114 protein-coding genes and 1 pseudogene (1 of these 115 running past the window's edge) are annotated in these 112,961 nt (G+C 62.3%); 53 read left to right on the forward strand and 62 right to left on the reverse strand.

Annotated features, from left to right (window positions below; genetic code table 11):
* Nucleotides 1-128: 128 nt before the first annotated feature.
* A complete protein-coding gene (cycA, locus tag BUA26_RS01685) occupies nt 129-1,508 on the reverse strand; it encodes a D-serine/D-alanine/glycine transporter (protein WP_072757328.1) in 1,380 nt (459 codons plus the stop codon).
* Here cycA and BUA26_RS01690 point away from each other — a divergent pair.
* Nucleotides 1,452-3,176, forward strand: a complete 1,725-nt coding sequence (locus BUA26_RS01690) for an FUSC family protein (RefSeq protein WP_255368228.1) — start codon at nt 1,452-1,454, stop codon at nt 3,174-3,176. The two genes, cycA and BUA26_RS01690, sit on opposite strands and share 57 nt — an antisense overlap.
* A 129-nt stretch (nt 3,177-3,305) precedes the next feature.
* Here BUA26_RS01690 and BUA26_RS01695 read toward each other — a convergent pair whose 3' ends face one another.
* Entirely contained in the window at nt 3,306-4,406 is a 1,101-nt protein-coding gene (locus BUA26_RS01695; protein WP_072757333.1) for a transporter family protein, read from the reverse strand.
* 489 nt (nt 4,407-4,895) lie between these two features.
* Between BUA26_RS01695 and BUA26_RS01700 the strand changes: the two genes are divergently transcribed.
* Nucleotides 4,896-6,008 (forward strand): MocR-like pyridoxine biosynthesis transcription factor PdxR, encoded by a 1,113-nt coding sequence (locus BUA26_RS01700; RefSeq protein WP_255368229.1) that lies wholly within the window; start codon nt 4,896-4,898, stop codon nt 6,006-6,008.
* A gap of 53 nt (nt 6,009-6,061) precedes the next feature.
* Here BUA26_RS01700 and BUA26_RS01705 read toward each other — a convergent pair whose 3' ends face one another.
* Both BUA26_RS01705 and BUA26_RS01710 read right to left on the reverse strand, forming a co-directional pair.
* The gene (locus BUA26_RS01705; protein WP_072757337.1) at nt 6,062-6,781 is read right to left on the reverse strand and encodes a glutathione S-transferase family protein; all 720 of its coding nucleotides are present in this window, start codon (nt 6,779-6,781) and stop codon (nt 6,062-6,064) included.
* A gap of 120 nt (nt 6,782-6,901) precedes the next feature.
* A complete protein-coding gene (locus BUA26_RS01710; protein WP_072757339.1) occupies nt 6,902-7,381 on the reverse strand; it encodes an Lrp/AsnC family transcriptional regulator in 480 nt (159 codons plus the stop codon).
* A gap of 136 nt (nt 7,382-7,517) precedes the next feature.
* Here BUA26_RS01710 and BUA26_RS01715 point away from each other — a divergent pair, with 136 nt between their 5' ends.
* The 4 genes from BUA26_RS01715 (at nt 7,518) to BUA26_RS01730 (ending at nt 11,001) form a co-directional block, all read left to right on the forward strand.
* Entirely contained in the window at nt 7,518-8,465 is a 948-nt protein-coding gene (locus BUA26_RS01715) for a threonine ammonia-lyase (RefSeq protein ID WP_072757341.1), read from the forward strand.
* A 58-nt stretch (nt 8,466-8,523) separates the two neighbouring features.
* The gene (locus BUA26_RS01720; RefSeq protein ID WP_072757343.1) at nt 8,524-9,141 is read left to right on the forward strand and encodes a glutathione S-transferase family protein; all 618 of its coding nucleotides are present in this window, start codon (nt 8,524-8,526) and stop codon (nt 9,139-9,141) included.
* A gap of 358 nt (nt 9,142-9,499) precedes the next feature.
* Nucleotides 9,500-10,222 (forward strand): glutathione S-transferase family protein, encoded by a 723-nt coding sequence (locus tag BUA26_RS01725; RefSeq protein ID WP_083572839.1) that lies wholly within the window; start codon nt 9,500-9,502, stop codon nt 10,220-10,222.
* 68 nt (nt 10,223-10,290) lie between these two features.
* Nucleotides 10,291-11,001, forward strand: a complete 711-nt coding sequence (locus BUA26_RS01730; protein WP_072757345.1) for a DUF899 family protein — start codon at nt 10,291-10,293, stop codon at nt 10,999-11,001.
* An 80-nt stretch (nt 11,002-11,081) separates the two neighbouring features.
* Here the strand turns inward: BUA26_RS01730 and BUA26_RS01735 are convergent, their stop codons facing one another.
* Nucleotides 11,082-11,465 carry an ArsR/SmtB family transcription factor gene (locus tag BUA26_RS01735; protein WP_072759933.1) on the reverse strand — a complete coding sequence of 128 codons (384 nt, stop codon included), beginning with the start codon at nt 11,463-11,465 and terminating at the stop codon, nt 11,082-11,084.
* A gap of 99 nt (nt 11,466-11,564) precedes the next feature.
* Here BUA26_RS01735 and BUA26_RS01740 point away from each other — a divergent pair, with 99 nt between their 5' ends.
* Nucleotides 11,565-12,311: a glucose 1-dehydrogenase gene (locus BUA26_RS01740; protein WP_072757347.1), complete on the forward strand. Its 747-nt coding sequence runs from the start codon at nt 11,565-11,567 to the stop codon at nt 12,309-12,311.
* Nucleotides 12,312-12,382: 71 nt separating this feature from the next.
* Here the strand turns inward: BUA26_RS01740 and BUA26_RS01745 are convergent, their stop codons facing one another.
* The 4 genes from BUA26_RS01745 to msrB form a co-directional block, all read right to left on the reverse strand.
* Nucleotides 12,383-12,733: a YciI family protein gene (locus BUA26_RS01745; RefSeq protein WP_072757349.1), complete on the reverse strand. Its 351-nt coding sequence runs from the start codon at nt 12,731-12,733 to the stop codon at nt 12,383-12,385.
* 192 nt (nt 12,734-12,925) lie between these two features.
* On the reverse strand, nt 12,926-14,407 hold the full coding sequence (locus BUA26_RS01750; protein ID WP_083572840.1) for a DHA2 family efflux MFS transporter permease subunit: 1,482 nt from the start codon (nt 14,405-14,407) through the stop codon (nt 12,926-12,928).
* 166 nt (nt 14,408-14,573) lie between these two features.
* Nucleotides 14,574-15,083 carry a peptide-methionine (S)-S-oxide reductase MsrA gene (msrA, locus tag BUA26_RS01755; RefSeq protein WP_072757351.1) on the reverse strand — a complete coding sequence of 170 codons (510 nt, stop codon included), beginning with the start codon at nt 15,081-15,083 and terminating at the stop codon, nt 14,574-14,576.
* Complete coding sequence (msrB, locus tag BUA26_RS01760; RefSeq protein WP_072757353.1) at nt 15,080-15,529, reverse strand: peptide-methionine (R)-S-oxide reductase MsrB; 450 nt, start codon at nt 15,527-15,529, stop codon at nt 15,080-15,082. The genes msrA and msrB overlap by 4 nt, the downstream gene beginning before the upstream one ends.
* A gap of 501 nt (nt 15,530-16,030) precedes the next feature.
* On the opposite strand from msrB, the gene BUA26_RS01765 reads away from it, so the two are divergent.
* The gene (locus BUA26_RS01765; protein WP_072757354.1) at nt 16,031-16,873 is read left to right on the forward strand and encodes a class I SAM-dependent methyltransferase; all 843 of its coding nucleotides are present in this window, start codon (nt 16,031-16,033) and stop codon (nt 16,871-16,873) included.
* A 13-nt stretch (nt 16,874-16,886) separates the two neighbouring features.
* Here the strand turns inward: BUA26_RS01765 and BUA26_RS01770 are convergent, their stop codons facing one another.
* On the reverse strand, nt 16,887-17,315 hold the full coding sequence (locus tag BUA26_RS01770; RefSeq protein WP_255368127.1) for a DNA methylase: 429 nt from the start codon (nt 17,313-17,315) through the stop codon (nt 16,887-16,889).
* Between the two features lie 242 nt (nt 17,316-17,557).
* Here BUA26_RS01770 and BUA26_RS01775 point away from each other — a divergent pair, with 242 nt between their 5' ends.
* The 3 genes from BUA26_RS01775 (at nt 17,558) to BUA26_RS01785 (ending at nt 20,555) form a co-directional block, all read left to right on the forward strand.
* Complete coding sequence (locus BUA26_RS01775) at nt 17,558-18,385, forward strand: SAM-dependent methyltransferase (RefSeq protein WP_072759937.1); 828 nt, start codon at nt 17,558-17,560, stop codon at nt 18,383-18,385.
* A 68-nt stretch (nt 18,386-18,453) separates the two neighbouring features.
* Nucleotides 18,454-18,762, forward strand: coding sequence for a hypothetical protein (locus BUA26_RS01780; protein WP_072757358.1), 309 nt, complete (start codon nt 18,454-18,456; stop codon nt 18,760-18,762).
* 11 nt (nt 18,763-18,773) lie between these two features.
* Entirely contained in the window at nt 18,774-20,555 is a 1,782-nt protein-coding gene (locus tag BUA26_RS01785) for a sensor domain-containing diguanylate cyclase (RefSeq protein WP_072757361.1), read from the forward strand.
* Nucleotides 20,556-20,598: 43 nt separating this feature from the next.
* Here the strand turns inward: BUA26_RS01785 and BUA26_RS01790 are convergent, their stop codons facing one another.
* The 3 genes from BUA26_RS01790 to BUA26_RS01800 form a co-directional block, all read right to left on the reverse strand.
* Complete coding sequence (locus tag BUA26_RS01790) at nt 20,599-21,027, reverse strand: DUF3995 domain-containing protein (RefSeq protein WP_072757364.1); 429 nt, start codon at nt 21,025-21,027, stop codon at nt 20,599-20,601.
* Between the two features lie 70 nt (nt 21,028-21,097).
* Complete coding sequence (locus BUA26_RS01795) at nt 21,098-21,964, reverse strand: bifunctional helix-turn-helix transcriptional regulator/GNAT family N-acetyltransferase (RefSeq protein WP_218587766.1); 867 nt, start codon at nt 21,962-21,964, stop codon at nt 21,098-21,100.
* Nucleotides 21,965-22,239: 275 nt separating this feature from the next.
* On the reverse strand, nt 22,240-22,626 hold the full coding sequence (locus BUA26_RS01800; protein WP_072757368.1) for a hypothetical protein: 387 nt from the start codon (nt 22,624-22,626) through the stop codon (nt 22,240-22,242).
* Nucleotides 22,627-22,855: 229 nt separating this feature from the next.
* Here BUA26_RS01800 and BUA26_RS01805 point away from each other — a divergent pair, with 229 nt between their 5' ends.
* Complete coding sequence (locus BUA26_RS01805; protein ID WP_072757370.1) at nt 22,856-23,401, forward strand: peroxiredoxin; 546 nt, start codon at nt 22,856-22,858, stop codon at nt 23,399-23,401.
* Nucleotides 23,402-23,482: 81 nt separating this feature from the next.
* Here BUA26_RS01805 and bla read toward each other — a convergent pair whose 3' ends face one another.
* Nucleotides 23,483-24,391 carry a subclass B3 metallo-beta-lactamase gene (gene bla / locus BUA26_RS01810; protein ID WP_255368128.1) on the reverse strand — a complete coding sequence of 303 codons (909 nt, stop codon included), beginning with the start codon at nt 24,389-24,391 and terminating at the stop codon, nt 23,483-23,485.
* Between the two features lie 207 nt (nt 24,392-24,598).
* On the opposite strand from bla, the gene BUA26_RS01815 reads away from it, so the two are divergent.
* Nucleotides 24,599-24,838 (forward strand): hypothetical protein, encoded by a 240-nt coding sequence (locus BUA26_RS01815; protein WP_072757374.1) that lies wholly within the window; start codon nt 24,599-24,601, stop codon nt 24,836-24,838.
* 43 nt (nt 24,839-24,881) lie between these two features.
* Here BUA26_RS01815 and BUA26_RS01820 read toward each other — a convergent pair whose 3' ends face one another.
* Entirely contained in the window at nt 24,882-25,400 is a 519-nt protein-coding gene (locus BUA26_RS01820) for a lipocalin-like domain-containing protein (RefSeq protein ID WP_072757376.1), read from the reverse strand.
* 133 nt (nt 25,401-25,533) lie between these two features.
* On the opposite strand from BUA26_RS01820, the gene BUA26_RS01825 reads away from it, so the two are divergent.
* Both BUA26_RS01825 and BUA26_RS01830 read left to right on the forward strand, forming a co-directional pair.
* Entirely contained in the window at nt 25,534-26,409 is an 876-nt protein-coding gene (locus BUA26_RS01825) for a LysR substrate-binding domain-containing protein (protein ID WP_072757378.1), read from the forward strand.
* Between the two features lie 136 nt (nt 26,410-26,545).
* The gene (locus tag BUA26_RS01830) at nt 26,546-27,322 is read left to right on the forward strand and encodes a hypothetical protein (RefSeq protein ID WP_178368516.1); all 777 of its coding nucleotides are present in this window, start codon (nt 26,546-26,548) and stop codon (nt 27,320-27,322) included.
* A gap of 63 nt (nt 27,323-27,385) precedes the next feature.
* Here the strand turns inward: BUA26_RS01830 and BUA26_RS01835 are convergent, their stop codons facing one another.
* Nucleotides 27,386-28,186: an AraC family transcriptional regulator gene (locus tag BUA26_RS01835; protein WP_083572841.1), complete on the reverse strand. Its 801-nt coding sequence runs from the start codon at nt 28,184-28,186 to the stop codon at nt 27,386-27,388.
* Between the two features lie 150 nt (nt 28,187-28,336).
* Between BUA26_RS01835 and BUA26_RS01840 the strand changes: the two genes are divergently transcribed.
* Nucleotides 28,337-29,392: a hypothetical protein gene (locus BUA26_RS01840; protein ID WP_072757383.1), complete on the forward strand. Its 1,056-nt coding sequence runs from the start codon at nt 28,337-28,339 to the stop codon at nt 29,390-29,392.
* Between the two features lie 51 nt (nt 29,393-29,443).
* Here the strand turns inward: BUA26_RS01840 and BUA26_RS01845 are convergent, their stop codons facing one another.
* Nucleotides 29,444-30,250 (reverse strand): SGNH/GDSL hydrolase family protein, encoded by an 807-nt coding sequence (locus BUA26_RS01845; protein WP_072757385.1) that lies wholly within the window; start codon nt 30,248-30,250, stop codon nt 29,444-29,446.
* 281 nt (nt 30,251-30,531) lie between these two features.
* Here BUA26_RS01845 and BUA26_RS20805 point away from each other — a divergent pair, with 281 nt between their 5' ends.
* Nucleotides 30,532-30,984, forward strand: coding sequence for a glycine zipper 2TM domain-containing protein (locus tag BUA26_RS20805; protein ID WP_072757387.1), 453 nt, complete (start codon nt 30,532-30,534; stop codon nt 30,982-30,984).
* 152 nt (nt 30,985-31,136) lie between these two features.
* Here the strand turns inward: BUA26_RS20805 and BUA26_RS01855 are convergent, their stop codons facing one another.
* The 3 genes from BUA26_RS01855 to BUA26_RS01865 form a co-directional block, all read right to left on the reverse strand.
* Complete coding sequence (locus BUA26_RS01855; protein ID WP_218587767.1) at nt 31,137-33,965, reverse strand: TIM-barrel domain-containing protein; 2,829 nt, start codon at nt 33,963-33,965, stop codon at nt 31,137-31,139.
* Between the two features lie 295 nt (nt 33,966-34,260).
* Nucleotides 34,261-35,049 (reverse strand): LytR/AlgR family response regulator transcription factor, encoded by a 789-nt coding sequence (locus tag BUA26_RS01860; RefSeq protein ID WP_072757389.1) that lies wholly within the window; start codon nt 35,047-35,049, stop codon nt 34,261-34,263.
* A complete protein-coding gene (locus BUA26_RS01865; RefSeq protein ID WP_072757390.1) occupies nt 35,046-36,152 on the reverse strand; it encodes a sensor histidine kinase in 1,107 nt (368 codons plus the stop codon). The genes BUA26_RS01860 and BUA26_RS01865 overlap by 4 nt, the downstream gene beginning before the upstream one ends.
* A gap of 221 nt (nt 36,153-36,373) precedes the next feature.
* Here BUA26_RS01865 and BUA26_RS01870 point away from each other — a divergent pair, with 221 nt between their 5' ends.
* Nucleotides 36,374-36,766: a hypothetical protein gene (locus BUA26_RS01870; protein WP_072757391.1), complete on the forward strand. Its 393-nt coding sequence runs from the start codon at nt 36,374-36,376 to the stop codon at nt 36,764-36,766.
* Nucleotides 36,767-36,828: 62 nt separating this feature from the next.
* Here the strand turns inward: BUA26_RS01870 and BUA26_RS01875 are convergent, their stop codons facing one another.
* A complete protein-coding gene (locus BUA26_RS01875) occupies nt 36,829-37,944 on the reverse strand; it encodes a twin-arginine translocation signal domain-containing protein (RefSeq protein WP_072757392.1) in 1,116 nt (371 codons plus the stop codon).
* Between the two features lie 102 nt (nt 37,945-38,046).
* On the opposite strand from BUA26_RS01875, the gene BUA26_RS01880 reads away from it, so the two are divergent.
* On the forward strand, nt 38,047-38,985 hold the full coding sequence (locus BUA26_RS01880; protein WP_072757393.1) for a LysR substrate-binding domain-containing protein: 939 nt from the start codon (nt 38,047-38,049) through the stop codon (nt 38,983-38,985).
* Nucleotides 38,986-39,413: 428 nt separating this feature from the next.
* On the forward strand, nt 39,414-40,616 hold the full coding sequence (locus tag BUA26_RS01890; protein WP_255368129.1) for a hypothetical protein: 1,203 nt from the start codon (nt 39,414-39,416) through the stop codon (nt 40,614-40,616).
* Nucleotides 40,617-40,785: 169 nt separating this feature from the next.
* On the opposite strand, the gene BUA26_RS01895 is transcribed toward BUA26_RS01890, so the two are convergent.
* Both BUA26_RS01895 and BUA26_RS01900 read right to left on the reverse strand, forming a co-directional pair.
* The gene (locus BUA26_RS01895; protein ID WP_255368130.1) at nt 40,786-42,051 is read right to left on the reverse strand and encodes an RNA polymerase sigma factor; all 1,266 of its coding nucleotides are present in this window, start codon (nt 42,049-42,051) and stop codon (nt 40,786-40,788) included.
* Nucleotides 42,048-42,395, reverse strand: a complete 348-nt coding sequence (locus BUA26_RS01900; protein WP_072757397.1) for a YciI family protein — start codon at nt 42,393-42,395, stop codon at nt 42,048-42,050. Before BUA26_RS01900 ends, BUA26_RS01895 begins: the two co-directional genes overlap by 4 nt.
* A 247-nt stretch (nt 42,396-42,642) precedes the next feature.
* On the opposite strand from BUA26_RS01900, the gene BUA26_RS01905 reads away from it, so the two are divergent.
* Complete coding sequence (locus tag BUA26_RS01905; RefSeq protein WP_072759940.1) at nt 42,643-43,110, forward strand: FixH family protein; 468 nt, start codon at nt 42,643-42,645, stop codon at nt 43,108-43,110.
* 73 nt (nt 43,111-43,183) lie between these two features.
* Complete coding sequence (locus tag BUA26_RS01910; protein ID WP_072757399.1) at nt 43,184-44,497, forward strand: MFS transporter; 1,314 nt, start codon at nt 43,184-43,186, stop codon at nt 44,495-44,497.
* 38 nt (nt 44,498-44,535) lie between these two features.
* On the opposite strand, the gene BUA26_RS01915 is transcribed toward BUA26_RS01910, so the two are convergent.
* From BUA26_RS01915 to BUA26_RS01925, 3 genes are all read right to left on the reverse strand, one after another.
* Nucleotides 44,536-44,955 carry a DUF1801 domain-containing protein gene (locus BUA26_RS01915; RefSeq protein WP_072759941.1) on the reverse strand — a complete coding sequence of 140 codons (420 nt, stop codon included), beginning with the start codon at nt 44,953-44,955 and terminating at the stop codon, nt 44,536-44,538.
* A 215-nt stretch (nt 44,956-45,170) separates the two neighbouring features.
* Entirely contained in the window at nt 45,171-45,581 is a 411-nt protein-coding gene (locus BUA26_RS01920) for a VOC family protein (protein WP_072757402.1), read from the reverse strand.
* Nucleotides 45,582-45,610: 29 nt separating this feature from the next.
* Nucleotides 45,611-46,060: a helix-turn-helix transcriptional regulator gene (locus BUA26_RS01925; protein ID WP_072757404.1), complete on the reverse strand. Its 450-nt coding sequence runs from the start codon at nt 46,058-46,060 to the stop codon at nt 45,611-45,613.
* Nucleotides 46,061-46,263: 203 nt separating this feature from the next.
* Here BUA26_RS01925 and BUA26_RS01930 point away from each other — a divergent pair, with 203 nt between their 5' ends.
* Nucleotides 46,264-47,283: an alpha/beta hydrolase family protein gene (locus tag BUA26_RS01930; RefSeq protein WP_178368519.1), complete on the forward strand. Its 1,020-nt coding sequence runs from the start codon at nt 46,264-46,266 to the stop codon at nt 47,281-47,283.
* A 265-nt stretch (nt 47,284-47,548) separates the two neighbouring features.
* The gene (locus BUA26_RS01935) at nt 47,549-50,194 is read left to right on the forward strand and encodes an alpha-L-rhamnosidase (protein WP_072757408.1); all 2,646 of its coding nucleotides are present in this window, start codon (nt 47,549-47,551) and stop codon (nt 50,192-50,194) included.
* An 82-nt stretch (nt 50,195-50,276) separates the two neighbouring features.
* Here BUA26_RS01935 and BUA26_RS01940 read toward each other — a convergent pair whose 3' ends face one another.
* Nucleotides 50,277-50,675: a GFA family protein gene (locus BUA26_RS01940; protein WP_072759942.1), complete on the reverse strand. Its 399-nt coding sequence runs from the start codon at nt 50,673-50,675 to the stop codon at nt 50,277-50,279.
* A gap of 338 nt (nt 50,676-51,013) precedes the next feature.
* Between BUA26_RS01940 and BUA26_RS01945 the strand changes: the two genes are divergently transcribed.
* Entirely contained in the window at nt 51,014-51,808 is a 795-nt protein-coding gene (locus tag BUA26_RS01945; protein WP_072757410.1) for a DUF899 domain-containing protein, read from the forward strand.
* 154 nt (nt 51,809-51,962) lie between these two features.
* Here the strand turns inward: BUA26_RS01945 and BUA26_RS01950 are convergent, their stop codons facing one another.
* Nucleotides 51,963-52,760: an alpha/beta fold hydrolase gene (locus BUA26_RS01950; protein WP_072757412.1), complete on the reverse strand. Its 798-nt coding sequence runs from the start codon at nt 52,758-52,760 to the stop codon at nt 51,963-51,965.
* Nucleotides 52,761-52,865: 105 nt separating this feature from the next.
* Here BUA26_RS01950 and BUA26_RS01955 point away from each other — a divergent pair, with 105 nt between their 5' ends.
* Entirely contained in the window at nt 52,866-53,807 is a 942-nt protein-coding gene (locus tag BUA26_RS01955) for a LysR family transcriptional regulator (RefSeq protein WP_072757414.1), read from the forward strand.
* Nucleotides 53,808-54,110: 303 nt separating this feature from the next.
* Here the strand turns inward: BUA26_RS01955 and BUA26_RS01965 are convergent, their stop codons facing one another.
* The 4 genes from BUA26_RS01965 to BUA26_RS01980 form a co-directional block, all read right to left on the reverse strand.
* Complete coding sequence (locus BUA26_RS01965) at nt 54,111-55,019, reverse strand: DUF5996 family protein (RefSeq protein WP_178368520.1); 909 nt, start codon at nt 55,017-55,019, stop codon at nt 54,111-54,113.
* A 172-nt stretch (nt 55,020-55,191) separates the two neighbouring features.
* Nucleotides 55,192-56,040, reverse strand: coding sequence for a helix-turn-helix domain-containing protein (locus BUA26_RS01970; RefSeq protein WP_255368131.1), 849 nt, complete (start codon nt 56,038-56,040; stop codon nt 55,192-55,194).
* A 24-nt stretch (nt 56,041-56,064) separates the two neighbouring features.
* Entirely contained in the window at nt 56,065-57,051 is a 987-nt protein-coding gene (locus BUA26_RS01975) for a VOC family protein (RefSeq protein WP_072757418.1), read from the reverse strand.
* Nucleotides 57,052-57,244: 193 nt separating this feature from the next.
* Entirely contained in the window at nt 57,245-57,706 is a 462-nt protein-coding gene (locus BUA26_RS01980; protein WP_178368521.1) for a nuclear transport factor 2 family protein, read from the reverse strand.
* Nucleotides 57,707-58,061: 355 nt separating this feature from the next.
* Here BUA26_RS01980 and BUA26_RS01985 point away from each other — a divergent pair.
* Together BUA26_RS01985 and BUA26_RS01990 are read left to right on the forward strand one after the other, a co-directional pair.
* Nucleotides 58,062-58,496 (forward strand): annotated as a pseudogene (locus tag BUA26_RS01985) (polymer-forming cytoskeletal protein); the annotation flags it as partial.
* Nucleotides 58,493-58,855 carry a hypothetical protein gene (locus tag BUA26_RS01990; RefSeq protein WP_072757424.1) on the forward strand — a complete coding sequence of 121 codons (363 nt, stop codon included), beginning with the start codon at nt 58,493-58,495 and terminating at the stop codon, nt 58,853-58,855. The pseudogene BUA26_RS01985 and the gene BUA26_RS01990, both read left to right, overlap by 4 nt.
* A gap of 186 nt (nt 58,856-59,041) precedes the next feature.
* Here BUA26_RS01990 and BUA26_RS01995 read toward each other — a convergent pair whose 3' ends face one another.
* Complete coding sequence (locus tag BUA26_RS01995; RefSeq protein WP_072757426.1) at nt 59,042-59,881, reverse strand: universal stress protein; 840 nt, start codon at nt 59,879-59,881, stop codon at nt 59,042-59,044.
* 29 nt (nt 59,882-59,910) lie between these two features.
* A complete protein-coding gene (locus tag BUA26_RS02000) occupies nt 59,911-60,642 on the reverse strand; it encodes an exopolysaccharide biosynthesis protein (protein ID WP_083572845.1) in 732 nt (243 codons plus the stop codon).
* 368 nt (nt 60,643-61,010) lie between these two features.
* On the opposite strand from BUA26_RS02000, the gene BUA26_RS02005 reads away from it, so the two are divergent.
* From BUA26_RS02005 to BUA26_RS20815, 4 genes are all read left to right on the forward strand, one after another.
* Entirely contained in the window at nt 61,011-61,811 is an 801-nt protein-coding gene (locus BUA26_RS02005; RefSeq protein WP_072757430.1) for a universal stress protein, read from the forward strand.
* 36 nt (nt 61,812-61,847) lie between these two features.
* On the forward strand, nt 61,848-64,367 hold the full coding sequence (locus tag BUA26_RS02010; protein WP_072757432.1) for a cation-translocating P-type ATPase: 2,520 nt from the start codon (nt 61,848-61,850) through the stop codon (nt 64,365-64,367).
* A 125-nt stretch (nt 64,368-64,492) separates the two neighbouring features.
* Nucleotides 64,493-64,906: a universal stress protein gene (locus BUA26_RS02015; protein ID WP_072757434.1), complete on the forward strand. Its 414-nt coding sequence runs from the start codon at nt 64,493-64,495 to the stop codon at nt 64,904-64,906.
* 160 nt (nt 64,907-65,066) lie between these two features.
* Complete coding sequence (locus BUA26_RS20815) at nt 65,067-65,366, forward strand: hypothetical protein (protein ID WP_178368523.1); 300 nt, start codon at nt 65,067-65,069, stop codon at nt 65,364-65,366.
* Between the two features lie 206 nt (nt 65,367-65,572).
* Here the strand turns inward: BUA26_RS20815 and BUA26_RS02025 are convergent, their stop codons facing one another.
* The 4 genes from BUA26_RS02025 to BUA26_RS02040 form a co-directional block, all read right to left on the reverse strand.
* A complete protein-coding gene (locus BUA26_RS02025) occupies nt 65,573-66,337 on the reverse strand; it encodes a hypothetical protein (protein WP_072757436.1) in 765 nt (254 codons plus the stop codon).
* Between the two features lie 246 nt (nt 66,338-66,583).
* A complete protein-coding gene (locus BUA26_RS02030; RefSeq protein WP_072757438.1) occupies nt 66,584-67,279 on the reverse strand; it encodes an aspartate/glutamate racemase family protein in 696 nt (231 codons plus the stop codon).
* 222 nt (nt 67,280-67,501) lie between these two features.
* A complete protein-coding gene (locus BUA26_RS19980; RefSeq protein WP_072757440.1) occupies nt 67,502-68,143 on the reverse strand; it encodes a hypothetical protein in 642 nt (213 codons plus the stop codon).
* 295 nt (nt 68,144-68,438) lie between these two features.
* On the reverse strand, nt 68,439-69,107 hold the full coding sequence (locus BUA26_RS02040; RefSeq protein WP_072757442.1) for a Rossmann-fold NAD(P)-binding domain-containing protein: 669 nt from the start codon (nt 69,105-69,107) through the stop codon (nt 68,439-68,441).
* Nucleotides 69,108-69,482: 375 nt separating this feature from the next.
* Between BUA26_RS02040 and BUA26_RS02045 the strand changes: the two genes are divergently transcribed.
* The 5 genes from BUA26_RS02045 to BUA26_RS02070 all read left to right on the forward strand — a co-directional run bounded on the left by BUA26_RS02045 (nt 69,483) and on the right by BUA26_RS02070 (nt 75,780).
* Nucleotides 69,483-69,995, forward strand: coding sequence for a hypothetical protein (locus tag BUA26_RS02045; protein WP_143154143.1), 513 nt, complete (start codon nt 69,483-69,485; stop codon nt 69,993-69,995).
* A gap of 98 nt (nt 69,996-70,093) precedes the next feature.
* Complete coding sequence (locus BUA26_RS02050; protein ID WP_143154144.1) at nt 70,094-70,993, forward strand: DUF898 domain-containing protein; 900 nt, start codon at nt 70,094-70,096, stop codon at nt 70,991-70,993.
* A 544-nt stretch (nt 70,994-71,537) separates the two neighbouring features.
* Nucleotides 71,538-73,937 carry a beta-galactosidase GalA gene (gene galA, locus BUA26_RS02060; RefSeq protein ID WP_218587768.1) on the forward strand — a complete coding sequence of 800 codons (2,400 nt, stop codon included), beginning with the start codon at nt 71,538-71,540 and terminating at the stop codon, nt 73,935-73,937.
* A 318-nt stretch (nt 73,938-74,255) separates the two neighbouring features.
* Nucleotides 74,256-74,804 (forward strand): hypothetical protein, encoded by a 549-nt coding sequence (locus BUA26_RS02065; RefSeq protein WP_143154145.1) that lies wholly within the window; start codon nt 74,256-74,258, stop codon nt 74,802-74,804.
* A gap of 220 nt (nt 74,805-75,024) precedes the next feature.
* A complete protein-coding gene (locus BUA26_RS02070; protein WP_072757452.1) occupies nt 75,025-75,780 on the forward strand; it encodes a M90 family metallopeptidase in 756 nt (251 codons plus the stop codon).
* A gap of 72 nt (nt 75,781-75,852) precedes the next feature.
* Here BUA26_RS02070 and BUA26_RS02075 read toward each other — a convergent pair whose 3' ends face one another.
* Nucleotides 75,853-77,259 (reverse strand): aminotransferase-like domain-containing protein, encoded by a 1,407-nt coding sequence (locus BUA26_RS02075; protein ID WP_072759944.1) that lies wholly within the window; start codon nt 77,257-77,259, stop codon nt 75,853-75,855.
* Between the two features lie 101 nt (nt 77,260-77,360).
* On the opposite strand from BUA26_RS02075, the gene BUA26_RS02080 reads away from it, so the two are divergent.
* Nucleotides 77,361-78,278, forward strand: coding sequence for a DMT family transporter (locus BUA26_RS02080; RefSeq protein ID WP_072757454.1), 918 nt, complete (start codon nt 77,361-77,363; stop codon nt 78,276-78,278).
* 209 nt (nt 78,279-78,487) lie between these two features.
* Here the strand turns inward: BUA26_RS02080 and BUA26_RS02085 are convergent, their stop codons facing one another.
* The gene (locus BUA26_RS02085; RefSeq protein ID WP_072757456.1) at nt 78,488-78,994 is read right to left on the reverse strand and encodes a hypothetical protein; all 507 of its coding nucleotides are present in this window, start codon (nt 78,992-78,994) and stop codon (nt 78,488-78,490) included.
* 506 nt (nt 78,995-79,500) lie between these two features.
* On the opposite strand from BUA26_RS02085, the gene BUA26_RS02090 reads away from it, so the two are divergent.
* The gene (locus BUA26_RS02090; protein WP_072757458.1) at nt 79,501-79,941 is read left to right on the forward strand and encodes a winged helix-turn-helix domain-containing protein; all 441 of its coding nucleotides are present in this window, start codon (nt 79,501-79,503) and stop codon (nt 79,939-79,941) included.
* A gap of 218 nt (nt 79,942-80,159) precedes the next feature.
* Here the strand turns inward: BUA26_RS02090 and BUA26_RS02095 are convergent, their stop codons facing one another.
* The 11 genes from BUA26_RS02095 to BUA26_RS02150 form a co-directional block, all read right to left on the reverse strand.
* Complete coding sequence (locus BUA26_RS02095) at nt 80,160-80,777, reverse strand: LysE family translocator (protein ID WP_072757460.1); 618 nt, start codon at nt 80,775-80,777, stop codon at nt 80,160-80,162.
* Nucleotides 80,778-80,900: 123 nt separating this feature from the next.
* A complete protein-coding gene (locus BUA26_RS02100; protein WP_143154146.1) occupies nt 80,901-81,701 on the reverse strand; it encodes an AraC family transcriptional regulator in 801 nt (266 codons plus the stop codon).
* 71 nt (nt 81,702-81,772) lie between these two features.
* Nucleotides 81,773-82,018, reverse strand: a complete 246-nt coding sequence (locus BUA26_RS02105) for a hypothetical protein (RefSeq protein WP_072757464.1) — start codon at nt 82,016-82,018, stop codon at nt 81,773-81,775.
* A 274-nt stretch (nt 82,019-82,292) separates the two neighbouring features.
* Entirely contained in the window at nt 82,293-82,757 is a 465-nt protein-coding gene (locus BUA26_RS02110) for a YybH family protein (RefSeq protein ID WP_072757465.1), read from the reverse strand.
* A gap of 497 nt (nt 82,758-83,254) precedes the next feature.
* Entirely contained in the window at nt 83,255-84,415 is a 1,161-nt protein-coding gene (locus BUA26_RS02115; protein ID WP_072757467.1) for a GGDEF domain-containing protein, read from the reverse strand.
* Nucleotides 84,416-84,620: 205 nt separating this feature from the next.
* A complete protein-coding gene (locus BUA26_RS02120; protein WP_072757469.1) occupies nt 84,621-85,103 on the reverse strand; it encodes a hypothetical protein in 483 nt (160 codons plus the stop codon).
* A 434-nt stretch (nt 85,104-85,537) separates the two neighbouring features.
* A complete protein-coding gene (locus BUA26_RS02125; protein ID WP_072757471.1) occupies nt 85,538-86,296 on the reverse strand; it encodes a 3-keto-disaccharide hydrolase in 759 nt (252 codons plus the stop codon).
* Between the two features lie 524 nt (nt 86,297-86,820).
* Nucleotides 86,821-87,207: a hypothetical protein gene (locus BUA26_RS02135; RefSeq protein WP_072757475.1), complete on the reverse strand. Its 387-nt coding sequence runs from the start codon at nt 87,205-87,207 to the stop codon at nt 86,821-86,823.
* Between the two features lie 71 nt (nt 87,208-87,278).
* Nucleotides 87,279-87,521 (reverse strand): hypothetical protein, encoded by a 243-nt coding sequence (locus BUA26_RS02140; RefSeq protein ID WP_143154147.1) that lies wholly within the window; start codon nt 87,519-87,521, stop codon nt 87,279-87,281.
* Nucleotides 87,522-87,589: 68 nt separating this feature from the next.
* A complete protein-coding gene (locus tag BUA26_RS02145) occupies nt 87,590-88,012 on the reverse strand; it encodes a hypothetical protein (protein WP_072757479.1) in 423 nt (140 codons plus the stop codon).
* Nucleotides 88,013-88,094: 82 nt separating this feature from the next.
* On the reverse strand, nt 88,095-88,451 hold the full coding sequence (locus BUA26_RS02150) for a hypothetical protein (protein WP_072757481.1): 357 nt from the start codon (nt 88,449-88,451) through the stop codon (nt 88,095-88,097).
* 665 nt (nt 88,452-89,116) lie between these two features.
* Here BUA26_RS02150 and BUA26_RS02155 point away from each other — a divergent pair.
* The 6 genes from BUA26_RS02155 (at nt 89,117) to BUA26_RS02175 (ending at nt 94,933) form a co-directional block, all read left to right on the forward strand.
* Nucleotides 89,117-90,925 (forward strand): amidase, encoded by a 1,809-nt coding sequence (locus BUA26_RS02155; protein ID WP_072757482.1) that lies wholly within the window; start codon nt 89,117-89,119, stop codon nt 90,923-90,925.
* Nucleotides 90,926-91,244: 319 nt separating this feature from the next.
* A complete protein-coding gene (locus tag BUA26_RS02160) occupies nt 91,245-91,520 on the forward strand; it encodes a cupin domain-containing protein (protein WP_072757484.1) in 276 nt (91 codons plus the stop codon).
* Nucleotides 91,517-92,389: a CPBP family intramembrane glutamic endopeptidase gene (locus BUA26_RS02165; protein ID WP_143154148.1), complete on the forward strand. Its 873-nt coding sequence runs from the start codon at nt 91,517-91,519 to the stop codon at nt 92,387-92,389. The genes BUA26_RS02160 and BUA26_RS02165 overlap by 4 nt, the downstream gene beginning before the upstream one ends.
* A 43-nt stretch (nt 92,390-92,432) precedes the next feature.
* Nucleotides 92,433-92,558, forward strand: coding sequence for a DUF3806 domain-containing protein (locus BUA26_RS20820; RefSeq protein WP_143154149.1), 126 nt, complete (start codon nt 92,433-92,435; stop codon nt 92,556-92,558).
* Nucleotides 92,559-92,910: 352 nt separating this feature from the next.
* Nucleotides 92,911-93,588: a DUF2239 family protein gene (locus BUA26_RS02170; RefSeq protein ID WP_072757488.1), complete on the forward strand. Its 678-nt coding sequence runs from the start codon at nt 92,911-92,913 to the stop codon at nt 93,586-93,588.
* Nucleotides 93,589-93,601: 13 nt separating this feature from the next.
* Nucleotides 93,602-94,933: a carotenoid oxygenase family protein gene (locus BUA26_RS02175; protein ID WP_072757491.1), complete on the forward strand. Its 1,332-nt coding sequence runs from the start codon at nt 93,602-93,604 to the stop codon at nt 94,931-94,933.
* Nucleotides 94,934-95,302: 369 nt separating this feature from the next.
* Here the strand turns inward: BUA26_RS02175 and BUA26_RS02180 are convergent, their stop codons facing one another.
* Nucleotides 95,303-95,539, reverse strand: coding sequence for a hypothetical protein (locus BUA26_RS02180; protein ID WP_072757493.1), 237 nt, complete (start codon nt 95,537-95,539; stop codon nt 95,303-95,305).
* A gap of 115 nt (nt 95,540-95,654) precedes the next feature.
* Between BUA26_RS02180 and BUA26_RS02185 the strand changes: the two genes are divergently transcribed.
* Nucleotides 95,655-95,942: a helix-turn-helix domain-containing protein gene (locus tag BUA26_RS02185; RefSeq protein WP_072757495.1), complete on the forward strand. Its 288-nt coding sequence runs from the start codon at nt 95,655-95,657 to the stop codon at nt 95,940-95,942.
* Nucleotides 95,943-96,416: 474 nt separating this feature from the next.
* Here BUA26_RS02185 and BUA26_RS02190 read toward each other — a convergent pair whose 3' ends face one another.
* Nucleotides 96,417-96,884, reverse strand: coding sequence for a hypothetical protein (locus BUA26_RS02190; protein WP_072757497.1), 468 nt, complete (start codon nt 96,882-96,884; stop codon nt 96,417-96,419).
* A gap of 380 nt (nt 96,885-97,264) precedes the next feature.
* Between BUA26_RS02190 and BUA26_RS19995 the strand changes: the two genes are divergently transcribed.
* The 4 genes from BUA26_RS19995 to BUA26_RS02210 all read left to right on the forward strand — a co-directional run bounded on the left by BUA26_RS19995 (nt 97,265) and on the right by BUA26_RS02210 (nt 100,182).
* On the forward strand, nt 97,265-98,059 hold the full coding sequence (locus tag BUA26_RS19995; RefSeq protein WP_143154150.1) for a hypothetical protein: 795 nt from the start codon (nt 97,265-97,267) through the stop codon (nt 98,057-98,059).
* A 179-nt stretch (nt 98,060-98,238) separates the two neighbouring features.
* Entirely contained in the window at nt 98,239-98,934 is a 696-nt protein-coding gene (locus tag BUA26_RS02200; protein ID WP_083572846.1) for a hypothetical protein, read from the forward strand.
* 94 nt (nt 98,935-99,028) lie between these two features.
* Nucleotides 99,029-99,592, forward strand: coding sequence for a YfbU family protein (locus BUA26_RS02205; protein ID WP_072757501.1), 564 nt, complete (start codon nt 99,029-99,031; stop codon nt 99,590-99,592).
* Nucleotides 99,593-99,819: 227 nt separating this feature from the next.
* Complete coding sequence (locus BUA26_RS02210) at nt 99,820-100,182, forward strand: DUF6232 family protein (protein WP_072757504.1); 363 nt, start codon at nt 99,820-99,822, stop codon at nt 100,180-100,182.
* Nucleotides 100,183-100,321: 139 nt separating this feature from the next.
* Here the strand turns inward: BUA26_RS02210 and BUA26_RS02215 are convergent, their stop codons facing one another.
* The 3 genes from BUA26_RS02215 to BUA26_RS02225 all read right to left on the reverse strand — a co-directional run bounded on the left by BUA26_RS02215 (nt 100,322) and on the right by BUA26_RS02225 (nt 104,542).
* Entirely contained in the window at nt 100,322-101,296 is a 975-nt protein-coding gene (locus BUA26_RS02215; RefSeq protein ID WP_072757506.1) for a hypothetical protein, read from the reverse strand.
* Between the two features lie 119 nt (nt 101,297-101,415).
* Nucleotides 101,416-103,425 carry an ATP-dependent nuclease gene (locus tag BUA26_RS02220; protein ID WP_072757508.1) on the reverse strand — a complete coding sequence of 670 codons (2,010 nt, stop codon included), beginning with the start codon at nt 103,423-103,425 and terminating at the stop codon, nt 101,416-101,418.
* A 172-nt stretch (nt 103,426-103,597) separates the two neighbouring features.
* The gene (locus BUA26_RS02225) at nt 103,598-104,542 is read right to left on the reverse strand and encodes an RDD family protein (RefSeq protein WP_072757510.1); all 945 of its coding nucleotides are present in this window, start codon (nt 104,540-104,542) and stop codon (nt 103,598-103,600) included.
* A 492-nt stretch (nt 104,543-105,034) separates the two neighbouring features.
* Here BUA26_RS02225 and BUA26_RS02230 point away from each other — a divergent pair, with 492 nt between their 5' ends.
* Nucleotides 105,035-107,365 carry an isoamylase gene (locus BUA26_RS02230; RefSeq protein WP_072757513.1) on the forward strand — a complete coding sequence of 777 codons (2,331 nt, stop codon included), beginning with the start codon at nt 105,035-105,037 and terminating at the stop codon, nt 107,363-107,365.
* A gap of 193 nt (nt 107,366-107,558) precedes the next feature.
* On the opposite strand, the gene BUA26_RS02235 is transcribed toward BUA26_RS02230, so the two are convergent.
* From BUA26_RS02235 to BUA26_RS02245, 3 genes are all read right to left on the reverse strand, one after another.
* Complete coding sequence (locus tag BUA26_RS02235; RefSeq protein ID WP_072757515.1) at nt 107,559-107,762, reverse strand: hypothetical protein; 204 nt, start codon at nt 107,760-107,762, stop codon at nt 107,559-107,561.
* Nucleotides 107,763-107,849: 87 nt separating this feature from the next.
* The gene (locus BUA26_RS02240) at nt 107,850-108,440 is read right to left on the reverse strand and encodes a hypothetical protein (protein ID WP_072757518.1); all 591 of its coding nucleotides are present in this window, start codon (nt 108,438-108,440) and stop codon (nt 107,850-107,852) included.
* 153 nt (nt 108,441-108,593) lie between these two features.
* Entirely contained in the window at nt 108,594-108,866 is a 273-nt protein-coding gene (locus tag BUA26_RS02245) for a hypothetical protein (RefSeq protein ID WP_143154151.1), read from the reverse strand.
* A 191-nt stretch (nt 108,867-109,057) separates the two neighbouring features.
* Between BUA26_RS02245 and BUA26_RS02250 the strand changes: the two genes are divergently transcribed.
* Nucleotides 109,058-109,501, forward strand: a complete 444-nt coding sequence (locus tag BUA26_RS02250; protein WP_072757522.1) for a lysozyme inhibitor LprI family protein — start codon at nt 109,058-109,060, stop codon at nt 109,499-109,501.
* Nucleotides 109,502-109,527: 26 nt separating this feature from the next.
* Nucleotides 109,528-111,078 (forward strand): XVIPCD domain-containing protein, encoded by a 1,551-nt coding sequence (locus BUA26_RS02255; RefSeq protein WP_083572847.1) that lies wholly within the window; start codon nt 109,528-109,530, stop codon nt 111,076-111,078.
* 201 nt (nt 111,079-111,279) lie between these two features.
* Here BUA26_RS02255 and BUA26_RS02260 read toward each other — a convergent pair whose 3' ends face one another.
* From BUA26_RS02260 to BUA26_RS02270, 3 genes are all read right to left on the reverse strand, one after another.
* Nucleotides 111,280-111,576, reverse strand: coding sequence for a HigA family addiction module antitoxin (locus tag BUA26_RS02260; protein ID WP_072757525.1), 297 nt, complete (start codon nt 111,574-111,576; stop codon nt 111,280-111,282).
* Nucleotides 111,577-111,589: 13 nt separating this feature from the next.
* Nucleotides 111,590-111,859, reverse strand: a complete 270-nt coding sequence (locus tag BUA26_RS02265) for a DUF2442 domain-containing protein (RefSeq protein WP_072757526.1) — start codon at nt 111,857-111,859, stop codon at nt 111,590-111,592.
* A gap of 115 nt (nt 111,860-111,974) precedes the next feature.
* Nucleotides 111,975-112,961, reverse strand: partial view of a methylmalonyl-CoA mutase family protein gene (locus tag BUA26_RS02270; protein WP_072757527.1) — the 3' end only. 2,583 nt of this gene lie beyond the right edge of the window; the window shows 987 of its 3,570 coding nt (coding positions 2,584-3,570); the start codon falls outside the window, past its right edge; the stop codon is at nt 111,975-111,977.

Consider the following 112,961-nt stretch of genomic DNA (forward strand, 5'->3'; position numbering starts at 1 on the left):
GCGCGCCCACCCGCTAGCCTGATCGACCGCCCGGGACGGACTCGACGCGTGGCTCGCCGGAGCGGTCGCCTTGCCCACCTGTCGTCAACAGCCGGATCACCAAACGCCACGGCACCCGCCGCATCGAGTCACGACCGCTGCAGCCGACGTCCCTTCCATGCATAGCTCACGGCCAGCAGCACGAACCAGGCCGGGCTGGCCAGCAGCGCCTGGCGAGTGTCCGGCTGCAGGCTGAGCAAGACCAGCACGAAGACGAAGAACGCCAGGCAGACCCAGCACATGAATACGCCGCCAGGCATCTTGTAGTCCGACGCTTCGTGCAGATGCGGACGCTTGCGGCGATAGGCGATATAGGCGGACAGGATCAGCGACCAGACGAACATGAAAAGCACCGCTGCCAGCGTCGTGACCAGAGTGAATACTTTGACCAGGTCCGGGATCACATAGACCAGCGTGGCGCCGAGCAACAGGCAGAAACAGGAGAACAGCAGGCCGCGCGACGGCACCGCCGCGCGCGACAGCTGGGCGAACGCCTTGGGCGCATGATTCTCTTCGGCCAGGCCGAAGAGCATGCGGCTGGTGGAGAAGATGCCACTGTTCGCCGACGAGGTGGCCGAGGTCAGCACCACGAAGTTGATCAGGCTGGCGGCGGCCGGAATGCCGGCCAGCACGAACAATTCCACGAACGGGCTCTTGCCGGGTTCGACCATGCGCCACGGCGTCACCACCATGATCGCGAGCAGGGCCAGCACGTAGAAGATGATGATGCGCACAGGGATCGAGTTGATCGCCTTGGGCAGGTTGCGCTTCGGATCGGCCGTCTCGGCGGCGGTAGTGCCCACCAGCTCGATGCCGACGAAGGCGAATACCGCAATCTGAAAGCCCGCGAAGAAGCCACCCAGTCCTTTTGGAAACACTCCGCCGTCGTTCCACAGATTGGCCAGCGAGGCCTGATGCCCCGAAGGCGAACGAAAACCCCAGGCGACCAGCGCAAAGCCGGTCGCGATCAGCGCGCAGATCGCGATGATCTTGATCAGCGCGAACCAGAATTCCATCTCGCCGAACAGCCTCACCGTCGCCAGATTCAGGCTCAGAAGCAGCAGCACGCACAGCACTGCCGGGATCCACGGCGCGAGTCCGGGGAACCAGTACTGAGCATAGGACGCGATCGCGATCACGTCGGCGATCGCGGTGATGATCCAGCAGAACCAGTACGTCCAGCCGCAGAAAAAGCCGGCCCAGGGTCCGAGCAGATCGGTGGAGAAGTCGATGAACGACTTGTATTGCAGATTCGACAGCAGCAACTCGCCCATCGCCCGCATCACGAAGAACAGCATCACGCCGATGATCAGATAAACCAGCACGATCGACGGTCCCGCCAGACTGATCGTCTTGCCCGAGCCCATGAACAGGCCCGTGCCGATGGCACCGCCGATGGCGATCAGTTGCAGGTGCCGGTTCGACAGGCTGCGCCTGAGGTGATCGGGGTGCTCCAGCGATGTGGTCATAGGGCGGGTCTTTGGCGTGTGGGATGCGCCAACATAGAAGAAACCAGGGCGCGCCGCCAATGGCATATTGGCCAGCCCGTGACGAACGACAGCCGAAAGCGGGACCGCGAACATCCACAACCGGCTTTTCGCGTCGTCTTTGTCGCAAGCACTTTCCGGTCTTTCCGGAAAACAGGTCAGCGTGAGAACATCGCACTCCATTCCATCAACGATGGCCTTGTCGCACGAATGATGTCTGCAGCCAGGGCAAGGCAGTCGCACGCGGCAACCCGTATTGCCGTTCTCTTGCGCGCGCTGCGGGAAGCCAGCGTGACCATGCTGGCCGCGCTCGCCACTCTTCTGTGCGCACTGGCCATCGCTCCCGGACCGGGTTCGGCGGTGTTGGCCGTGGTGCTATGCCTCTCGCTCTCGCGCAGCCAGCTCGACCGCGACCTGCGCGGCCGCATCGAGGCGGCTATCGCATTGCCGATCGTCGGTCTGGTCGCAGTAGGCGTCGGCATCCTGCTGCATCGTGCGCCGTGGCTCGGTGCACTGATCTTCGTCGGTTGCATGTTCGTGTCGATCTGGCTGCGCCGCTTCGGCCCGATGGCGCAACGGCTCGGTTCGCTGATCGCGCTGCCGCTCGTCGTGCTGCTCACCACGCCGCATGTCCAGCCGGCGTCGGCCAGCGCCATTCCGGCGCCGCTGGTGCCGATAGTCATTGCGCTGCTGGCCTTGCTATGGGTCGGCGCGCTGCATGCGCTGGCTCGTCACCTGCGTTTCCTGCCACCGATGCGCACGCCAGAACGCCCGGCGCCAAAGCCAACACGCGAAAATTCGCTGCGCCCGATGGCAAGCACCCGGATGGCCGTCCAGATGGCGGTCGCTCTCAGCGCCTCCTTCGTCCTCGGCTACCTCTTCTTCGCCGAACGCTGGGCGTGGATCGTGCTCACCGCCTTCATCGTCATCAGCAGCAACCGCGGCCGGCTGGATGTCGCGTACAAGAGCGTGCTGCGCGTGCTGGGAGCGGCAGCCGGCACCCTTCTAGCTGTGACGCTCACGCTCCATATCGGATCGCACGACATGACGACAGTTGTGCTGATCCTCGCCGCGATCTTTCTCGGCGTGTGGCTGCGCCCGTTGGGGTATGCGTGGTGGGCGCTGTTCGTCACCCTCGCACTGGCCTTGCTGCAAGGTTTTGCGGGCGCATCGACGACGCGCATGCTGTGGCCGCGGCTGGAGGAAATCGTGATTGGAGCGATCATCGGTGTCGCCTCCGCCTGGCTCGTACTGCCCGTGCACTCGACACCCGTGTTGCGGCGACGGATCGCCGACGCCCTGGCCATCCTCGCCGATGCACTGGATCCGGCGACGCCAGCACGCCGATCCGATGACTTCGTTGCCGCCATTTCGTCAGTGGAACAGCTCGCGCCGGCATTCCGGGCGAGCCGTCCGTTCATGCGGCACTTCAGTGCCATCCAGCCGGTGGATTGGATCGATGCACTGGTGGCGTGCCGCACACCGGCGGCCGCGCTGATCGACATGGGCGAAACGCCGGTCACCGTGCGCAAAGCGATCGGGGCCGCACGCAAATCACTGCGTGAGCCCGTGGAACTCCAGCAGGCATTGCGGGAATTGTGCCGTTCGCTGCAGAGCCATCCCGCGGGCATGGATAAGGCTACCGACTGAAAGCTGTTCCTCGATTTCATCGTACGGGCGACGCAACCGATGCCGCGTCGGCGGACGGTGCGAATTGGTCCTTCGATGTGAACCATGCCATCGGTCAAATCGGCACCGGCCGCAGCTTCATCGCCGATTTCAGAAAACCCAGTTGACTGCTATTGCCGGCGTGACCGTGGCCACCGTGCTGCGGTTGCCCAGAATGACGCGGGTGCCGAACAACACGCCCAGATTGGGAGTCCAGCTGTATTCGACGGCCGGCGCGAGGCCGAACGCTTCGCTGGAACCGGAGTCCAGTTGGATATCGGGCAAAGGCAGCGCACCAACCTGATACATCACGTCTTGTCCATCGACGTGTGTGTTGCTGTTGTGGGTGTACGTGGCATCGAGCGCCAGCACCCAGCGACGCGTCAGACTGTATTCCCACGAGGCGTCGACGAAGAGCGAGTTGCCGGGCCTGACATGGCCACGGAAACCTTCTCCCGTGCCGTAGACACTGACTCCTTGCACGCTCGCACTGCCGGGAAACGTCTTCGACACGTTGAAGCGCATACGCAGAATGCGACCGTTCGCCAACCAGAAATAGGTTTGCGAGTTGACCGCCAGCGTCGTGGCGTAGACGCCGCTGCCGAAGCCATCACCGGGGCGGTCGCCCAGCCGGTCGTACCGTCCGTTCGGCAAGGCCTCCTGCAACTGGATGGCGATCGTGGGAAACCAGCTGCCTTCATGGAATTCCGTGAGCCGGTACTGCGCCTGCAACTCAATATCGCCCCATCCGATACGGGAACTGCTGCGGCCGTCGTCCGCCTTGTTGTAGCCCACGATCGGAATCAGGCCGACCGTCAAGTTTTCCACGAGCCCATAAAGCACGTAGGCACGTGACCCGAAACCATCCGTGTGAGTGGAGTGCACGTCGTAAAGATACGGCTCGATCAGGAAGTGCCCGGGCGGCAATGTCTCGGCCGAGTTGGCCAGCATGGGGCCAGTCCACCATGCGTCGTCCCGGCTTTGCCGGTTCGGCGATGGCCGAAGGGCAACGTCCGCGGCATCGGTGGCGGCAACGATTTCATCGGCTTCGCCGGCAATCCGTGCTGAGCCATCGGTTCCCATCACTTTCGGGACGCCGGGATCGGTCCATGAAGCGTAGGCGTCCCATGCATGGCCTGAAACAGGCAGCAACACGCTGACCAGGCTGCACAGCAGCAGGCGGCAGATTCGGTGTGGATCGAGTGCTTTCATTTGTCCTTTTCATGCCAGGTGATGTCGGTCTAAAACTAAGCCACCTAGTGGCTCACAAGAATAGCCACTTTGCTAGGATTCGACCTGACCACTCAAGATTCCAGAAAATGAAGCGACTCAATGAAGCGACTCACCGCCAGCTACCTGCCGCCGATTACGCTTGCACCCAGAAGCGGCATACCGATGCACCAGCAACTGTCCGAATGGTTCCGGCAGGCAATCGTCGACGGTCAGCTACGACCCGGCCAGCGTGTGCCATCAAGCAGAAGTCTGGCCGGCGAACTGAAGGTTTCCCGCGCACCGGTCATCAGCGCTTACGAGCAGCTATATGCCGAAGGCTATCTCGAAACCTTTGTGGGCGCGGGTACTTGTGTTGCCAAATCGATACCGGGCGGCGCACTCCATCAGCCACGCACAGGCCTTCGCAAGGCACCGCAACCCGCTTCTGAAAGCAGTACGCCGCGCCGGATCTCCCGACGCGTGGAACTGATGCGGGCTCCGCCACAGACATGGGCGAACAACCTGGGTGCCTTCCGCATCGGCATGCCGGCACTGGACCGGTTTCCGAGCGGCGTCTGGTCGAAGCTGGTCAACCGGCATTCGCGCAAACCGTCCCTGGAACTGATGGCCTACGGCGATCCGATGGGACACCTGCCATTTCGCGAAGCCATCGCGGAATATCTGAACACCGTCCGCGCGGTTCGATGTGATGCATCGCAGATCCTGGTGACGACCGGATCGCAGCAGGCCTTGCAGATGTGCGCGCACGTCCTGCTGGACGCCAACGAGCGCGTGTGGATGGAGGAGCCGGGTTATCCGGGTGCGCGCCAGGCATTCATGGGCGCCGGCGCCCGGCTCGTTCCGGTGCCGGTCGATCAGGAGGGCGTGGATGTGGCCGAAGGCATCCGCCGGGGACGCGGTGCCCGCGTCGTCTACATCACACCCTCGCACCAGTTCCCGCTTGGCGTGACGATGAGCGCCGCGCGGCGCATGCAATTGCTGAACTGGGCGACGCGCAACGGCGCGTGGATCGTCGAGGACGACTACGACAGCGAATACCGCTCGGGAGGCCGCCCGATCGCTTCGCTGCAAGGCCTGGACACGGACGAGCGGGTCATCTACGCGGGAACCTTCAGCAAGGTGATCTTCCCTGCTCTTCGCCTGGGCTACGTCGTCGTACCGAAGGATCTGGTGCCTGCGTTCTTTCACGCCCGCGACGCCGCCGACACTTTTTCTTCCACGCTCTACCAGATGGTCATGACCGATTTCATCCGCGAGGGGCACTTCGCGCGACACATCAGGAAAATGCGCACGCTCTATGTGGAGCGGCGAACGGCGCTGCTGGAAGCCATCCAGCGCCATCTGCGAGACAAGCTTGAAGTCATCGGCACCGAGGCCGGCATGCATCTGGTGGCGCTGCTGCCGCCCGGCGTTGACGATGTGGCGATCTCGATCAAGGCGGCCAGGCACGGTGTGTCGGCCAGGCCGCTCTCCCCTTGCTATGCGAGCCCGCCGGCCAGAGGCGGCCTGATTCTTGGCTACGGTGGTGCGGACATACCTGAAATTCTCGAAGGCGTCCGCAAGCTCGCGCGATGCATTTGAAGATTCGAGGCGTCTGCTGGCAGGCGTAAGGTCGCCGGCGCCGATCCCGCCATTCACCACGGATGCTCCGGGTAGTAGCGCTGCATCATGCGGGCGACGTAGGCGATGAGGTTCGGATGCGCTTCCACCGCACGACGCAGCGGCGTGTCGAAGAACGGCGTGGCGACGCAGGCGAGCATGCCGAACGCGGCAGCGTCCACGCCGCTGTGCGTTTCGCCCATCAGCCAGGGCTTGTCGCCCAGCAGTTGTGCCAGCGCGTCGATGGAGCGCTCGCCCAGCACGGCGATCCGCGCCGGCGCATGCCGGCCAATCCCCTGCGCGTGCAGCTCCACCGCCTTGCGGGCCTGCATGTCCTGGCGCAGTTGCGCGCGGCCGGCTTCGGGCGCGCCATCGGCGAAATGCGCGGGGCCCTTGGCGAAGTTCTCCGGATCGATCCAGCGAAACCAGACCATCGCGAAGTAGAGATGGTCTTCGAGCAGGCGCTCGATTGCCCAGGACTGAGCCCGCTGGCATGCGTCCAGTCCCTCGTCCAGATCCACTCCGTACTTGCGCTCGATATGCGCGCGGATGAAGGTGGAGTCGCTCACCACCTCGTCGTGGTCGTTGATGAAAGGCAGCTTGCCGTTCGGCGCCTGCGGCGGAATGGCGGAGGCCCGGTCATAGACCAGGCCGGCCATCTTCAGCTGCACTTCGGTCTTGATCACGAACGGACTGGTGTCGGGCAGCCCGAAGCCTGCGCGGGTGGCATACAAGGTAAGGCTCGATGACGACATGGACATGCTCTGCGGCGGAGGATGCGCGCAGCATGGCGAAGGGCTGCTGACAGCATCGTGTCAGCAGTGGCGGCTGGGCACCTTGCCGCCATGCTTCGCGTCCCACCCGTCTTTTTTTGGCTACCCGGGCAGCGCTTCCATCGGAACAAGCTGCCCGCGCTTGAGCGTCCCCAGCGCCACGCGCGTCTGGAAGCGCCGCACGTTGGCATTCTCGGCGACCAGTTTTTTCATGAGCGCGTCGTAATCCCCGACATCGCGCGCCGTGATTATCAGGACGTAATCGCCCTCTCCCGTTACGTACCACGCCTCCTGGATGGCAGGCTCGGCAGCGATCCAGTGTTTCAGGCTCACCAGCAATTCGGGACGCTCCCGCTCCACCTCGACGTCGACGATCAGAGTCAGCGGCCGCCCCATGACTCCGGCATCGACGATGGCGACCTCGGCCGTGATCACTGCTTCCTCCCGCAGGCGTGCGATCCGTCGCTGCACTGCGGACGCCGACAGGCCGATGGCCGCGCCGATCAGTTCGGCCGAGCGGCGCGCATCGCGCTGGAGGATCGCGAGGATTCCGCGATCGAATTTGTCGAGTTCCATCGGCATCGGGCGTACGGCTCCCGCAAGTCAGGGAAAAAACCCGCCTGGACGGCGAGAGATGCGGCAACGCCGCGCGGCCGAACCTTAGCATGGGTCGTCGGTCATCCCGCCTCGCGTCCCACCCGCCTCAGGTACTGAATTCATGCTCGACCTCGCATCTATCCACGCCGCATCGCGCCACATCGATCCGGTATTTCTCGACTCTCCGATCGACATCGACGGTCAGCTCGACAGGCAACTGGGTTGCCACGTGCTGGCCAAGGTCGAACTGGACAATCCGGTGGGCTCGTTCAAGGGCCGCGGTACCGAGTTGTTCTGCGCCACCGGCCTGATGGAGGCGGAGCATCTGGCTTGTGCCTCGGCCGGCAATTTCGGGCAGGGGCTTGCGCGTGCGGCAGCAAGGCGCGGCCATCCCTGTGCGGTGTTCGCGGCGGAAAACGCCAATCGCGTCAAGGTCGACGCGATGCGCCGATTCGGTGCGGACGTCCATCTCACCGGTGTCGATTTCGATGCGGCCAAGACAGCCGCGCGCCGCCATGCCACCGCGCATGGCCTGCGTTTCGTCGAGGATGGCCTCGAACCGGCAATTGCCGAAGGGGCGGGAACCATCGCGCTGGAGTTGCTGCGCGACACCAGCTTCGACACCATCGTGCTGCCGTTGGGCAACGGCGCGCTGCTTGCCGGCATCGGCACGGTTCTGCGCGAGCTGGCACCGCATATTGAAATCATCGCGGTGGTGGCGGATAACGCGCCGGCGATGAAGCTTTCGCTGGAGACCGGCCGGGTCGTCGAAACCGATCGCGCGGAAACCATCGCCGATGGCATTGCGGTACGCGTGCCCATCGCATCCACGCTCGCCGACCTGCGCGCCTGCTGCGACGACATTGTCGGCGTGTCCGAGCAGGACATTTTCGATGCCATGCGGCTTGTCCACCGGTACCTCGGCCGCGTGACGGAGCCAGCCGGTGCGGTCGGACTCGCAGCCATCCTCGCCGACCGCCCGCGGTTCGCCGATCGGCGCGTCGCCACCCTCCTGAGCGGCGGCAACATTTCGCTGGCTCTGCGCGACCGCCTGCTGATGTCCAGGTGACATCGGCATGTCGGCCACGCCGTCGACCACGATATTTCCCCAAAGGCAAAAACCATCCATGAAACTCCTGTATCAGACGCACTCGCCCTACGCCCGCAAGGCCCTCGTCGCCGCCCACGAGCTGGGCCTCGCCGGGTCGGTGCAAGTCATCCATCACGAAACCAGTCCGACGCGTCAAAACGCCGAGGTGTTCGCGCTCAATCCACTGGGCAAGGTGCCGGTCCTGCTGTGCGACGACGGCCAGGTGTTGTTCGACTCAAGTGTGATCTGCGATTACCTGGACAGCCTGCACGGGCACCCGATGCTGATCCCGGTCGATTCGAAGCAGCGTTACCGGGCACTGCAATGGCAGGCGCTTGCGCAAGGCATGGCGGATGCCGGCATCGCCGTGCGATGGGAGGCCGAGCGGCGTCCCGAATCGCTGCGCTGGCCGACGATGCGGGATGGGCAGTTGCAGAAAGTCATCGCCGCCTGCGATTTCCTGGAGCGGGAAATCGGCACGCATGCCGCCGTCGATATCGGAACCATCGCCATCGCCACCACCTTGAGCTGGATCGAATTCCGCGGTGTCTACCCGTTCCAGACAGGACGCCCGCACCTGTCGTCCTGGTATGCGGCGTTCTGTGCGCGGCCGTCGATGCGCGCGACGACTCTCAGTGGCGACACGAACGACTGAGCAACACGACAGCGCGGGCGAAATCGCGGCACGTGCGATCTCCGATGCCATTCGGCTTCTTCCTTTCGCGACAAGGCAACCAACATGAGTTCCCTCTGGACCGACCTGCTCTTTCTACATGGCCACATCACCGACTGGCGGCTGGCGCGGCGGCTATCCCGCGCGCCGGCGCCACAGGACTCTCCGCCTGCCGCAGTCCCTGCCATCGATCCGCAGCATTCCACCGCTTCGCGCCGGGGCACGCTCATACTGCGCTTATGCCTAGGCATCGGCAGCGGCGAGTTGCACAGGCAATGACCGGCAAGCAACTACGGTAACGTGGACCCCGTCGCCGGGGTTCCAGAAAGTTTCCCGGCGTATGTCGATTTCCTTCGGTCTCGTTCGTCGTCAGGGAAAGCACCTCTTTCTCGACCAAGGCGACCCGACGTTGAAACTCTACTTTCACCCCTTTTCCTCCTACTCCCAGAAGGCGCTCATCGCGCTCTACGAGAACGGCACGCTGTTCGAACGGCGCCTGCTGTCGCACGAGGACCCCGAAGTGCTGGGGGAATTCGCGACGCTATGGCCGCTGAAGCGCTTTCCCGTACTGGTGGACGGGAGCCGCACGGTGATCGAGGCGAGCATCATCATCGAGTACCTGGATCTGTACCACCCCGGTCCGGTGCGGCTGGTTCCCGGCGAAACGAGAGACGCGCTGGAAGTGCGGACGATGGACCGCTTCTTCGACAACTACGTCTCGACGCCGCAGCAGAAAATCGTGTTCGACAGCTTGCGACCGGAAGCGGAGCGGGACGCCCGCGGCGTCGCCGACGCGCGAGCGATGCTCGACACCGCTTACAGATGGCTCGACAAGGTCATGGCCGACCGCGAATGGGCGGCCGGCGACCATTTCAGCCTCGCCGACTGTGGCGGCGCGCCGTTCCTGTTCTATGCGGACTGGACCCATCGCATCGACGCATCCTTCGCAAACGTGCTCGCCTACCGCAAACGGTTGCTCGCGCGCCCGTCGTTTGCACGTGCCGTCGACGAGGCTCGGCCGTACCGCCCGCTGTTCCCGCTGGGCGCGCCCGACAGGGATTGACGCGGCTGGATTGACGCGGCGGGATTGATGAGTAGCGACTGATTTTTGCCACCACTTGGAGATCGACCATGGCCCACGCCCCCACCCTCGTTCCGGCCGCCGAACTGGTGCAACGCAGCGACATGACTTTTCCGAACGAAAGCGCCGAGTATCGCCGCGCGCGCAATGCGTTGCTTGTCGAGGAAATCGAACTGCGCCGGCATATCGAACGCGTCGCCGAGCAGCGCCGTGCATTGCCACCCGGCGGAGAGGTCATCGGCGACTACCGCTTCGAAGGCGAACGCGGGCCGCTCGATTTCGCGGGCCTGTTCGGAGACAAGCAGACCCTGGTCGTCTACAGCTATATGTTCGGCCCTCAGCGCGAACGTCCTTGCCCGATGTGCACATCGCTGCTCGGTGCATGGGACGGCGAGGCACGCGACATCCAGCAGCGCGTTGCGCTGGCCGTGGTCGCGCGATCGCCGATCGAGCGCCTCCTCGCGTTCAAGAAGGAACGTGGCTGGCGCGACCTCAAGCTGTATTCCGATAGCAACGGCAACTACAGCCGCGACTACTACGGCATCGGCGAAGACGGCAGCGACATTCCCGCCTTCAACGTATTCACCCGCAAAAATGGAAAAATCCATCATTTCTGGAGCGGCGAGATGGGTCCCGAGAGTGCGGACCCCGGCCAGGATCCGCGCGGGGCACCCGACCTGATGCCGATCTGGACCATTCTCGATGCGACGCCCGAAGGACGCGGCACCGACTGGTACCCGAAGCTCGACTACCCCGGCTGATACAAGCCGTCTGCACGGCGCCGCTCCCGTCGTGCAGGCTTCCATCGAGCATGGATGGACACCTCAGCCAACGTCGCTACTCAGCCGCCCTGCTTCCTGGCGGTGGCCTGCTTGCGCCTGGCGGCACGGGCGCGCTCCGCCGACTGGATGCCATGGGCCTTCAGGATCGCCGAAAGCAGTCCGGGGAAGCGTTGCTCGATCTCGACGCAGCGACTGGTGTTGTGCATCTCCACGCCGTGCCGCTCGCTACGCACCAGCCCCGCTTCCCTGAGCGCGCGAAAGTGCTGTGAAAGCGTGGATTTGGGAATGCTGCGGTCGCTCATCTGCAGAAAGTTCGAACAGATATTCGTGCAATTCGAGCCGGCCAGCTCCGCGTAGATCGCCACCCGCACGGGATCGGACAGGGCATGCAGGATGCCCTCCACGGTGATGTCTTCGATCGACGGGTGAATCAGTGGCCTCATGGCGGCCATCTTAGCAGCTCTTGACATTTAGTTCTTTAGTTCATAAGTTACGAACTATTGAAGAACAAAACCTCTCTCCCCCGCACCACAGGAAATGTCATGAGCAAGCTCAACGGTAAAGTCGCCATCGTCACCGGCGCATCCAAAGGCATAGGCGCTGCCATTGCCAAGTCACTGGCCGCTGCAGGCGCTTCAGTAGTCGTCAATTACGCATCCAGCAAGACGGGCGCCGAGGCCGTCGTCGCCGATATCGGCGCGGCTGGCGGCAAGGCCGTTTCCGTTCGCGGGGACGTCTCCAAGGCGGCCGACGCACAAGCCCTCGTCGATGCGGCGATCAAGCAATTCGGACGGCTGGATATTCTCGTCAACAACTCCGGTGTCTACGGGTTCTCCCCGCTCGAGAGCATCACCGAGGAAGACTTCCACAGGCACTTCAACGTCAACGTACTCGGCCTGCTGCTGACGACCCAGGCCGCCAGCAAGCATCTGGGCGAAGGCTCCAGCATCATCAACATCGGATCCGTCGTCACCCGCATCACCCCGCCGGGCAGCGCGATCTACACCGGCACCAAGGGTGCCGTGGACGCCATCACCGGCGTGCTGTCGCGCGAACTGGGCCCGCGCAAGATCCGTGTCAACGCACTGAACCCGGGCATGATCGAAACCGAGGGCACCCATGCCGCCGGCTTCATCGGTTCGGACTTCGAGGCCGATGCCGTCTCGCGTACACCGCTGGGGCGCATTGGTCAGCCCAACGACATCGCTTCGATCGCCGTGTTCCTGGCCTCCGACGATTCCTACTGGCTCACCGGTGAACAGCTGCTCGCCGGCGGCGGCGTGCGCTGATCGGCAAACCGCGAAGGGTGCATTCCGGCATCGGAATGCACCCTTCGTGGTTACATCCGCGCGTTGCCGTATCAGGGATGTGTCTCGACCTGACGCACTTCGCAGGTGATGTCCCATTCGTCGCCATGGACCTTCAGAAAGCGCTCGGTCCAATGGATGGCCTCTTCCATCGACTTCGTCTCCATCAGCGCATAACCGCCGATCACTTCCTTGGCCTCGGTGAACGGGCCGTCGACCACGCTGATCTTTCCGTGGGAAAGCCGCAAACGAACGCCTTCCGACGTCGGCCGTAACCCCGCAGTGTCGAGCATGACCCCGGCCCGGCTCACTTCCTCAAGCAGCTTGCCCATATCGCTCATCAGCTGCTCGCTGGGCTGCAGTCCGCTGTTCTCGTTGATCCTGACCATTGAAAGGAATCGCATAGCTCCATCTCCTGTGGCTGTCTGGGCCGTACGCCGGACGATTGCGCATCCTGTAAGCACCACGGCTATCCATGCGACGAATGGAAGGCGGCTGGATCGACAGGGCTCATCGGGATCCGCAGGCCTATAAAGTCGATGCTGGCGCTGGAAAACGCATTCTGATACCGACTCAGGATGGCGCACCTGGCGAATTCAAGTCGGCGACGCAGCCTCACTGCCTTTCGCCGCGGCCAGGTTCGTACGCAGCATCGCCGCACCGAGAAGCGCCCCCAACGCGGCGAAACAGGCACCGACCAAGAAGGCCGCTTGGTAGCCACCCGCAAGCGCGGCGAGCGATGGATGACCACTCGTCAGCAAACCTTCGCTGCGCGAAGCCGCGAGGCTGGCCAGGATGGCCAGGCCCAACGCACCGCCCATCATGAAGGCCGTGTTGACCACACCTGAAGCGAGGCCGGACTCGGATGGCGACACATCGCTCATGGCGGCCAGCAGCACGGGATTGAACGCGATGCCGGCGCCAAGGCCGAGCAACAACATGCCGGGGAGGATATCCAACAGGAAATGTCCGTCGACGGGCGCGCGCGCGAACAGCAACAAACCAGCCGCGGCTAGTAGCAGTCCACATGCCAGAGGACGCCGGATGCCGAAACGCATCACCAGTTTCGCCGAGATGCCCAGCGAGAATACAGCCATGATCAGGTTCGCCGGCAGAAAGGCCAGCCCCACTTCCATCGGGTTATAGCCCAGCACCAGCTGCATATAGAGCGCGGAGAGGAAGAACCACGCAAACATCGCCGCCGCCCACAGCACGCCGACGATATTGGAAACCGCCAGATTGCGCAGTTTGAACAGCCGCAGGGGCATCAGTGGCGTGTGCACGCGCGTTTCGATCAGCAGGAACGCCACCAGCAAAGCGAAGGCAATGAGCAATTGCCCGAGCGTACGCTGCGATGTCCAGCCCAGTTCGTTGCCGTTGACGATCGCATAGACGGCAAGCATCAGCGCCGCGGTCACGGTCACGGCACCGAGCACATCCAGATGCCGCGACGTCACCCCGCTCGATACCGCCGGCAGCAAGCGCAGGGAAAGTACGACCACACCGATGCCGATCGGCAGGTTCACCAGGAACACCCAATGCCAGCTCAGGCTGCTGGTCAGCACGCCGCCCAGCATGGCACCAAGGCTGCCGCCGCCGGCGCAGACGAAACCATAGACCCCCATCGCCTTGGCGCGATCGGCCGCTTCGGTAAACAGATCCATGATCAACGACAGCGCCACCGCCGTGACCACGGCCCCGCCAAGCCCTTGCACACAGCGTGCAATGACGAGGGCGGCCTGGGTGGTGGACAGCCCGCAGCCCAACGACGCCAGCGTGAATACCACGATGCCGATCAGGAACAGGCGTCGATGTCCATACAGGTCACCGAGTCGACCGCCGAGCAGCAAAAAGCCGCCATAGGTCAGCATGTACGCATTCACCACCCAGGCCAACGACGTATCGGAGAAATTCAAATCCGTTTTGATCGATGGCAACGCGACATTCACGATCGTCGTGTCGAGCACGATCATCAAGACGCCAAGGCACAGAACCATCAAGGCCAGCCAGCGGCGGTCGTGATGCGCATGCCGGTTTGGCGGCAGCGTATGCACAGTGTCGGTCGATGCAGCGTCCATAACAAGGCTCTCGCAAGTAGTCGGGTTTGTACTGCCGAACGGGCGGTTTTCACTTATGCGACGAACGCGCATCGCCGGAATCGACATACTTCGGGTCCCGAAAGAACACTACACCACGCTCATCGCGAGAATGCCGGGCGACCCACCGTTCGGCATGGCTCTGCCGTCAGCGAGCGGCTTCGCGGTGAGGCAGTTTCCAGCCGGGCCGTACGAAGTGACAGGTGTAGCCGTTGGGATAATGCTCGAGATAATCCTGATGCTCGGGCTCGGCTTCCCAGAAGTCGCCAACAGGCGCCAGCTCTGTCACCACCTTGCCGGGCCACAGGCCGGAGGCATCCACATCGGCAATGGTGTCCTCGGCCACCCTCTTCTGCTCCGCGGACGTGTAGAAGATCGCCGAACGGTAAGAGCTGCCGCGGTCATTGCCCTGCTGGTTCGGCGTAGACGGATCATGGATCTGGAAAAAAAACTCCAACAGCGCGCGATAGCTCAGCTTCGACGGATCGAAGATGATTTCGACGCCTTCGGCGTGGCTGCCGTGATGGCGGTAAGTCGCGTTCGGCACGTCGCCGCCGGTGTAACCCACGCGGGTGGCGATCACGCCGGGATAGCGACGTAGCAGATCCTGCACGCCCCAGAAGCAGCCGCCGGCCAGCACGGCACGTTCGGTACTCATCGCACATCCTCCACCTGAGCCAGATAGTCCGCGTAACCCTCTGCCGCCATGTCGTCGCGATGAATGAACCGCAGCGAAGCCGAGTTGATGCAATAACGCAGGCCGCCACGATCTCTCGGGCCATCGGGGAATACGTGCCCCAGATGGCTGTCGCCGTGCGCCGAGCGCACTTCGGTGCGGATCATGCCATGTGTGCCGTCGCGCAATTCGTTGACGTTGGCAGGTTCGATCGGCTTGGTGAAGCTCGGCCAGCCGCATCCCGACTCGAATTTGTCGGACGAGGCAAACAACGGTTCGCCCGACACGATATCGACGTAGATGCCCGGCTGCTCGTTGTCCAGATACTCGCCCGTGCCGGGCCGCTCGGTGGCATTTTGCTGGGTGACGCGATATTGCTCGGGTGAGAGCTTCGCGATGGCATCGGGAGTCTTGCTGTACTTGCTCATGGGCCTCTCCTGCTTCGGGCCATCATCCCCGGTTTGAACCGATACTCGATCCAGGCCGGCAATATGCCCATCGATTTGAATAGTGCATAGATTGGGGCCGGTCAGGCGAACCCAACCGGCACACTGATGCATTACGTACCGGAGCGGCTCAGGGTTACATGCGAGGCGTGGCCATTTGAAGCGTCGCGATCGACGGCGCCGATTCCGGCAGCGACCTCGGATCCGGCCGCAAGGCGCCGGCGCCGATGCAATACGATTGCCCACGATTTCCACTCAAAATTAACCAGAGGAAGTGCCCGCGCCCTTCTTTTGTGGTGTCATGACGCGCTTCTCGGGAAGGCACGGGCAGAACAGGATCGACGCTGGGCCGCCCATCAATTGCAATGCCTCAACGTGCGCGGCGACACTCGCACTGAACGAACCTCCCTCTGCTCACCCCTTTCGTCGGGTCGCGGCCAACTGCCGCCGATTCGATACCGCTATTTCAGGAGATTGCCCGTCGTGTCGCATTATTCCGGTCCCTTGCTGACGCGGCCCGTCGCCGAAGCCCTGCTCACCGCACGCGATGCCGGTGCCAACGCATGGATCGGCTCGCTGGACCTGGAGCTGTCGAGCGGAAGCGCGTCGCTGGAGACGGACGACTGGCAGTGGCGAAGCCAGCGCTATCCCTATCCACCTACGCTGAAAGACCGCACCATCTATTACTGGGACGGCGACGAGTTTGCGTCGGTCTCGCGCTATTCCGGCTCGCTGATCAAGCTGGTGCCTACCGAATGGGGCGCACCCACCTTCGAGATCGATGGCATCAAGATGCTGCCGACCTCTAAGGAATCGCCGTTCGAGGATGCGCGCCGCAAGGTGGCGCTGATCGAGCCGAGCGGCAAGGTAGTGCTCGATACCTGCGGCGGCCTCGGCTACTTCGCGGCGTGCTGCCTGGAAGCAGGCGTGGCGCGCGTCCACTCGTTCGAGAAGAACGCCGATGTGCTGTGGTTGCGGACGCTCAACCCTTGGTCTCCCGACCCGGACGCGCCCGTCAGCGGCGGCCGCCTGCTACTCACCCATGCCGATGTGTCACAAGCGATCGCGCAGATTGCCAATGCCTCGGTGGACGCGCTGCTGCACGACCCGCCGCGCTTCGGCATCGCCGGCGAGCTGTACTCGCAGGTGTTCTACGACCAGCTGGCACGCGTGCTGCGCCGCGGTGGCCGCCTGTTCCACTACACCGGCAGCCCGAACAAACTCACCAGCGGCCGCGATGTTCCCCGCGAGGTCGAAAAACGGCTGCAGACGGCGGGCTTCAAGACGCAGCTCGCGCTGGACGGAGTGTTGGCGATACGGCGCTGAATCCAACCCGGGTCTAGTCGATCTTGAACAGCGCCGGACCCGCCTCGCGCATGAATATCCGCACCGTTACCGGGCCTACACCCTTGAACCCGCGCAGTCGACGCTCGAAATCCGCGCGGCTTTCGGATGCTTCGAAAATACCGAGGATCCGTCCGTGATACTGGTCGATCAGTGTCTTGCACAACAGCGCGAGACGATCGGCGGTGGACTCGTCGTAACGGGCATAGCCGCCCTCACCGAGGATCCTCACCAATTCCGCATGGCTGCAATGACACAGCTCGCGCGGCGTGTCCCGTTCGTGCGTCTCGACCAGCACATGCCAGGTGGCGGCAGCGATCTTCTGCCCGATGCGCTTGCCGAACAGGAAACTGGCGAGAAACCATTTGAACAGGCTTTGCTCATCGTTCTTCTTCACCGTGATGCCGAGATCGGCGGCAGACATGTATCGACTCATGGGAATGATCTCGATCGTGGTGCTAGAGCCCTGATATCCGATGCAAGAGACGACGATAGGACCGCTCTGCTCATAGCCGGGTGAAAACCGTATAACCGTATGAATAGCGAGGACACGGTGGAGATTGGTCGATCGACAACGCAACGTTGCGCCCGTCGGAGCCTCGGCGTGCCATGTTGCTCATCATTCTCAGCGCCCTCCCGTTCCCGAAATTGCCCTACTATCAAGCTATGGACACACCGCCTCTCCCTCCAACGAACGACGCCCCACGCGGCAGCCTGGCCTGCGTTGGCATGGGCATGACCCTGGGCTCACACCTCACTCCACTGGCACGCAGCCAGATCGAGCAGGCGGACGTGGTGTTTGCGGCACTTTCCGACAACATCGTGGAGTTGTGGCTGCAACGCATGCATCCGGATGTGCGCAGCCTCCAGCCCTATTACGCCGAGGGCAAGTCGCGGATGAAGACTTATCGGCAGTGGGTCGAGCTGATGATGACCGAGGTACGCGCCGGCAAGAATGTCTGCGGCGTCTTCTACGGGCATCCCGGTATCTTTGCCTGGTCGCCGCACAAGGCCATCGAGGTGGCCCGCGCGGAAGGCTTCAAGGCACACATGGAGCCGGGCATTTCCGCCGAAGACTGCCTCTACGCCGATCTGGGCATCGACCCGGGCCGCTTCGGGTGCCAGCACTTCGAGGCCAGCCAGCTGCTTTTCTATGAACGGCGAATCGATCCAACCGGATATCTGGTCCTGTGGCAGGTCGGACTGGTGGGCGATCTGTCGTTGAAGCGCTTTTCCACCGGGGCGGCATACCGCCAGGTGCTGGTAGACGTGCTGAGCGAGGACTATCCGCTCGACCACGAAGTGATCGTCTATCGTGGCGCCACCTTGCCGATCCAGAAGCCGCGGGTCCGCCGCATGGCGCTGCGCGACTTGCCCGGCGCCGAACTGACCGCCGAGGAGACGGTGGTGCTACCGCCCAGCGCGCCGTTGAAGCAGAATCTAGCCGTGCGTGAGCGGCTGGCCGCGCTGGACAAGGAAGCTTCCATCGCTTGACACGCTGCGGCAGTCCGTGGCGCTCACAAGAACGAACACTTGGGAACCACAGTAAACAGGGGAAAAACATGTCGGACACGATTGAACTTCTGGAAGCCATCGGCCAGAACGCCACACTGCGCCACGCATCCGCCGACCAGCTTGCGTCCATTCTCGAACAGGCGAATGCGTCCGCAGCCCTAAGGTCTGCCGTCGCTGCCGGCGACAGCTCGCTTCTGTCCGCAGAGTTCGGACACAAACCGAATAAGGCGCCGCAGATCACCAATGTGCCAGGGCATGAAGAGGACGAGTCGGACGATGACGGCGACGACAAGCCGCATCATCCATCCGAACCCGGCCACAGTCAGCCGCACAAACATACGCCGCACAAACAATAGTCTCTCGCACCGTGCCCATCGGCCGGCAGGGCAGAAGACCGGGGACCGCCTTGGCGGCCCTGGTTCTCTGCGCCCTGATGCAGGCAAGCCATGCCACCGGCACTCCCAGGATTACCGATGCAAGCGCGTTCCTCGACCAAACCGAGAGCCTGCGCATCCAGGATCACCGCCAATTCGCCGAACGGCTGGCGCAGATCCATCGCGAGTCGCCCGCGCTGACGACGGCCGAGCAGTGGCACCTGCGCTATCTCGATGCGCTTGAGTCCTCGCTGGAGGGCAATTACGCCGCGGCGGAGAAGCCGCTTCACGATGTGATCGATCATTCGGGCGATCCGACGCTTGCCGCCAAGGCTTCGGCGCTTCTCATGAACAACCTGGCGGTCAGTCGTCGCTACGAAGATGCCTTCAAGCTGGCCCAACAGCTTACGATCGACCTGCCCCGTATCCAGGACAAGGCGGTCCGTCTCCAGGTTCTCGGCTACCTGTCCCAGATGTTGAACCTGGCTGGACAGACGGATCTGGCAATCAAGTACGCTCATATGATGGAGGACTCCCTTCCTCCAGGTATGACCTCATGCAACCCGCGCTCCAAGCTGGTTGCTGCGCTCTGGAGCGCCAAGCGGCTGACCTCTTCCAGCCCGGAGCTTACGCAAGCCATCGATACCTGCGAGGCGGCTCGACAGCCCATCGTTGCGACAGCTATGCAGCTCATCCTTGGCACACTCCACCTGGAAGAACACCAGCCCGCCAAGACGTTAGCGTTGCTCGACCGGATAGCTCCTGGCATCCAGATCAACCATTACTACCCGCACACGCTATCCGCGCAGGTGCAGCGAGCTCAGGCGTATGAACAGCTAGGTAAAGACGAAGACGCCCGCAAGGCTGCGCTCGCCGCCGTGGCGATGGCCGGCCCGGACGACATCAACGACTATCTCAAGGATGCCTACGAGGTGCTCTACCGGGTCGCGAAGCGGCACGGCAGCACGGCTTCAGCGCTTGCCTACTACGAACACTATGTCGCCCAGACCAGGGGCTCGCTCGATGATGTCGCTGCACAAGCATTGGCCTATCAAACGGTCCAGCAGCAGGTCTTGACCCGCAAGCTGGAAACCGAAGAGCTCAGCAAGCAGAACAGCGTCCTCAAGTTGCAGCAAGCGTTGGATGCCAAGGCTGCGGAGACCAGCCGCCTCTACATCACACTGCTGATCATCTTGCTGGCGGCCATCGGACTCTGGCTGTTCCGCACCATGCACTCGCAGAAGCGATTCAAGCGCATGGCCACCCGCGACGGACTTACCGACATCTTCAACCACCAGCACTTCATCAGCGAGGCGGGTCGCGTCCTGCACCTGATGGAGAAGAAGCTCGGCCATGCCTGCCTGATATCGATCGACCTGGACCACTTCAAGCAGGTCAACGATACCCATGGCCATGTCATGGGCGATGCCGTGCTGAAGCATGCCGTCGCCATCTGCCAGCAACACTTGCGCCCCGCCGATTTGTTCGGCCGTCTGGGCGGCGAGGAATTCGGCATCCTGCTGCACGAGTGCTGCCGCAATCAGGGTATGGATATCGCCAATCGCATCCGGATCGCCATCGAAGCATCGCCGATGGAAAAAGACGGATGTGTCATATCGATTTCCACAAGCGTCGGCCTGGCCTCTACCGACACTTCCGGCTACGAATTATTGCGGCTTTGCACGGAAGCGGACGCAGCGCTGTATCGCGCCAAACGGGCCGGTCGCAATCGCGTCATCGCCGATACCGGGAACGATGGTCTGGTCGAAGCCTGAGGGCTCGAGTAGGTTCGGCGAGATGATCGCAGTGAAGGAAAGCTCAGCTGCCGTGGCGCAAGGCAACGAAGACCACGCCTATCGCGAGAAGAACGCAAACCGGCGAATAGACCAGCGCATCCAGCGTCGCGAATCGGCTTCCCCGGACACGTTTGAAGAATCCTACGTACTTGAACTCCCCCACCGCCCGCGCAATTAAACCGACGGCCAAAGCATACGAGAGCCCGGACAGCACAACAGGCGAAAGCCCGACCGACACCATGCCAGCCGTGGCCGCGACGAGGCCGGCAAAAAAGAACAAGGCCACGCCGACCAGGACGGTCGCCTTGCGGGATGGAACAAACAGTGGCCGGCCTTCGACGGTGGGCACCGCCGAACGTCTGCCGGACCGTGGTACGAGCGCCATGTAGAAATGCCATGCGGCAAGTGCAACAAAGGCAAAGCTGACGATTTGTGCGACGAGGAGATTCATGGTTCCGATGTTTGCGTTGAGCGGTGCCGCACACTCATAAATCCGTAAAAAACCAGAGGCTCCGGCCCCGCTATGGACGCCCGCCAATTCGCTTTGATTCAGGGCTGTTCTGCCGCTTCAATCCTCGCTTCTCGTACCAGTGATGGGCATACGGATTGGTGTTGTAGGGAGGAATCTCCGCGTAGCCGTTGCGGGCATACAGCGCACGAGCTTCGTTGAGGCTGCGGTTGGTATCCAACTGCAATACGTCCAGACCGATTTCTACGGCGTGCTTTTCAAGCGCCTCGAGCAGGCGTTGTGCGATGCCCATCCCGCGGGCGGAAGGCGCCACCCACATGCGCTTGATCTCGCCGACCCGGCGTCCGTTGACCTTGAGCGCGCCGCAGCCTACCGGCTGCCCGTCCAGCCGCGCGATGATGAACAGCCCCGCCGGCGGCACGAGCTCACCGGGATCGGCCGACGTGCTGCGCGCGGGATCGAATCCTGCCTCGAAGCGTTCCTCCAGTTCGCGAAAGTACGCCTCGATGCACCGGCGGGCGTCGACACTGCCGGGATCGACAGGTTCGATCGTTACCGAAGAGGCACGCATGAGCCGCTCCACCTCTTCCATCGCCGCGAGCAGGCGCTCGCGCTGCCGCTCGCCCAACGGAGCCAGCAACGAAACGGCGAGATCCTGCGAACGCCGATCCAACGCGTTCCACTCCTTTCGCCCTTTCGGCGTCAGCGCGACGCGCCGCACCCGGGCGTCGCCGGAAGCACGCTGCGACGTCGCCAGGCCTTGCCGCTCCAGCGAGCGCAGCAGCCGGCTGAGATAGCCCGAATCCAGCGACAGGCGTTCGCGCAAATCGCGGACATTCGCGCCATCCCTGCCGATCTCGAAAAGCAGCCGCGCCTCACCCAGCGGGCGGCCGCTGCCAAGGTAGTTGTCGCTCAGCACGCCGATCCGCCCCGTGACGACGCGGTTGAAACGGCGAACCTGCTGGAACTGTTCTGTTTCCATTACCTGACTATAGTCAGATAAATGATCATGTCAACTCCAAACCGGCTCGGGGGCCAGACTTTGAAGATCCAAGTTGCTGTTTCCCGCGCTAAGTGACCACACGGCTGTAGGAAGCCGGTTTCAAGATTCGGTTGCGCAGGACGAGCATGCCCCGATACGGCGTTGCTTGACCTGGCCTTGCCGGGAAAGCTGGGGTCGCGCTGCAGCGGACGTCAGCCGATACGCAACCTGTTCAGGAACAGGCCGTGCTCGCGATCCCCGGCGCGGTAACCCTCGCGTCCTTCGACCATCCAGGCCCATACCGTATGCGTGCCGTCGACACGCTGGCTATCCACGCGCACGTGATCTCCTTGCGGAACTGGAAACCGGGTCACCAGCACCATGGTTTGCTCATCCATCGAAATCAGCTGCGCAGGCTTGCTGATGACGGAGTTCGCCGTCCAACCGGAGCTGACATGAATCTGCACCTCCTGCAGCGGCTGGTCGCTACGGTTCTCGAGCCTCCAGCCGTCGACTTTCTGCAGCAGTGCATCCAGATTCGGATCATTCCAGTCGACCGTGCCGACCGAAACGCTTGAGCGTGACTTGTCGTGGCCCATGTGGCTGACCTCCCGCGGGATAGATGCGAATGGACATGTAAGCGCGTTCCCCGGTGCCAACATACCAGAACTTCCGCCCGGCGGCGGAGCTCGGAGAAAAGCAGCCATGTCCACTATCTGTGCGGCCGGGTCGGCGAATAATGGGCCTGAACTCGTGGGTTATTACGGCATCCACCAGGCACTTCTAGCGTATAAACCAGATGACTTGTCAGCCAGAGGAATCCCCCCAATGAACGCCTTGTTGAAATTCGCAGCCATCGCCTTAGTCGGTACCGCCACCCTCGCGTCGCCGGCGTTCGCCGCACTGAAGGAAGGCGCCCAGGCGCCCGACTTTTCCGCACCGGCCTACCTCGCCGGCCAGCCCTTCACGTTCAAGCTCGCCGATGCCTTGAAGAAGGGCCCCGTAGTGGTCTACTTCTTCCCGGCCGCACACACGTCAGGCTGCAACATCGAGGCTCACCTGTTCTCGGAGGCCCTCGACCAGTTCAAGGCGCAGCATGCCACCGTGATCGGCGTCACCGCCGGCAATATCTCGGAGCTGGCGGCTTTTTCGAAGGAAACCGAGCATTGCGGCGGCAAGTTCCCGGTCGCCGCCGATGATGGCGCGAAGATTGCCAAACAATATGACGCCTTGCTGCTCATGCGGCCCGGTTGGTCGGACCGCACCTCATATGTGATTGCCCCGTCGGGCAAGATCACGCACGTCTATTCGAGCCTGAGCCCGAAGAAGCACGTGCAGGAGACGCTGGACGCGGTGAAGGCGCTCCAGAAATAAAGCACTGGAGCCGCCGGCTGGAATCCGCCGCTTGCCTCAAGCCGGCGGGGAGGTCGTACGCACACGCGTTGGCGCGTCGAACTATTTCGTCCCCGTCCCGGCATGCTCCTGCGCCAGCCTCGCATCCAGCTTCTTCCCGGCGTTTGCAGCATAGGCACGACAGGCGCCGGCATCGATCAACGGAGCTGCGTCGGTATCCGACTTGCGTCGCGCCACCTTCTGCCAGAAGTCGCTGGCGTCGGGATGGGGGGTGAGCAGGATGTCGCAGGGCAATGCGGCCACGGTGGCGATCGCTCGATGAAAAGCCGCGACGCGGCCAGGGTCGTCGCTGAAACGGAAGCCGGACGCGCTGATCGCCGTCAAGCTGTCGGCATAGGCCATGCGCAGGCAGCGACCGTCCGCGCACGAGGTCCAGGTCCATGAGGTGCTGCCCTGCGTATGTCCCGGGGTGTAGTGCGTGGTGATCGCCACGCCGCCCAGCCGCACGACCTCGCCGTCGCGCAACACCCGCACGTGGTGCACCGGCGGATAGTCGGGCAGGTCGCCGTACTGCGGATCGTCGCGATCGGCACCACCCAGCGCCATCTCCCGCGCGCCGGCCGCACTGGCCAGCACCTGCGCGCCGCTGTCGCGCTGTAATGCGGCGATGCCGCCGGCATGATCGGAATGCGCGTGCGAGTTGAGTATCCATTTGATGTCGCGCACGCGGAACCCCAGTGCGCGGATATTCGCCTCGATCACCGGCGCCGACTCCGGCAGGTCGCCGTCGAACAGCGCCAGCCCCTGCCCCGTATCCAGCAGGATCGAGGACAGGCCGTAAGGCCCCACGTACCAGGTGTTGCCGTAGATGCGGAACGGCTTCTGCGGCGCGTTCCATTGCTGCCGATCGAAGCCGTGGGACGTATTCGCCGACGGCTGTTCCGCGTGGGCGGCAGGCAGCATCAGGCTTAGCATCAGCGTAGCGCCTGCCAGAAAGCGTAGCGACATCATGAGAGAGCTCCGTGGTCGTAAAGCGCGCAGCATCGCTTCCATACCTGACCCGCGACAGGCGAAATCCTGACGCTTTGCGGACACCGGTCGTGCAGGCTGCGTTTCCATGATCGCTCCGCACTGACCAGGGTCAAGGTAGTGGCTGGCGGGTCCGGGAGATGATGGCGCCGGCGCCGCCATGGCGTCGATGCGATCGAGAGGCCCGCGATGGAATATCACATTGACATGGCCGGCGTGGAGACGGATCTGCGCGCCATCGAGGATGTCCTGTACGACCTCGATCCGGCAGTGATCGTGGCCATGGCGCAGGACGGCAACACCTTGAGGATAGCTACCTACATCCCGATGACGGACTTGCTCGGCTTGATTCGACAGGCTGGCTGCCGGGTGGAACCGCATCAAGTGGTGGAGTTGCCATCGATCTGTTGCGGCGGTTGCGGCGGATAGGCCGCCTGGCCGCCTGAAATGGACGGCCACCTGTCCCGCAACTTCAATCGATCCGCTGCCAGACCGAGATCGGCACATCGCCGTTCGGGCGCGGCGTCACGCGGTAGCTCAGCACGTTGTCCTTGAGCTCGTAGTGCCTGCTTTGCGCCTGACCTTCCCAATTGGGAAACGAAGCGCCCTCTATGTGGAAGACCAGAGCACCATCGCCCGGCTCGATACTGAGCGTGCCGAAGTGGGTGCTCGAGCCCATGACGGCAGCCTTGTACTCGCTCTCTGTTCCCTTCGCCTTGTCGCCCGAACCGAATTTGGGTCGCTCGGATTTGAAGATCTGCAGCGAATAGTGTCCCTGCCTGTCGATCAGCAGCAGTCCCGTTGGCTTGGCGCCAAAATCTGGCGCTCGCGAACCGTCGGGATGCTGGACGTCCGCCGCCACCAAGGTCCAGCTTCCCGCCAGCGACGACACATCGGTTGGCGAGGCAGCGAAGGCACTCGACGCCCAGAGCGAGCCCGTGGCGAAAAGCATGGCAAGAACGTTGTGGGTGCGAGCTGTACGAACTTTCATGTGTCGGGCTTTCCTGTGTTGGCGAGGCAATCAGCAGTGGATAAGTGCCGGCGTGAGCATCCAGATGGTAGGCTCCTCACATACTTAAGAAAATTCGATAATTCAAAACAATATCATTAGAAAAATTGAACTAATGTCGCTACCCAATCTCGATATGGATGCCATGCGAACGCTGGTTGCGATCCTGCAACTGGGCAGCTTGGGCCGTGCCGCGGAAAAAATCGGTCGTTCCCAATCGGCCGTGAGCCAGCAAATGCGCAAGCTGGAAGGTCAATTGGGCCAGCCTTTGTTTCGCAAGCAAGGGCGCGTTGTGGTGCTGACGGAAACGGGGGAATTGGTGCACTCCTATGCACGCCGCATCCTTGACCTCAACGACGAAGCCGTCAGCGCCGCTGCTGGCACATCGGTAGAAGGCGTGGTGCGCTTCGGCTTGCCTGGCGACTTCGCCGAAACATGGCTGCCCGCCGCGCTGGGCCAATTCAGGAAAGCACACCCGGCGGTCCGGATAGATGTCGAAGTAGAACGCAACGGCGCTTTGTTGGAACGGCTGGACCGCGGCGAATTCGACCTCGTTCTGGCGATGGGCTACGGCAGCCGCCCCGATGCCAGGCGCCTGGCCACTCTGCCCATGACATGGATCGGGCCTGCGGGTTCGGATGCCGTCCTACGGCCGGACGCGCCGCTGGATCTGGCGCTCTACCATTCGCCTTGTTTCTTTCGCCGCGCAGGGATCGAGGCACTCGACAAGGCTTCCATTTCCTGGCGGCTGGCCTACACCACGGCGAGCTTGCACAGTCTTTGGGCCGGCGTAGCGGCCGGACTCGGCATTACGTTGAGAACGACGGCTGGCATACCGCCGTTTCTCATGCGACTCGACGAAAGGCATGACCTGCCACCTCTGCCTATCGTTGAACTGTGCCTTCATTCGAGACAGGGCGAGTCGTCCCCTGCGCTGAGCCAACTTGAACGCGTAGTGATCGACAATGCCATCGGCAATCTGGGGTTGTAAGAACGCACGTTCCTCACTGAGATAATCCCGACCGCCCACACCTGCGCATGCTGTGGCCAGCCATGGGCGCCGCCGATCGCCATATCCGCTACAAGGCTCTCTATATCATCGCAACACCACGCCAGGGGATTGAATCTTGAGCTTCATGCGAATTCTATGCGCCAGTGCTGCCGTCATTCTGCTGGCCTTCTTCATGCATCGCAGTCACGATCCGATGCGAACCGCATTGCCGTTCGGAACAACGGATCTTTCGTCGGTGGAATCCGCGCTACAACGCCTGAAGGCCGACGACCGCGCCCTGGTCGAGGCCTATGTCAAACGCAGCAATGGCGATGTTCTGCTGCCGTCGATGGCTGACCCCGAACAGCCGTTCACCGCGCGCACTTTTGCGCAAGCCATCGCCCTTGAAAAAGCCTGGGACATCAAGCGCGACGCGCAAGAAGCCGTGGCAGCGAAGAATGCTGCCGCGCGCGACGAAGCGATGGCGCCTCTGCGTGCATTGGTCGAAGCGGATGTCGAGCGCGCCGAGATCCTGTCGCCGCGTCAACTGATCAAGCCGCGCGAGCCGGTCGATGGCATCATATCGGCACTTCCGAGCGACAAGGCCACCGTCTTCGTCGTTACCGTGTCGCTGCACAATCTCGGCAACAAGGCGATCGTTGCGGTGACCGGCTCGCTCGAGGCCACGGACCGCGAGGCGACCCTTCCACTCGATCTTTGCTGGATCGATGTGGGGCCACAGAACAGGATCGATCCGGCCAGCCACACGGAAATCCGTTGCGCCAACCTCCACCGGCAAGCGAATGACCGACAGCGCGCCTTCATGGATTCGCCGCCTGGCCGATTCACCGTGATCTGGAAACCGAAGTCGGTGCAGTTGGAGGACGGTACACGTATCGAAAGCGGTCTTTGAACACAGTGCATGACGGAAAACCGGGCAGCTACCTGCTTCCAGATTCGCCCCCATCGACGCGTATCAACGCGACCGCGAGCGCCCGCCGCCTGGTTCCATTGCCTGCTTCATGTAGTCGGTGGGCGTGACGCCGAGCACGCGATGAAACATGCTGCTGAAGGCGCTGCAGCTCGCGTATCCAGCGTCCCGCGCAACCGTCTTGATGGAATGCCCCAGGCACATCCGGCTGAGAGCCCTGGCCAGCCGGACATGCTGACGCCAGCGCACGAACGACATCTGCAGTTCCTTCTCGAAGAGCCGTGCCAAGGTGCGGCTGCTTGCACCGGCACGCGCCGCCAACTGCTCCAGTGTCTCCACGTGAGATGTTCCGGCAAGCAAACGCCGACACACGTTCTTCAAGCGCGGATCCGCCGGCACGGGAATATGGAAGGCCGTTTCGTCCGCCGTGTGCAGCTCGTGCAACAGCAACGGGATCAGGATCGTCATGCGCTCGTGCGCCTTGTCCACATGCGCCTGCACCGCGGCCAGAACCAGCTCCCGAAGCAGCGCCGATACCGCCAATACCTTGCAATGCGGCCCGAACGATGCGCTCGTGGGACGATCGAGATACAGCATGCGCACGGAGACCTGCCCTTCCATGTGAATCTCGTGCTCCATGCCCAGCGGTATCCACAACGAACGTTGCGGCGGCACGATCCATATCCCTTCGCGCGTGGTCACGTGCATCACGCCGGACTTGGCATAGATGAGCTGCCCACGGCGATGCCGATGCTTCGCTACATGCCATCCCTGCGGGTAGTTCTTGGCGAGCGCCGTGATCGGCCATGACGGCACACGGGCGGACTGCTGTCTGAAACGCGACACAAGATGGCCACCTTTCGAAAGACGGACGTCCTAGGCTATGTCTGAACCCCTGGTGCGGGCAAGCCTGTCTTTGCAGGCGACTTCCATGAGCGGCCGCAACGCCGGGCATTGGTTTTTGTTCACAGCGTCCTGGAAAGACCGAGGCATCCGATGAACACTCCTGCGATCACACGGCGCACCTTGCTCAAGGCGGGCGCGGCCTTGGCCGGCACTCTTGCGCTGGGCGGTGTCGACCTGCTGGCGAAAACACATCGCGCCGTCGAACGGCCGACCCTGGTGGTGTTCTGGTTGAACGGAGGACCCGCCGGCTTGTTCAACAGCGCCGATGCCTTCCTCGCCAATGGCGCGTTCGGTGTGACGCAGAACAATGTCCATGCGCTGGGCAATGGGCTTTACGTGGATGCCGGTTCGCTGGGCGCCCTGCCCGACGTGGCGCTGGCGCACATGGCATCGGTGCATTTCAGGCACGGGCTCTATTCGCACAATGACGCACGGTCCGCGGTACTGCAGACCGGTTCGGGCAGCCGACTACTGCAGATGGCCGCGGCGATGCCGCACAGCGCGGTGCCCTGCGCCATCGTCAACAATCTGGGCCTGCCGGTCGGCATCTCGCCGAACCCTGCAACCGAACGCGGGATAGGCTTCGAGCACATCGTGAAACTCGACGATGCTCGCCGCACTCTTTCGGCAGCACGGCTCAATGACATCCGTGAGGCTTATGGCGTACCCGGTGGAAACGCCGCCGTCGATGGCCAACGTTCGACTTTCGCCGCTGTGGAAGCACTGGTTCACGAAGGCGCCGGCGTTGTCTTCGCACAACCGGCTTACACCGGGCGGCATGACCGGCAGTTCGATACTCATCACGACGACATCGGAAAAGTGGCGCGCGAAATCATGGCGCCGATCACGCCGTCGCTGGCGATGTTCCTCAGCCGCGTGATGACTATGCCAGGCCGCAACATCGTGACGCTGCTGACCGGCGAGTTCAGCCGCACGCTCCCGGGCGCCGACCATGCCCAGGGCGGCACCGCCACCGTCATCGGCAAATATGTCAGGACCGGCGCCATCGGACGCCAACGCCCCGATGGTTCGCCGCCCGAACACGCGCCCCCGCCCGAAGCGCTGTGGGCCTACGTCGCAGCGGCGCTTCGGCTCGGCGACGCGGCCACCTTTGGACCCAACCCGCATGCGGGTTTGCTGGTCTGAGAGCGCTCCGCTCTCGGCATCTCCGCAGCAGAGCTGCTCGAAGTCCGCGCTCTAGTGCTTCAGGGCCTCGTCGATCGCCTGGTGCGCCAGCGGCGCCATGACGGCGTAGCCCGCAGGCGTGGGGTGCACACCGTCGCTGGCCAAGCGGGAGTCCATGCCGCCCTGTGCGTTGGCGAGCGCGCTGTAGTAGTCGAGATAGATGGCGCCGCGCGAGGCTGCGTATTGCTTGAGCCAGGCGTTGAGAGTGCGCACCTTGTCGGCCGGTTGCAGGCCCCGGTGCCAGGGGTAGTCGCTCACCGGCAGCACGGAGGCGAGGATGACCCGGACCTGGTGGGCCTGGGCCAGCTCCGTCATGGAGCGGAAGTTGTCCTCGATCATCGGCAGCGTGGCGAGACCGGTGTTGCCGGCGATATCGTTGGTGCCGGCGAGAATGAGCACCGCGGCCGGGCGTAGATCGATCACGTCCTGGCGGAAGCGCAGCAGCATCTGCGCAGTGGTTTGCCCCGAGATGCCGCGATTGACGTAGGGCTTGCCAGGGAAAAAGGTGGTGCCCTTGGCGCGGCCCCAGGCATCCGTGATGGAGTCCCCGTAGAAGACGACTCGCGGCTGGCCCGACGCAGGCGGCGCCAGCTGCGCGTTGTCGGCACGGTAGCGGCCCAACTGTGGCCAGTCCGCCAACTCCTGCTGCATGGACGCGACCTGCTCTGTGGTCAGCGATGACGCCGGCACCGTGTACATGGGATTGATGGCGACCGGCGCCGATGCAGCTGATGTCGCCGCCTGTCCCGTGGCGGGCGACGAAACGGGAATACCGATGAGCAACGCAAAGGCAATACCAAGGGTCGACGGAAGCTTCATCGGCTGGGGTCTCCATGCCAGGTTCGAGGAGCTACCGAGTGTACCTGTCCGCGCAAAGGGCTCGGGTCAAGTCTGGGGTTTCCTCTTCCAACCGTTTTTTCGCCCGGTTCTCGCCTAGTATCCGCCCCGTACCGAGCCGCCTCTGGTCGTCGACTGTTCCGAGTGGTGACAGCGGCCAGCTACGATGGTCACCGAAACCCATTGGGGCCCTCGAATGTTAACGCTCGGTTGAACTATCGGGCGTATCCTCGTCCATCTTCTGAAACCTGCCGGAGCCCGCTATGAAAGCCTTGACCCTGCTCGTCGCCGCCACCCTCGCCCTGACCGGGATATCGAACGCCCGGGCACAGTCGTCCAGCGGCGTACTCATGCGCCCCGACGGCATCTACTTGCGTTGCGACCAGTGCGGCACCGTGCAGAGCATCGAACACAACGTCACCCAGGGCAGCCAGCACGGTACGGCCGGCGCGATCATCGGCGCGGTCGCCGGCGGTGTACTGGGCAACCAGGTCGGCAGGGGCAATGGCCGCAAGCTCGCCACCGTCGGCGGCGCTGTCGGCGGTGGCTTTGCCGGGCACGCGATCGGCACTCGCGGCGGCAGCGAGAGCTGGACGGTGCGCCTGAAGATGGGCAACGGTAGCTACTCCAACGTCCAGGTCCCGGACGCCAGCAGCATCCGCGAGGGCGACGTGGTGCAGGTAGGTCCCAACGGCGAGATCGTGCGCATCCGCTGACAGCCGAAAGCCAGAGCGAACGCGGATCAGGCACGCCACGCCGAGCCTGATCCGCGCGTCGGGCGTTTCCTCGCCGATCTCGCTCCCGCTCATCTGCTGGCAACTGGTCGGATGGGTCCGACCTCAGTTTCGCGCGATGGCTTGCCTGTCGATCACGGCCATGTCACGACAATCCTGTTGCGGATGCTTTGACGGGGCAGCATGACGGTTGCCGTGGTGTCCCTGCTGTTCCAGCTCCACTGGCCCGCATCTTTGCCGTTGACCGAAATCGACGGCGGCTTGTCCGTGGCATGGATGCGCAGTTCGTAGGAACGCGCCTGCACCTGGCCCTTGAACGAACCACTGGTCGGTTCGACGACGAACTGATGGGAGCCGTCGCTGCCCGTGGCATAAGTCATCGGCGTCTGCGCGTACTGGCCCTGGGCGTAGGCGAGCGATATCCCGTCATCTTCGTAGAGGTCGAAGCTGCCCTTGCCCGATCCGTAGACATTGAGGATCACGGTGTTCAGTGGCTTGGCGTCCGAATAATCGCTTACAGCCTGTTCGGGAATGATCGACCCCGCGCGAACGAACACCGGCATATCGTCCACGGCGTAGTGCGCGGTGAAGCTGGTGCCGCCTTGATAGCGCTTGCCGTTGAAGAAATCGATCCACTGGCCGGGCGGCAGATAGACGGTGCGGTTGCCGCTTTCGTCGAGCACAGGTGCCACCAGCATGTCCTTGCCGAAGAAATATTCGTGGGGATGCTGGTAGGCCTGCTCCAGGTCCGGGTACTGCAGGTACAGCGGCCGCAGGATCGGCATCGAGTCGTTGTGCGCCTGCCAGGTGTACGTATACAGATAGGGAATCAGCTGGGTGCGCAAGGTGAAATATTTCTTCATCAGCGCGATGCCCCGGCTGCCGTAGACCCAGGGCATGCGCATGTTGCCCTCGAGCGGGTTGGCGTGGGCGCTGTGCATGCGCAGGATCGGACTGAAGGTGCCGAACTCGATCCAGCGCGCATACATGGCGAAGTCGATTTTCGCACCGTGAAACCCGCCGATATCGTTGCTGATGTACGGCACCAGCACGTTGCCACCGCGCACGGTAAAAGCGACCTCGTAGGCAAGCACCGGCCACTCCGAATAAGCGTCGCCGGTGAAGAACGCCGGATAACGCTCGCTGCCCCAGTCGCCGTAGCGGCTGAGGATGAATCCGCGCTGCGCGACGCCCGGCTCATCGCCCTTGGGCAAGGTGTAGTCGTAGAAAACCTTGTTGGTCCACAGCTGCTTGTTCAGGCCCGGCATGTCGACCGCGCCGCCGCCGCCATCGACCCACCAGACGTCCACGCCTTCCTGCATCAGCGGCTTGTGCAGGTTGCGCATGAAGACATCGGCCTGCTGCTGGTTCGACAGATCGAAATAGATGCGCTCCGGTGGCTTGACGTTGCGGATCGCGACCGGCCCGGCAAGCAGGCCACCACCGGCCTCGCCCGGCTCCACGCGCAGGGCGATCACATTCGTGCGGCCCGCCTTGGCATACGGCGTGATGTCGGCATAAGTCAGCCGCTGCGGCCACTGCACCTTGCTGTGCGTCACCTCCGTGCCGTTGACGAAGATCCGGTACGTCTTGCCGACCTCGCCCAGAGTGACGTACAGCGTGTCGGGAAGTTTTGCCGGCAGTCGCACCGATGTCCGGTACCACGCGACACCCCGATAAGTCTTGAAGCCCTGGTCCTGCCAGGGCAGGCCCACGCTTATCGGCTTCCAGCGCCTGTCGTCGTGATCCGCCGCGAACCAGCGGTGGTCTAGGCCTTGATCGTTCGGGTCGGCAGAAAACTTCCACCGTCCTGAAATATCCATGTCGAACGAAGGCTTCGGGGGCAGCGGCCGGCCTAGCGCCTCGAGTGCTTCCGGCGCATGGCTGTCCTTGAACGACAAGATGCTTTCGTCGGTGTTGGCGTAGCCGGGGTGATCGTTGAGGCTGAGCTTGATGCCCTGGCTGTGCAGCCAGCGCATGAGCTGGCGGGGATGCTGTATCAGCGGGCTCCAGTCATAGCCGCCCTCCCAGCCATAGTTGTGCCAGGCGAAATCCAGCACCAGCGTGTCGAACGGAATGTGATTGTCGCGCAGCCGCGCAAGCTCCTGCTCGAGGCGCTGCTGGTCATACCGTTTGAAGGCCGGCTGCCTGGACTGCACCGAGTCCGGAAAATATTCGAAATTGAGATCGGTGATCCAGGGGCCCAGCGTGAATCGCGGAATCATCGGCACCGGCCCGCACAACTTCGCGTACTCGTCGAGCACCTTCCGGTAATCGCGGTTGTACGTGAACAGGTACCAGTCCTGGCCGTTCGGCTGCGGCCGCGGTTCAATCCACGTTTTCCGCGCGTTCCATACCGGGGTGCCGCTGTCGTCGATGAACGCATAGCCGCTGCGGCTCAAAAGCCCGGGCTTGGCCTTGGGCAACAGCACGTCAATCCCCGGGATGATGTTGTTGATCGGGCTGTCGATATCCATCCGGCCCGGCGGCAGGTTGGCCTTGCTGATGTTATCCAGGGAATACGTCAACCCGCCCAGGTTCCGCGTATCCACGTCGCCGGGGTGCCAGTCGTGCGTGCCGTCGGCGGGATCGTTCCAGGTCACCTTGAGGTTGGATGCGGCGAACGGGCCGGACTGCAGCCGGTAACGCAAGGTCATGGCGCTGGTGGTGGCGATCAGCCAGCCGTCTTTCTGCGTCGACCGGACCTGGACCACCGGCCAGTCCCTCTTCTGCACCACTGCCGTGGGCGCATCGACGAATGCGCCGGACGCGGAGTATTCCATCCGCACCAGCGACGGGGTGAGAAATTCGAAGCGGGCATCACCGACGACGATGGTGGGCCCAACCTCCGCGACGGCGACATCGGGCTTGCCCGGAGATCGGGCACAGGACACCAAGCACGCCGGAACCAGTCCGACGAGCAGCCATGTCATGACGCGGCCGAGGATGCGGTGAGAATTCATTCGGATGCCCTCGTCTGACCCATCAGGAGCGACGCATGGCTGCCGCAAAGCGCGATGTTGCGAGAAACCTGTCGCCGCTCTCGTCGCCATAACGGCGCCGGCCAAAGTTACAACAATCGTGGACCCCTCGGAAAACCCGCGATTTGGACCGTCGTCCCGGCGAAAGCCGGAATCCAGTGCCTCCGATTCATTGAAACCCGGGGGCGCTGGGTCCCAGCTTTCGCTGGGATGACGAGCAACAGCCGGTTTTTTTAGGTTTCCTCAGGGTAGTGGCGGGTCAGGTCGTACCAGCACCCTACTCCGTCCGCTCCTCGCCCCCGGTCGTGACCAACCGCAGAAACGTTTCGTGCTGGTAGCGGCTCATGCGCAGCTTCTGGCCGGTATCCATGGTGATGACGTGGTAGCCGTTGAACCATGGGTGGATGGCCTTGACGCGGCGGACGTTGATGATGGCGGAGCGGTGCACCCGCGCAAACTGCTTCGGATCGAGGCGTTCGGCCAGCGCGGTCATGGTTTCGCGCAGCTCGTGCACGCTGTCGGCCAGGTGGATCTGCACGGTGTTGCGGCTGGCCTTGATCCACACGATGTCTTGAACATCGACGAAGGTGATGTGTTCGTCGATACGCACGGGGATGCGTTCGAGGTGGTTGTCGCGCCGGCGCAGCGCGTCCAGCGCCTGCATGATCCGGGCGGAGGCCGGCCCACGCATGGCTTCGCCGGCGGCCAGCCGCGTCTTCACGCGCAGCAGCGATTCGCCGAAGCGCTCGCGACCGAAGGGCTTCACCAGATAGTCCACCGCGTTGGCCTCGAACGCCCGCACCGCGTACTGCTCGAACGCGGTGACAAACACCGTCGCCGGCATGCGTGCCGCGCCGATGGTCGCCACCACATCCATACCGTTCATCGCGGGCATCTGGATATCGAGGAACACCAGATCGGGCGACTGGCTGCGGATCGCCTTCACCGCCGACACGCCGTCGCCGCACTCGCCTAGCAACTCGATGTCCGGATCGTCGCGCAGCAGGCGCACGATCGCATGGCGCGCGATCGGCTCGTCGTCCACCACGAGGGTGGCGATGCTCACGCGATCGCGACCTCGGGCGCGTCGTCGGACTCCTCGACCTCGCGAAACGGCAAGCGGATACGGCAGACCACACCTTGCGGCCAGATCATCTCCAGCCGCACTTGCGCCGCATCACCGTAGAGCTCGCGCAGGCGCAGGCCGGTGTTCGACAGTCCTATGCCATGCCCCGATGCCGATCCGGCTTCCAGCGTGCTGTTGCGGTTGCGCACATCGACGCAGAGGCTGTCGCCCTCGCGCCGGATCTCGATCTCGATACAGTCCGCGCCGACGCGCTCGCTGATGCCATGACGGATGGCGTTTTCCACGATCGGCTGCAGGATCAGGCTCGGCACCGCGCAATCGAGCGTATCCGGCGCGACATAGATCTGCGTGGTCAGGCGATCCTTGAAGCGCATGCGCTGGATGCCGAGGTAGAGATCCAGCAGCACCAGTTCCCGCCGCAGGCTGATCTCCTGTCCATCGTAGTCCTCGAGGAACGCGCGCAGCAGTTCGCTGAGGCGCAGCAGCATGTCCTCGGCCAACGTGGTGTCCTCGTCCAGCAAGGTCGCGATCGCGTGCAGCGTGTTGAACAGGAAGTGCGGCTGCAATTGCGACTTCAGCGCCTGCAGCCGCGACTGCGCCAGTTCTGTCGCCAGCCGGCTGGCTTCCACTTCGCGGCGGGTCTTTTCGGCATGGAACTGCATGGCCTGCTGGATCGCAAACAGCGCCCAGTACGTGAGCAGCCCGGTGGCGACATGCTGGCCGAGAAACTGCCGCATCTGCTCATCGAAAGAGCTTGGCTCGAACGGCGTGGAGACGATGGCGCCGATCACCATCGCCAGCAAGGTCACACCCAGGCTCGCCGGCAGTTGCGTGCCCAGCCCGCGCAGGCGCACCGGACTCTGGATCGGATATTTCACCGCCAGCCGAAACACCAACGGCGCCAACGCGGCCCACGTATACCACTGGATCATCGACCAGCGCAGGTAGGCGAAGGGCGACCACGTATGCCCGTTGAGGGCATCGCGCATGAACCACTGCACAGCGAACACCACCACCACGGCCGTCCACAAGCCGAGATAGCGGCCCAGGCCGATGTCCGTGTTACCGAGGCGAACCTTCATCGCGGAGTGTCCAGGGGAAATCGTCGCCCCATCCTAGGCGTTGCACCCGGCGCTGCAAAGCGATTCGCACCGCCACTACGATTCGCCACCGCACCACGACGATTCGTCACGGATCGCTTTCGTGGAACGCCGCCGATCCGGTCCGATGGCGGTGCCGACGGTACGCGCGCCATGCGCTGCACGTGCCGTCGGCGCTCCCTCATCCCACCAGGACAGCCGCCATGCAAACGACCCGCGCCGCCGCTTTCACCACCATGCTCGCCGCTATGGCCTTCCTGCTCGCCGACCCTGTGCATGCCGGCGGCAATCGCCACGTCGCGCGGCATTTCAACGTGGTCAACGACACCTCGAACAGCGTGACCGCACTCGCCATCGCGCCCACCGGCAGCGAGACCTTCCACGACATCGCGCTAGGCGAACCGCTGCAGGGTGGACTGACCTCGATCACCGTCGACGTTCCCGACGGCGGATGCCTGCGCGACATACGGGTGACCTTCCGCAATGGCCGCACCTTGCTCTACCCTCGAATCGACGCTTGTCGCTACCAGGGCTTGCGCCTGATGCCGCGCGACGGTAGCTCGCAAAAAATGGAGCTGGCGTCGGGAACCCTTTGAAGGACGGAGTTCGTCCGAACGTCCCGAACTTTCCGGCCCGCTGTCCGTTCGGCTCAATGTCCTCAGGCGGTTCGGGTGAAATCGCTGACCCAGTTCAGCTCCCAGGTCGCGCCGCCGTCGGCCGAGCAGGACTGCTCCCAGCGCGCCGAGTGCGGAGTGATGCGCGACCACACCACGCGTGTCTTGATCGGACGGCCGTCCAGATGGTCGTCGCCGATGAGGGTGCTGGTGCCCTCCATGAACCGGCCGCGCACGGGTGGATCGATGACCGAAGGCGTCCTGTTGTCGATCCACCAGCTCAGCCACTCCCCAGTCGCCTGATCGAAGGCGCGCAGGCCGATGCCGCGCACCGTGCCAGAGGGCAACGCCATGACGTTGTCTCCCACGTTGCCTTTACCGCCAAGCACCGGCCAGTTGACCAGCGTGCCGTCGAAATTGTCCCAGTCGTGATTGCCGACCAGGCGATGCCGGAGGCGGCGGTGCCGTACCTTCCACGACCCGACCAGGAAATCGTAGTCGCGCGGCGCGTCCGCCAACTTGGGCAACGGCGTGGGCACGGCGGACGTGCGCGTGAAGTAGTTGCGCCAATTGACCTCCCAACTGGCGCCGTCGTCGGCGGAGAAAGCCTGCTCCCACCAGGGCCGCGAGCCGTGGATGTCGTTCCATCGGAACCGCATCGTGATCGGACGACCCTTGAAGGTGTCATGGCCGATGAACGTGCCAGCGTCAGCGTGAAAACCGCCCAGCACGGGTGGATCGATGTGTGTCGGGTCGCGCCCGTCCAGCCACCAGATCGACCACTTGCCGGTGCTTGGATCGAACGTGCGCAAAGTAAGTCCGCGGTAGGGATCGCCGGGTAGCGCAACCACGTTGTCGTCGATCGTTCCCTGGCCATCCATGACCAGCCACAACGCGCTGCGGCCCGAAAACGTCTGCCAATGCGTGTCGCCGACCAGCCGCTCCTTCAACCGGCGATGCCACACGTCCCAGTTGCCGACCAACCAGGCCCAGTCGCGCGCGTGTGCGGCAGCATCCTGGGCGACGCCACCCGCCATCTCGCGCGAAGCAGGCCGGGCCCCAATCCACTCCGGCAGGCCGAGTGCCGCGGCCCCACCGGCCATCGCCATGACCCTGAGGAACGCGCGGCGCGAAAACGGACTGGAACGATGGGGAGGCATGGGACAGATCCTTGCGAGTCCACCAGGGACGGGACCTGGATGATGGTGGATGCGCCGCGCAGTTGACCACGCGAAAGCGGGGCCTCAGCATAAGGCAGACTTATGGTCGACCAGCGCCGCTTCCCGTCCCTTTTGGCCATCCGCGCGTTCGAGACCGCGGCCCGCCTCGGCAGTTTTGCGCGAGCGGCGCAGGAGCTCGACACCACAGCGGCCTCCGTCAGCTACCACGTGCGACGCCTCGAAGAGCAGATCGGCGTAAGGCTGTTTGCGCGTTACCCGCAGCGCGTGGAACTGACCGAGCCCGGCCAGTGGGTCGCGCGCGAAGCGATCAACGCCTTCGCCGCCTTGCGCGCCAGCTTCATCAAGGCCGCCAACCTCGATGAAGCCCGACTGTCGCTGACCACGCTGCCTACTCTAGGCACCAGCTGGCTGACACCGAAGCTCGGCCGCTTCCGCACGAAGCATCCGGAGATCGCGCTCGACCTCGACCTGTCGCCGGATGCCCAGGACCTCAGCACCGGCCATTTCGACGCGGCCATCCGCAACGGCCACGGCCGCTGGCCCGGTCTGCGCACGGTCGAACTGTTTCCCAGCATCTTCATGCCACTGTGCGCACCGGCGCTGAAGAACGCTGCCGCGGGCATCGCCGACCCCCGAAGCTCGCTGGACGTCCCGCTGCTGGGCCGATCCGATTGGTGGGCACTGTGGTACCGCTCGCGGGGTTTCGACGACGTCGTGCTGCACGGCCGGTTCGGCACCCATCTGTCCGCCGAATACCTGGACATCGCCGCGGCCATCGCCGGCCACGGCATCGCGATCGGCTCGCCGATCCTGTTCCGCAACGAGATCGAGGCCGGCCGGCTGGTACCGGCGCACGACGCCGTCGCCGGCGATGGCCGCACGTTCTGGTTCACCTGCCCCGTCGCCCGGCAGCACAGCGGCAAGATCACCCGGTTTCGCGACTGGTTGTGCGACGAAGCGTCGCGCGACCGCGATGCCGCCGATCACTACATCCGCCGGGCGGTCATCGTCGAACCGTAACAACGGGTTCTATCCTGTCCGCGCGGACACTTCCAAGCAGGCTGGCTCAGGACTTTTTCGGGCCTCCTCGGCTTGAAGCGCGACGCTGTGTCACAGCGTGCTTGGGATTTTCAGATGGGATGATGAGCGCTCATCCCGCGGCAGGATGATCCAGTGGTTTTTATCGGGGTCTGAGAAGTGATTCGGTCGCGCACACATCGAAGGTTTGTCGCCTGGCTGGCTATGGCCGCCATGTGGCTCACGATCGTCGTGCCGGTGGTATCGCAGACACTGCCGTCCTTGCGGTCCACATCGGCTCCTGGCGCTTCGTGCGGTGGCCATAGTGACGACATGACGCATCCGTCATCGCCGCCACCGCACGGCCATCCGATGGAAAAGTGCGGCTACTGTGGGCTGCTCAGTCATAGTCCGACGCTGACCGGTACGGCGTGGCTGCCACATCTGCTTCCGCCTGTTGTCGCTCTCCCGCACAGCATCCCCAAAACGTTGCCGTGGACGCGGCATACCCCGCTCGCCGCCGCCCCCCGTGGTCCACCCGTTTTCGTGAGCGCCTGATTTTTCCGATTGACACGGTAAGCCGTGTCGTTCCGCGTTATCGAATTCCAAGGAAAACCATGTCCATTCTTGCTGATCGCCCGCGCCTCGAGGCGCGCTCGTTGCCACGCCCGCTGCACACCGTTCCCAGGCGCGCCGTTGCCATCACATTGATCGCCGGCGTGCTCGCACCAGGGCTGGCCAATGCCTGCTCCACCTGCGGCTGTTCGCTCAATTCGGACTGGTCGAGTCAGGGCTACGCCATCACCACCGGTCTGCATCTGAGCGTGCGCGAAGATTATTTCGACCAATCACAGCTCGTCAGCGGAACGGATACGATCAGCCGCTCTTCGATCTCATTTCCGGCCGACCAGGAGGTGCAGCAGAAAACGATCAATCGCGTAACGCTGCTGGGTGCCGACTACAATTTTTCGCGCTACTGGGGCTTGTCGGTCCAGCTGCCGTATACCGACCGCCATCACCAGACGATCGCCGCCGGCGACACCGACATCTCCACATCGAACGCCCGCGGCATCGGCGATCTGCGAGTACTGGCGCGTTATCAGGGCATCAGCGACGACGCTGGCATAGGCCTGCAATTCGGATTGAAGCTCCCCACGGGGCGTTTCACTCAGAATTTTGAATCCGGCCCGCAGGCCGGCGCACGCCTCGATCGCGGCCTGCAATTGGGCACTGGCACCACCGACGCGCTCTTGGGCGTCTACAAGTCGGGGTATCTGAGCCAGTCGATCGGCTACTTCGGACAGGCCATGGCACAGATCGCTCTGGATGCGCGTGCTCACTTCCGGCCCGGCAACTCGCTCAACGTGAACTTCGGTCTGCGCTATCTCGATGCTGGCCGTTTCGTGCCGCAGTTGCAGCTCAACCTGCATAGCGAACAGCGCGAAAGCGGCTCGCAAGCCGACCGTCCCAACAGTGGCGCAACGCTGGCTTACCTCAGCCCCGGCATCGGCATCAAGATCACGCCACGGCTCGATGCCTTTGCCTTCGTCCAGCTGCCGATTTGGCAACGCGTCAACGGCTTGCAGTTAGAACCTCGACGCCTGTGGTCGGTCGGTGCGCAGTATCGGTTCTGATGAACAGTCCGCGGCTGTTTACGGGCGGGCGGCATGCATGCCGCCCGCCTGGAAATCGGCGCTCACATCCCGCCTCATGGCGGGAGTGAGCGCACATCGCTCGTTGATGGAAGAAGACCGGCGAAGAATCGTCGCCAGAGAATCCTTACCAGGAATTGTCCCTGACACCTCATTCCCCGCAGTGCGGCAATACCGCCTGGCGTCCCTGCAGGAAGCGCCGGACGGCGGGATCGCTAGCAAGGCCGATCGCGATGTCGAAGGCATCGCGAGCCTCGGGATAGGCATGGGTTCTGGCCAGTAGTGCCGCGCGTGCCGCCCAGTAGGGTTGGTAATCGACGAGCCTGCCGTCGGCGGCAAGCGCATCCACGATCTCGAGTGCAGCGCGTGGACCTTGCAGTTCCGCGATGGCAAGCGCGCGGTTGAGGGCGACCACCGGCGAACCGGAGAGAGCGAGCAGCGCGTCGTAAATCTGCACCTCGGGGGTCCAATCGGTGCGCCCGCTGCGGCGACGCTCGACATGCGCGGACTGCAGCGCCGCTTCGAGTTGATAACGGCCGATATGGCCCAGCGCGCTCGCACGCAGCAGCAGCGTTTCGGCCTCGTCGATCATCGCCGCATCCCACAGCGCGATATCCTGCTCGGCCAACGGCACGTAGTCGCCATCCGCATTGCGGCGCGCGCGACGGCGCGCCTCCGCGTGCAGCATGCAGGCCAGCAGGCCCAGCGCTTCCGGTTCCTGCGGCAGCAGCCCGGCCACCAGGCCGGCGAGGAAAAGCGCTTCCGCGGTGAGATCGCGCCGTATCACATCGGTGCCGTCGGGATCGCTCCAGCCTTCCGCAAAAGCGGCGTAAATCGCATTCAGCACGCCGTCCAGCCGCCCGGCCAACTCATTGCATGCAGGGATGGCAAACCGGATACCGGCCTCGCGGATCTTCTGTTTCGCGCGTCCGAGGCGTTTGCCCATGGCACTCGGCGACGCGAGAAACGCCGACGCGATGGTCTTCGCATCCAGCCCGAGCACGGCTTGCAACATCAACGGTGCGCGGATGCCGGCATCGATGGCCGGATGCGCGCAGGCGAACAACAGCGCCAGGCGTCGATCCGGAATCGCCGCGTCACCCACCACTGTCGACGCTGCCTCGTCGAGCTCTGCCAGTATCTGCAACTGCGCGGCCGCAGCTTCGCCGCTGCGGCGGCGCCGAAGGCCATCGATTCCTTTACGCCGCGCCACGGTCAGCAACCAGGCTTCCGGATTCGCGGGACAACCGTTGAGCGGCCAGTCCGCCAGCGCCGTGGCAAACGCTTCCGACAACGCATCTTCGGCCGCCGCCACGTCACGCAGGGCGGCGGCCAGAAAGGCGACCAGCTTGCCGTAGCTGCGGCGCGCGACGGCGTCCGCGGTACTGCGCGCCTGCGCCGCGCTATCCAACGTCACATGTACCAGACCGGCCGCACTTCGATCGTGCCATGGCTCGCGCCGGGGCAGCGCGCGGTCCAAGCAAGTGCGGCATCCAGGTCAGGCACATCGATCAGGTAGTAGCCAGCCAACTGCTCCTTGGAATCTACATAGGGACCATCCAATACCTGCGACTTGCCGTCCGCCACATGCACGGTAGTCGCGGTCGTGCTGGGTTGCAGGCGGTTCGAGCCGACCAGTACACCCGCCGTCTTCAGCGCCTGCGTATATGCCCCGTAGGCCGCGACGCCCTGTTCCTGTTCGGCCGGCGTCATCTGCGACCAACCGTTTTCGTTCGAATACAGCATCAATAGGTATTGCATCGGGATTCTCCACAATGAGTGATCGGCGGGCAGTGTGCGCCGCCATTCCCATGACGCGCGAGGTTTGGCGATTTGGACAGGGCCGATCTTATCGTCGACCGCCCCCAAACCGACCTATCCTCCTGTTCCCTGTACGGTGTCGACGTTCTCCGCGACTTTTCGCAGCTAGACTGTTTCGACTCAAGATGAGTTTCGTCGGGTTACGGGCGGTGCGGGATTTTCCACAATCTTGCTGGGGATGGGTGTCATGGTCATGCCGTTGTCGTGGAAAATCGGGGCTGGCGTGGCGGGCTTGATCGTCGCCGTGCTGGCCTGGAATGGACTCTCCCAGTACCTCGCGGCACGCCACGCCGATGAGGTCATGCGCGATTCCGCCCGCTCCGCCGAGCTGGATGCGCAACAGGCCAAGGCTCATGCCCAGCAATCCCGGGCACAGCTGGCGGCCGACCTGAAGCAGCAACGCGAAGACTTGTCCGACACGTACCAGCAGGTGAACGAGCAGGCCCGCCAGTACCAGGCGGAGCAAGCCGTACGCCTGGAAAGGCAGCGGCAGGAAGAGCTTCGCGTGCAGGAAAGTTACCGGCTGGACCGAAACCAGCAATGCGTCGGTGGTGTCGTCATCAACCGCAACGGCACGAGCTTTACGCAGGTCTTCGGCAAGGATGGCGCGCCGATCCCGTGCAGAGGCGACCTGGCGACGGAACCACTGCGCTGATCCGGCATCGTCATCGCCTCGGCTGCGTCAGGTATTGTCCCCGACACCTCTCCGCTTCCGGCAACGCGCCTCAATGACTTCGACTGAAAAGCACAGCGCCCCCGAAGTCTCGCGTGGCTCGATGGTGGTCGCGGCGCTGTCGACGGTGGTGGAGTGGTACGACTTCACGCTCTACCTGTACTTCGCCACGGTGCTGTCGCGGGTGTTCTTCGGTGGCGGCAACAACTCGCTGCTGGCCACGCTGGCCGGGTTCGCCATTTCCTATGGCATGCGGCCGCTGGGCGCGATGGTGTTCGGGCACATCGGCGACCGCATCGGGCGGCAGCGCACGCTGGTGCTGTCGATGATGCTGATGACGCTGGCGATGCTTGCGACGGCGCTGCTGCCCGACTATGCCGCGATCGGGCCCGCGGCCGGCGCGCTGCTGCTGTTGCTGCGCTGCTTCATGGCGTTCTCGGTCGGCGGCGAATATACGGGCGTGGTCGCCTACCTGCTGGAAGGCGCGCGCGAGGACCGACGCGGTTTGATCACCTCGCTGGCATCCGCCGCCAGCGAGATCGGCGCGCTGATGGCGGTGGCGATCTCCGCACTGGTGGTCGGCGCGATGAGCACCGTCCGTCTCGACGCCTGGGGCTGGCGTATTCCGTTCTTTGTGGGCGCAGCGCTGGCCGGCTGCGTGCTGATCGCGCGCTCCACCATGGAAGAATCGCCGGATTTCCTGCGCCAGGTGAAGCAACAGACGGTGCCCGAGTCTCCCCTCCGCCACACGCTCGCCCACCATCGCCGCGCACTTCTGCGCACTTTCACCATTTCGGCGCTGGGCTCCATCACCTATTACGTCGGTATCACGTATGTACCGGCTTTCCTGAGCTCGTCGGGTGTCCTCGCCGAAGGCCGTTCGCTCTGGTTGTCGACCCTTGCCGCGGTGGCGGTCATCCTGGTCACGCCTCTGGCGGGCGCGCTCTCCGACCGGGTCGGACGCAAGCCGATGCTGATCTGGTTGGGCGTCGCCGGCATGCTGCTGCCGTTGTCGATGTTCGGCCTGATGGCGGGCGGCGGCGAGCTGCACATCGCTGTCGGCGCGATCGTGCTGGCCTGCCTCGCCGGCGGCGTCAGCGCGGTAGGCGCTCCGGCGACCGCCGAGCAGTTTCCCGGCGAAGGCCGACTCAGCGGCCTGGCGCTTGGCGTAACGGTAGCCACCGCCATCTTCGGCGGCCTGACGCCTTTCCTCGCCGAACTTTTCATCCGGCTGACCGGATGGACCGCCCTGCCCGGCGCCATGATCGCCGCCGTCGCCCTGGGCGTCATGCCCGTCTTGCTGACCATGCCGGAGACACAGCCGAGTCTGGTCAGGGCTCATGCCCGCGAGCAGGCGGCAGAGCAGTGAGAGACATATAGCCAGCAAGTAACCCGCGAGGATTTGTCTCAGACCGCTTTGCTTTCTTTGGACGTGTTCAATGCCACGGCAGCGCGAATGAGCGCCTTCAGCGCCCTCTCATCGATCTTGTCGGTCTCATGGATATCGATGGCGCGCCGGGTGTTGCCTTCGAGGCTGGAGTTGAAAAGGCCTGAAGGGTCTGCCAGCGAGGCGCCCTTGGCGAAGGTCACCTTCACGGCGTTCTTGTACGTCTCGCCGGTGCAGATCATCCCGGCGCGGTACCACACCGTAACCCCTCGCCACTTCCACTCCTCGACCACATCGGGGACGGTCTGCTTGATCAGCGCCCGAACCCGGGCGAGCGTCTCGCCCCGCCAATCGCCCAGCTCCTCGATCCTCGCATCGATCAACCGGGAAGGGGTGTTGCCTGGGCTTGCTTCTTTCGAGCCGATCTTCTCGTTCTTCATCGTGGCCTTCTCTGTCTCCATGGTTGACGTCGCTCGCCCGTCGCTTGAGCATCCCCGCGGCCGCCTCGCTGACATAAGGAGCATTGAGTAGTCGTCGCTTTTTTTGCTCGTCATTCCTGCGAAGGCAGGAATCGCTCTGGACCGTTGTAGAGCGATCCCGGCCTCCGCCGGGATGACGAGTCGCACGTCCGCTTTAAGCGCAATCGCCAAAGGGCTTAGCGCTGCTCCTGCACGCGAAGCAGATTGCCCGCGGGATCGCGGATGGCGCAGTCGCGAACCCCATACGGCTGATCCGTCGGCTCCTCGACGATCTCGGCACCGCTGGCCTGTATACGCTCGAAGGCGGCATCGAGGTCCTTGGTGGCCAGCAACATGATGGCGTAGGTGCCCTTGGCCATCATCTCGGCGATGGTGCGTTTCTCGTCATCGTTCACGCCGGGGCTGGCGGCCGGCGGATACAGGACGATGGACGTGCCCGGCTGATCGGGCGGCCCCATCGTGATCCAGCGCAGTCCGTTATATCCGACGTCCTTGCGTACCTCGAAGCCGAGGGTATCGCGGTAGAACGCCAGGGAGGCTTCCGGGTCGGTTTGCGGAAGAAAGCTGGCGTGAATGGAGATGTCCATGGCAGTCGTGCTCGGTGTGGAAGGAGCCGTCATGCTAAGTCCGGCTCGGGGGTCGTTGCTTCTCGATTCCTGACCGGTCGCGTCACCTGCCGCGCCACGCAGGACGGCATCCCCGCCGTCGCGTCCGCCGCCTCGCGCCGATAGACACTCGGCGGCACCCCAGCCAGCTCGGTGAAGCGCGTGCTGAACGTTCCCAGCGACGCGCAGCCCACCGCGAAGCAGACTTCGGTGACGCTGAGGTCGCCACGACGCAGCATCGCCATCGCGCGCTCGATGCGCCGGGTCATCAGATAGGAATAAGGCGACTCGCCGAAGGCGAGCTTGAACTGGCGACTGAGGTGTCCGGCCGACATGTGCACCCCGCTGGCGAGCGCCTCGACATTCAGCGGCTGCGCGTATTCCCGATCGATCCGGTCGCGAACGCGGCGCAGTCGTGCGAGGTCGCGCAGGTGCTGTGCTGCGGGTGGTCGGCTGTTCATCGGTGCGATCGTCCCATGTGGCATCGGAGTGCTCAAGTCCGTTGAAGTAAAGGCGACATGTTTACTTTTTCCCGCCGGACCCGGCTCGATGGACCGCATGGTCACGCACGCCATAAAGCAGAGCTAACTCATTACAATCCTGCTTCCCTCTGTGGCAGGTAGACGGTATGAATATTCGTTCACGCTGTGCCTTGGCGAGTCGCATGCTTCTTTTGCTGCTGCTCTTCGCGCCCGCCGTCGCCATCGCCCAAGCCGCGACCGGTGTGGGATTCCAGGCCGTCACGATTCGCGACCCCGTCAACGGAGGCACAACGCCCGGCTACGTGTTCTATCCGTCCGCGCAAGCCTCGAAGATCACCTGGCACGGACCTTATGAATTGCATGCCACGCCCGATGCACCGCCGATCGCCGGCGCCAAGCCGCTGGTGGTGATCTCGCACGGCCACGCTGGGTCGGACCTCGGCCATCACGATCTCGCGGTTTACCTGGCGAGCCACGGATTTATGGTGGCCACGCTGGAACACCCCAAGGACAATTTCCACGACACGAGCGGCGTCGGAACCGCCGCCGTACTGGACGGCCGGCCGATCCAGGTGAAGGCGGCCATCGACGAACTGCTGAACGATCCGCGCTGGAAGACACTGATCAATCCGAACCGGATCGGCGTCGCCGGTTTTTCCGCAGGCGGCTACGCCGCGCTGGTGGTTGCCGGTGCAGTACCGCACTTCGATCTCTTCATAGGCTATTGCAGACGACATCCCAAAGACCCGGACTGCGGGCTGCTGGAGAAGCTCGAATCCGAAGGGACCGCGACAGCGGCGCTCGCCGCACTGCAGGCAAGCGTCGACCACTGGGGCAAGCCCGCTGATCCGCGCGTGAAAGCCGCCTTCGTCATGGCGCCATTGAGCCTGGTTTTCGACAACGCCAGTCTTGCCCACGTCGATCGCCCGGTTTTTCTCTATTACGGCCAGGACGATCAGGTGCTGCTGCCGCAGGAGAACGCTCTGCACATCGCCCCTCTGATCAAGACGCTCGCCGGCACCGAGATGATTCCCAAGGCGGGGCACTACGTTTTTCTCTCGCCATGCTCGCCACGGCTCGCCAATGACGCAGCGGACATTTGCAAGGACCCGCCAGGCGTCGATCGCGTCGCGGCGCATCGGAAGATCAACGCCAACGCCCTGGCGTTCTTCCGCAAGACGCTGGGCGTCGCAACGCACTGAGCCTCTGCGGGCTTGCCGGCCGTGATCGGACCGCAAGGCAGCGCGCGGCCAAGCGGACATCGGGTAGACCGACAAATCGCTTGACGGCGAATCGCGTACCTTTGCTGCTAGCTTCAGCCACGGACCACCCGCTACTTGTCGACCCCGTGGCTAACCGAGGCATGCATCGATGACAGTGACTCTGTGGCGGCGAAGCGCATGCCTTGTCGTCTTCGCTTCAGCTTTCGGATCCACCGCGGCGGCCGATGCCGCGACGCGCCTGACCATGCCGACCGTGGAAGGGCTGACTGTGGAAGGCCAAACCCAGCCGCTGAATGTCGATGACGACGCACCTCGCTTTGGCTGGGTCGTGGCGGACGCGCCCCGGGGCGCCGTACCGCTTGCCTATCGCATCGAAGTGGCGCGCAGCGACGCGGCATTGGCGCACGACCGCCCGGACGTGTGGGACAGCGGCCGTGTGCCGTCGCCGGCGTCGTTCGGGATCGCTTACGACGGTCCGGCGCTGTCGTCGTTCACCCGTTATTTCTGGAAAGTCGTTGCCGAGACGTCCAGCGGCACCTTCAGCGCACGCTCGTGGTTCGAAAGCGGTCCCCGCCGCCCTACTGACTGGGCGGATTCGCAATGGATCGGCAAGGGCGGCCATGGCACCACCGCAGCACCGTTGCTGCGCCGTGAATTCCGCGTCGGCCGCGGACTGTCGACGGCGCGCCTGTACTTGGCCGCCGGCGGCTATGCGGATGTGTCGGTGAACGGCAGGCCGGCAGGCACCGCAGTGCTGTCGCCCGACTTCACCGACTACGACAAGCGCGTGCTGTATCAGGCTCACGACGTTACCGCCCTGCTCAAGGCGGGGACGACCAACGCGATGGGTATCGAGCTCGGGCGTGGCTTCTACGGTCTCACCAATCCCGATGTCTGGCACTGGGAGAAGGCGCCCTGGCATGGCGAGCCGCGCGTGCGTGCACTGTTGCGGCTTTGCTATGCAGACGGTCATTGCGACGAGCTCGGCAGCGGGCCCGGCTGGAGGGAGCATGATGGCCCGACCTTGCTGGACGACGTCTACGGTGGCGAGACCTACGACGCCCGTCGCGCCCAACCCGGCTTCGACACAGCCGGCTTCGACGATCGCAGCTGGCGCCCGGCTGTCGTGATGCCGGCGCCAAAAGGGCAGCTGCAGGCGCAGCGCGAGCCACCGATCCGGGTGGCGCAGACCCTGCAGGCCGACGTTATCACCGAGCCAAAGCCGGGCGTGTTCGTATTCGCTTTTCCGCGGGTGATCGCCGGCTGGGCAACCCTTGCCGCGCAAGGCCGGCCTGGCGACACGGTGGCATTGCACTACGGCGAGAAGCTGCTGCCGGACGGCACAGTGGACGATCGCGATGCGCACCACTACTTCAAGCACGGCTTCCAGACCGATCGCATGATACTGGCCGGTACCGGTCGCGAGTCCTGGCACGCCCGCTTTTCGTGGAAGGGATTCCGCTACGTGCAGGTCGACGGTTGGCCGGGGCACTTGCCGCCGGGCATCGATGCGGTGACGGCGCAACGGGTGCATACGGACGCAAAGGTGATCGGACACTTTTCCAGCAGCCAACCGCTGCTCGACTGGGTCCATGCCGCCGCCGTCGACACCTTGCTCAACAACCTCTATGGCCTGCCCACCGACACGCCGATGTACGAGAAGAACGGCTGGACCGGCGACGGCATGCTCGGCGCGGACATGATGCTGCGCAATCTCGACAGCGCCGCGTTGCTGGCGAAGTGGGTGCAGGACATCGCCGATACGCGCACGGCCGACGGCGCGCCGTTGCTGATTGCGCCCAACCCCGGCTGGGGCCTGGGGCGTGCGCCGCCGTGGCACGCAGCCTATGTGCTGGTGCCGTGGTCGCTGTACTGGCAACGCAGCGATCGCCGCGTGCTGGCTGAACACGCTGCGGGCATGGCGCGTTACGTCGACCTGGAATACGGCCGTTCGCCCGGCGGCATCGCGGACACCGAACTGGGCGACTGGGTCAGTCCCGAGACGGCCGCCGATGGCGAAAACGCGCCCGAGGACAAGCACGTGGCAGCCACCGCTTATCTCTATCGCATGGCCGACACGATGGCGCGCGTCGGCAGCACGCTGGGCGATGCTGTGCTGGCTGCACACTTCAGCTCGCTCGCGGCGACCGTGCGCGATGCGTTCAACCAACGCTTCTACGACACCCATGCCGGGGTTTACCGGGGCGACGGCGATCTAGGCGTTCGGCAGACGCACCAGTTGCTTGCCCTGGGCTTCGGACTGGCTCCGGATGCGCAGCGCACCCGTGTCGCCGATGCGCTGGTGCAGGCCGTACACGCCCACGACGACCACCTGGATACCGGCGCGCTCGGCACCAAGTTGCTGCTGCCGGTGCTCACCGCTACCGGCCATGCCGAGTTGGCGTGGCGCGTGGCCACCCAGGTCAGCTTCCCGGGCTGGGGCTTCTGGCGCGCGCACGGCGCGACGAGCCTGTGGGAGCACTGGAAACTCGCCTCGCGCTCGCGCGGCCACTATTTCCTCGGCACGATCGACGACTGGCTGTACGGCGATGTCGCCGGACTGCGTCCGCTCGCGCCGGGCTGGCAGCGGATCGGCGTCCATCCCGCACTCACGCATGGGCTCGATCACGCCGCCGCCGACACGCTCACGCCGTATGGCAAGGCGGCGGTGTCGTGGTCGCGCACGCCCGGCGAATTCCGCATCGATGTCGAGGTGCCGGTCGGTGCGGTGGCCGAGTTGCGCCTGCCGGAACCGATTTCGGCGGCATTGACCGAATCGGGGCAAGCAGCGACGAAGGCCGTAGGCGTGCACGACGTACATGCTTGCGGCGATGACACCTGCCTGGAGGTAGCGTCGGGGCGCTATCGGTTCCGCGCGCGGCTCCCATGACGGACGACGGCCAGAAGCGAGCAGTCAACGTCGGAATCCAGGGAGCGCATGGTGGTGCGCATGTCCATCCGAATGGCTAGATCTAGCGTCGATCTGCCGGGTGATTGATGCCATCGTTGGTGGGGACGTCTGGAATGTCGAATGGGTTTACACCTTCGAGACAACCTACGTTGAATCCATACTCCTCAGGGTTGGATCGACGCTGGTGATGCGTGTAGATGCCACAGATCGAGCAAAAATAGTGCTTGGCGGTGTTCGTGTTGAACTGATAGATCCTGAGGACATCGGCGCCCTTGACGACGCGAATGCCGGCCAACCGGACGGACGCAACGATGGCGCCCTTGCGTCTGCAGATTGAGCAGTCGCATCGTCGAGGGTTGACGATTCCATCGGGAAGATCGAGCACCAGCTCCACCGCGCCGCAATGACACGAGGCCTTGTGCTTGGGAAGTATTTCAACGCCGCCAACTGCCTTGATCACCTGCCGAATTCCTGCCTTGAGGTCAAACACCCTAGGGTGCTAGAGCTGTGATAGATCTGCGATAGATCTCGAATGGCGCCACGCGATCGAATGCGCGAAATGGGCCGCCACGAGACCATCGGCCGGATGGTCGACGGGTTGGCGATGCCGGTCAAGTTGTGGGGCGAGCCTGGTCGACCGTGCTGGTCATCCGCGGCATGAATCCCGCCACATTTGTCACTCCCGCCGTTCGGCGGCTGGCGGTAAAACTGTCTCATCACCCACAGCGAGCGATCGGCGGTGAACGATATCGCGTTCCGCCCGAACACACGAGAGATCGCTCTCATCCGGAGGCTGCGATGACCACGAAAAAATCACCCGAGAAAGGCCGAAAAGAAGCGCGGCGCGCCATGAGCACACCGCCGGTTGTGCTGCCGCACGAATGGGAGGCCGCGCGCGAACAGCTTCTCGTCAAGGAGAAGGCCATGACCCGCGCACGCGACGCGGTGGCCGCCGAGCGGCGGCAGATGCCGTGGGTTGCGGTGGAAAAGCCATATGTATTCGACGGCCCCGAAGGCAAGGCCAGTCTGCTCGACCTGTTCGCGGGCCGCCGTCAGCTGATCGTCTATCGCGCCTTCTTCGAGCCGGGCGTGCATGGCTGGCCGGAGCATGCGTGCATCGGCTGTTCCCTGGGAGCGGACCAGGTTTCCCACCTCGCCCACTTGAACGCGCGCGACACGACGCTCGTGTATGCCTCGCGTGCTCCGCAGGTAGACATCGCGCGCCTGAAAGAGCGGATGGGATGGGAAAGAATCCCCTGGTACACGATCACCGACAGCTTCGACGCCGACTTCGGCGTGGACGAATGGCACGGCCACAACGCATTCATCCGCGACGGCGACCGCGTGTTCCGCACCTACTTCATCAACAGCCGCGGCGACGAGGCGATGGGCACCGTCTGGAGCTACCTCGACATGACGGCGCTCGGACGCCAGGAGTCGTGGGAGGACTCGCCGGAAGGCTATCCCCAGACCCGACCGTACAAGTGGTGGAACTGGCACGAGCTTTATGTCCCCGGCGCTGCGATCGACCCGGCCTGGGACAGAGTATCGGAAGCCGGAGAAGCCACCTTCCGGGAAAAACACGACGACTGATCGGGTGAAGCACGACATCGCTCATGCGCAGGCGTGCAAATGTCTCTGCCCCCTTGTTTCCCGGATGCAAGACTGAAGCAGGTCTCGTTTTATCGATCGACAAAAAAAAGGCCGCGCGAGCGGCCCTTTTTGTTGCCGAAGCATCGACGATGCTTCAAGCAGCGAGCAGAAACTCCGATACGGCTCTCGTGAACTCGGCCGGATATTCGATATTCGACAGATGCACGGCGGGCAGAATCAGCAACTTCGCGCCCGGGATCGTGGCCGCGATCGCCTCGCCATGGCTGGCGAGCGTCACCGTGTCGTAACGGCCGGCGATAACGAGAGTCGGGCGTGGGATCAACACGATGGTGCGTCGCAAGTCCGTATCGCGAACCGCCGCATATAGCCCGGCCAAACCCTGTCGGTCGGTCGCCAGAAGCATCGAACGAAACCGACCGATGACGGGTGCGTTCGCTTCGAGCATCTTCGTGGGAAACCAGTTGCTGAGGAACATTTCGGCCGTCTCAGTCATGTCTCTGGCCCGCAGAACCGCAGCGATTCGCTCATCGAACTGGTCGGCGGGACCGAGGTAAGACGAGGTATTGGCGAGGATCAATCGGTCGATTCGCTCGGGAGCGTAGACGCCGAGCCACTGGCCGACGAAACCGCCCAGCGACAAACCGAGAAAATGGACGCGCTCGATACCGAGCCCATCGAGCAGTTCGAGCACGTCGCGACCGAGACGATCGAGAGAATACGCGCCGGGCATGACGCTCGATGCGCCGTGGCCGCGCAAGTCGTAGCGCAGCACGCGGAAGTGCTTCGACAGCTCTTCGATCTCTCCGTCCCACATGTGCAATGAGGTGCCGATGGAATTGGACAGCATCAGAACCGGCTTTCCTTCCGCACCGTCGAGGCACCAGGCGATGTGGTGGCCGTCACCGGTCGTGAAAAAGGATGGATCGTTCATTAAGAGTTCGCTCTTGTCGCGGCGTATCCCGCGAAACAAATCCTAGTTGCGGCCGATCCGAATAAATATTACAAAGATTTACAAATCATTGTAGAGAAATACGACATGAGTACGTTCACTCTTCACGACCTGCAGTGCTTCGACGCGGTAGTCCGAGGCGGCAGCTTCCAGGCCGCGGCGGCGCTGCTGCACCGCTCGCACCCCTCGGTGTTCGCCGCCGTGGCGAAATTGGAAAAGCAGCTCGACTTGCCTTTGCTCGACCGCAGCGGCTATCGGGTGGCGCCAACCTTGGCCGGCAAGTCGCTCCATCGTCGCGCGCAGACCCTGCTGCGCGAGATGGAAAGCCTGCGTACCCATGCGGCCCAACTGGCGATGGGCGAAGAGAGCGAGCTGCGTGTCGTGATCGGCGGTCTATGCCCGCTGAAGCAGACGCTGGGTCTGCTGAGCCGCTTCTTCGCAACCTGCCCCACCACACGCCTGCATCTCTATTTCGAGGCCCTGTCCGGTCCGCGCGAACGTCTGCTCGACGGTGATGCAGATCTGATCCTGCATCATGTCGACAAGAACGATCCGCGCGTGGAATGGTTCGATCTATGCCGGCTGGCGATCGTGCCGGTAGCCGCACCGGGTTTCCTGCCGTTCGCGGCGTCGCGCGCCATCCGGCCCGAGCAACTGCGCGACTTCACCCAATGCGTGATTCGCGACACCGCACGCCATTCGGCCGCATTGAACTACTTCATCGTCGAGGGCGCCCCACAATGCACCGTAACCGATCAGTCGATGAAGAAGGAAATGATTCTGCAGGGCATGGGATGGGGCCATCTGCCGTACCATTTGATCGAACGTGAACTGCGCAGCGGCCGGCTGCAGTCGATCGCCGGGCGTCATCTCCCGGGCAAGACCGAAGAAATTGTCGTCGCGCGCCGGCGCGACCGCCCCCACGGTCCGGTCGCAAACCGACTATGGGACTACTTGCAGGAGCAGGCGCCGAAACTGCGCAAAGCGTTCGCTGGCGGGCCTCCGAAGTCGCGAAAGCAGTCCGGATAGAACGCCTCCGATCGAACTGAAGCGACGCCGACTTGTACAACGGAATCTTGGCGCTCGCTGCCCTGTCAACGCGAGAGCCCGCCATCGCGCGCTCAATGCGTCTGTTCATCGGATAGGAAAAGGCGACTCGCCGAAAGCGAGCTTGAACTGGCGGCTGAGGTGCCCGGCCAACATGTGCGCACCGTGGGCGAACGCCCCCGATGTCCAGCGGCCGCGTGTATTCCCTATCGATCCGGTCGCGAACGCGGCGTAGTCGCGCGAGATAGCCCATTAAAAGTGGATCAGAGCTCCTTCTCGCGCGTTCTACGCCACACTCCGGCGATCGAGCGCGCTGCGATCCCACTTGGCCAGGTCGGCGGCGCGCTCGTAGGTGCTGTCGATGAAGGCGTGGATCATTTCATCCGGCGCGTCGGCTTGCCGGACCGCATCGTAGGGCAGGATGAACTCGCCGAGCTGGCGATGGTAGTAGGCGGCCTGAGGTTGCACCCGCGCGTCCTTCAGTCCCGGCGGTTCCGGTGCGGCATACGCGTAGAACGCGGGCTCCAGCAGCGCTCCGCTGCCGGGCCAGAAGCCGTGGCTGATGACTTCGTGCGAGTACGCGTCGCGCTCGAACTGCGGCCCCTCGCGCGGCGGCGCGCGACGGCCGGAGAAGCGCGTCACCGCCAGGTCGAAACTCCCCCAGAAGAAGTTGACCGGACTGCTCTTGCCGACGAACGCGCATTGCGAGGCGGTAAACACGCGATCGACCTGCACCAGGATGCGCCATACGCGATTGGCGTACTCGGGGTCGTAGGCGTGGTGCTGCGTGTCCTGGTCGAACCGGACGGGCTGGGCAACCTCGACGGCCCACGGCCGGATCTTCACCGGCAAGCGCATCGCATCCAGCGTCGCCATCAACTCACGGTAGAAATCGGCGACGCTGCGCGGCGCCAGCGCCAGTGTTCGGATCTCGCCGTCCGAAGCGCGGACGGCCAGCTGGTGATCGATGAAGTCGAGCTCGATGGTGAAGGAACGAGTGCCGTGCGGCAGCGAGCGCGTCGCCAGTCCTCTCGACGTGACGCGCAGTGCCACCGACCAGCAATGATTGAGTGGCGGCGCCTGCGCCAGCGCGATCTTGCCGATCACCTGCAGCCACATATGCAACGTCGCGTAAGTGTCCTTCCATGCGCTGTAAGGCAGCGCAGGCCAACTGGTTTCAGCTGTCGTTGTCATGTCCGCTGCCCCCATCGTCTCCGGTTGCACGCGCTTACGATAACCGATCGACAGCGAACCGGCGGGCTGTCCGGCGGCCCGTCATCACGGAAGCTCGGGGCCAGGTTACTTGCCGCGAAATGCGGGATGGACTCTCATTAAAAGCAGACCGGAGCCCACCCACGGGGCATCTTCATGCGGCCTCCCCTGCCGCGAGTTCGGCGCACACGGCGGCGGTGTGATCGTCGGCCGGGAATGTGCAGTCGATCCGTATCTCGTCGAGAGTCACGTCGTACGGCGCCGCGAAGGTGGTGAACGTTTCGAAGAAGCGCAGCTCGCCGAACTTGCTGCGGAAGGTGAAGGTGACGATCGGCGAGGGTTCGTCGCCCAGCTCGCGCTCGCGCCAGCGCGCGGGCACGTCGGGATAGGCAAACATTTCGTCGAGCAGCTGCTGCGTCCGGCGGTCGGTCGGATTGGCGGCGAGATCGTCATGCACATGCCGGATGAACCGCGCGGCCACTTCGTGCCAGTTGGCGATCACCGGGCGAAAGTCTTCCGGGTCGAAAATCTGGTGCAGCAGATTGACGTGCCGACCCGGCCTCCCCTCCATCAGCATCTGACCGACCCTGACCGCCGCCGCATTGGTCGCCAGCACATCCCAATGACGGCTGATCACGAACGCCGGATACGGCTCCTGGTGCGCGAGAATCAGGTCGACCGCTTGGCGCACGCGATCGAGTGCGGGAGCCGCCAACGAACGCTCGGGATGCATCGCCGCGAAACCCGCGGCGCGCAGCAATGCGTTGCGTTCCCTCAGTGGCATGCCCAGCGCGTCGGCCAGCCGCGATACCGTATCGCGGCTCGCGCGCGCCTTGCCGGTTTCGACGCAGCTGAGGTGCCGGGTCGATATGCCGGTTTCCAACGCCAGGTCGAGCTGGCTCAGACGCCGCGCCGCACGCCACTCGCGCAGCAAGGCGCCGATCGGCGAATGGGACAGCGGGGCCGTGAGCGTGGCGATGGCGATTCCTTCATGCGGGGCCACGCGAAGAATATCTCAGTGGCGTCCCTAGCTGCCGGCGCCGGCACACGGTGCCCTGCCCGCCAGGATCGCGTGGAACTCGATCGACAGGCCGAGATCGTCCCGCGTCGGGGCGAGGAAGGATTCGCCGGACAAGCCGCGATAAGTGGTCAGCCTGTGCTCGTAGCCGCGTTCGACCCAACGTTGCGCACGCCCGAGATCGGCGACGCCGACACTCACGCCCAGAATGCGCGGCCCGCCGGCCGCCATGGCGTCGGCGGCGGCACCGCTGCCATCGGGCTGAAGCACCAGCAGCGCGGTCGGCCCGACCGGCACGCAAAAGCCGCGGGCGCCGGCTTCGGGCAACCTGGTCGGCACCGCGCCACCGAAACCCATCTTTTCGAGCTGCCTGCGATCGGATTCGGCATCGCCCGACACCAGCCATATCGCCGACAGTTCGCGCGCGCCGTTGGGATGCTCGCGCGTCACGCGGTAATCGTCCGCATTGGCAGGATCGATCTGGTCGGGGGCGTAGTGGGCGGCGTAGTCGATGAAGAACGTGTTGCTCGACAGCGGCGCACGGTCGAACGCAAACAACCGCCAACCCGGTTTCTTGCTGTCAGGCCCCGTAAAAAAGGGTGTGACCGCATAGCCCAGCCCTTTGAGCGAGCCGCGGATCGCATCGAGCCCCGCGGAGCGGAAGCCGAAGCTGCGCGATCCCGGGCCGCCCTTGAGCGCCAGCTGGTCTTCCTTCATGCCCGGATCGAAGGCCGGATCGGGGCGGGTGATGCCGAGCAGTTCGATAAAACTGCTGTCGGCGAACCTGACGTATCGATTTGCGACGCCGCTGGGATCATGTCCCGGGCGCACCTGGAAGCCCAGCTTGACTGCCATGACCGAGGTTATCTGATCGATCCCGTGCCCCCAGAGCAGAATGTGGTCGAGTCGCGCAGGAGGTGCCGCGGCAGGACGAGGCGAGGCCTGCGCAGCACCGAGACACAGGAACATTGCCAGAACGAGCAGCATCGGGCGCATGGGGAGTCCCTTGGTGGAAGTGCCGCGATTTTCGTCGAAACAAGCGCACGAAAGCCATGACCTCGGAGGTCATGGCGCCAGTGCAACGAAAGACTGCAAGGATCCCGGATGAGCTTGGTTTTACCCCTAGTCTCTTTTGGAAATTCTCATTCTCGGCGAATCGCTGCCGGCAACATCGCAGATGCTTCGAGGTTCATTCGCCCGGCAACGCGCGATGGATCTGGGTGAAGACGACCTGCCATCGACCGCCGCGCCTGGCCCATACATCGACGAAGCGCGCTCGCATCGTGTAAGGCTTGCCGCGATCGACGCCCTTCGCATCGACCATTCCGCCGAGCACCGCGCCATCCGACCACGCCTTGCGCACCTGCTGGCTGATCGCAACATATGTCGTCTTGTTGCCCGGCACGATCGCATCGGCGATGGACTCGGCCTTGTTCCGGTTCTTGCCGTTCGAATCCGCCAGCGTGTAATCGTCGGCGAGATACCGCTCGAGCCCGGCGCGGTCGGATTTCAACTGCGCGATGTCATAGGCGGTCGCGGCGGCGGCGAGGTCGGCAGGCAGGCTACGGTAGTCGCCAACCCCCTGCTCCGCATGCACCGACGGCGCGATCAGCGCCCCGAGGATGATCCAGATCCAGCTTGCAGCTCGCACCTTCTTCTCCGGGTTTCGAGGTTCGAGCGAGTGTTTTCCACGCCGTATGCACAAGCAATAACCAGCGAGGTCAAGTCCCGCGTCGGCCGCGATGGCGCTTTCCGATCAACCCCAAAGGCTGCCCAGGCTCGCGGCAATTGGCTGACTGGAACTGAACCGGACCCCTTTTTTGCCCGCGTAAAGTGAACCTCACCCCGTTTTTTAGGCCATTTGAGGGGTATGGTCGAGCGTCTGACCCGACTGGAGACCCCCCATGGCCCTGTGGAAAGAAACCGCCAAGACCTCCGCCATCGAGACGCCCGAGGCCACGGACCTGGCCCGCCTCAGCATCCCGGAGAGCAAGCCCGAAGCGGAAACGCCGGTACGGCCGGCACCTCGTCCCACACCCTCGCTCTCGCCCGCGCCGAGCAAACCCAAGACCGAATCGCTGATCGCGCCCGATATCACCATCGAGGGCAAGATCGAAGGTGCGGGCCATGTGCGCATCGCGGGCAGCTTCAAGGGCGACGTCAACGTGCTCGGCGACCTCACCATCGAGCCCGGTGCCAAGGTGACCGGCAGCGTGCGCGCCGAGAAGGTCACCATCGCGGGCGAACTGATCGGCAATATCGAATCCGCGGCGCACGTGGAATTGCAGCAGAGCGGTGCACTGACCGGCGACCTGAAGGCAGGATCGCTCAGCGTGGCCGCAGGTTCGCGCATGCGCGGCCAGGCCGAATTCGGCTGGGACGACGCCAAGGACAGCAACGGCGCGCACAAGACCAACGGGCACAACGGCACAGCTTCATGACCCTCGCACATCCGGGCACGGCCGGTGCGACGCGCATCTGTCCGCACTGCCGGGAGACCATCCTGGAAAGTGCGGAGGTGTGTCCCGCCTGCCGCCACAAGCTGCGCTTCAGCGAACCCACCAGCGCGATCGCCACGTCGGCGTCCACACCGCTGCGCGTGGAAGGCAGCTTTCGCAACCCCGTCGACAGCGGTGCGTGGGAATACTCGATGGTGCTGACCATCCGCAACGAACGCGGCGAAGAGATCGCGCGCAAGCTGGTCGGCGTCGGCGCCATGCAGCCGAACGAGCAACGCACCTTCACCTTGAACGTCGAGATGAACCCCGCCAGCACGAGCAGCAAGCGCACACGGCATTGATGGCGGATTCCGTCGTGATGTGGCTGGGCGGCGTCTGAACCCGGCGCTGGCGTTGCCTGCCTGCGTGCAGCAAGTGGCTCCACTGGCAAATCGCAGCTTTCGGGTTCCAATCGGGGATGGTGCAAAAGCGCGGTCGGCTGCCTGCGCCGCTGCAGGCTGGTCACGAATGTCTACTCGAGGTTAGGCCTAGTTCGACAAGAGCAGCGGTACCGAGGTGGCAGCCAGCAACTCCCGGGTGACACCGCTCAAAATCCATTCCAGAAACCTGGAGTGACCGTAGCCGCCGGCGACGATCAGATCGGCTCCGGTCTTTTCGGCGTGGGACAAGATAAGGCTGCCGATGTCGATGCCGGACGATTCTTGCGAATGGATCCTCGCTTTCACGCCATGGTGGTCCAAATGACTCATCAGCGCATCCATGTGCTCGTCGGCAGAGGCATCTGATTCGCCGTCATAGATCAGGATGTCGACGGATTTGGCCGTGCGCAGAAAAGGCAAGGCATCATGAACTGCGCGCGCCGCCTCACGTGCAGGTCGCCAGGCGATGACGACTCGCGTCAGTGGCATGACAAGCGACGCCGTCTCGGGAACGACCAGCACCGGGCGTCCGGCTTGCAGCAACAGCGAGGCGATTTCGTGCGGTTGCCCTTGCTCATCGGCTTTCCCCAAGCCCGCCCGCGATACAACCACGATGTCGGAATAGAGCGCTTCGAGCGCTGCAACCTTCCAGGCACTGGTATAGAGCGCCTCCACAACGCGCACCTCCCGATGGCCATTGTGCTCGGCCTTAAGGCGCGTCCGGGCCTTATCGGCGAGCTTTGCGGCCGCGGCGCGGAATCGGTCGTGAAACTTGTTTATGTCGGGATCCGGGATGAACCCCAAGGCATCGTAAAGCGGTTCCGGGAGCTCGACGATCTGCAAAGGCGACAAACACGCACCGAAGTATCGAGCCAGGGAAAGCGACACCTCCAAGGCGTGCTCGTCGCCACCGCCACCCGTCATGGGCACCGCAATGTCCTTCAACATGACCAGCCTCCCACCGAATAGCCGAGAAATTAACCGCGCCACCAATCGCTCAAAGCTCCATAAGCCCCTGCTGAAGCGAATGTCACCAGTAGCAATGCACCCGCGGAAATGATCAGCCCGACACACAAAGCCACACCATCGCGCTCAAGGAGTCCGAGCGACAGCACCGAAATAGCTGTACCGGGTACCACATGACCAAGAGGGATGGGCAAAGCGATGATCAACGCCAAGACCAGGCACACCAGACCGACCGGAAGCGACACCCATCTTCCAGCGAGCCACCTTCCTCGCGGCCTCACGAATCGCTCAAGGCGACGCAACAATGGAATGGCGTGCTCGATCAACTTCCCGAAGGCAACGGCGCCAAGAGGTCGACGAGCAAGAATGCGCGGCAACCAGGCATGCCGACGGCCGACGGCGAGTTGAGCGGCGACGATCATCATCGATGCGCCGAATGGCACCGACAGGCCGGGAACAGGAACGGGCAACGCCATCGGAAGCGAGAGCAGAAGAAGCATCCCTCCTATGGAACGTTCCCCCAGCAACTCCAGCATGTCGCCGACAAGAATCTTGTCGTGAGCCATGGTCAGGGCACGCCGCTCCAAGAGGTCTGACAGACACTCTGGAGCCACTTGAGGTGAAGTCCGAGCACGCTCGTGCATTTTGTGCCTACCGATGCAAGAAGGCGCGAGGGAAATCCGATGCTCCCGCGGCCCGATGCTTTTCCCATAAGCGGTCAAACACGAGCTTGTGGTCAGCATCGAACAGTCGTGTTGATATGGATCAATTAGGTGCAGTGATGGCTACGCGACCATCAACGGCGATCATGCCGCGGACGAATCCGTAGGCTAGTTTCACGAGGCACTCGGGAAAATTTTCTACTGGGTGTTTGGCGCGCATATCGCCGCCTCGTCATGGCATCACTTCATGCTTCGCGACAATGCGTTGCGCAGAATGCTTTGAGACAGCATTGCAGCGCACCACCGACACGCGTGGTCGCATCGGCCAGCAAGACACCTTGGCGTCAAAAAACGTTCCGATTGATTCAGGTCAAGTCGGCCAACCGGTCGCGGAAGGCTAATGATCATTGACAGCACGGTACGAACCTGAGGCGCTGGGAGAAGCATTTATGCTCGAATTCACCGTCAATATCGACACTCGCGAGATCGATTCAACGCTGATTCGATTCGCCTTTGGTTTGGCTCGCCAATATGACGCCCATCTCACCGGTCTTCAGATCGTCGCGCTGGATACGACGTCGCTGGTGCTTCCCGATGCCTTGATCGCCCTCGATGAAGAGGAACACGACGCCAACGGACGGCGCGACTGGTGGCGCGAACTCTGCCGAGGACACGGTGTTGATGGAAGCTGGGAAGTCGTTCGCGACTATTACCAAAATGCCATCGCACGACAGGCCAGCTTGTCCGACCTGATGATCGGCCGCCTATCCGCCAAAGACACGTTCCCCCTGTTGGGCCTCAATCCATTGAGCCGGTCCCTGTTCGAAGGAGGCATTCCCATGCTGCTGGTGCCCGAGGCCTGCGCAAGCCATCCTGGCGTGCAGAAGGTGGCGATCGCATGGAACGGCTCGGTGGAGGCCGCGCGTGCGGTCAAGACGGCGCTGCCGCTGCTGCGCAAAGCGGAGAAAATTACGGTCCTGGATGGGGAGGACGTGTCGGACACCGGCAAGCATCGCGCCTCCCTGCCACTGCGGGAATGGCTGGAACGCCAGCATCTCCCGGTGCAATGGCAATCGATCGATGCGGTTCAAGGGGATGGAAAGGCGATCCACGAACAGGCGAAGGCCATGGAGGCCGACTTGCTTGTCATGGGAGCGTGGGGACATTCGCGCATGAGCGAATGGATATTGGGTGGCATCACCCGCTATATGCTTCAGCACAGTGACATCCCTCTGCTGCTGGCCCACTGAGCATGCAATCCATGGCGATGGAAGCAGAGTGCCGTCGTGAACGTCATTGACCCGCCGTCTTCTGTCAGCGGTCTTAGCCAGGCCGAAGCCGAGGCAAGACGGGATCGCTACGGTCCCAATACCCTGCCCGGCAGCAAGCCGAAATCGCTATGGCTGATTGCACGCGATGTGTTGATCGAGCCGATGTTCTTGATGCTGCTTGTCGCGGGCGGCCTCTATCTGGCGCTCGGCGATCTTGCCGAAGCGATATTCCTGTTGATGTCGGTGCTGGTGATCATTGGCATCACGCTGGTGCAGGAGCGCAAGACGCAACGGGCACTGGAAGCGTTGCGCGACCTGTCGGCACCACAGGCCCGCGTCATTCGCAATGGACTTGAAACACGCATCCCTTCCGCGGAAGTGGTCGTGGACGATGTGCTCTCGCTGCGCGAGGGCGATCGCATCGCGGCCGACGCTACGGTGTTCGGCGGTCACCTGGAGGCGGATGAGTCCTTGCTGACAGGCGAGTCCGTGCCCGTTCGCAAGGTTCCCCATCCTGGCGACAGCAGCGTCTTTGCCGGGACCGTAGTGACCAAAGGCCGAGGCATGGCACGGGTCACTGCAATAGCCACCGCCACAGCGCTTGGCCGCATCGGGCAGGCCCTGAGTTCGACAATAGAAGTAACCTCCGGGCTCCAGCACGCTTCACGACGCCTGGTACGCCGTTTTGCGGTGGCCGCCATGCTCTGTGCGATCAGTCTCTGGCTGATGAACTGGCTGTGGGACCGGCATAGCCTAGTGGATAGCTTGTTGTCGGGCATCGCACTGGCCATGGCGATATTGCCGGAGGAATTTCCCGTCATCCTAACCGTGTTCCTTGCCTTGGGTGCGTGGCGCATCGCCAGGCAAAAGGTGCTCACACGCCGAATCTCGGCCGTCGAAGCCTTGGGCGCGATCACCATTCTTGCGGTGGACAAGACCGGCACATTGACGCAGAACCGGATGCGTGTGGCCGAGCTGTACGCCGATCGACATAGCTTTCGCGCCGATGAGGCGGCCCTTCCGCCTGAATTTCACGCACTGCTACGTTTCGCGCTGCTGGCGACCCCTGCCGATTCCGCCGATCCGATGGAACAGGCCATCCGCCTGTTCGGTGCAAACCGGCTCGAAGCGGCGGCGTATTCACCGACGAAGGCTACGCCGGTGAAAGAGTACGGGCTGGATCCAGAGCTTCTCGCCATGACACGGGCATTCCAGGAAGCGCCGAACGAACCGTATCTGCTTGGCGCCAAGGGTGCGCCGGAAGCGATCATCGAGCTTTGCGGCCTCACGGCCACCGAGCAGACCACACTGAGCAGCCAGGTGCATGCCATGGCGGAGCGCGGCTTGCGGGTGATTGGCGTCGCGGCAGCAGCCTGGGGCGATGCCGACTGGCCGGCAACCCAGCGTGGCTTCCGCTACCGCTTTATCGGGCTGGTCGGCCTGATCGATCCACCCAGGCCCGAGGCCGCCGCGGCTATCGCCGAATGCCACACCGCAGGCATCAGGATCATCATGATGACCGGCGATCATCAAGCCACCGCGCGGGCCATCGCCACTCAGGTGGGACTGAGCCTTGCGCCAAAGGTGATCACCGGCGCGGAAATGGAAGCGCTGACCGACGAACAGCTCGGTGAACGGTTGCGCCATATCGACGTCTGCGCGCGTGTGCAGCCGACCCAGAAACTGCGCTTGGTGAAAACCCTGCAGCAACAGGGCGAAGTTGTCGGTATGACCGGCGATGGCGTCAACGATGCTCCCGCGCTCAAAGCAGCGAATGTCGGTGTCGCCATGGGCGAGCGCGGTACCGACGTAGCACGCGAGGCGGCGGCATTGGTGCTGCTCGACGACAACTTCGCCAGCCTGGTAGTGGCGATCCGCCAGGGACGGAGGATCTACGACAACATCACCAAGGCGACCCGCTTCGTGGTGGCAGTGCATATCCCCATCGTTGCGCTCGCCCTGGTGCCCAGCCTGTTGCATTGGCCGATTCTTCTGATGCCGGTACAGATCGTTCTGCTCGAGCTGTTGATCGACCCGGCCTGCTCTATCGTCTTCGAATCGGCAAAGGCTTCACCGGCGATCATGCGACGGCCGCCGCGACCCATCGGCGAGTCTCCATTTCGCGGTATCAATCTCGGCTACGGCATTGCTCAGGGCATTGGCCTTGCCGCGGTCCTGCTACTTGGCTACGCATTCGCACTGGGGCGCGGCATCGGTGTCGAGCAGGGACGTGCCGCGGTTTTCATCGGCCTGATCGTGGCCGTGTTCCTGTTGACGCTCGCCAACCATGATCTCGGCCATGCCCTGTGGCGAGGAAGGTTGGCGGACAACCCCTGGCTGCTGCGCATGCTCGGCGGAGTCGGTCTGATGCTGGCCGGCATCATGAGTATCCCTGCATTGCGTACCATGCTGGGCTTTGGCTCACCTGACGCGATCACGTTGATCTTCGGGCTGTCCATACTCGCGGGTTGCGTCATCTGGCTCGAGGCTGTGCGCTATCTGACGCGCCATACACCGCTGGCCATCATCGAGTGATGATGGCGGCACCGGCATCATCGCGTTGACGTGGATCAAGATCGCTGGAGGGGTTTGCCGGTTTCATGGGAGCGGACCCGGGGCTGATAGCGCCGGGGTAGACACCGCTACCTGGGAGACAGTGTATGAAAGTGCTCTTGCCCGTGGATGGAAGTGCCATCAACACCCGTGCGGCCCGATACCTGGTGAAGCATTGGCCTGAAGGCGCGCAGGTAACCCTGCTCCATGTGGATGTGCCGCTGAGCGAGAACATCGCCGGCTATGTAGACGCGCAGAGCTTGGCCAAGTTCCACACCGACCGGGGCAACGCGGCCTTGAAGCCGGCGCGGCGCGTCCTGACAGAAGCGGGCCATATTCACGACGAAAAGCTGCTCGTCGGCGACCCTGGCATCGAGATCATCGACATGGCCAAGCGAGGCAAGTACGACCTCATCGTCATGGGTTCGCATGGACGCGGAGTATTGAAGAGCCTTTTCCTGGGCTCGATTGTGGTCAAGGTGCTTGCAAACTCCACGGTGCCGGTCCTGGTGATCCGCTGAAAGGAGCCGCCGTGCTCCACCACGTGGTGGTTCCCCTCGACGGCACAGACACTTCGCTCGAGGCGCTGGGCGCGGCGATTCCCCTTGCGCGTGCCCTGTATATGAATCATCCAGATCACTTCTGTGGCGGCATGGCGTTCATGTGGGAGAGCCCCCACCCATGGCCGTCTGGGTCGACAAAGCTATGCGTGTACATGAAGCCGTAATCTTCCGGCTCGTCGTAGATCGAGCCGCCCGCGGCAGGCGCTTTGGCAACGAGACCATCGACCTCATCACGACTCTCGCAACTGAGGTTGAGCAAAACTTCGACGGCTTTGCTCGTATCGCAGATGGCTCTGGGCGTGAAATCACGAAACCTGGCGTGCGTAAGCAACATGACAAAAATCATGTCGCTTACAACGATGCACGCGGCAGCATCATCGGTGAACTGCGGGTTTTTGCGAAAAACCGAGCGCACTGAAGAAGGCAACCGACCTCGGGAGATCGGCGACCGGAAGATTGATGAATACTTGCTTGCCCACGGTTCTTTCCCATGTGCCGATGGTTGTGTTGATATCCGCTGCAACCCCAGCGCTGGAGTCAAGCGGCGGCGTAGCCCTCGCACCGGGATAGTCGCAGAAGGTCGCTGACACGCGAGGATGCTCCCAACGTCAAACCGCCTCGGTATCAGTGACTATGCATGCCCGCAGGCGTCCCGTCGGACCAATTTGCGACCCCGACCAAGAACACGAGAATGGGCGGCAAACCTTTCATCTGGGGTTGCTGGTCCGGATAGAAGAACCAATAAGGGCTGGACATAACCGGCGAGCCCTCTGCGCCGGAGCCCCAATCCTTACCGTCTTTGACCAGGGTGTCGAACATGAGATGAGGCATGTTGTGGTCCCCTTCGTCGGTCAGATACGACGATTTCGACAGCATGTAATCCATGGCGCCGCTTTCGAGGTCCGGCAATTGCTTATTCTTGTACGCGGCGTGGAGCGCCGACAGCATCTCCGCCTTGGAGCGACCAGCCATCGCCATCTTGGCGCGTAGATAAAAGATCGGCACTATCGAACGTGCAGCCTGGGGGTTCAGACAATCGGCAGCCCTCACTTTCGGGTTCCAGAATTCGGGCCAGTCAAACGGCCCTCCCCAACTTCTGCCCACCACGCAGACAAACCCGTTCTTGCCTTCGACCGCTTTCTCGTAGCCCTCGCGCCCCAGAACCAGGATCGTAGCGTCACGCGAAAGGGACTCCGGCGCCGCGCTACGCGCCAATGCGATTTCGGCTTCCCGGTTCGCCATGAGGTATTGGTCAACCGGGGCCATCTTCGGATAAGACGGCGCCACACCAGGTTTCTGCGTATCCTGCGACACCGCTTGCTGCGATGCCCCTAACATAGCAAGCAGTACAAAACTCATGATTCCGATGGCGCGCTTCGCTTTTTTCATGGGATTCCTCCTGACAACGGGTTGTTTTCAGTCAGCCCGTGATAGGCGCTGATGGGCTGCTTTCACGATGTCGACGAACGGCCGAGCCGGAATTCGACAAGTCATCGGAAAAAATCTAGCTGTGCCCGCATCGAGCAGGGATTGATTCAAGCGGCGATAGCCAAATTGCCTTCGGAGGGGTCGACCTTTGAATTCGCTGGCCTGCGCGGCTCTTTGCGCAGGTCCGGCGGAATGACTGGTTGGGCGTCACGGGGAAAGCGCCTCTTCGGCAGCCGCGCGTGCGTGAATGGCGGTGGTATCGAACAGCGGGATCTCCGAGTCTTGCTGATTGACCAGAAGCGATATCTCCGTGCATCCAAGAATGATGGCCTGTGCGCCTTGAGACGCAAGCGTCCGCATAATTCGTCGATACTCGCTGCGAGACTCCGGATTGACGACCCCCAGGCACAGTTCTTCGTAAATGATGCGGTGCACAGTCTCGCGATCTTCTGAATCGGGAACGATGACTTGAAGGCCGTGACGCTCGCTCAATCGGTCGCGGTAGAACGCCTGCTCCATGGTAAACCGCGTACCGAGTAAGCCCACGGTTGAATGGCCCGCCCGTTTAATTTCGGTGGCCGTTGGATCGGCGATGTGGAGCAGCGGGATGGCGACGGCTGCCTCGATGCTGGAGGCCACCTTGTGCATTGTATTTGTGCACAGAACCAAAAAAGCCGCGCCTGCCGCTTCAAGAGAGCGAGCAGCATCGGCCAGGATGGCTCCGGCTGCCTCCCAGTTCTCGGCATGCTGATGACGCTCGATCTCGTGGAAGTCGACGCTGTAGAGAACGATCTTCGCCGAATGCAGACCGCCCAAACGCTCTTTGATTGTCTCGTTGATTTGACGGTAATAGGGAACGGTCGACTCCCAACTCATGCCGCCGATTAGACCAATAGTCTTCACGAACGCTCCTGTGCGAGAACTGATAACGCTCAACTACCCGGCAGACCGATCCGTATCGGTTTGCACATCTTCAGCTTCGGGGATTCGGACGCTCCATTCAGTCGCTCCGCTCGATGTTGTTCAATCTTGGTCGGCTTGTACCTGCGGAGCAAACCACGACTTGGATCGCCCCACACCAAACCTCATCGTGTCGTCATTCATCGGCTCGGTCCGTGTATGGGTTCAACTTTCCGGAATGGTTGCAGCAGCGAATGGTGCGAGCACCGCCCAACCAAGATTCGCATAAAGGTTGCGGCCGTCTCCTGTCGCGACTAGAAGCTGCGGACTCACAGGAGATTTTCTCGCAGTTCCAAGAGCGACCATCACCGCGACGCCCAATCCTTTCCGCCTGTGATCCTGCGCAGTCTCGATTCGATCATAAATGAAGGCATCTGCAGTTTCTGCCGCACATCCGCTTGCAGCCAGATCGCCATCCGGCGCGATGACGCAAGCTCGGGTGACAGGGCCGTCCTGATGAAGCTCCATCCTGTACCCATTCGGCAGAGGCTTCGTATCGAGGGTTGTCACTGCCGCCATCATAAAATAGTTCGCCGGCTGAACCTCCCAGAGAGCTGGCAGTGCACTTCGCAACTCCTCGTCTGAGCCGCACAGCTTCAAGTAATGCCGTGGAGCCGTAATGTCGTGTGCGATTGCGCGCAGCCCATCGCATAGCTGTGGGAATACCCAGCGTTTCGCTTCCTTTTCCGAGTGGGTATCTACCCGGAAACCTCCACGATCGTGAACAGGGGGCGGGGAGCTCCGAGCGATGGAATGCGCTGCTTGCCAGGCGAAAACGAGCTTTGGATCGACGTAGGATGGGATCATGGCTGCTCGTATGTGGTGCTCAGATGGGGGCGCATTTTCCGGCGACTACACGTGTCGTGCCTGTCTCGGCCGCGACGTCTCCGTGACTTTCAACTAGAACATTGCCCTGTCTCAGGAGCTAAGACGACAGCTATAGGGCAGAACGAAAGGAAGGCTTGGGCAAACCACGGAAAGACGATCGTTCCGCGTATCTATCCCAGTTCATGACTGCGTCTCGGCATGCCCGCATCTACCTCGAATGATGTCCGCTTTGGTCGAAAGCGGTCGCTCACTTACGCGTTGCGAACAGGCGCTTCTAATATGCCCGCGATCGTTGCCTCATCGCAGAATTTTCCAAGATCGTCGTGCCGTCTTGCCCATGGAGGAATTCGCCGACAAACGCTCGACCAATATCGTCCTGATCAATCGTCCCAAACGATCCCGGAACGAAACGCCCCAGCAAAGCAAGAAACCCAGGGGTGTGCGCATTACCCGCAATGATGCCGGGGCGAAAAATGGCTAAACGTTTAAATCCGAGACTCCGCACGGCATCTTCTTTTTCCCCCATGATGCGGGCATAACGAATCCAGCTCTTAGCGCTACTCCCGGCTGCCGAAAGAAGCCCGAAGCGTTCGATCCCCGCCGCCAGGCAGCCACGTGCAAACGCGCCGACCAAGCCAATTTCCAGTTTCTTGATGTCCTCCTCGCTCCATTGCTGACTTCCTTTACCGATGCCGATACATGATGCGGCATATAACGGTTCGCCCTGCACGCTGCAGGTCCTGGCAAGTTCGGCGATCTCACCGGAAAAATTTGCCGCACTGGTATCCATGATCACTTGGCGCAGACGCGTGTCGTCCGCAAGAGGAATCGTCCGGCGATTGACCATCACCACTTCCGTGCACGAGCTAGCAGCGAGCAAAGCCCGAACCAGTCCGGACCCAACTTGCCCGGTACCACCGATGACCAAGACGCGAAAACTCATGCTATGTCTCGTGTTCGTTGTAGATCATGTCCGTCATGACGACGCGATCTCCCTGGAAAGGGTATTCAAAGAGTATGCGTGATGTCCGCATCGGGTCGGAAGCGAACCTTTCCAGCATGCCGACAAGACCCATTCGACGGCATCCCAGGCCTTCGCGGATAGGCTGATCAACACCAGCAACTGGGCCAGCCCTTTCCGGAAATAGTGTTCAGTCAGACCCGGACCAGCTCACGCTGCGCCCGTTGTTCTTGCACGCCCCCTTTTCAGAGTTTCTCCCTTAAGCTCGATGGATGCGAGCGAGGGTGAGCAAGGGGAATGCAGGCGCCGTGTGGCTCGCCGCCTGCATCGGATGACTTCGAACAAAAGGGGAAACAGATGAGCCGATGCCGGAGCAAGGGCCGACTGGCCTTGATGGTCGCGACAATGATGTACGCGCTGACAGGGTGTGCATCGGTGGGGCGGGATGTCGACACCCTCGCTACTGGCGATCAGCGAGCCCCCAGCGACCAGCGCGTTCCCGGCCAACAGCATCCGAGCAGCGTACGCGGCGCCGTCGCTGGGCACCTGGATGGCTGGCCCGAGGCGGTGCTGCTGCCTGAGGGCGTGGAGATCGATGGCTACCGATGCTCGAACCGGTACTGCACGATTTGGTTCGGCTTGATGGACCTCGACCAGGTGATGGCGCTCAAGCGCAACTACGTCAAGCTACTCAAGGACAGCGAAAAATGGGAGCAACTCGGCACACCGGGCAATGCCTATGAGCATGAAGCCTTCCGTTACACGGGCGCCATGCCGTCCGGATGCGGGTATACCTTGGAAATACGCCAGGGGGCCATCCCCAACGATTACTACCGCCGCTACCGTGTATTCGCTTCGCTGACCTGGTAGTCGGGCGACGCGAGCAAATACCCTGGATGGCATTGGACGCTACCCGCTATGCTCGGCCTGTCCGGCGCGGGGGCGCCGATCATCGGGGAAGCGACACCATGACGATACGATCCAAGAGACCGTTGGCCGGGTTTGGCTGGCTGACGCAGGGCATCGGCGTGAGCTACCGCCATCCAAAGCCGTTGCTCGGAGGGGCGGCCTTCTTGGTGCTGGCGTGTTTATTGCCGTCGCTGATCACGATGCCGATGCAATTCCACGCGATAAGCGCTGGCACACCGCTGAGCCCGGCCACCTTCGGCTGGATCATGGCCGGGTCCATGCTGCTCAGTCTGCTGACCGTGCCGCTCTACGCGGGCTACCTGCAGATGGTCGATGCGGCCGAGCGCGGACTGCCGGCCCACGCAGGCGATATTTTCAAGCCTTATCGGCAAGGCGAAGCATGGCGCCTGGTCGGCTACGGACTGGCGATGATTGTGGTCTACGTCGCCATGTTCGGAATCGTCATCGCCGCAGCGGGAGGCGGCATCGCCAGCTGGTACATGCAAGCGCTGAGCGCGCAGGCCAACCACCTGCCGCCACCGGCGTTGCCCAGCGGCTTGGGGATCGCCGTGGTACTGTTCATGGTGCTCGGCCTTTTGATGATGGGTTTCTATGCGATCAGCCTTGGCCAGATCGCGCTGCGCCGCCGCAACGTGTTCGGCGCCATCGGCGACGGCATGATCGGCGCGTTGAAGAACGTGCTCCCGCTGCTGGTGTTTGCACTGAGCGCCGCCCTGGCCTGGGTTGTCGTGGCCATCGCCTTTCTGATCGTCGCCGCTCTGCTCTCCTTGCTAGGCGCGCTCATCAGCCCTTGGGTGGTGCTCGTGGTGATCGTTCCGCTTTATATCGCCCTGTTTCTGATGGTGTTCGCCGTGATGTTCGGAGTGATGTACTACCTATGGCGCGATGTGTGCGGCGACGACATCGCGACCGGCATGGATCCGGCTATCGCCGCCTGACCTGATTCATCCGTTCCGACGCGAAGGCGGCCACGGCCGCCTTCGCTATTTGGGGTGTAGCGGTTATTCCCCTGCCCCATGCGCCAGTCGAAACGTCGGCGATTTCGTGAGTCTGCTTACACCCGCAGCGCACCCGGCCAAACGACGTGAGGTTCCCCACTCTCGCGTCGACATTGCCGAGGTCGCCATCGAAGACCGCAGCGCAAAACCCGCACCGCATACCAATACGCACAGCGCATTCTTTGTTATGGTTCACCCTCGAAAGCGCGACCGTGTCCTGCGGGATATCGTTCGCAAGCAACACCATCAGTACGTGACGCTCGATCTGGCCCAGCCGCCTCGTCATCAGCAGCCATGCTCGCCATGACGTCGGCAAATCCTCTTGGAGATTGTGATTCTCATGGTTGATATCACACGCCGCACCTTCGTCATCTCGAGTATGGGATTGTTTGGTTCCTGCCTTCTGCCGCGTGCGGTGTGGGGCGGTACGGCCGAGGGGATGGCCTGAAAACCGACCGGGCCGCTGGCGCACAGCGGGACGGCCATGGCGCCGCGCGAGCAATGGCTGTTCGATTTCGGTTGGCGGTTCTCGCTTGGCGACGGCAACGATCCCACCAAGGATTTCGGCTACGGTTTCGGCCAGAGCGATTTTGCGAAGACGGGCACGTTCAAGATCGCCACGGCCGACTTCAACGATGCCGGCTGGCGCCCACTGAACCTGCCGCACGACTGGGCGGTCGAGCTCCCGTTCGTTCACGACGACAAGGGGGACGAAGACAACCGCATGCTCTCGCATGGCTATAAACCGCTCGGGCGGCGCTACCCGGCCACCAGCATCGGCTGGTACCGGCGCACGTTCGAGATTCCCGAGAGCGATCGCGGACGCCGCATCTGGATCGAGTTCGACGGCGCGATGCGCGACGTCGTGCTGTTCGTCAATGGCTGTTTCATCGGCCGTCACGACGACGGCTACACCCCGTTCCGCTTCGACCTCACCGATTTCCTGCATGTCGGCGGCAAGAATCACATCGCCTTGCGTGTCGACGCCAGTTTCGGCGATGGCTGGTTTTACGAAGGCGCCGGCATCTATCGCCATGTCTGGTTGACCAAGATGGATCCGGTCCACCTGGGCAACTGGGAAACCGTGGTGCGCACTACCGTCAAGGGCGATGCGGCCGCGCTGGACCTTGCCACGATCGTCCAGAACGAGAACGAGCACCCGGTGAATGCCTCGCTCGAATGGACCGTCGTCGATGCCGACGGCCACGTGGTGGCTCAGGCGACATCGCCGGCACAGGCGATCGCACCGAATGCGTCGGCGGACTATCGGGCCACGGCCACCGTCGGCCATCCTGCACTCTGGTCGCCCGACGAACCTCATCTCTACACCGCCCTCGTCAAAGTCATGGTCGACGGCAGCTTGCGCGACGCCGAACGGATTCCCTTTGGCATCCGCACGGCGACGTTCGATCCCGACCATGGCTTCTTTCTCAATGGCAAGCCGCTCAAGATCCAAGGCACCTGCAACCACCAGGACCATGCCGGGGTGGGCGCCGCCCTGCCCGACCGGCTGCAGGCGTTCCGGGTGTCGGTGCTGCAAGGCATGGGCTGCAACGCGGTACGCACCTCGCACAACATGCCGACGCCCGAATGGGTAGCGGCATGCGACCGCATGGGCTTGATGATGATGTGCGAAACGCGTCAGATGAGCTCCAACCCCAGCGGCCTGCAGCAGCTCGAAACGATGGTGAAGCGGTATCGCAATTCACCCTCGATCATCCTCTGGTCGATCGGCAATGAGGAGTGGGTGCTGCAAAAAGGCGACATGGCGAAACAAGGTGCCCACATCGCAGCGAGCATGGTCGAGCGCTGCCACGAACTCGACCCCACCCGCGTCGTTTCCGCGGCGGTCAATGGCGACAACGAGCAAGGCGTATCGGACGCGCTCGATATCATCGGCTTCAACTACCACACCGATTTTCCCGACGCCTTCCACAAGAAGCATCCGACCCGCGCCGTGTTCGGATCGGAAACCTCCAGCGCCATCGCTACCCGCGGCGAATACACCTCCGACCCGGCAAAGAACACCATCAACAGCTATGACGGCGTCGTGTCCTGGGGACAGACGCCGGAGCAATGGTGGACTTTCTACGGCACCCGCGACTGGCTGGCAGGCGGGTTCGCCTGGACCGGCTTCGACTATCGCGGCGAGCCGACACCTTATGGCTGGCCCTCGATCAGCTCGCAATTCGGTATCGCCGATATGTGCGGCTTTCCCAAGGATTATTACTACTACTACAAGGCCTGGTGGGGAAAGACGCCCAGCCTCCATGTGTTTCCGCATTGGAATTGGCAAGGCAAGGAAGGCCAGGAAATTACCGTCTGGGCATACAGCAACCTCGATGAGGTCGAACTGCTGCTCAATGGCAAGAGCCTCGGCATCAAGCCGGTGCCGCATCTGGGGCATGTGCAGTGGAAGGTCGCCTACATGCCCGGAGTCATCGAGGCGCGCGGCCGCCGCAACGGCCAAACCGTGCTCGTCGAGCGGCGCGAAACCACCGGCCCGGCGCAAAAAATCCGCCTAACCGCCGATCGCCCGGAGATCGCCGCCGACGGACAGGACGTCGTCATCGTCACCGTCGAGGCGCTCGACGAACACGGCCGGCCGGTACCCACGGCGAACCACAAGATCGCTTTCCGCATCTCGGGGGCGGGCCAGCTGATCGGCGTCGGCAACGGCAATCCCAATTGCCTGGAGAGCGACAAGGAGCCCAGGCGATCGCTGTTCAATGGCTTGGCCCAGGTCATCGTCCAGTCGACGGATGAAGCCGGCCACATGCTCATCGAAGCCGTCGAAGACGGGTCAGCGGGGCATCCATTACGCGCTGCCTCGCTGGCGATCAGAACGAGAAAGCCCGCATCGAAACCTCAGCGCGTCGGTTGATCCGCATGGAAACCAGGCCGAGTTGAGCGCATCAGCTTCAGGCCCGAAGCGACGAACCCGGCAGCGAGCGCACGCCGCAGCCGCCATAGGGAACGGACGCGATTTCGTGGCCTCCGCCTCCCTATGGCGGGTTGGCTGCCCCAGGGCGTCGTACACGTAAAAATCACAAATGAACACGGAGCATGAAGGGGATGCCGAACGTGAGGTGACGAGTCACCCACTTCGGCATTTGGAAGGTGATTCAACGTTTGTGCCGAGGTCTGCAAAGAAGGAGGCACGTCAGGATCGATTCTCACCAATACGAACAGGGGATTAGTTATGAAACGTACTTCATTACTGCTTGTTGCCTGTGTTTTAGGGGGTATTGCCGTTTCCGCTCAAGCGGCGAAAACGGGTGCGGCAAACGACCAGGCGAGTGGCCCGGTCACCGTCAAACTGACTAACTTTTACGCCTATGCGCCGAATGGATCCCGGCTGCCATCCATGGACAAGGAATGCGCGAAGCTCTATGCGGGATTCCTGAACTCTTCGATGGCCACGCAGTTTGCCACCAACCCGACCGCGTCGTGGGCCAAATCGACATGGTCGGTGAAAGGGGATCCGGACGTCGTTTTTGATCTTCATCCGCTAGGTACGGCGGGTGTCTATGCTTATGGCAATTGGTACCGGCAGCCTTTCAACGGAAAGGAAGTGTACGGGGTTACGTTCACTGCGAACATGGACAAGAGTTCGTCGAAGCCGGTGCCGCCGTATAAGAGCGTCATCAGCTTCATTGCGAATGCCAATCTCACCTGCGCTCTCATGAACGCTAGTGCGCTAAAGGCCCTGCCCCCGGAAGTGCACTCCGACGCCATGCAGGCCAAGTAGTTGAAGGTATGCGTGGGCTTTGCTGATGCTTTTCTGAGATAGGCAACGTATCGGCATAGCGGAATGCGGCTCGCATGCGAGCCGCATTCCATTTTCAGAAGCAAGGTTGCCCATCGTTACCCGCCGATCCCGCCACGATCGGCCGCCCGCGCAAAGCGCCGCGCGTGGAGAAAGTCCACCATCCCCTTGCTTTCGCTGCAACGCCCTCCACCTCGTGGCGATGTTCGAGAAAATCAGAAACTGGCGCATACGGCGCATCGTCGCTCGGCATCCGATCGCCGAATCGCTTTGGCGAGATGCGCTCGATCGCTGTGCGCCGGCACGTCGGCTGGGCGCTTCCGATCAGGCCGCGTTGCGCGTGCTGGCGACGCTGTTTTTGCAGAGCAAGTCGCTGGAGCCCACTAAGGAGTTGCAGCTTGGCGACGCCGACCGCGTCTTGCTCGCGACCCATGCTTGTGTACCCATCCTGAAACTCGGCCTTGATTGGTACGACGGTTGGTACAGCGTCATCGTGTACCCGGACGCGTTCATCCCGCGTCGCCCGCAAACCGATGCCGCGGGGGTGGTTCATCAGACCGACACCGTGATGGCCGGTGAGGCATGGCGGCGTGGGCCGGTGATCCTGTCGTGGGCGGATGTGCTGAGCACCGGAAAGAAACCGGGACACAACGTGGTCATCCACGAAATGGCACACAAGCTCGACATGCTCAACGGAGAGCCCAACGGCTTTCCGCCGTTGCACCGGCGCATGGATCGCCGCGAGTGGTCGCGGGTCTTCACCAGCGCATGGGATCGCCTGCAGGAGGAGCAACGCAACGGCGCCGAGCTGCCGATGGACCCGTATGCCCTCGAAAGCCCGGCCGAGTTCTTTGCGGTGGCCAGCGAGCAATTCTTCGAGGCTCCGGCAAACTTGCGCCAGCATTTGCCGGAGGTCTATCAACAGCTCGAACAGTTTTACCGGCAGCACCCGTTCTGAGCGGGCCTGTTCAAAAAAAACCTCACAGCCCCATAGGAGCTGGCGGTCGTTCAATCGATGTCATTCCCTCCGTCACCTTATCGCGGCAGCAGCCAGCTGACCGAGTTGCTTCAGCGCGCGATCGAGCCTTTCATCCCACGGCAAACCGCAGCTCAGCCGCAAGCAGTCCACGTAGTCGCCGCGGCTCGAGAACAGCACGCCCGGCGAGGTACCGATACGTTTCGCGAGCGCTGCTTCAAACAACACGCGACCATCGCCGCCCGGCGGCAGCTGTAGCCACAACGACAGCCCGCCCTGCGGCTCGCTGGCACGGGTACCGGCGGGCCAATGCCGGGCGATGGCCTCGTGCAGGCGCTGACCGTTGTCGGCCAGCATGCGGCGCAAACGGCGAAGATGCCGCTCCTGATCGTGGCGTTGCAGATAGTCGGCCAGCGCCAACTGGGGCAGGCTCGCGCTGCCGACGGTGGAGAAATATTTGGCGCGCACCAGTGCATCGGTCCACTGATTGCCGGCCAGCCAGCCGACACGCAAGCCCGGCGCCAGGGTTTTGGAGAACGAGCCGCAACTGATCACATTGCCGTGCCGGTCCCACCGGCGCAGCGGCGACGGCCGCTGACCCGACCAGGCCAAGTCGCCGTAGATGTCGTCTTCGATCACCACGGTACCGTGCCGCGCACAACTTTCCAGCAACGCCTGCTTGGCGACATCGCTGGTCAGGCTACCCAGCGGATTGTTGAAGTTGGGTACCACGACGGCCGCGCGCACGGCGTTCCGCTGCAACAACTGCTCCAGGCGGACGACATCGATGCCCTGCCCGGAAAGATTCGGCACTTCCAATACCTTCAACTGCAACGCGGCGACGGTCTGCAGGATGCCGTGGTAAGTCGGTGTTTCCACCAGCACCACATCGCCCGGTGCGGTGACGGTGCGCAAGGCCAGATTGATCGCCTCCATCGCGCCGGCGGTGATCACGATTTCGTCCAGCGCCACCCCGGCACCGATCTGCGCATAACGCTGCGCGATCTGTCGCCGCAGCGCCAGATGACCTTGCGGTGGCGCATAGTCGAGCGCCGCCGACGCGTCGTGCCGCAGGCAACGTGCCAGCGATGCGGTCAGCGCGGATTGCGGCAAGAGTGCAGGCGCCGGCGTGGCGCTATGCAGCGGCAGCAGATCGCTGCGGGCCAGCATGTCCAACACGTCCTGCAACGCGGGGTTGCTGACGGTACCGGGCACGCTGCGCCGGGCCGGCCGCGTTGCCGGCGGCTGCGGCGCGGTGGCCCGCACGAAATAGCCGGAGCGCGGCCGCGCCACGGCCAGCCCTTCGCGCTCCAGTTGCAGGCAGGCCTGCACCGCCGTGGCGGCGCTCACCCCATGGCCGTTCGCCAGCTGCCGGATCGACGGCAACCGCTCGCCGGCATGCAGAGCGCCCTGCGCGATCTGTTTGCGCAACTCCCCGGCAAGGCGCTCGTAGAGAAGCATGCGGCCCATCCATCTGTATTGGTCTATTTTCATCCTATCTGAATCTGTATCGATAGCGGCGACTTGCTTACGCTGGCCATCCCACCCGCGAGGAAGGCCCCATGACACCGACCACCAGCCCAGGCGACGCGCGCGCTGCGTTAGGTCAGCTGCTACTTGGCGAACTGTTGATCGGCTCGGTCGGCGTCTTTGTCCACGAAAGCGGCCAGGACGCGGTGACAGCCGTGTTCTATCGCTGCCTGTTCGGCGGCTTGTTCCTGCTCGCGTGGGGGCTGGCTCGCGGGCATCTGCGCGGCTTGCTGCAAGAGCGCGTGTTGCTGCGCGGCGCAGTGCTGAGTGGTGTGCTGCTGGTGCTCAACTGGGTGGCGTTGTTCGCCGGCATGGCACGCTCGTCCATCGGCGTGGCGACGCTGGTCTATCACTTCTTTCCGTTCGTGATGCTGATTCTGGCGGCGCTGCTGCAAGGCGAGCGCACCCGCCCGGCTGACCTTGCATGGACGCTGCTCGGCTTCGTTGGCGTAGCGTGCTCGGCCGACCCGGCACGCCTGTGGCGCGATGCCGATGCGTCCTACCTGATCGGCATCGGCCTGACGTTGCTGGCTGCCGTGCTGTGCGGCGCGTCGCTGTTGATGTCGCGCAAGATCGGCAAGCAGCGTCCGTTCGCGCTGGTGATGATCCAGTGCTGGGTTGGCGTGGCGATGCTGGCGGGTTTCAGCAGCGCGGGTGTGTTTCATGTGGGCCCGCATTGGGCGTGGCTGCTGGGATTGGGCGTGATCCACAGCGGCATCGTGTACGTGCTGTTCTATTCGGCGTATCCGCGCTTGCCCGTGGTGACGATTGCGGTCGTGGCGTTCGTCTATCCGCTGGTGACACTGCTATTGGATTACCTGATCTACGGACACCGCCTGGCGCCGGTGCAGCTGGCAGGGCTGGTGCTGATCGTGCTCGGCACGCTGGGAGTCAATTTGAAATGGCGACTGGGTTGGTCGCGCCGGCGAGAGGCGGTGCAAAGCCCTTAGAGCCGAAGGGTCGGGTTCGTCATGGTATTTCTTCGTGATCAGGACGGCACGATAGCCCGGTTGACCCCGCTTCGCTCGTGTACCGTCGTGACCCGATCAATCAAGGCGGGTTAGAGCCCGTTCCGCCAGCGCCCTTGTTCCGCCTCAAAACTGCGGCAAAAAGGGGACGGCAATTCATTCAACTTGATTTCCGTCCCCTTATCGTCGGTCTAGTCACGAAGAGCCACCTCTGCGACCTGCAGATACTTCGCTCGCGTTGCCGCCAGGTCCTGGCCGCCCCTGCCGGTCCCGATGGGCTGAGGAGCCAACCTGCAATGCGGGTCTCCCGAAGGCACGGCCCGCTTGCAATACACGTTGACGATAGCCACCGTCACGTTATCGGCGTCGAGCAGCTGGAGCTGTCTCGCCACGCCTGGGCCCGAGGAGTTGTCGACAGCCACGGCGACAAGCGGCTGCGTGGCCATGCCCCGCTTGCGCAGGGATTCCGATCTGTCGGCCGTCCGCTTGGCCTCTGCGAACTGCCGATGTGTGTTGCCGACCAGGGCGTGCAATGTGAAGCCAGCATCCAGGTTGGCAACGTAGGTTTCGTATTGGGGCAATGCGTTGACGGTGACATTGCGCATGTTGGTGGCCTGAGTCTCGTCCTGGGCCGCACTGACGCCGCCGACGCAGGCAAGACCGAGCGCAAGGGTGGTGGCACTGATCAGATGTCTCATGGGAGCCTCCAGACGGACGCCAATGTCCGTTGGATGATCCTGCGCCGGGGTCGCGGCGCTTGCTTGAGGGATTCCGGTGGAATATGCGTGGATTCCTTGAGGATTTCTGGCAGATCCAACGGCTGGATGCGAAGGGCGGAAAAACCGGGAGCGTCACCCCATGGGCAGCCACCCGTCGGCTCCCGCGATGGGCCGGGCATGTACCGCCGCCGCCTTCCCTGCCCGTACCCGCAGGCGCGGCCAGCCTTGCCGGAAAACAGTCGGGTACGGTCCCGGCGCCATAGCGGGTACCGCATCCCAAGACGCTGCGCGTCGCGCCGGAAAGGTGTCACGACACCCAGGCCGGTCGTCGCCGGCGCCGCGCGAGACCTGTCGGCAACACCGGGAAAAAATCGTGCCCAACCGACCCGGTGCAGACCACGCCGCAGGCGTTACGTCTGGCAGATGGCGCCGGTCAATGACAGGCACACACTTCGCCTGCAGGTGAGTCATCGACAGGCACGATCATGCGTCACACTGAACTCGACACCCACTGGCTCTATCAATGCGACGGCCTCGTCGTCGATCCATCCGCGCACCGACTGGAGCGCGACGGTCAAGCCCGGCAAGTGGAGCCCAAGACCTATACCGTACTCGTGACGCTGCTGGAGCAGGCCGGCAATATGGTCGACAAGGACACGTTGCTCGATGCAGCGTGGGGCCACCGCAACGTCACCCCGGGCGTACTGAGTCACGCCATTTCGCAGCTGCGTCATGCCCTGGGCGACTCGGCACTCCATCCGCGTTACATCGCCACCGTGCATACCCTCGGTTATCGCTTCATCGCCGAGGTGCATCGGCGGCCGCGACCCGGTCACGTGGTGACAGAACCCGCACCCGATGACGCGTTCACAGAGGTCGAGGCCGCGCATGTCAGCCGCTTCAGGCCGCGACTGGTAGCGCGGTGATCGAAAAAGGTGTCAGGGACAATTTGAACGTCCCCGCTGCACCACGTACTGCGAAACACCGGCGAGATCGAAGCGTGGAAGTCGGGCCATGTCCGACGGGGTTTCGCAGCGCCCTCGCCGCGACGACTAGCGCGAGCCGCGCCTCACCCTCTTCCCAGCATCCAATCCGTTGTCAGAAATTGTCCCTGACACCTTTTTTATTTCTGCCGCCCAGGCTCCTAGGCCCTACCCGTAGAAAGCATCAGCTTCAGGCCCAACGCGACGAACCCGGCAGCGAACACACGCCGCAGCCACATCGTGACCTGCGGGCGCGCAAGCACGCGTGCCCGCATGAACGATGCAAACACGCCATAGACCGCGAAGACCACCAGCGTCATCAGCATGAAGACCGCGCCGAGCGTCAGCAGGCGCGCCATGGGCGACGGATCGTTCTTGGCGATGAACTGCGGCAGGAAGGCCAGGAAGAAGATCGGCAACTTGGGATTGAGCAGATTGAACAGGATGGCCGAAGTCACGATTCTCAAGGGCGACCGGGCGGCGATCTTCTGGCTGGGATCAAGCGCGCTTCGATCCCGCAACGTGGTCCAGGCCATGTAGAGCAAATAGGCCGCCCCCAGGTATTTCAGCAGCTCGAAGGCGAACGCGCTGGTGCGGAAGACCGCTGCCAATCCCAGCACAGCGACCGCCATGTGCGGCACGATGCCCAGCGTACAGCCGACAGCCGCCATCAGGCTGGAGCGGGCACCGCGCGACAGCCCGGTCGAGACCGTATAGAGCACACCGGTTCCCGGCGAGGCCACCACCAGAAGTGAGGTAAGCAGGAACTCGGCGTTCATGGGCCGGCACTCGCGGCATCGAGCGTTCGCGTCATCGTCATGGATGCCTCTCCTCGTGAAAGCGGGAAAGGCTGGACCATCGCAAACCGGCCACGCACCGTCTTGAAGATTATTGCGCCGCCACTAACCCACGGCGGCCTGGTAACGCCCCGGCGTAATACCGAACTGACGCACGAACGCGCGCGTGAGATGGCTCTGATCCGCGAAGCCCGCCAGCACCGCGGCCTCCGCCACGGAGCAGCCCTGTGCCAGGTGTCGCCGGGCCAGCCGCACGCGCAACTGGATGCGGTAGGCATGGGGCGTCGTGCCCACCTCGCGCATGAAGCCGCGAATCAGCTGGAAGCGACTCACGCCGCAGGAGGCCGCCAACGCGAACAAGGGCGTGGCGGCATCCGGCTCCGCTTCAATCCATTGAACCGCCCGCGCGACGGCCGGCGACCTGCGCGGCAACCGCGGGCCGCTCAAGCAGTGCTGCTGCACAACGCGCGCCAGACAGGTGAGCAGAATCTCTTCGGCGTCATCACATGTCGTGGAGGGCTCCAGCGCACCCAGCAACTTCATGACCTCACGCGCCAGGGCGCGGTCGTGCGCGACAGGCTGGAACACCACGTCACCGCCGCCGAACTCGCCAGCCAGTTCGCGCATCACCAGATCAGGTTCGAGATAAAGGATGTGCCAGCCACGCGCACCACCGATGGGCGAACCGTCATGCATCTCGCCCGGGTTCACCATGATCACGTCGCCCACCGCGGACTCCACCGCCCCCACCTCGCTCCAGGACTTCTGCGCGCCCGTGGTGATCACGCCGATCCCGTACTGATCGTGCGCATGGCGGGGAAAGACATGCTCGCTGAGCAGCGACAAGGCTTCCACGCCCGGCAAGCAGGATCGGTGCGGCACGACGTGGTGGGTCTTCTTGGCCAAGGGATGATCCCTTTCGTTCATGGAGCGTGCTACCGGGATTCGACACCCAGCGATCAAAGCGTGTCGGAGCCCTATCCGTCGCTCTCCGCCGCTTTCTGCGCGAGTTCCTTGATCTTGAGAACACGCATCTGTTCGGATTTTTTGAGTCCTTCGCGAGCCTCTTTGATCACTTCATAGGCCAGATTTTGGCTAGTGTGATGCCGCTTCGCGTCGATAGCGGCATCCAGCCGTTGCTGGGCTGCCTTGATCGTTTTATCGACACGGTAGAGGGGCGCATGCGGGTTCGTGGTCAGGGGCGGGTCGTAGCTTTTCGTCATGGTATTTCTTCGTGATCAGGACGGCACGATAGCCCGGTTGACCCTGCTCCGCTCGTGTACCGTCGTTGCCCGCCCGAATCAAAGCAGGTCATAGCCCTTTCCGGCTGAACCACATGCTGCGGAACATCGGCAAGATCAGGTCTGGGTTGGCGCGGCATCCGAAGTCTCCCTCGGCACCGCTCCAGCCTGCAAAGCCGATCCGGACCTGCTCATCGGTCCTCGCCCTCACCACGTCAGCCGCCACAAACCGTGCTTGTACGTGGCTCTGACCCCGTTAGTTCGTGGCGGGTGCTGGGTCGTCCGACGCGTGGTCCACCGCATACAACCAGTGCCCATGGACCTTGCGCGATACGTCGGTGAACCGGCCGCGCTCAGTGACAGGTTTGCCGTCGGCCTTGGACACCATCACGATCTTGAATGTGCCCCAGGTGGTCTTGGCAGAGCCTGCATCCACGTGCCCCATGTCATCGAGGCTGGCATCCTTGATGGTGTAGGCCGCAAAGTAGCCGGCATAACCTTTGCGAATGGCCTCACGCCCCTTGACCATCCCGCCACCGGGAAACCACATCACGGCATCGGGCAGATAGCAGGCTGCCACGGCGTCCACGTCGCGCGCGTTCATCGCCTTCGTCCAGCAATCCCCCGCCGACATCGCGTGCGCCGGTGGCTCGCCGGCCTGCACCGCCAATGAAAGCACCCCAACCACAACCAACAGCCCCACCTTCCTGACCATGCGCATAACAGTCTCCCCTCGTGGTGTTCCGAGGGAATATACGCTGCGCAGGACGGAATACGACTTCCTCTAAGCCGACTCCTTTTGGACTGCTTGTGCTCCGCCTTCGGAGCGCCACTGGCGCGCAGTGGTGGATCTGTCAGGAACGATCGGGCGATGGAGCTTGTTACTTGGCGTTCTGAGTCCACCTGCAGGGAGCGCCGAGTTTTCGCTCGGCCGGTACGAATCAAAGCGGGTCAGAGCCCTTCTCGGAGCCAGCCATGCTTCGAGGCGCCGGCAACCTTGCGCCAGCATTTGCCGGAGGTCTATCGGCAGCTCGAGCGGTTTTACCGGCAGCACCCGTTCTGAGTGCAGCTGTTCAAGAATGAACCTCACAGCTCCATAGAAGCCGGAGGCAATTCATTCGATTTAATTTCCTTCGCCCCTGAAGGCGGAAGAGCCGCCCCTCACCCCAGCCCTCTCCCCCGGCTTCGCCGGGGGAGAGGGGGTCAGGCGCGCTCGCGTCAGCCCATCACTACCCGGTTGCGGCCTTCGCGCTTGGCGGCGTAGAGCGCGTGATCGGCGCGGCTCACCAGGCTTTCGAAGTCGCTGCCGTTGCGCCAGGGCCCGGTGGCGATGCCGACGCTGGCGGTAACGCCGAGCTCACCGGCCTGGCTGGCCACGGGCTTGTCGCCGACCAGTGTGCGCAGTTGCTCGCCGGCGGCCTCGGCGACGCCTTTCTTCGCGGCGATCCATACCAGCATGAATTCTTCGCCGCCGGTGCGCGCCACCAGGTCGCCCATCCCCATGCCGGCATGCAGCCGTCGCGCGACCTCGGCCAGCACCTCGTCGCCCGCTTGATGGCCGTGCCGGTCGTTGATCAGTTTGAAGTTGTCCAGGTCCACCACGGCCACCGCCACGTCTGCCGGTACGTGCTCGGCCGCCGGCAGCGGCTGCATCAGCCGCTCCAGCCGGGAGCGCAGGCCGCGGCGGTTGAGCAAGCCGGTGAGCGGATCGAAATCGGCCAGCTTCAGCAGCTCTTCGCGCAAGGCGCTGTTCACCAACACCAGCATGGCGAAGCCTTCGGCCACGATCAGCAGCAACGTCGCCATCAGCCAGCGCTCGTTGGCTTCGTTGAGTTGCGCCGCCGACATGTGGATGGGAAGGATCGACACCGCGCGGGCCAGCGCGACCAGCGCCGCGGTGCCCAGCACCGCCGCCATCACCACCAGCGCGCCGCTGCCGCCCGGCGGTCGCGCCCGCCAGGCGATCCAGGCCGCACGGACCATGGCCAGCCCCGCCACGCCCTGGGTGATCGACAGCGACCACCACAGGCTCTGCCCGGTCGCCAACAAGGTAAAGGAAAAAGCCGCCAGCGCGCCGAACAGCAGCGCCATGCCACGCCACGGAATGCGCTGGCCGAGAAACGCCATCAACCCCGCCAGTACCAGCAAGGCCTGCAGCACCCCGCCCAGGTGACCTGGCGGCTTCGACGCCTGGATGCCCCAGATCTCGGCGACGACCGGCCTGATCGCCTGGCTGACCAGCGAGGCCAGGAACGCACCGGACCACAACCACAACCCGGGCTTGCGCGTGGTCCAGCCGCCCACCAGCGTAAACAACGCGGTCAACCCGGACAGCGCCAGGTAGACACTCAGTAACGTCTCGGTATCGAGTGGCTGCAAGCAACCTCCGGGTCAACTGACGGCATCATGCCAGCAGCCCCTATGCAATGAAACAGGCGTGCGGCGCCTCAACAGAAAACGCCCGCACATGCGAGCGTTTTCGTTCGGCCAGAGGGGCGCTCTCGATCAGCAACGGAATATCACGGCTACTGGATCCCAGCCGAAAGGCGGAGCGCGCAGCCTCCGCACGCTCCGCCGCTTAACATTACTGTTTATCGTAGACCGCGATTTCGTGGGTTGTGCCGCCCTTAGCCGTCTTGATCGCCGAGGACAGAGTCAACACCATCCCCTTGTCGGAGATGGTGCGTGTCGAATGGCCAACCACCTTGCCGTCTTTCTTGAGTTCAGCCTTAACGGTCGTGCCATTGACCTTCTTCAACGATACCGCGTCAAACATCGTGGAACCCGTCCACGCAATGTCCTTGCCGTCATAGGTCAACGTCGCCGACTGCGAAATCGCCGATCCGTCCGCGGCGACTCCCGTGACCGCCAATGTAATGCCCGTGGCAGTCACCGCATACGTCCGGCTCTCGGATTTTGGTGCAGCGCCCTCAGGGTACTTGGACTTTTCAAGATTCAATTTCCAGGTGCCGATCACCGGATCGGGCACATTCGCAGCAGATGCGAGTGACGCCAATCCAAAGACCAGCATCGCGCTGATCACCAGCACTTGAAGTAGTCTGTTCATGATCTCTCTCCCTCAGTTGATTGTCTTCTGTGCAGCTGGGTTCTCGATTCGTGCCGAAGCTCCCCCGGTGCGCGGATCGAGGGTCGAGTATGCTCCCGTGGTCTCCGAATGGCGCAACCTGCGCCGCATCGCTACTGCTGAGCGGACTGGGCGGCTCCGGCTTCATGGCGACAAGACGTCCAATATCGCCGGATACCCTGATCCCTGTCGGTTGGCTTGCCACGGTGCGACAGAGAAAGGCGACATCCGTGATTGTCGTCCGACGCATACCGGCCAGGAGCGAACGTTCAACGCCTAAGCTAAAAGGCTGACCGGCGCGAGGGACGAGGCTCAATTAGCCGCATCTCCTTTTATGGCATGCATCACGGGCGCGATCGGTTACACCGACGACGGTCCGGCAAACGAACGCCGGCAAGCCACGACGGCAGGCCCTTCTAGAGCGGCTTGATGCGAATGTCGCGAAACCACAGGTGGATCGGCTGACCCTTCTGTCCCTTGTCCTCCGTCCCCTGCAGGGCGATATGACCCTGGTGGAAACGGGCGAAGTTGGGCCAGTGCGCGAATTTGGTCTGCGCCACGCGGGCATTCCAGGCGCTGTCCCACAGCGTGGTATCCACGGTGGTCCGGCCGTTCTGCACAAACTGCACGTGACCGTGGTCGACGCGGATCTCGATCTGGTTCCATTGCCCGGCCTCTCGCACCGACTCGTACGGTGCGGCGTACAGATCGAACATGTCGCCCGAACGTTCGTACAGCACCCGGCTGTCGGGCACGGTGCAGGCGAGGTCGGCGATCTGCATCTCCACCCCGCTCTGGAACGAATAGGTATCGGCAGGCGTCTCGTGCACGTTGAACAGCACGCCGGCATCGGCGCACGGGCTCATCTTCCATTCCAGCTTGAGGTCGTAGTCCGCGTAGCTGGCATCGGTGATCAGGTCCTGGAAGTCCTTCAGGTCGCCGTCGTGCCCACGTTCCAGACGGATCGCCCCGTCCACCACCGACCAATCCTTGCCCGTGCCCTTCTGGTTGTAGCCATGCCAGCCCTTCAGGCTATGGCCATCAAACAGAAGCTGCCAGCCTTCGGCACGTTCTTGCGCCGACAGCGCATTGTGCGACTGCGCCCATAGCGGCGTGGCGAACAGTGTCGCCAGCGCCAGCACAACGGCGGATCCGGAAAAATGGCGTAGCGTCATGACTGCCTCTTCTCGAGCGCGCACGGATTCTCCCGCGCACAACAGCCCGACTTTAGCGTTCTGGTGCTTTCGCGCATGGGACAAAGGTCACGCGTACGGATCATGGCGAATCAGGGACGCGGAGGACCCGAGGAGGTAGTCCGTCCCCTTAGCCGTCCGTCCGCCTTGAACGAATGGTTAGGCACCAGCCGATTCGCTGAAAGGCAGCGGAAGCTGATGCTCGCCAAGCACCGATTTGTAGTGGTTTAAGTATCCCCAGAGCTTATCGCGAAGATCATTGAGTTCGTTATAGCTCCCAGAGTCGAGGGATGACTTTGCACCAGTACATGCTGCGTCAGCTTGGCAGCAAAGTGCGTAAAGCGAGTCACCCTGCACAAGTACGCCGGGGAACCTACGGTCGGGATGACGAACCACCACAGCGTTGGCTTGGTCTGAAAAGATCTCAACAGTTGCTGTGTGCATGCCCTGGTGCCTAACGCTTGAGTTAAGCGGCGCGCGGTGCGCGCGTCCGTTTGGATGAATTGTTAGGCATCAGCAAGCTCAGCCATGCGACTAACAAAGATGCTGCCGAACCAAGTACCAATTCCAAGAGCTGCAACAAGTACAGCCCATTCTGCTACCACGAAGACTCGTGGGGCCTCGTCAAGCCAATGAGAGAGGGTCGCGGAAAAGAGGGTTGCGGCAAGCACTTGGAAGAGAAGAGCGAGCCAAGCATGAGCTAACGTCCTGATGGGGTTGCGTGCCGCGAAGCAACCAAAAAGTACCGAGCAAACGACAAGAGAGGCAGCCTTGCCTATAAGAAACGCCGAGACGCCGGACCTGGGCGACGACAAGAGACCTTCGAGGAAACCGATAGTGAACTGAGCGACGAACAATGAGAGTGCGAGCCAAATGATCTTTTGCCAGTTCACGAAATACTCCGACTGATGCCTAATGCTGGAGTTAAGCGGCGCGCGTTAGCGCGTCCGCCTTCAAGGAGATGTTAGGCCTTGTCCCCAAGGTCACGACCGAGCCACTTACCAATTGGCTTGGAAAAAATGAGCACAAGCACACCGACGACAATGTAAGCCATGTTGCCTATGACTGTGTGCTCAGGGTAGTGCTGAACATTGACGCCTGCAGCAGCCTCGATCGCGTACATGCTCCAGCCGAGCACGATGAAGGCCGTCCATACAGCAGCCACAAGACGAAGAATAAGAATGGCCAACTTTTGATGAGAGTTCACGGCAGACAGTCCTTGTGGCCTAACGCTGGAGTTAAGCGGCGGCGAAGCCGTCCGCCTTGAACGAATTGTTAGACGTTCCTGCGACGTTGAGCAAAGCGAACAATTGCTGTCGCCGCTGGCAGCATGAATAAATCACGCAGAACGCTGTTAAAAGCCAAGAAATTACTGTATCGGACGGGTTCGATGAAGACTAGGCGGTGTTGCCAAAGAAAGCTTGGTACAACCGCAAGAACTAGGTAGACGAAGAGCCTGCGTGGACGCAATTTGCACAAAATATAAGCGGCTGGAAGGCAGAAAAAAATGCTGATGAGCCAGTCATATATGAGCAGTAGCGAGAGCAAGAAAAAGCTCGTGAAAACGTGCGAAGCGAGCCAGATAGGAACTGGGGAATAGGCTGCTATATAGGCGTCCACGTAGCGCAGAAGGAACGTCTGCAAAATGCCGACTGCAAGCGCAACGGACGCCGCGATAGGAAAGTTGTCAGACTTCATGCAATGCCCCCAAAGAACGTCTAACGCTGGAGTTGAGCGGCGGCGTAGCCGTCCGCCTCGAACGAGTAGTTAGGCATGAGCCTCAGTCCTTGAGCCCGCCTAGCTCTTTTGAGACTACGTATACCTCGACACCGCTCATTGAACACTCCTGATGAGAAGCATCGTTGACTGTGATGACCTCGATGACGTTGCCTGACTTTTCAGTGAAGGTAACATCATGCACTTGCCGATAGAGGTCTTTGCCGATCTTTTCGGATGCGATACGGACCGTTCTTGTTTTTGAAAAATCGGTAGTGTCGTTGTGAATTAGCCCTGCATTTTTCAGATGAACGAACGCCATGCTCGTGGCCCAGTTGCCCGTGCCGTCGCACTGAGGGTTACCGGCAATGGCCCCAAATGGCAGCGCAGCCAACAGCATGAAGCCAACAATGGATTTCATGACACTTCCCTATGATGCCTAACTACCTAATAGGCCGACCCGGGTCGGGTTATACATCTCGCATCAAGCCCTACCCGCAGACACTATCCCCTTGCACCACTTGACGTTGCTGACTCTGCGTCGGGTTATACATCCACTGCAAACCCCGATTGGGATCGTCCCACAACAAGCCTCATCGTGTCTTCACACGACAGATCGGTGACCGGCAGCATCGGCTCGACCTCTTCCCGTCGAGCTTGCCCGCGCGCCATCGAGCCCGCAAAGCCTGTGATCGGCCAGCCCGACCAAGTGCGTCAAGTCCGTGGCACACCTAACCCACGCCGAAACGCTTCCGCCTGACCATCGCAGCCACGCTTGGGCGAACCACGGGGCCGAAGAAAACCGACACCTCTCGCGCCGCCCCAACGATGCGCAGGAAGGGCTGCGCTGATCCCTGTTTGCTTAGGGAAGGTCTGATCCAATGGCTTCTTGCTCGTCATCGCAGCCTTCGCTGGAATGACGGGCAAAATCAGAGTTCTCCCCAAGCCAAGTTGTGCCCGCACCGAGGCTGGTTCACAGTGGGCCGCCATTCCGGCGCGCCCGGAATGCTCGGGGTGCGGCGCAGGCCGCATCCTCGCCGGATTCGACAGCAACACGCTCCGCTGCGGGGCGTATCGGGGAGAACCATGAAGACTCGTCGCGATTTCCTGACCCAGGCGCCGCTTGGCCTGCTGGGTGCCATGGTGGCTGGCAGCGCGTTGGCGCAGACGGGGGCAAACCCCGCCCCCGGCACGCCGCCGCCCGGTTCGCCCGGCGCCTTCGACACCGCGCCGCCGGTGGGGCCGAAGCTGAGCACGGCCACCTTTGTCGAGGCGGAAAAGCTGGCGCAGGTGAGCATGACCCAGGCGCAGCGCGAGATGGCTGTGGCCAACTGGCCCACCTCCATGGCCGCGCTGCTGGAGCGCCGCACCGGCCCGCGCAAGGTGGCGTTGGAAGACGGGCTGGCGCCGGCCACCACCTGGTTCCCGGCGATGGGCCGCGCGCACGTCGGGCCCGCGCACGATCGGTTCGTGCCGTCCAAGGTGGCGGCCACGCCGCTGCCGGCGAAGGACGAGGACATCGCCTTCGCCTCCGTCGCACAGCTCGGCGCGTGGATTCGCGCACGCAAGCTCACCTCCTCCCGCCTGACGAAGATCTACCTCGAACGCCTGAAGCGTTTCGACCCGCAGCTGCGCTGCGTCATCACGCTGTGCGAAGAGCACGCGCTGGCGCAGGCCGCGCAGGCCGACAAAGAGATCGCCGCCGGCCACTACCGTGGCCCGCTGCACGGCATCCCGTGGGGCGCGAAGGACCTGCTCGACACCGCCGGCATCGCCACCACCTACGGCGCCGAGCCGTTCCGCCACCGCGTGCCTAAGGACGACGGCGCGGTCACCCGCAAGCTCAACGAGGCCGGCGCGGTGCTGGTGGCCAAGCTGAGCCTGGGCGCGCTGGCGCTCAACGACATCTGGTTCGGCGGCCAGACCATGAACCCCTGGCTGCTGCAGGAAGGCGCCTCCGGCTCCAGCGCCGGCCCGGCCTCGGCCACCGCGGCCGGCCTGGTGGCGTTCGCCATCGGTAGCGAAACCCAGGGCAGCATCATCAGCCCATGCATGCGCTGCGGCACCACCGGCCTGCGTCCCACCTACGGCCGCGTGCCGCGCACCGGCGCCATGACCTTGTGCTGGACGATGGACAAGCTCGGCCCCATCGCCCGCTCGGTGGAGGACACCCTGCTGGTGCTCAACGCCGTCCGCGGCACCGACCCGGGCGACGGCGCCAGCGTGGCCGCACACTTGGACTACGACGCGGCGGCATCCATCAAGGGCCTGAAAGTCGGCTACTTCCCCGGCTGGATGAAGGACGCGACGGCCACCGACCTGGACCGCGCCGCACTCGACCAGCTGCGCGCGCTCGGCCTGGTGCCCACCGAAGTGTCCCTGCCCGACTGGCCGTACGACGACCTCAACCTGCTGCTGTTCGCCGAGGCTGCGGCGGCCTTCGAGGAACTCACACTCTCCGGCGCCGCCGACCAGCTGCCCATGCAAACCCCGGATGCCTGGCCCAACCTGTTCCGCGAAGCGCGCTTCCTCTCCGCCGTGGACTTCGTGCAGGCCGACCGCCTGCGCCGCAAGGTAGCCAAGGAAATGGAGCGCGTGATGACCGAAGTGGACCTGCTGCTGGTGCCCTCGCTGCGCGACGAGATGATGGTGATCTCCAACATGTGCGGCCAGCCTTCGCTCACCCTTCGCACCGGCTTCGTGGAAGTGAGCCAGGTGCGCAGCGACTGGGCACCCGACCCGAAACACCCGCTGCCGAAGCTGGCCAAGCCGCACCGCGTACCCTACGGCGTGACCCTGATCGGCCGGCTGTTCGAGGAAGGCACGCTGGGCCGCGTCGGCCGCGCGCTGGAAGCGAAAGTGGCGGTGGCTGGGGAGCGGCCGGTGGGGTTTTGATCGGCATGGCCTGATCCGGGCGACGGGGTCGAAAGCGTGCCGAGGCGACGAGCCCGTGAGCGATTGAAGCGCTTGAGCGACGGCCCTTTTCCGCGCGGCTGCAGTCTGCCAGTGCAACGTTGAAGAAGCGCGAAAAGGCTGGCGACATCTAAAAGCATCCATCAGACCCAGTGCTTCATGCTGTTCCTGGAACATGGCCGACGTGGGACTCGACGGTGCATGCACGGCTACCGTGCCTTTGGTTGGGTTGAGTGTATGTAACAGTGCTTATATAAGTTCTCCGTCGACTTGCCGATCATGACCGCGACGGTGAATTTCCATGGTGCATGGCATACAGAAAGTGCGGCGCCTTGGCTTGCTGGTATCCGGTTTGGCGCAGGTGAGCAGCCACGACAACGTGCACAACGACCACCGTATCGAACCCGGTGACCTGCACTGGACGGTGGTTGGCAAGGGCATCGTGCATACGCAACCGCCGGAAGGCGAACATGCCCGGTTGAACGGCCTGCCGTTGTTCTTCAATCTGCCGCAGCGGCTGATAAGTGCGCCCTCGCGTGCCCTTAACCTACGGTCTGCGAATGGAGTATCAGCGTGAAAATTCCTGCAACTAAGCAAGCAAGTCGGCTTCGTGGTGCGCTGCACGTCGTTACCTTCGCAGCGGTAGTCCTTGGCGCTTTCATTGCGGTGAGTGCGTTGCTGCAAGCTTTCGGCGTACATTTCCACGGCTCGGGGCCGGAAGAATACCCGGTGAGTATCGTCGGCACCTTCATTCTGGCCCTCATCGTTCTGGGTGCGACCGCGTTGATGTCCCGACTCGAACATGTGTCGGTGCTCGACTATGGGCTCCGCGATCGAAGCGCTGTTCGCCGGGCTGTGATCGGCGCAGCGACAGGTTTTCTTGCGATTGCCACGCTAGTGCTGGGCCTCCGGGGTACGGGCTCGCTCGCCCTGCACGTCGTTGCACAGCCAGTTTCAAGCGCTGTCCTGTACGCCGGGATCTGGGCCGCAGGTTATGGTCTCGTCGCGCTTGCAGATGAGATGCTTTTTCGAGGGTACCCACTAGCGGCACTATCCCGCGTTTTCGGTGCGCGGGGCGCGGCGATAGTTACGTCGCTCCTGTTTGGCTTGTTGCATCTTGGCAATGGCGGCGAGTCGCGCGTCGCCGCTATCAACGGAGTGCTGCTCGCACTCGTGTTCGCGGCGAGTGTGTACCAGACCGGATCGCTCTGGTGGGCCATCGGTTTTCACGCGGCATGGAACTGGGGTGAGTCATGGCTGTTTGGAGCAGCAGATAGCGGGATTCTCGCCGCTGGGCGTCTCCTTGAAGCGACGCCTCAGGGCAACGACTGGTTAAGCGGCGGAACTGCAGGGCCCGAGGGGAGCGCCGGGATGATCGTCATCATAGCTATGGCGGCGCTTTCTCTACATGGTATGAAAAGGCGCTTACAAGATATTACTAAATGATTTAAAGAGTGCCTCTGCCTTTTTCAGCAATATCCCGGAGCAGATGGCACTTGGCGTGGCCGATAGCAGCGTTGACGAATACGGTCGAGATCCTGTGCCTAGGTTGCCCGGCACCTCGGTCTTGCTGTTTCCCTTGACGATGATTTCCAGGCGCGTCGAGCGAGGTTAGACCGTTGACGTCCAGGCATTCTTTCAAGCTGCAGTGGTGTCAATTCAGGATTTTCAGCAGTAGATTGAAATGTCCGCTTCCGACCCTTTGCTGCCTTACGGACTTTCCGAAACAAGCCGTTCCAACATGGAATAGCGGACGCTGACGATCGGCCATCCATAGCTTTCCAAAGCCACGGCAACCCGCAGAATTTGTGCAGGCGTTAGCGTCCCAGACCAAACGGACCCGACTGTCGACGCATGAGAGTGCCTCGAACTTTGGCATTGCTTGGCAGTATTTATGCCCGTGTATTATTGACAGTGTTTTAACCCGGGTATAAATTGCAGGCCATTCCAGATTCGAGATTCAAGTGATGTCACGCGAGTCCCTCCCTCTCTATACCTGCTTCAACGGTCACCGTCGTGTCGTGACGGGTCCACTGGAAACTGTTGCCTTGGCGGTTAAGCAGGCCGCCGAAAGTGGTGCCGTGGGCCCCCTTTTGATCTTCGATGACACAACCGGGCGCTCGATCGACATCGATACGAGAGGTTCAGATCAGGAAGTGTTGGCTCGCCTCGCCTCGCACCCGGCCAACACCGAGGGTCGTACCGAGTCAGAGCAACCGGACTATCCACTTCGAGCCGCTCCTGATCCCATCGATGCTGACGTTCCAGCGAACCAACCCCGTGGGCGTGGGCGTCCCAAGCTAGGCGTGGTAGCCCGCGAAGTTACCCTGCTGCCGCGTCACTGGGAATGGTTGACCGCACAACCCGGTAGCGCCTCCGTAGCTTTGCGAAAGCTCGTCGATGAGGCGAGACGAACGCATGGGGAGAAAGACAGGCGTCGTAGAGCGCAGGAGCGTGCTTACCATTTTATGTCTGCGATGGCCGGAGACATGCCCGGTTTTGAAGAAGCTACGCGCGTGCTATTTGCGAACGATCAGCCACGCTTCCGCGAGCTTGTTGCCACATGGCCCGAGGGCGTGCGCGATCACGCAACCGCGCTCGCTTTCGGCGCTGACCACGATGTGTGCCCGACAACCCTCGGATAGAAGGACTACAAACATGGCCACAATCGACCTGAATTCAGGTGCAGCAGCGGCTGTCCTTGATGAAGTTGACCTTGTCGATCTTCCCGTCATTGGAGCGATTCCGGAAGATCTCAACGGTGTGCTGGTACGCAACGGGCCCAACCCTTTGGGTGGCCGTTTCAAGGGAAACGACGTGTTGGACTGGTGGCCCGAAGATGCGATGTTGCATGGCATCTCGCTGCATGGCGGCCGCGCAACGAGTTACAGAAATCGCTGGGCTCGTACAAAACGATGGGCTGACGTGTACAGCCCTGATGCTTCACTGGCCCTGCTCGATACGAATCCGAACGTTAATGTGCTCTATCACGCCGGCGAAATATTGGCGCTGTCTGAAGGCGGTGCCCCGCTTGCTATTACGGCTAAGCTCGAAACTCTCGGAGCATCCCGTCGTCACCTGGGGATGACGAACGGTATGACGGCCCATCCCAAAGTTGACGCTCAGACAGGTGAACTCATGACCTTTCGAGCCGATTGGAAGAAGCCGTTTTTGCGCTACGGGGTGACAGACGCGGAAGGTACATCCAGCGTCGACGTCGACATCGAGATGTCATCTCCCTCGATGATGCACGACATGGCCATCACCGCCACCCACAGTATCTTGCTTGACCTTAGCGTTGGGTATGACTTCTCGATGCTATCCCGTGGCCATCGCATGCCATTGCGTTGGCGTGACGACCATAGGGCGCGGCTGGGCATCATTCCTCGTCATGGCGGCGAGATGCGTTGGTTTGAAATTGCACCGTGCTTTATCCAGCATGTGGTGAACGCGTACGACGCAGATGAGTCTACGGTCGTGCTGGATGCCGTTCGATATCCACAGTACTTTCGTCTCGCGGACAACGGTTTGACGTTCGAGGAAAATCCACTCGGAGTTCTGTGGCGCTACGTCATCGACCTTGACAGGGGAACCGTGACCGAAAGACAAATTGATGATGTCTGTATCGAACTGCCTCGCATCAACGAAGGCCGAACAGGCCATCCTTATCGATTTCTCTACGCTGCGGAGCAGCCAACAAATACTGAGTTCCGAGGTGTCGTCCGCTACGATCTCGAGTCGGGTTCGATGCAGCGATATAGGGTTCCAGAAGGAGACCAAAACAGCGAGCCGGTGTTCGTAGCGCGTCCCAATGCTTCTGATGAAGACGATGGCTGGCTGCTCGTCTGTGTCTATCGACGAGCAACAGATACCAGTGACTTGGTCATTCTCGACGGCAGGAATATCGATAGTGATCCGATAGCGACAGTACGGCTGCCCAGGCGAATTCCTGCAGGATTTCACGGGGTATGGCTGCCAAAGGACTGCTAAGTCGCCGCGAAGGTCTTCCCCCGCTGCGCCGTATGCTGCTAGCAGCAAGCGAGTCCTTGAATGGCTGTTTACGGGAAAGCCGACAGGATGACCTGTAGGTCCGCTCCTGGCCGAAGTCGGCCGGTCGACTCTCGCTGTTGGCGAGCCTGGCCAGTTCCACTGGTGGTGGTGGTTGGGCTCGCCAACGGGAGTGGGCAAACGCGATGGCGATGATGGGCAGCGTGGCCGCCGGCCGTGGTCAGATTCGCTGGCGGAGCTGGTCAGTGGCTGTGGCGAAGGTGAGCAGGCGGCAGGCGTTTTGCAATCAGGGGCCAGGGCTCGTTTCACCGTTTCGAGAGCCCCTTCCCGGGCCATCTCATCCTGACCCGGTTAGCCGGATGCCCGTTCCTGTTCGAGCCTCTGCTCGTTGACCTGATCGAGAATCTCCCGCAGGGCAAGCGCCGAATCGAGGATGGCCTCCCCCAGCGTCGACACGCTCTGGGGTTGCAAGTACGACGTATCGCAGAACGTCATCGCGTCGCCATTGGCAGTGATCGTCCGCAGCAAAGTGTTTAGCTCGTCGATCTGGTCGATGGTGACTCCGAAAACAAGGTGTTCGTCCGTCATGGCATCCCTCCTCCGGTGATATGGCGGACATGGCCGTCCGCATGACAACAATATCCCGTTTTCAGATATTTGAAAAGCAGATATAGCGTCATGGCGGTCTTCACGGATCGTCATCATGCCAGCCAAATCCATACACAAGAGCGAGTACCTGGTGCTGCTGCGCCGCCTGCGTGCACTTCGCACAGCGGCCGGCCTGACCCAAGTAGCGCTAAGCGTGGAGCTGCAGCGCCCTCAGTCCTATGTCAGCGACGTCGAACGTGGCTCACGTCGGATGGACCTGCTTCAGTTGCGTGAACTCTGCAATGCTTGCGGGCAATCACTGACCGAATTCGTCGATGAATTCGAACAGGAGCTGGGACAAGTAAAGCCTACTCGCAGGCCACCAAAGCGACCGTCCCGATAAGTGAACCCGACCCCGTTACTGTTTTACCGGCAGCACCCGTTCTGAGCGTTCGTGTTCAAAGGTGTCCGTCAAACCCGGGCCAGCTCACGCTGACCCTGAGGTACTTATCGATGAGGCTCGTCCACCTCGACGATGCGTCGCATCGCCTCACGCGTGAGGCTCGGGCATGTCATCGATGAGGCAAATCGGCTCAGTGACGAGTTAAAAGGGCTCGGGCGTGAGTGTGCGGAGCCTCATCGTTGAGTATCCGCGACCTCATACATGAGTCGTTCCGGCTCAGCGTTGAGGCAAAAACACTCAACATTGAGCCGGCGGGAGTCAGCGATGAGGTGCCATCGCCTCGGCGATGACGACCAAAGACTCAACCGTCACAAAAAAGGCCTGACGGGTCGCCGGAGTGGCAGGCCGCGTCAGGCCGGGTGGTGCAGCTTTGCGTGTCGATCACCGCGGTGAGCAGCACGCCGGCAGGCGCGCTCAGGGCGCCGGGACGTCGGCGACGCGGCGGCTCTTGGCGAAGCGGCTGGACAGCTCTTGCCGCAGGCCGTCCAGGCCCTGGTTCTTGCCGGACACCTTGAGCAGGCCGTAACCCTCCAGCGCGGTGCTCATGATGTCGCTGCCCAGCGCCGTCTCCGTATCCTCGCCCCGCTCCACCAGCTGCTTCATTCGCTGCAGGCGCGGGCGCAACGCGTCCAGCGCGGCCACGTCCTGCTGCGCCTCGGCCAGGCCCAGGCTAGGCGGCACGATCTGCGGGTTGTTGGTCAGCACGTTGAGCGTCTGCCGGCCGAACTGCTCCGACTTCTCGCCCATCTTGTACAACTCGCGCCGCTGCGACGGCTGCAAGGCAACGAGGCCGGACAGGTTCTGCTCCAACGTGGCCAGCGCGCCATCAATGGCGGTCAACTGGTCGGCGGTCAACACCATCGAAATGAGGTTCTGCGACATGCGGCAATCTCCGTTTGCAGGAAAGAAAGTGGCCCGGTCGCGCTGAGTTGTCAGGGGGGCAACCGCGCGACCGGGCCGGGATGCCCCGGCCGATGGACAGGCATCGGCCGAGACGCGGAAACGATGCCAGAGCTGGCATCGCTGGGCAGTCGGCAGTTACGCTGAGGTCGTGTAGTCATTGACCGATGCGATGAAGTCCTCGCACTTCGGGCATCCGGAAAGCGAAGCGAATCCCGGGGGAGCAGCAAGACATGGAATCAACGAAGCTCACGTTTGCCACCACAGAGGTGGAGATGGCCTCCTCGTTATCGTCGTCGATAACGGACCAGCAAATCATAGCCTGATGCTGTCGACATGAAATCACCTGAGTGGCTAAGGGCATGATGATGAAAGACCGCCAAAAGACAGAACAGAGACTCGGTGTCATTAGGTGCAGCTGGCTGCTGGGTCTTTTGCTATTGATGCTTGGGGGGTGTGAAGATAAGAACGAATTTCTCCTCCATTCTTCACCCGAATACCTCGCCCAGTTTGGTGTTGTGAAGGGTCAAACGAATGATATCGAAGTAGCTGGAGTGCTGTTCCGCATCCCACCACAGTACTCGATTGACGTCACAAGCCAGCCTCCCATTAGAAAAGGTCATGCCGACTCTATCTTCTTCACGCTTGATTTCTCTCAGGCCCTCAAGGGAATAGGGCCGGTTGTTCCTGGCCAAGATCCGCATGTCCCGTTGACAGACCCTGAAAGGCACGGAAGGCACGATGAGGGGGACCGCTCTGGGATCCGTGTTGAGATCAGTCACTACAATGGCGAAACTGGTCGATTTGATAAAAGCGCGAGGGTTCCCGGTAAGGATGCTAATAAAGTGCAATGGATTCCCGGTAGAGATGCTAACAAAGTGCTGTCGTTTCCCAGAAGGGATGCGTATCTTGAAGCTTTAGGGCTTCGACTACGTTATGGGGGTGGGTATGAATCGGTGCATGAAAAGACACCTATTATCGGTAACCCAGTGAGCTTTTATTGCGTATCGTCTGAGACTTGCGTCAGTAGAATTGAATATCCCAAGGGGATAATTATTACGATTGATATTGAAAGAGAGATGCTCCCGCATTGGAAGTTGGTATACGAAAATCTTCTTCAGGTCGTGAGGTCCCTGGTTGTCGATAAGCGGCAATAGGAGGTTGGAGCCCCAGTATTGCCCAAGAACGAGCACCCGGTGCTGTCTCGTTATCTGCGCACATTCGCATGCGGTCGCCCTGACCCAAGTCGATCTGAGCTCGGCACTGCAACGTCTTCGGTGGCGAGCAGCATCGATCAAGCGTATGGTTGCCAAGCGGCATTGACTCAGGGGGAGACATGGCCACACGCAAGGAAGATGGCATCGAAGCGATTGCAACGATGCATCAAGGCATGGAATCACCGAAGCTCACGTTTGCTGCGCTGGACGCAAGGATCGAGGCGCTGCCGGAATCTCCATCGGATACGGCTGTCTTTCCTAAGAAAGCCAAGTGGGGATTAGTTGCCGCAGCTGCCGGCGCGCTGTTTGGCTTGCTGTCCGTCAAGCTGCTACCGAGCAACGCGATGTACACCCTTGTGCTCGCCTATGCCGGCTTGGCTGTAGAAATCGCTGGCGCGGCCATCATGGCCATATCTCAGATACCGAAGAAGTGGCCGACGTTTGCCAACGAGCGTCGTGATTTTGCCAAGCAACTGGATTTCGACTTGCCTCATCATCTGGCGCTAGTCGAGTGGCTACAAACCTTCCCGCTCGATCAACGCGAAAGGCTGAGCGAATTCGTCAGCTATCGCCACGAGCGGATGAAGGAGAGGCTTCCCATGCTCACAGGCAGCATCGAAAAGCTCGGCGCCCTGCCTATCGTCATCGCGCTCTACCTTCAGTTCAAGGACATGCACTGGCCGCCCCACCCCAGCTGGGTGGAAATTTTTCTGATCTTTGTGTTGGCTTTGGGCTACTGGCTGAGCGTGATGCAGATCAGCATCAGATTGCGACTTCAGCTCTACGAAACGTTGCTCAGTAAGGCGCTCACGTAGATAGGAATCCGACGTGCCCCGAAGAGATTCAGAGCTTGAGAGTAGGACGAGCGAGGGCGTAGGTTGATTGTTCCACCAATGGAAGGAGTAGGGAATGCAGTTCACGAATGAACAAAAATTGATCGCGGCTATGCTGGCCGAAGTACATCAGACACTGAAAATACGGGATGGCGTCAATTCCGAACTCGTAGCTAAGGCGCTATTCAGCGGTAATGAGTGGGCGATTGAATGGGAACATGGCTTCTTGCTCGATCAGAATGAGAGCCCGCCTCATGTGAAACACGTGGTCGATGTCCTCGACATGTGGTCGTTCATCGAATCCGCCTATGGCGCGCTGAAAGATGCCGACAAGAAGCGATTTGCTGATGGGGCAAATTTCAACGGCAAGCCAAGTTTCCCAGGATTCGATGGCAATAATGAGGCTGAGTATCTAAGTGCGGCCCGTTTCATGATCGAGGAAATGCGACGATTCGGTAGCTTTAAGGGGCGAGCTGATCTGAATTCTCATCATCCGACCCTAGATACAAGCAAGCGAATGCTTGAGGTTTTCCTGCCCATCAGAGCTTCCCTCGGAGTAGCCGGCCGGCCGCTGATGTCAGCAGATGATCTGATCGCTGTTTTTCACGCCAGGAAACACCCAGGCAACCGCGCCGCTTGAAACCAAGTCTGAAATGACTCCTGTGCCTGCCCAGTACGGGGCTTTTCTTATTGGGCGCCGCGATAAAGCAGCGCCTGCTAACCTTTCAAACCAGCAGCGCCATAGGGAACGGGGGTAATCCACTCCGTCCCCTTATTGGGGCTGACTGAACCCGGGTGACTGTACTCTGCCCGTTTCGAGTAAGGCATTCGGAGCGGCCTTAACTGCTCTTGCTATCAGGGGGATACATGGAAGAGAAGATGTTTTTCAACCAAGAGGGCGTGAGCGTCTCCAACGCCCGGTTCATCGTTAACGGCCAGACCTACGCGATGAATGGCGTGACCTCAGTCAAGCAAGCGGTTCGGCACCCTTCTCGTTTGGGATCTGTGGTTGCCGGTGTCATCGGTCTGATCGTGCTGTTTAGCGGAGCCATCGGCTGGGGGCTGGTGTTCCTGGCTGCGGCCATCATCTGGTGGGTGGCACAAAAAACCGAGTGGATCGTTGTGCTACAGAGCTCTTCTGGCGAGACCAAGGCACTGACAAGCAAGGAGAGGTCCTTCATCGAGGGCGTCGTCACCGCGTTGAATGAATCCATCGTTCATCGCGGATAAGCAATGACTTCGCCACCAGAAGCCTAGGCTCCTGGCGGCGGCTGCAAGCGACTATTGCTATCAGTACTAGCTCGTACAGCCGTTGGGGACGGAGTGAGGTGTACCGGTTTTTTCGGACACGTCTTAGCTTGGAGTCCAGTTACCTTGATCGATCAATGATCCAATCTGACAAGCCACTCTCCAACGTCATGCGTGCAACGTCCTCTGCGTCCATAAGAACTACACCCAGATCATCCCACTGATTGACGAGTGGAATTGAAGAAGTGTGGTAAACGAAAAACAGTCTGCTGTAGTGTTCACGCGTCTTGTAGTTAGCAACGGATGACACAAAACATTCTTGGTTCGTAGCGCATTTGATTTGCACGTACGCGCGCTCTCGAGTGAGGGGTATCTCAAGATCGAGATCTTTCACAGGCTCGTTGCCGCCAACTCTCCCCAAGCGACGCCAACCTGCATTGACGAAAGCCATATCGACTAATACTTCAAAGTCTCGATCATGAAGACGACGGATCAACACTCCCAATGCCTCTAGTAGCGATGATCTGGCACGATCCGCATTCTCTAACTCCGGTGAGCGCCATCCGTTGATGCGATTAACCAAATACTCGTAGTCGGAAACACGACAAATGGTGCTTCGATACATGGATAGTTTGGTAATAGTTCCCGGGAGACTGGAGCGGATCAGAGCATTGCCCAGCGCATCAGTCGAGCGCCAACCACCCCGCATACGTCGAAAGCTGCTCCAATCACTATTATCAGTCGGATCGGCGCGCTCTGGCTCACCCGGCTCAAGAAAGCCATAGTGCAGCTTGTCATCAATAAAGGTTACCCAAAGAGTGTCACCCCTATCTTCGAAGTACGTCTTCATCTGATTGGAAAAGCTTGTGGCAGTTCCCGCGGCGAAACCACCGTCCTCAAGCCAGCCGATGCGAATTTCGTCCCATTTGCCCTCACGACACAGCTGGAGTGAAACCGGATCTGCAGACTCAAAACCAAAGTGAAGAATGCCTTTCTCCAAGCTCTCACGCTCCCACTTGCCACCCTTGCCGAGCTTCACGTAGCGTACGGCGTTTGGTGCGATGGGAAAGGTCGCCGATTCATTGGTGTCGCTCATAGAAAGATCCAACGGTAAAAGTTCGTTGAGGTCCACTGAAAGAATGGTGTTACGTACGATTTGATCGTCCCATGGGCACCAAGGAAAGGTGCCAAACTTGTCCCTGACACCTTTTCGTTTTATGGCAGACCTGGGATTTCCTCGCCGCGGAAAAAGCGCCACATGGCACGGATGAGGTTCTTAAGCATATCGCTCTCGCGCCCCTGATCTTTAGCGAGAAGAAGTGTCTGATACACCACTTCTGGGATCTTCTGCGTGTCGCTGCTGGGATGCACGCCAAAAGGTTCGCAGGCAGCAGCAAGGCAGGCCGTGTAGACCTCGGGCGTGAGATCGTCTTTGAGCTTGTGCTCCAACGTCTTTCCGAAATGCGCGTAGCAATCGCTGACGAGATCGCTGGTCGGCGCGGCGTCGAATTGATCGTCCCGCTTGGCTAGCTTGCTCAAAGCAAGATCGGTCGCCGGCGACCGTTTGGCCTCGGCCAAGTGCTGGTCGCAATCCCATAGCATGAAAGTTGGAATACCCAGATCGCGGAAGATGACATAGGGGCGATCAAGATTGGATTTGCCTTCCGACGACAGAATGGCGATGCCGGCCGCCTCGAAATTGACGCCGAGCATCCGCGCGGTTGCGGTGAGCGCCGCTTTGTCACTTCGACCCTCGACCAGAATGACGCCACTGGCGAAAAAGCCTTCGGCTAGCTCGGCACCGAGAATGTGGAGCCGCGGCATCAGCGTCTGTGCACTGAAGGTACCTACGGGTTTATCCCAGCCACGTTCGAGCGTCCGCGCAACAATATCGAGATCGAGCGCTTGTAAGCTGCATTGTTTCAATTCGCTGTCGACACAAGGCGATCGTCGCGTGAGCCTGATTTCGTCAGCCTTCCCCATCGAAATGAACATCGGCGAATGCGAGCCGAAGATAACTTGCGTGTGGCCCTGGGCACCGGGGAGTGTGCCGCTGCTCAGGCCCCGCAGTACTTCAGCGAAATGCCGCTGCTTAGTGGGATGCTGATAGAGCTCGGGCTCTTCGATCGCGAGGATCAGCGTCGGTGCCTGCGCCACTTCCGCGGCGGCAGCGCGTGCACCATCGACGCCACCAGCGCGGCCCTCAGTAGGCGCTTCCTCGGCCTCCGGCACCGCCGTTCGCGCAAGGTGCTGGAGCAGCGTAAAGATGAAGGCGCGCTGGAGACCATGACCTTGCCTGTCCACCGGACCACCGAAACCATCGTCCTTGAGGAACACATCCGCCATCGGCAACGGGACCGGCATCTCCCCGATCTCGCGCCAGATCAACGAAACTTCTGCATCTTGATACAAACCGCGCAGGTCGGCCGTGAGCGTCCCAGCAAGCACGCCAAGTTCGGGCATATTTTCGGAGGACACCAAAGCCTGATAGGCCTCGGTCATCTGCGCCTTGAAAGCTTGGACGTCCGTTCGTTGGAGAATCTTACTGCGCACCAGTAGTTCGAGCAGTTTGCCGATGACACTCGTTTTGCCGTCCGCCGCGTCCGCCGACGCCTCCCGCACCGCCGGGATGAAGACGAAGCTCGTGTGCCGCTGGAGCTTGCCGCGGCTATTGTTCTGAAAACCGAAGAACTGACCATCATCGGGCAACAGCACCAACTGGTCGGGATGGTTGACCTCCCAATCCAGAAGCGCCTGATCCACCGCTGCTGCGCTGCCGGCGTTGGGCAGGTCGGCGTAGAGCGGATTATTCTCGCGCAGTTCATTGTAGGCGGCGCGCCTGGGCGTTGCGGCGGAATGCGCCCGAACCGCCACGAAATCAGCAATTTGCGGAACAACGCCATGATAGCGTCCGCTTGCGGCACTTCCGTCGAAAATGCGGGCGACGACCAGCTTGCCATCGCGAACCCGATCCTCGAACGCTGCAGTTTCTTGATGGCTGAGCTGATGAAAGGTTAGCTCGATCACGATCGGTTGCCCTTGATCGCGCCCGAAGAAATCGTCAGCGTCGCAGCCCTTCGAAGTTGAGTAGAACTTCTCGATCGCCTTCAGGATGGACGACTTGCCCGCGCCATTGCCACCGATCAGCGCAGTATGGGCACCAAAAGCCACTTCAACATCGCGAAGTGACCGGAAATTTTTGATGCGCGCACGCTCAAGCTGCATCGCTGTCCTCCCTGCAGGGCATCACTTGTCCGCAAACTGGCGAGAATGAGAATAATGAGACTGGTGTCTGGGACAATTTGAGAAACACGATGGTCTCCTGGCGGGTTGCATTAGCAATTGTCTCCAACACTTTTTTGCAGCTCACGGTTCAGCTCGCTAAAAAATGACCGACTTACTGCAGCTCCCCCGGCCTAAACGAATACCCATGCTTCTTCCATCCCCGAGCGATGCCCATGTCGTAGCCGTAGACCAGCGTCACCACGATGGCATCCTCGTTGGCGATGTTCGGGTCGGCTTGCGCCATCAGCTGCGCGATGCGCTTGGCCATGTCGCTGTCTTCGGTCATGGGCGCATCCAGCCGCAGCGATGACTGCAGGGAGTGCGTGACGTTGCCATTGAAGGACGACCACCCGCGTACGACTTGCGCCGTCATCACGTGGGGTTGGGTCGACAACGTCTGGTACAGCGGCAGCATGCCCGCGAAAGCCTGGGTCTGCGCGAATAATCGGATCGCTATGGCTGGCGCGCTCAAGGCGAAGGCAGCGAGCAGAGCCGCCACGGCGATATGCCCACGCCACATGACGGGAAACGGCACGGATCGCGCCGCGCCATCGAAACGCTCCACGTAGGAGCCCACCACCAGATCGTGCAGGGACTGCCGCGTGCGGCGGTTGAAGATATAGAGATAGACGATCACGAGGATCCCACCGAGTACGATGAGGGCGAGCAAGTAGCCCAGCGGCGTCGACATGCCCGGCGTCGAATCGATCGGCAGGCCGTTGGCGAAGAACGGAATCCCCAGCACCGCGTAGCGCAGCAGCGAGCGCGGCAAGGACAGCAACTGGTCGTGGGCATCGACGACACGCACGCCGAGCCAGCGTTTGCCCAGCGTCTGCCCGCCCCCGATGCGGCTGTTGAAGAGCCCGAAATAAGCCAGCGCGATCGCAAACCCGATCAGCCGCGCATAAGCCCCCATGCGTGCGAATGGATCGAAAAACAGCGTGCCCAGGATCAGGCCGGCGATGCCGAGCAGCATGAAGTCGATCACGAAAGCGCCTAGGCGGCGCCAGAAGCCGGCGATCTTCCGATCCGGCACTTCCCCTTGCAAAGCGTCCATGTACTTCCCCCTGAAGTCGGGACATCTTGACGCAAGAATGATCGGGGGGCGAGGTGCGCTGCGGCAAAGGGGGCAGCGGCCTTGCGCTGAAGCTCAACCCTTCGTCCGCATCGGCGCCATCTCGCGGAAGAGCGCCCCTCACCCCAGCCCTCTCCCCCGGCGGGGCCGGGGGAGAGGGGGCCGAGCGGATTCCGGTGGCATGCATGCCACCCGCCGACGCACGCAGCGCGATGCAGCAACACGAATACGTGCAGCCCATTCCAATGAATACGTATGCAGCCGCTGGTTGCTGCATTGCGATGCTACCTACCATGCGATGCAGGGGCTGCCACATCACTTATCGCATTCGACGACATGCCACGCATGTCGGCGTCGAACATCACCGCGGCAACCGCAGGTCGTCAGGGCACACCTGACCGTTCCAGGGATGGCACTCGTTACGTCGCTCTGTTGCACCTGATCATCAACGAAACAGGATGGAGGCAGACCCGAATGAAATGTTCGAAGATCCTTGCCGTGTTGCTGGCCATCGCCAGCCTCACCGCCGCCCCGATCACGCCCGCCCATGCAGCCATCAACAGCATGAGCCTCGGCGCGAGCTACAACGCCCAGAAGACCAGCATCACCTTCCGGGTGTATTCGTCCCAGGCCACCCGCATGGTGGTCTACCTGTATGCGAGCGGTTACGGCGTGCAGGATTCCGCGACCTACGTGCTGAGTCCGGTGGGCAGCGGTGTGTGGGCGGTGACGGTGCCGGTGTCTTCGATCCAGGCCGCCGGCATTACCGGCGCGGTCTATTACGGCTATCGCGCCTGGGGCCCGAACTGGCCGTATAACGCGAGCTGGGGGAAAGGTTCGGCGGCGGGCTTCATGTCGGATGTCGACGCCAGCGGCAACCGCTTCAATCCGAACAAGCTGCTGCTGGATCCCTATGCGCAGGAAATGAGCCAGGATCCGCTCAATGCATCGAACCAGAACGGCAATGTGTTTGCGTCGGGTACCAGTTACCGCACCATCGACAGCGGCACCTACGCACCGAAGGGCATCGTGCTGTCGGCCAGCGGCCAAGGCACCGGCACCAAGCCGACCCGTGCGCAGAAGGACGATGTGATCTACGAGGTGAATGTGCGTGGCCTGACCAAGCAGGACCCGAGCATCCCCACGCAGTACCAGGGCACGTATTACGGTGCCGGACTCAAGGCCAGCCACCTGGCCAGCCTGGGCGTCACTGCGGTGGAGTTTCTGCCCGTGCAGGAAACGCAGAACGATGCGAACGACGTGGTGCCGAATTCGGATGCGAACCAGAACTACTGGGGCTACATGACCGAGGACTACTTCGCGCCGGACCGCCACTATGCGTACAACAAGGCGGCGGGCGGCCCGACCGCCGAGTTCCAGGCGATGGTGCAGGCGTTCCACAACGCCGGCATCAAGGTCTACATGGACGTTGTCTACAACCACACCGGCGAAGGCGGCACGTGGACCAGCAACGACCCCACCACGGCGACGATCTATTCCTGGCGCGGCCTGGACAACACGACGTATTACGAACTCACCTCGGGCAACCAGTACTACTACGACAACACCGGCGTCGGCGCCAACTACAACACCTACAGCCCCGTGGCGCAGAACCTGATCGTCGACTCGCTGGCCTACTGGACCAACACCATGGGTATCGACGGTTTCCGTTTCGACCTCGCCTCGGTGCTGGGCAACAGCTGCTTGAATGGCAGCTACCAATCCGCCGCGCCGAACTGCCCGAACGGCGGATACAACTTCGACGCCGCCGATCCGAATGTCGCGATCAACCGCATCCTCAGCGAGTTCACCGTGCGCCCGGCAACGGGTGGCAGCGGGCTGGATCTGTACGCCGAACCCTGGGCGATCGGCGGCAATTCGTATCAGCTGGGCGGGTTTCCGAAAGGCTGGTCCGAATGGAACGGCGTCTTCCGCGACAGCATGCGCCAGGCGCAGAACGAGCTGGGCAGCATGACGATCTACATCACCCAGGATGCGAACGACTTCTCCGGCTCGTCCAACCTGTTCCAGGCTAGCGGCCGCTCGCCGTGGAACTCCACCAACTTTATCGACGTGCATGACGGCATGACGCTGAAGGACGTCTATGCCTGCAATGGCTCCAGCAACAACCAAGCCTGGCCCTACGGCCCGTCCGACGGCGGCACCAGCACCAACTACAGCTGGGACCAGGGCATGTCGGTGGGTACGGGAACGGCCTTCGACCAGCGCCGCGCGGCACGCACCGGCATGGCCTTCGAAATGCTGTCGGCCGGCACGCCGCTGATGCAAGGCGGCGACGAATACCTGCGCTCGCTTCAATGCAACAACAACGCGTACAACCTCGACTCGAGCGCCAACTGGCTCAACTACAGCTGGAGCACCGACCAGTCGAACTTCTACAACTTCGCCCAGCGGCTCATCGCTTTCCGCAAGGCGCATCCGGCGCTGCGCCCGGCCACCTGGTACACCTCCAGCCAGGTCGTGTGGTACCAGCCGAGCGGCGCGGTCGCCACCAGCAGCTACTGGAACAACACCAGCAATTACGCGATCGCCTATACCGTCAATGGCTCTTCCCTGGGCGACGCGAACTCGATGTACATCGCCTATAACGGCTGGTCGGGCAGCGTCAATTTCACTTTGCCGGCGCCACCCACCGGCACCAACTGGTATCGCGTAACCGACACCTGCAACTGGAACGACGGCCCCAACACCTTCGTCACGCCAGGCAACGAAGCTCTTATCGGTGGCGCGGGCACCAATTACAGCCAGTGCGGGCAGTCTGTGCTGCTGTTGATTTCGAAGTAGGTCGGTGAAGAGGGGGCGTCGCGAGCGCGCCCCCTCCCTTACCCTGCCCTCTCCACCCACAAGGGGACTCCCTTCGGTCGCCATCGGGGGGAGGGTCCACGCGGATGGACGAGCTGTGGCGGCCGTATGCGCCGATCAAAGCGGGTCAGAGCGCGTTCCTTCGGAGCTAGCTCTCCAGTCAGCTAGGCGTCCTTCAAAGCTTGAATGTGTATTCCCGCGCCAGCGGCCACTCCCTCACCGGCCACACGGGACACAACGCCTCGACGATCTCCATCAACTCCACCCAGTCCGATAGATCGCCTCTGCCCGGCAGCACCACACCCAGCACATCGCCACTGACGAGCGGCTGGCTGGCGACTTTCTCTTCGGTCGACGGCGATTTCGGCAAGTCACTCATGCGAGGTTTTCATGCCTGGGAAAAAGGCTCGGAGACATTTATACCGCCAAGGAAACGTCTCTGAAGCCCTTGTTCGAGTTCCGTCCCCTAATGCAACAATCGCCCCGTCTCGGCTACCGCCTCAGGCAACACGCTCTGCTCCATCCGCTCCACAGTCGCCAGGCGCTGCTCGTGCTCCTCGTCGGATAGCGCGCCCTCGCGGCGCAGCCAGTCGAAGCGGCTGCGAAGCCTTTCGGGGGAATCTCCTTCGGGGAAGAAGTCGTATTCGGCGCGTAACATAGCGGCTCGGCGCCGCTCGATCTCGCCGACGATGCGCTTTCCGTCGTCGTTGTCGAGCACCAGAAGGTTGCCCTTGTCGGATGGCAGGATCACGTATCGCGTGACGTTGAAGTGGTACACGGCGTAGCAGATGACGCCGATGAGAAACCAGAACCCTCCGCGCTCGATGCCGGTGGACCAACTGGCGACCATAAAGACGGCGCCAAAGAGCATCCAGAGCAAGCCGGCATTGCGAAACCACGTCTGCCGTTCGGACAGCGTCTGCCGGTCCTGGCTGATATCGGTGTATGGCACAGAGAAGCTACGGCTTCCGGTACCGTCCTTCCATGCATAGTCCACGCGGTCGTCGTGGAATACATATTGCGTGCTGTGAGCCCCGCGCTTCTGCCTGATCTCCATGTCACCCCCTGATGCGACCGGGGAATTAGGCAACATTCGCGCAGCGCATGCAAACCGGCCTTGCGTTAGGCATGCGGACGGGACTTGCGTACGGCACTCAACAGAAAACGCCCGCACATGGCGGGTGTTTTCGTTCGGCCAGATGGAGCGTCTTTACATGTTGCGGCGGTATTCGCCGCCGACGTCGTACAACGCGTGCGAGATCTGCCCCAGCGAGTTGTACTTCACTGCCTCGATCAGTTGCTCGAACACGTTGCGCCGGTCGCGCGCCGTCTGCTGCAGCACTTTGAGGCTGTCTGACATCAGAGCATTGCGCGCCTCGCCGAAACCAGGGACGACTATTTTGCGCAAAGGGTCGGGTTCATTTTTCTTGCCGTAGGAATCATCAGGAGGCGACAAATGAGCCGGCTCGATGTTGATGATCACCTGGATCGCCATCGCGCCATTCCCCCACGCCATTTCCCGGGCATGCTCACATTCTGTCGCCGAGTGACGATGCTAAGCTTTACGGCAAAGGATTTCCGGTACATCTTTCAAGGAGTTCGCATGCCTCCCTTCCAGCTTGCAACAGGTTGCGTCGATCTTGCGGCAAGAAATCTACGATCAGGAGCACCATCATGAAAACAGCAAGGACGCTCGCCGTCAGCCTCGCCCTACTCGTCTACGGCGCTGCCGCAGTCGCCGCCGACAGTACGAGGCAAGTCATCCAGCGCAATGCACCGAAAGGCATCACGACCGCGTTCTATACGTGCATCGACAAGGCCGGCTCCGACACCGTCGCTCTCGGCGCGTGTCTGTCTACGGAGAAGACCGCGCAGGACGCGCGGCTCAACACCACCTACAAGGCGCTGCTCGGCAAGCTCCATGGCAAGGCGAAGGATCAACTGATCAGCGCCGAACGCGCCTGGCTCAAGTTCCAGAATGAGGATGGCACTTTCCAGAACCTGCTCTACGGCGATGAAACTGTCGACGACCTGCAGTTAACGCAGAACGAGATTTTCCGGCTTTGTGAACGCGCCAACGCATTAGACAAGTACCTGTCCGTCGCGAACGACAAGTAACCACATTCTTCTTCAAGGACGAAACCATGCCTGGTCTCAATACACATGATGTCGACTCGCTTGCTGGCGCCACCTACTTCGTAGTGGGTCGCGGCACTGAAGGCGGCCCGTCTTCGTATCACCTATCCATTGCAGGCGTTACCACCGGCACTTCCGATCCCCACTGGGGTAACGCAGATAAAATCGTGGCGAACAGCGGCTATTCGCTCGGCACCATCCAGGTCGATCTGGGCCAACGCGGAACATGGTCGCTCGGTGCAACCGACGGCGCCGCCCTGAAGCCGGGCGAGACCACTTATGTGGACGGCATCATCGATCAGGCAACCAAGTATGCGAAAGATCACGACCTGAAGTTCACCCAGGACACGGCGCAACTTCGCACTGACCTGCTGACGCACGGCAATGGCGAACACGGCCGAACCACCCTCACTTTCATCGATAAGGACACGCGCGACAGTATCAACGCTTGGGCATCGTCCGATGACGGCCAGAAGTGGATCCACAAGAACATCGATTATCCGCAGATCAAGCAGGCGACACAGTCGGCCGTGAACATGCTGGACACGTACGGAACGAACATTCCGGAAGATCGCCGCCTGGAAACCGTTGCCATTCTGGCGAAGACGGAGAATCAGATCCCGTCACAGATGGTGAAGTTCGAGAAGGTGCTGAAGGACGGCGGAAACTACGAAGACGTACTAGCCAAGGCCAACCAGATCAAGGGCACCTACGCTTACTACGATGGACCGAAGGCCGCCGCCTTGGCCGAGCAGTACAAGAACGCCTATAAGGATCCGGAGAAAGCGGCCGCTCTCGACCGCGCACATGCCAAGGTAGGCGATGCGAATTTCGATCCCTCGAAGTCCGCAAGCGACCCGGACATCAAGGAAGCCCTGAAAGCGATCGGCCAGGGGGGCCGCGCCCACACGCCGGGCGAGCATGGTTCATTGCGCCTAGGCTCGCACGGCGACAAGGTCATTGGCTTGCAGACCGATCTCGCCAAGCTGGGCTTCACCGACGCGCACGGCCGCGCATTGCATCCGGACGGCGACTTCGGCCCTGGCACGAAGGCAGCAGTCGAGAAATTCCAGCATGCGCATCACATGACGCCCGATGGGATCGCCGGCCCGAAGACGCTGAACGCCTTGCGGATGGCCGTGCAGCCGCCGCAGCCGAATCTCGTCGACGCCACACACCCCGGCCACGGGATGTACCGACAGGCACTGGATGCCGTGCATCGCCTGGATGCGCAACAGGGGCGCACACCGGACCAGCACAGCGGCAACCTCGCGGCGGCACTGGCCGTCGCCGCCCATGGCAACGGCCTGAACCGGATCGACCATGTGGTGCTGAGCGATGATGCCAGCCGTGCTTACGCCGTACAGGGCGACACGAACTCCCTGTTCAAGCGCTACACCGACATCAACGTGGCCCAGGCAATCGCTACGCCCGTCGCGCAAAGCAGCGTCCAGTGGCCGCAGGATATTCAACAACCTGCCCCGACCCAGACCACGCCGCCCATGCAACAGATGCAAAACCCGCAGGTGGATCAGCCGGTGATGCAGCGCTCACTGTAGAGGTCTCCACAGCTGTCGGGCGCGGCGGATTTCGTGTTGATGCGTAATGCGAAGAGTGCCCCTCACCCCAGCCCTCTCCCCCGGCTGAGCCGAGGGAGAGGGGGCGATGCGGGCTACTTACAGGTTACGGCGTCGCCGACGACGTCATACAGCGCGTGCGAAATCTGCTCCAGCGAGTCGTACACCGCTTCGAGCAACGGCTTACGCGGCAAGCCGCTCGATTTTTCCAACGGCCTTGCCCAGCACACGATGTGCCTCTTCCAGATCGTAATCCGCCTGCAGGCCGAGCCAGAATCGCTCACTGGTACCCAGAGCGGCGGCCAGGCGCACAGCCGTATCCGCGGTGACACCGCGCTTGCCGAGCACGATCTCGTTGATACGGCGCGGTGGCACACCTGCGGCGCGCGCCAGCGCGTTCTGGCTGATGCCCATGGGAGCGAGGAACTCCTCGAGCAACACTTCACCGGGATGTGGATTGGACAGCGAGCTCTTGCTCATATCGTCTCTTTGCTCACGCCGCTTCGGCGTTGTTCCGCAAGCCACCGGATTCCTGCAGGCGTCGATGCAATGATTCGGCGCTCAGATCGAATCCATTGGGCCACGCCAGCGCGCCAAGCTCGATGAAGTAGCGCGAGAAGAATGGTGGATCGCTCAATGGGGTGGTCATCTCCGTGGCCGCCTCGATGAAGGGCGTGAAGTCGTACGTCCCGCAGGTGTTGTCAGAGAAATGCAGGAGCAATCGGTAGCCATCTTTCGACTCGGTCGATTTCAGCTTAATCATTGTCTACTCCACCTGGCGTTGAAGCCTTCCGCGAGCACCCGCCCCTCACCCTACCCTCTCCACCCGCAGGGGGACTTCCTTCGGTCGCCACAGGGGAGAGGGTTTCAGACCGCGGTTACATGTTGCGGCGGTATTCGCCACCCACGTCGTACAACGCGTGCGAGATCTGACCCAGCGAGTTGTACTTCACCGCCTCGATCAGTTGCTCGAACACGTTGCGGCGGTCGCGCGCCGTCTGCTGCAGCACTTTGAGGCTGTCTGACATCAGCGCGTTGCGTGCTTCGCCGTAGCGCTTCACGTTGGCGATCTGCTGGCCCTTCTCTTCTTCGGTGGAGCGGATCAGCTCGATCTCGGTGGCGATTTCGCCGCCGTGGTCTTTCGGCAGGAAGGTGTTGACGCCGATCAGTGGCAGCGAGCCGTCGTGCTTCTTGTGCTCGTAGTACATCGACTCTTCCTGGATCTTGCCGCGCTGGTACATGGTGTCCATCGCGCCGAGCACGCCGCCGCGCTCGCTGATCGCCTCGAACTCCTTGTACACGGCTTCTTCGACCAGGTCGGTGAGCACGTCGACGACGTAGCTGCCCTGCCACGGGTTTTCGTTGAAGTTGAGGCCGAGCTCCTTGTTGATGATCATCTGGATCGCCACGGCACGGCGCACGCTTTCTTCGGTGGGCGTGGTGATCGCTTCGTCGTAGGCGTTGGTGTGCAAGCTGTTGCAGTTGTCGAACAGCGCGTACATCGCCTGCAAGGTGGTGCGGATGTCGTTGAACTGGATCTCTTGCGCGTGCAGCGAACGGCCGCTGGTCTGGATGTGGTACTTCATCATCTGGCTGCGCGCGCTGGCACCGTAGCGCTCGCGCATGGCGCGGGCCCAGATGCGGCGGGCGACGCGGCCGATGACGGTGTATTCCGGGTCCATGCCGTTGGAGAAGAAGAAGCTGAGGTTGGGCGCGAAGTCGTCCACGCTCATGCCGCGCGCGAGGTAGTACTCGACGATGGTGAAGCCGTTGCTGAGGGTGAAGGCGAGCTGGCTGATCGGGTTGGCGCCCGCTTCGGCGATGTGATAACCGGAGATGGACACCGAGTAGAAGTTGCGCACCTT

It is taken from the genome of Rhodanobacter sp. OK091, from assembly GCF_900142825.1.
Taxonomy (GTDB): domain Bacteria; phylum Pseudomonadota; class Gammaproteobacteria; order Xanthomonadales; family Rhodanobacteraceae; genus Rhodanobacter.

Coding starts and splice junctions, on each gene's coding strand:
- BUA26_RS01880 (WP_072757393.1), top strand. CDS start 38,047: ATGGTCGACCAGCGCCGCTTCCCGTCCCTTTTGGCCATCCGCGCGTTC.
- BUA26_RS02070 (WP_072757452.1), top strand. CDS start 75,025: ATGTTCGAGAAAATCAGAAACTGGCGCATACGGCGCATCGTCGCTCGG.
- BUA26_RS01790 (WP_072757364.1), bottom strand. CDS start 21,027: ATGAATCTCCTCGTCGCACAAATCGTCAGCTTTGCCTTTGTTGCACTT.
- BUA26_RS02265 (WP_072757526.1), bottom strand. CDS start 111,859: ATGATTAAGCTGAAATCGACCGAGTCGAAAGATGGCTACCGATTGCTC.
- BUA26_RS01910 (WP_072757399.1), top strand. CDS start 43,184: ATGACTTCGACTGAAAAGCACAGCGCCCCCGAAGTCTCGCGTGGCTCG.
- BUA26_RS02045 (WP_143154143.1), top strand. CDS start 69,483: ATGAGCCGATGCCGGAGCAAGGGCCGACTGGCCTTGATGGTCGCGACA.
- BUA26_RS02180 (WP_072757493.1), bottom strand. CDS start 95,539: ATGACGGACGAACACCTTGTTTTCGGAGTCACCATCGACCAGATCGAC.
- BUA26_RS02240 (WP_072757518.1), bottom strand. CDS start 108,440: ATGGAGATCAGGCAGAAGCGCGGGGCTCACAGCACGCAATATGTATTC.
- BUA26_RS02145 (WP_072757479.1), bottom strand. CDS start 88,012: ATGAAGTCTGACAACTTTCCTATCGCGGCGTCCGTTGCGCTTGCAGTC.
- bla (WP_255368128.1), bottom strand. CDS start 24,391: ATGATGTCGCTACGCTTTCTGGCAGGCGCTACGCTGATGCTAAGCCTG.
- BUA26_RS01695 (WP_072757333.1), bottom strand. CDS start 4,406: ATGAAAGCACTCGATCCACACCGAATCTGCCGCCTGCTGCTGTGCAGC.
- BUA26_RS02065 (WP_143154145.1), top strand. CDS start 74,256: ATGAAACGTACTTCATTACTGCTTGTTGCCTGTGTTTTAGGGGGTATT.
- BUA26_RS01925 (WP_072757404.1), bottom strand. CDS start 46,060: ATGAACAGCCGACCACCCGCAGCACAGCACCTGCGCGACCTCGCACGA.
- BUA26_RS01905 (WP_072759940.1), top strand. CDS start 42,643: ATGGTCATGCCGTTGTCGTGGAAAATCGGGGCTGGCGTGGCGGGCTTG.
- BUA26_RS02155 (WP_072757482.1), top strand. CDS start 89,117: ATGAAGACTCGTCGCGATTTCCTGACCCAGGCGCCGCTTGGCCTGCTG.
- BUA26_RS02255 (WP_083572847.1), top strand. CDS start 109,528: ATGCCTGGTCTCAATACACATGATGTCGACTCGCTTGCTGGCGCCACC.
- BUA26_RS02150 (WP_072757481.1), bottom strand. CDS start 88,451: ATGAAATCCATTGTTGGCTTCATGCTGTTGGCTGCGCTGCCATTTGGG.
- BUA26_RS01945 (WP_072757410.1), top strand. CDS start 51,014: ATGACCACGAAAAAATCACCCGAGAAAGGCCGAAAAGAAGCGCGGCGC.
- BUA26_RS01950 (WP_072757412.1), bottom strand. CDS start 52,760: ATGAACGATCCATCCTTTTTCACGACCGGTGACGGCCACCACATCGCC.
- BUA26_RS02250 (WP_072757522.1), top strand. CDS start 109,058: ATGAAAACAGCAAGGACGCTCGCCGTCAGCCTCGCCCTACTCGTCTAC.
- BUA26_RS02170 (WP_072757488.1), top strand. CDS start 92,911: ATGTCACGCGAGTCCCTCCCTCTCTATACCTGCTTCAACGGTCACCGT.
- BUA26_RS02185 (WP_072757495.1), top strand. CDS start 95,655: ATGCCAGCCAAATCCATACACAAGAGCGAGTACCTGGTGCTGCTGCGC.
- BUA26_RS02200 (WP_083572846.1), top strand. CDS start 98,239: ATGGCCACACGCAAGGAAGATGGCATCGAAGCGATTGCAACGATGCAT.
- BUA26_RS01855 (WP_218587767.1), bottom strand. CDS start 33,965: ATGAATTCTCACCGCATCCTCGGCCGCGTCATGACATGGCTGCTCGTC.
- BUA26_RS02095 (WP_072757460.1), bottom strand. CDS start 80,777: ATGAACGCCGAGTTCCTGCTTACCTCACTTCTGGTGGTGGCCTCGCCG.
- BUA26_RS02015 (WP_072757434.1), top strand. CDS start 64,493: ATGAAAGTGCTCTTGCCCGTGGATGGAAGTGCCATCAACACCCGTGCG.
- BUA26_RS01780 (WP_072757358.1), top strand. CDS start 18,454: ATGTCGGACACGATTGAACTTCTGGAAGCCATCGGCCAGAACGCCACA.
- BUA26_RS02175 (WP_072757491.1), top strand. CDS start 93,602: ATGGCCACAATCGACCTGAATTCAGGTGCAGCAGCGGCTGTCCTTGAT.
- BUA26_RS01735 (WP_072759933.1), bottom strand. CDS start 11,465: ATGAGGCCACTGATTCACCCGTCGATCGAAGACATCACCGTGGAGGGC.
- BUA26_RS01875 (WP_072757392.1), bottom strand. CDS start 37,944: ATGCCTCCCCATCGTTCCAGTCCGTTTTCGCGCCGCGCGTTCCTCAGG.
- BUA26_RS01840 (WP_072757383.1), top strand. CDS start 28,337: ATGAACACTCCTGCGATCACACGGCGCACCTTGCTCAAGGCGGGCGCG.
- BUA26_RS02125 (WP_072757471.1), bottom strand. CDS start 86,296: ATGACGCTACGCCATTTTTCCGGATCCGCCGTTGTGCTGGCGCTGGCG.
- BUA26_RS02090 (WP_072757458.1), top strand. CDS start 79,501: ATGCGTCACACTGAACTCGACACCCACTGGCTCTATCAATGCGACGGC.
- BUA26_RS01705 (WP_072757337.1), bottom strand. CDS start 6,781: ATGTCGTCATCGAGCCTTACCTTGTATGCCACCCGCGCAGGCTTCGGG.
- BUA26_RS01725 (WP_083572839.1), top strand. CDS start 9,500: ATGTCGATTTCCTTCGGTCTCGTTCGTCGTCAGGGAAAGCACCTCTTT.
- BUA26_RS01815 (WP_072757374.1), top strand. CDS start 24,599: ATGGAATATCACATTGACATGGCCGGCGTGGAGACGGATCTGCGCGCC.
- BUA26_RS02190 (WP_072757497.1), bottom strand. CDS start 96,884: ATGTCGCAGAACCTCATTTCGATGGTGTTGACCGCCGACCAGTTGACC.
- BUA26_RS02160 (WP_072757484.1), top strand. CDS start 91,245: ATGGTGCATGGCATACAGAAAGTGCGGCGCCTTGGCTTGCTGGTATCC.
- BUA26_RS20815 (WP_178368523.1), top strand. CDS start 65,067: ATGGCCGTCTGGGTCGACAAAGCTATGCGTGTACATGAAGCCGTAATC.
- BUA26_RS02220 (WP_072757508.1), bottom strand. CDS start 103,425: ATGCAGCTTGAGCGTGCGCGCATCAAAAATTTCCGGTCACTTCGCGAT.
- BUA26_RS20820 (WP_143154149.1), top strand. CDS start 92,433: ATGGCACTTGGCGTGGCCGATAGCAGCGTTGACGAATACGGTCGAGAT.
- BUA26_RS02000 (WP_083572845.1), bottom strand. CDS start 60,642: ATGCTGACCACAAGCTCGTGTTTGACCGCTTATGGGAAAAGCATCGGG.
- BUA26_RS01825 (WP_072757378.1), top strand. CDS start 25,534: ATGTCGCTACCCAATCTCGATATGGATGCCATGCGAACGCTGGTTGCG.
- BUA26_RS20805 (WP_072757387.1), top strand. CDS start 30,532: ATGAAAGCCTTGACCCTGCTCGTCGCCGCCACCCTCGCCCTGACCGGG.
- BUA26_RS01990 (WP_072757424.1), top strand. CDS start 58,493: ATGACCCTCGCACATCCGGGCACGGCCGGTGCGACGCGCATCTGTCCG.
- BUA26_RS01930 (WP_178368519.1), top strand. CDS start 46,264: ATGCTTCTTTTGCTGCTGCTCTTCGCGCCCGCCGTCGCCATCGCCCAA.
- BUA26_RS01865 (WP_072757390.1), bottom strand. CDS start 36,152: ATGAAGGTTCGCCTCGGTAACACGGACATCGGCCTGGGCCGCTATCTC.
- BUA26_RS01820 (WP_072757376.1), bottom strand. CDS start 25,400: ATGAAAGTTCGTACAGCTCGCACCCACAACGTTCTTGCCATGCTTTTC.
- BUA26_RS01920 (WP_072757402.1), bottom strand. CDS start 45,581: ATGGACATCTCCATTCACGCCAGCTTTCTTCCGCAAACCGACCCGGAA.
- BUA26_RS02205 (WP_072757501.1), top strand. CDS start 99,029: ATGCAGTTCACGAATGAACAAAAATTGATCGCGGCTATGCTGGCCGAA.
- BUA26_RS01995 (WP_072757426.1), bottom strand. CDS start 59,881: ATGTTGAAGGACATTGCGGTGCCCATGACGGGTGGCGGTGGCGACGAG.
- BUA26_RS01740 (WP_072757347.1), top strand. CDS start 11,565: ATGAGCAAGCTCAACGGTAAAGTCGCCATCGTCACCGGCGCATCCAAA.
- BUA26_RS01800 (WP_072757368.1), bottom strand. CDS start 22,626: ATGGGCCACGACAAGTCACGCTCAAGCGTTTCGGTCGGCACGGTCGAC.
- BUA26_RS02215 (WP_072757506.1), bottom strand. CDS start 101,296: ATGAGCGACACCAATGAATCGGCGACCTTTCCCATCGCACCAAACGCC.
- BUA26_RS01775 (WP_072759937.1), top strand. CDS start 17,558: ATGGACACACCGCCTCTCCCTCCAACGAACGACGCCCCACGCGGCAGC.
- BUA26_RS01750 (WP_083572840.1), bottom strand. CDS start 14,407: ATGGACGCTGCATCGACCGACACTGTGCATACGCTGCCGCCAAACCGG.
- BUA26_RS02075 (WP_072759944.1), bottom strand. CDS start 77,259: ATGCTTCTCTACGAGCGCCTTGCCGGGGAGTTGCGCAAACAGATCGCG.
- BUA26_RS01715 (WP_072757341.1), top strand. CDS start 7,518: ATGCTCGACCTCGCATCTATCCACGCCGCATCGCGCCACATCGATCCG.
- BUA26_RS19980 (WP_072757440.1), bottom strand. CDS start 68,143: ATGATCCCATCCTACGTCGATCCAAAGCTCGTTTTCGCCTGGCAAGCA.
- BUA26_RS02210 (WP_072757504.1), top strand. CDS start 99,820: ATGGAAGAGAAGATGTTTTTCAACCAAGAGGGCGTGAGCGTCTCCAAC.
- BUA26_RS02230 (WP_072757513.1), top strand. CDS start 105,035: ATGAAATGTTCGAAGATCCTTGCCGTGTTGCTGGCCATCGCCAGCCTC.
- BUA26_RS01720 (WP_072757343.1), top strand. CDS start 8,524: ATGAAACTCCTGTATCAGACGCACTCGCCCTACGCCCGCAAGGCCCTC.
- galA (WP_218587768.1), top strand. CDS start 71,538: ATGGCGCCGCGCGAGCAATGGCTGTTCGATTTCGGTTGGCGGTTCTCG.
- BUA26_RS01730 (WP_072757345.1), top strand. CDS start 10,291: ATGGCCCACGCCCCCACCCTCGTTCCGGCCGCCGAACTGGTGCAACGC.
- BUA26_RS02040 (WP_072757442.1), bottom strand. CDS start 69,107: ATGAGTTTTCGCGTCTTGGTCATCGGTGGTACCGGGCAAGTTGGGTCC.
- BUA26_RS02260 (WP_072757525.1), bottom strand. CDS start 111,576: ATGAGCAAGAGCTCGCTGTCCAATCCACATCCCGGTGAAGTGTTGCTC.
- msrA (WP_072757351.1), bottom strand. CDS start 15,083: ATGAGTACCGAACGTGCCGTGCTGGCCGGCGGCTGCTTCTGGGGCGTG.
- BUA26_RS01700 (WP_255368229.1), top strand. CDS start 4,896: ATGCGGGCTCCGCCACAGACATGGGCGAACAACCTGGGTGCCTTCCGC.
- BUA26_RS02085 (WP_072757456.1), bottom strand. CDS start 78,994: ATGAGACATCTGATCAGTGCCACCACCCTTGCGCTCGGTCTTGCCTGC.
- BUA26_RS19995 (WP_143154150.1), top strand. CDS start 97,265: ATGATGATGAAAGACCGCCAAAAGACAGAACAGAGACTCGGTGTCATT.
- BUA26_RS02025 (WP_072757436.1), bottom strand. CDS start 66,337: ATGAAAAAAGCGAAGCGCGCCATCGGAATCATGAGTTTTGTACTGCTT.
- BUA26_RS01965 (WP_178368520.1), bottom strand. CDS start 55,019: ATGACAACGACAGCTGAAACCAGTTGGCCTGCGCTGCCTTACAGCGCA.
- cycA (WP_072757328.1), bottom strand. CDS start 1,508: ATGACCACATCGCTGGAGCACCCCGATCACCTCAGGCGCAGCCTGTCG.
- BUA26_RS01770 (WP_255368127.1), bottom strand. CDS start 17,315: ATGTCTGCCGCCGATCTCGGCATCACGGTGAAGAAGAACGATGAGCAA.
- BUA26_RS02080 (WP_072757454.1), top strand. CDS start 77,361: ATGACACCGACCACCAGCCCAGGCGACGCGCGCGCTGCGTTAGGTCAG.
- BUA26_RS02110 (WP_072757465.1), bottom strand. CDS start 82,757: ATGCGCATGGTCAGGAAGGTGGGGCTGTTGGTTGTGGTTGGGGTGCTT.
- BUA26_RS01975 (WP_072757418.1), bottom strand. CDS start 57,051: ATGCGCCCGATGCTGCTCGTTCTGGCAATGTTCCTGTGTCTCGGTGCT.
- BUA26_RS01845 (WP_072757385.1), bottom strand. CDS start 30,250: ATGAAGCTTCCGTCGACCCTTGGTATTGCCTTTGCGTTGCTCATCGGT.
- BUA26_RS02050 (WP_143154144.1), top strand. CDS start 70,094: ATGACGATACGATCCAAGAGACCGTTGGCCGGGTTTGGCTGGCTGACG.
- msrB (WP_072757353.1), bottom strand. CDS start 15,529: ATGAGCAAGTACAGCAAGACTCCCGATGCCATCGCGAAGCTCTCACCC.
- BUA26_RS02120 (WP_072757469.1), bottom strand. CDS start 85,103: ATGAACAGACTACTTCAAGTGCTGGTGATCAGCGCGATGCTGGTCTTT.
- BUA26_RS01935 (WP_072757408.1), top strand. CDS start 47,549: ATGCCGACCGTGGAAGGGCTGACTGTGGAAGGCCAAACCCAGCCGCTG.
- BUA26_RS01870 (WP_072757391.1), top strand. CDS start 36,374: ATGCAAACGACCCGCGCCGCCGCTTTCACCACCATGCTCGCCGCTATG.
- BUA26_RS01900 (WP_072757397.1), bottom strand. CDS start 42,395: ATGCAATACCTATTGATGCTGTATTCGAACGAAAACGGTTGGTCGCAG.
- BUA26_RS01805 (WP_072757370.1), top strand. CDS start 22,856: ATGAACGCCTTGTTGAAATTCGCAGCCATCGCCTTAGTCGGTACCGCC.
- BUA26_RS02005 (WP_072757430.1), top strand. CDS start 61,011: ATGCTCGAATTCACCGTCAATATCGACACTCGCGAGATCGATTCAACG.
- BUA26_RS02105 (WP_072757464.1), bottom strand. CDS start 82,018: ATGACGAAAAGCTACGACCCGCCCCTGACCACGAACCCGCATGCGCCC.
- BUA26_RS01915 (WP_072759941.1), bottom strand. CDS start 44,955: ATGAAGAACGAGAAGATCGGCTCGAAAGAAGCAAGCCCAGGCAACACC.
- BUA26_RS02235 (WP_072757515.1), bottom strand. CDS start 107,762: ATGAGTGACTTGCCGAAATCGCCGTCGACCGAAGAGAAAGTCGCCAGC.
- BUA26_RS01710 (WP_072757339.1), bottom strand. CDS start 7,381: ATGCCGATGGAACTCGACAAATTCGATCGCGGAATCCTCGCGATCCTC.
- BUA26_RS01955 (WP_072757414.1), top strand. CDS start 52,866: ATGAGTACGTTCACTCTTCACGACCTGCAGTGCTTCGACGCGGTAGTC.
- BUA26_RS02225 (WP_072757510.1), bottom strand. CDS start 104,542: ATGGACGCTTTGCAAGGGGAAGTGCCGGATCGGAAGATCGCCGGCTTC.
- BUA26_RS01745 (WP_072757349.1), bottom strand. CDS start 12,733: ATGCGATTCCTTTCAATGGTCAGGATCAACGAGAACAGCGGACTGCAG.